Source organism: Thalassospira xianhensis MCCC 1A02616 (assembly GCF_003326475.1).
Classification (GTDB): domain Bacteria; phylum Pseudomonadota; class Alphaproteobacteria; order Rhodospirillales; family Thalassospiraceae; genus Thalassospira; species Thalassospira xianhensis.
The window spans coordinates 55,973-170,314 of record NZ_JPWA01000006.1 but is presented as its reverse complement, the minus strand read 5'-3'; the positions used below and the strand labels follow the sequence as shown (position 1 = coordinate 170,314).

The following is a 114,342-nucleotide window of genomic DNA, read 5'->3' as shown; positions in this document are numbered from 1 at the left end:
AGTGTTGCGAGCGCCTCGCGCAGGCTGGCGCGGCTGATGCCAAGGGTTGTGGCCAGTTCGCGCTGGGCCGGTAAAGAGTCGCCGGGTCCTAAGTCGTTGCTTTTAATCAGGTTGCGAATGGCGCGCGCGGCGCGTTCCGGGGTGGTTTCAATGCGTGACATGCGGTTTCCATAACTGGTCTGACCAGTGGTGCCAAAATTTATCCAACACAAAAATCCAATATATTTAAGGGTTATAGCTTTAATCAGCTTGTAATTTTTCGCAAGTGCGAAATTTATCCATGGACAATAGCATAAATTTTATGCAGTTATTTTATGCAGATTAAAAATAAGTCTAATAATCCACTTTCATACGGGTAGAGGCAAATGAACAAATTTCTGAAATCAACCATCGCCGCGATTGCCATGATTGCGGCCCCGCTGGCCGGTGCATCGGCAGGCGCGCTTGATACCATCAAGGAAGCCGGCGTTTTGAAAGTCGCCGTGCCGCAGGACTTTCCGCCGTTTGGCACCGTGGGTGCGGACATGCAGCCCAAGGGTTATGACATCGATATGGCGGCGCTCATTGCAGATGACCTTGGCGTGAAGCTTGAACTGGTACCGGTCGCATCAAGCAACCGCATCCCGTATCTGACCACCGGCAAGGTCGATCTGGTGATTTCCAGTCTTGGCAAAAACCCGGACCGTGAAAAGGTGATTGATTTCACCGATCCTTATGCACCGTTCTATAACGGCGTTTTCGGCCCGGCTGATATTGCGGTTAAAGGTGCCGAAGACCTTGCAGGGCATTCGGTTGGCGTGACGCGTGGCGCGATTGAAGATCTGGAGCTGACCAAGATTGCCCCGGCGGATCTGGAAATCAAACGTTATGAGGATAATAACGGGACGATTTCGGCCTTTCTTTCGGGCCAGGTTGACCTGATTGCGACAGGTAACGTTACGGCGGCGGCGATCATCGAACGCAACCCGCCGCGCAAGCCGGAACCGAAATTCCTGATTAAGAACTCGCCTTGCTATGTGGGGCTGAACAAGGAAGAGGAAGCATTCAAAGCCAAGGTCAACGAGATCATTGCGGCATCGATTGCCGATGGCCGTCTGAACGCGATTGCCGAAAAGTGGCTTGGAATTCCGTTGCCGGAAAAGCTCTGATCCTGACTTGATTGCCTGACGGCTTCACCACTGACCGGATTGCTTGGTTTCAATGGCTTATAAATTCGATTTCGGTGCAATCGTTCCCCATTGGGAATTGCTGCTTGATGGGGTTGTTCTGACAACCGAACTGACCGTCATTGGGGCCGTGGTCGGCGTCAGTCTGGGAACTTTGGGGGCGTGGGCGCGCGCATCGCGTGCCCCCGTCATCAGCCAGATCGTCGGCATATATGTGGAACTGATCCGCAATACGCCGTTTCTGGTGCAGCTGTTCTTTATCTTTTTCGGGCTTCCGGCGCTTGGCGTGAAGCTAAGTGAATTTCAGGCCGCCGTTCTGGCGATGATTGTCAATCTTGGGGCCTATTCGACCGAAATCATCCGGGCGGGTATCCTTGCGATCCCCAAGGGGCAGATTGAGGCCGCCCAAAGTCTTGCGATGAACCGGGTGCAGATTTTCCGCTATGTCATTATCCGACCCGCGCTCAAGAAAATCTGGCCGGCTCTTTCAAGTCAGATCGTGATCGTCATGCTGGGTTCGTCGGTCTGTTCGCAGATCGCGGCCGAGGAGCTGACCTTTGCGGCGAACTATATCCAGGCCGTCAATTTCCGTGCTTTTGAGGTCTATTTCGTGGCGACGGCGCTTTATCTGGCGATGTCGGTTCTGCTGCGCTGGGTTTTGAAGATATTCGGTAACTTCCTGTTTGAACGGCGCAGTCATGTCTGAATTTACCCTCTGGGATATTGTTTATAACCTGCTGCTGGCCGCGCGCTGGACGGTGTTGCTGTCGCTTACGGCGTTTGTGCTGGGCGGGATTGTCGGGCTTTTGCTTTTGATGGTTCGAACTGCGGGTAATCCGTGGGTGATGCGATTGGTGCGCGGTTATGTCGAACTGTTTCAGGGCACGCCGCTTTTGATGCAGCTATTCATTGTTTTCTTTGGTCTGCCATTGATCGGGATTGATGTGTCGCCCTGGATCGCGGCGATGCTGGGGTTAACGCTGTTTACCAGTGCGTTTCTGACCGAAATCTGGCGCGGTTGCGTTGAATCCATCGGGCTTGGCCAATGGGAAGCATCGGCAAGCCTTGGCATGAATTTCCGTCAGCAGATGCGTTATATCATTCTGCCGCAGGCGCTTCGCATTGCGGTGCCGCCGACGGTCGGCTTTTCGGTGCAGGTGGTCAAGGGGACAGCCGTTGCTTCGATCATCGGTTTTGTTGAGCTGACCAAGGCCGGAACCATGATCACCAACGCGACCTATGCGCCCTTTACGGTCTATGGCTGTGTGGCCGTCATGTATTTCCTGATCTGTTTCCCGCTTTCGCTTTATGCCCGCCATCTGGAAGGAAAACTTCGTCATGTCGCTCGTTGAACTGCACGCTATCCACAAAAGCTTTGGCGAGCTTGAAGTCCTTAAAGGCATTGATCTTAAGATCGAGGAAGGGCAGGTGATTGCCCTGATCGGGAAAAGCGGATCTGGCAAAAGCACGCTTTTGCGCACCATCAACGGCCTTGAAACCATCAATGACGGGACGATCATGGTGGCGGGCAAGAAGGTTGGTGACCGCGATACGGATGTGCTTACGCTTCGGCTTAACGTTGGCATGGTGTTTCAGCAGTTCAATCTGTTCCCGCATTACACCGCGCTTGAAAACGTCATGCTGTCGCCGCAGGTCGTGAAAAAACAGTCAAAGGCCGAAGCCAAAGAAGTGGCCGAGGAAATGCTGGCAAAGGTCGGGCTTGCCGACAAGATGATGCATTATCCCGATCAGCTTTCGGGCGGGCAGCAGCAGCGCGTGGCGATTGCACGTGCCCTTGCCATGAAGCCGCGTGTGTTGCTGTGTGACGAGGTGACATCGGCCCTTGATCCCGAACTGGTGAACGAGGTTCTGGCTGTGGTCCGCCAGCTTGCCGAGGAAGGCATGACATTGGTGATGGTGACCCATGAAATGCGGTTTGCGCGCGAGGTGTGCGATAAGCTGGTGTTCATGGATCAGGGCCGTATTCATGAAAGCGGTGCACCAGAAGAGGTTTTTGCCAATCCGAAAACCTCGGAACTTGCCAGCTTTGTTGGCGGGCTTGCCTAAACGCGCCGTGCCCGGATTGTGACAATTTCACAGCTTTGCAATTAGGGATGTTTCCTATCGGCAGTTGATCATCTAAAACGTGCTTTGGGCTTTTGATGAGGGCGAGGGCACGAAATTGCGCGATCAGACCGGTACGGCACAGGATGACGGACATCCTGAAAGCGGAAATCTTCGGCCGGTATCTGGCGTAACCGCCTTTCTCGATCGCTATCCGTTTCTGGTGCTGGGCCTGCTTTTGATGGGGGCGTTTACGTCGTCCTCGGCAGCGCCACTTGGCGGGCTTTATGTCATCGAAGGCATGGGGGAGCCGCCATGGAAGGTCAGCATGGTGGCGATCGTTCAGGTTGTCGTAACCCTTCTGACCAACCGGGCATTTGGCCGTGCGATTGACCGTGCGGTGCCGATCAAGGCGCTTCTGATCACCAGTATTGTCTTTTTTGCCAGCGGTATGGCGATCCTTGCGACGTTTCAGATTTACTGGGTTTATCTTTGCTTTGCTTCGATCCTGCTTGGTGTCGGATCCGGTGCGCTGTCGGTGATGTATTCGTTTGGGCGACTGTTTGCCGAGCAGACCGGGCGCGACGTTGTCAAATTTAACGGGTTTCTGAGGATGCAGACATCGCTTGGCTGGATGGTTGGTCCGGCGGCGTCATTATCGCTGTTTGGCGCGTTCGGCTTTACGGTGACCTATTACAGCATCGCGACCCTTGGGGCGGTATGGTTTGTCGTGTGTTTGTTTATCGTCCCGGCGGCTTTCAAAACCCATCATCCCGGATCGCTTGTTACGGGCAAGAAAATCCCGTTCAATTTCGGATTGTTGCTGGCCTGTGTGCCGGTGTTTTTCATCGGGGCGGGGAATGTTGTTTTCGTAACCGCAATGCCGCTTTATTTCACGACGGAACTGGGGCTGATCGCATCGGCGGCTGGCTTTGCCCTGACGGTGAAATGTTTTGTCGAGGTGGTGGTGATTTATTACTGCGCGCATCTGATCAGAAAGATCGGCGAGCGCGGCGGTATGATACTGGCCGCCGTGCTTGCCGCGATCTTCTTCGGGCTGATCTATAACGCGACCAGCCTTGCCGATGTGCTGGTGCTTGGGGCCCTTGACGGGATTTATTACGGCATCTTTGCTGGGATCAGCATGACATTTGTTCAAAACTTCGCCCCTGATCGCCCCGGTGTCGCAACCAGTTATTATGTCAGCACCCTGTTCATCGGTGGCCTTGTCGCCAATCTTGCCACCGGCTTTATCGCGACGTGGTATTCCTTTCAGGCAACCGTTCTGGTAGCGGGTGGTTTTGCGCTGGTTGGGGGAATTGTTTTGATGGTGATGAAGGATGCCAAGGCGGCACATGAAACGCCAACAATCGCGTGACGGCTTGACTTTGTCGTTTGCCTGACGATTATCGCGCCATGTCTGAAAATACATCAAATAAAGCGGCGATGCGGCCGCGCATCCTTGTCGATGCGGATGCCTGCCCGGTGAAGGCGGAATGCGAACGCGTGGCCGAGCGCCATCGTCTGGAAATGATCATGGTATCCAATGGCGGGATCCGTCCGTCGCGCAATCCATTGATACGGATCGTGATTGTCCCGCCGGAACCCGATGCGGCCGATGACTGGATTGCCGAAAACGCCGTCAAGAACGACGTGATCGTAACCAACGATATTCCGCTGGCATCGCGGGGGCTTGAAATCGGTGCGCGTGTCTTGCGCCCGAATGGTCAGGAATTTACCGAGGCGAATATCGGCAATGCGCTGGCGGGGCGTGAAATTGCGGCCCATATGCGCGAAGTTACCGGCGAGCAGGGCCGCAATGCGGGCTTTACCCAAAAGGACCGGTCGAAATTTGCCAATATGCTGGAAGTAACGATACAGGCCGCCCTGCGCGGTTAAGCGCAAGGCGGCCTGCCACAGGTCCCGGCCGATCATCTGAGGGAGAGCGACCGGGCTTCCCCCCTGCGGAACCTGGTGTTCCTAGAACGGATAGTGGCGTTTGCCGCTTTGGATGGTGATCCAGCGCATTTCGGTGAATTCATCAATCGATGCCTGCGATCCGAACCGGCCATAGCCGCTGGCTTTTACACCGCCAAACGGCATCTGGGCTTCGTCCTGTACGGTCGGGCTGTTGATGTGACAGATGCCGCTTTCGATCCGTTTGGCAACTTCCATCGCGCGCGGGATGTTGGTGGAAAAGACGGCCGATGACAGACCATATTCACTGTCATTAGCGATGCGGACCGCTTCGTCTTCGTTACCGGCACGGATGACGACACAGACCGGGCCAAAGCTTTCCTCGGCATAAATCCGCATGGCGGGGGTGACGTGATCCAGAAGCGTCGCATCCATCAGAACGCCATCACGCGCCTTGCCGGAACCGGCGACCAGTTTGGCACCCTTGGAGACGGCATCCTCAACCAGTTCTTCGATCCGGTTGACGGCCTCGACATTCACGACACCGCCGAGAATATGTTCGGCCTTTGCCGGGTCGCCGGCGGTCAGCGTTTTGGCCTTGGCGGCCAGTTTGGCAACGAAATCATCGGCAACCGCATTGTCAACGATCAGGCGTTCGGTCGACATGCAAATCTGGCCCTGATTCATATAGGCCCCGAATGCGGCACCATTGACGGCTTCGTCAATGTCGGCATCGTCAAGCACGAGGAACGGTGCCTTGCCACCCAGTTCAAGCAGAACCGGTTTAAGATGTTCTGCGCCCAGCTTGGCGATGATGCGACCAACCCGGGTTGAGCCGGTAAAGTTGATGCGGCGCACCGCCGGATGGGCGATCAGGGTTTCTACGATTTCCGGGGCGTCTTCGGGGGCGTTGGTCACGACATTGACGACACCGGCGGGGGCGCCTGCCTCGACCAGACATTCACCGATGAGGCGATGCAGGGCCGGACACAATTCGGATGCCTTCAGCACCACGGTGTTACCGCAGGCAAGCGGCATGGCAATCGCGCGCGTGCCAAGGATGACCGGTGCATTCCAGGGCGCAATACCCAGAACTACACCAACCGGCTGACGAATGCCCATAGCCATCAGGCCCGGCGTGTCGGACGGGATCAGGTCGCCCTGAATCTGCGTCGTCATAGCACCGGCTTCGCGTAGCATATTGGCCGCCAGATGGGCGTTGAAGCCACCCCACATGCGGGTGCTGCCTGTTTCTTCAAGTACGAGACGACCAAAATCGTCGCCTTTGGATTCCATGATATCCGCGGCCTTTAGCAGGATTTTACGACGCGCGCCCGGACCCATTTTTGACCATTCCGGGAATGCGGCAGCGGCGGCATCTGCGGCCTTGCGCGCATCAGCGGGGCTTGCGGCAGCGGCGATGGTTGCGACCTCGCCAGTGACCGGATTTTTGCGTTCGAAGGTGCGGTTGTTCGAAGCATTGACGCCTTCATTGTCGACCAAAAGTTTGGCTTCATTCATGGTGATTCTCCTGATTTCTCAAGTTTCCGCGCTGTGTGGGTGGCGTTATGCGGTGGCAAGGCCCAGAAAGGCCTTTTGCACAGCTAGGTCCGATTGCAGGGCTAAGGCAGTATCCTGCCCGGTAATGGCCCCGTTCTCGATCAAATATCCCCGATCGGATATGGCAAGGGACTGGTGGGCGTTCTGTTCGACCAGAAGCACACCGACCCCGGTGTTTCGAATGGCTGCAAGCGCCTTGAACAAATCGCCCGTCATGATCGGGGAAAGTCCAAGGGATGGTTCATCAAGCAGCAGAATATCCGGATTGGACATCAGGGCTCGCCCTAAGGCGACCATCTGCTGTTCGCCGCCCGACATTGTGCGTGCATCCTGATCAAGGCGTTCCGACAGTTTCGGGAACAGGGTCATGACCCGTTCCAGATTGTCTTTTTCGCTTGTCCGGGCCCGTTTGGCAAAGGCACCGAGTTCCAGATTTTCACGCACCGTCAGATCGCCGAAAATTCCACGCCCCTCGGGCACAAGGGCGAGGCCCGCCTCGACAATCCTGTGCGCGGCAAGATCGGTCAGATCCTTGCCCGAAAGGGCGATGGCGGTGTTTTCATGTTTGGCAACCAGCCCGGCACAGGCTTTCAGCAGACTGCTTTTACCTGCGCCATTGGCGCCCAGCATTACAACAATCTCGCCACGATCAACCCGCAATGATACATCGCGAAGTGCGGTATGTTTGCCATAGGAAACAGACAGTTTATGGACTTCAAGCATGGCTGTCTCCCAGGTAGGCGCGAATGACTTCGGGGTCGGAAAGCACCGTTTCGGGCGGACCATCGGCGATTTTTGTTCCGGCATTCATGACTACGCAGCGGTCGCACAGGCTTCGGATGGCATCCATCACATGTTCGACCATGATGATGGTCAGTCCTTCGGATTTAAGCTTCCGGACAAGGGAGATGCCTTCCTGAAGTTCGGACGGGTTCAGCCCGGCGAGCCATTCATCAAGCAGCAGCAATTTGGGTTGCAGCGCCAGGGCTCGGCCAAGTTCAAGCCGTTTCTGATCAATATAGGTCAGATCACCGGCGGAGGTATGAGCGTGATCGGCAAGGCCTATTCTGTCCAGCAGAGTGATGGCCGCCGATTTCGCCGCATCCCCCCAAAGCGGGCCGGGGCGGAAGGCAAGTCCGGCTTCGATATTTTCGATACAATCAAGGTCGTGCAGGATACGCACAAGCTGGAAGGTACGCGCGATCCCTGCATGGCTGATCGCATGGACCGGAAGGCTTGTGATATCGCGTCCGGCCAGAACAACCTTGCCCTCGTTGGGCGATAAGGCGCCTGAAATCAGGTTCATCACCGTCGTTTTGCCCGATCCATTCGGGCCGAGCAGGCCGACGATTTCGCCTTCATGGACATCGAACCGCATTTGATTGACGGCAATCAGGCCGCCGAATGCTTTATGCAGGCCGGAAATCGAAAGAAGAGTTTTGGCACTCATGCTGTTTTCTCCTCTGTTTTCGAATGGCCATTGGATGGTGATGCCTTTTGGGGCGTCCGGTATTTTTCATAAAGTCCGATCACCCCGCCCGGCAGAAGATAGACAATCACCATGAAGGTAACGCCCAGCATGATGCTGAAATGGTTGGGGAAGTTCGCGGTCAGGACTTCAAACAGCAGGGTCAGAGGGATAACCCCCAGAAGCGGACCCAGCAACCGGCGCGGACCGCCAAGCAGCGCCATGATAACCACCTGAAAAGACAGCATCGGGTTAAAGGCAATCACCGGATCGATATAGGTCCAGCGTGGCGCCATGATGGCACCGGTCAATGTCATGAACACAGCGGACAGGACAAACAGGGCAACCTTCACGCGGGTGACATTGATGCCGCAATGCCGGGCAACCGTTTCATCCTCGCCTATGATGCGCAGCGCAAAGCCAAGCCGTGACCGGCCAAGAATGAAACCGGTCAGAAGCAATACGGCAAACAGGGTTAGGAGCTGCCAATAGATGTCATTCTGTGTGATATCGAGAAAAATATATCGGCCCATTTCACGTGTGACATTTACCTCGTACCAACTGACAACCTGGCGGACCAGTTCGGTCAGACCAAAGGTAAAGATCACAAAATAGACACCCGCCAGCCGCAAGGTCGAAAACCCGACCAGAAGGGCAAGCATGGTTCCGGCAAGGGCCGCACAGACCAGAACGACCGGGAAGGGCAGGACTTCGCCAAGGACGGCGACGGTGTATGCGCCGATACCAAAGAAAACGACGGTTGCAAGCGAGATATAGCGTGTCGGGCCGGAAAACATAGACCATGCGGTTGCCAGAACGGCAAAGCTGACGATACTGATGGCAAGCGACATGTAATAGCTGTCAACGAGTGACGGCAAGAATGCCAGCGCGGCAAAGATAACTGCCCCAAGAAATACCGGTTTGATGAAATCGGGTTTCAGAATGCAATTGATCATGACACGGTCCTCCCGAACAGGCCGGAAGGCTTGATAAGCAATACCAGCAGGAAGATCACATAGGTGACTGCAATCGTTAGACCCGGATCGATATAGGTTGCCACCAGTGCCTCGGCGATGCCAAGGATCAGACCGGCAACAAGCGCGCCGAGCATATTGCCGACCCCGCCCATGATCACGACGATCAGGGCCTTCATGGTAAAGGCCACACCCATTGAGGTCGAAAAGGTCAGGAACATGCTGACCAGAACGCCGCCGACGGCTGCCATCGCGCCGCCAAGAGCAAAGGCGAAGCAGGCGGCGAAATTGACATCGATGGCGACAAGTCGGGCGGATTGCGGGTCGACGGCAACGGCACGAAGGGCGGTACCCATTCGGGTGCGGGTCAGGACCAGATAGAAGCCCAGCCCGAATACCAGCGCAAAGCCCAGCGCAACCAGACGGTTTGCCGCAATCGCCGCACCAAACACATCGACCGCGCCATTCATGAAGTCATAGCTGTAATAATTGCCGCCAAACCAGACCAGCAAAATGCCCTGCACGATGAACAGAAGGCCGAAGGTCGCAAGGATGCTGTCGACTTCGAGCATGCCGCGGTTTTTGGCGCGCGCGACAAGCGGGCTTAGCAAAATGCGATAGATCGCCCAGTTCAGCGCAAAGGAGGCCGGAATAAAGATGAGAAGGCCGATCACCGGATTGATCCCGGCGGATGTCATCAGAACAAAGGCCGCGAAGGAGGCCACGATCACAAGTTCGCCATAGGCGAGGTTCATGATCCGTGAAACCCCGTATTGCAGGGTCAGGCCCATGGCGACAAGGGCATACATGCCGCCAAGGGTGATCCCTGAAAAGACTGCGTAACTTAACATGCAATTCTTCCCATTGGCGGGGTGCGCTTATTGCGCACCCTTCCAGTCCGGTTTCGGGAAGACAAGGTCATGCGCGCCTTCCATATCGGTCGGGGCGATACCGACAAACTTGCCATCCTGCCACTGACCGACCTGCCAGAAATTCTGGTCGCCCGGTTTATAAGTGCCAAGGATGGTATCGAAACCGCCCTTTGCCAGTTCGGCATTGACGGCTTCGCGGTCGGTCGAGCCCGCACGTTCAATCGCCTGCTGCAAGGATTGCAGGGATGCCCAGTTGACAATCGATGCCCAGCGATCCGGTTCGCGTCCGGCAAAGGCCACATGGCGTTCGATGTAACTGGCAATTTTCGGATCGGTTTCACTGGCGCCGCCCAGACTGACAACTCCCTCGGCATCGGCGCCAAAGCGGTCCTTGTAAAGCGGGAAGGCGGTGCCGACACCGGCATAGAAAATCTTGGGATTGAATTGCAGGACACGCGCCTGTTCGGTCAGGCCAAGGGTGCCGGGTGGGTAGCTGAAGGCGACAAAGGTATCCGCTCCCAGCGATTTTATTTCATTGACGATGGTTGCCAGATCCTGTGAGCCCAGCGGATAGGTTTTGTCGTAAACCAGTTCAAACCCGCGTTCTTCAAGGGCATCCCGGCCGGCATTGGAAAGTTCGATGCCGAAACCGTCGGCAACCGCGATCATCGCGACCTTGTCGTTGATCTTGCCGTCGGATTTAAGCTGTTCAAGGAACTTTACCATTTCGACAGCGTACTGTTCCCCGGTTCCTAACAGCCAGTATGAATTGGTCCAGCGTTTTGCCAGTTGCGGGGCCTTGTCCGTCACAGCGGTCCCGGCCAGATGGGCATAGCCAGCGCGATCAAGGATCGGTGCGACCGCAAGGTTAAGGCCCGTCCCCCACGGTGACAGGATAAAATCAACCTTGTCCTGATTGATCAGGCGTTCAACCGCGCGAACGGCTTCTTCTGAACTTGACCGGTCGTCATATTCGACGACTTCGATCGGGATCATTTTATCACCGACTTTAAGCCCGCCTGCATCGTTGATCTCTTTGGCCCACATTTCGTAGTTTGGAATGGTGCTGGTGTTTGCGCCCGGCGCACCCGGCCCAGTTTTCGAAATGGCATAACCGATACGATATGTTTCCTGGGCCTGTGCACCGAAAAGGGCGGCCGTGCTCATAAGGGCGGTTGTGGCCGCGGCAAGAGTCGCAAGGCGCAGGCGTGATGAAATCTGCATGCTTTTCTTCCTCCTGATTAATCGAGGCGGTTTTCCCGCTTTGGCGTTATTTCAGGAAGATAGGCATAAAAGATTTGTCATCTACTTTGATGTTCAAAGTAAATCTTTTGCGTATCCTCCCGCCCGTTTCTTCGCGTGTGCGAAATAACGGAAACGCATTATTCGATATATCTTGTTATTTTTGACGGTTCCTTGACCGCGATACTAGTAGGCGCTGGAATGTCTCTAATGTAAAGATGATGAAATTGACATTTTAAGATGAAAAATTGTACTATTTTACATATAACCATTTGGAATATTTCAGGGTCAAAATTGCATGGTTTCATCGGTGATGGCAGAAGACCATCGTCAAACGCCAATCGGCGGACAGTCGTTCGGCGACCCGGTACCAGTGACAACACAGGCGGTGATGGACCGGTTCGATCATGTGTTATCCGTGCAGGACTGGGTGATGAATGATCCCGGTCGACGGGATCGGTGCTATGCGGTTTTGATGTTGTCGGGGCGAGCGCGCATCCGGCTGCGTCAGGGCATGATTGATTGCCGTGCACCGGCCCTTGTGTGGCTGCCGCTTGGTGAAACACAGGCGATTTCGGTGTTGGCCGGGGCAGATGGCTATTTGCTGTCGGTAGCGGACGATCTGGTGGCGCGCCATTGCGGGGATAGTTTATCTGGCACATCCGTATTGCCGGGCGGAGGGCTGCCGTTGCGGTTTGCCGCCGATACGGTTCATAATGTCACCCCGGCGGAGGGCAGCAATAACCTGACGTTACTTGCGCGCAGCTTTGATGCGATCCGGGCGGAGCTTATGCAAAATGGGCTTGGTGCTGGGATAGTGGTTGGTGCGCATTTGCAGATCATTCTGACGATGGTTCTGCGTCTGGCCGAGGGAGTAATCGAACAGCGTGACAAACATCGCCCCGGCTCGATCACCTTCCAGCGGTTTTTGCAGGTGCTTGAACTGCATTTTCGCGAACATTGGAACATTGCCGATTATGCCACGGCCCTTGGCGTCAGTGAAAGACGGCTGGGGTCGGCGGTGATGCGGGCGACGGGCAAGCCGCCCCTGACACTTGTGCATGAGCGGGTTATTCGTGAAGCCTGCATGCGGCTGGAACAAAGTCCGCTGGCGGTCGCACAGATTGCTTATGGGCTTGGTTTTCGCGATCCGGCCTATTTCAGCCGGTTTTTCAAACGTTACATGGGCGAGGCACCCGGGGCCTACCGACGCCTGCGCCGGGCCGAGGAACGGGCGCGCGATAATACCTTTGCTGCGTGGCCATAAAGGCGAGGAGAGCCAAATGTCGCAGAATTGTCGTAAAGCCTCACAGATTTTTGATGCTGCTTTGCGATAGACTTGCCTTTTTTTGATCTTATTTGTCGGATCACATCGTAACATTAGTGAAATATGACATCTGACAGGATTGATTGGTGAGAAAAGGCAGGAATTTCATTCTGGGCCTGCTGGCAATGCTTGTGCTGCCATTTGGCATCAGCCTTGCGCAGGATCCCCCCGCCGAAAAGGCGGAAAAGCGCCAGACATGGCGTAATGCACCGCGACATTCATCGGGTGTTGCCCCTGATCCGGCAGCGAATGCCGATATTGCGATTGTACAGGTCATGGCGGCCCATACCTATGGCTGGCGCGGTTATTTCGCGGTTCATCCGTGGATCATCTATAAGCGGGCCGGTGAAACCAGCTATACGCGTTATGACGTGGTTGGCTGGGGCAGTGGCAACGTCGTGCGCAAGAACTATGCCTTGCCCGATGGCTTGTGGTTCGGGTCTGAGCCGCAAATTCTTGCCGATCATCGCGGTGAGGGTGTCGATGATCTGATCGATCAGGTCGAAGCCGCGATTGATAGCTATCCCTACCCGGATCAGTATCGCAGCTATCCGGGGCCAAACAGCAATACATTTGTCGCCCATATTGGACGCAACGTACCCGACCTTGATCTTGATATGCCGGCCAATGCAATCGGCAAGGATTTCCGTGCCATCACCGATCCGGTCGGGTTATCGCCTAGTGGGCAGGGCGTGCAGGCAAATCTGTTGGGACTGTTTGGTTTTTCCATCGGTCTTGAAGAAGGGATCGAGTTGAACCTGCTCGGCCTTAATCTTGGCATCGATTTCAATCGTCCGGCTCTGCGCCTGCCGTCTGTCGGGCGGCTGGGTATGGATAATGTCGCCCCCGTCGGCGATGTGGAACCGGTCGAAGCCGCCGAGGAAATCGGCGACCAGGCTGTCGTGGCACAGCCAAGCAGCTAGTCATAACAGCGTTCTGGCTGATTTATCTATTTGCAGATGACAATCAATCGCGTATTGGCTTGTGGTGTCTTTCACCATAGGCCGGGCGCATTCATGTCGGTTCTTTCCCGCATCCCGTTGCAATCAATTCCGAAAACAGTCTGGATACTCGGCTTTGTCAGCCTGTTGATGGATGTCTCATCGGAAATGGTTCAGACCCTGCTGCCGCTTTATCTGGTCAGTGGTCTGGGGGTATCGGCGCTTGCGATTGGCATGATAGAGGCGATTGCGGTGGCAACGGCAACCGTGACCAAGCTGTTTGCCGGTGTTCTGTCCGACATGCTTGCAAGTCGCAAATGGCTTGCGGTCGTGGGTTATGGTCTTGGTGCCTTGTCGCGCCCGATCTTTCCGCTGGCGGACGGGGTGGGGCATATTGTTACCGCCAAATTCATTGATCGTATCGGAAAGGGTATCCGAAGCGCACCGCGTGACGCGTTGATTGCCGATGCTGCGCCGCCCGATGCGCGAGGCGCCAGTTTCGGTTTGCGAAAATCGCTTGATACCATGGGTGGCTTTATCGGGCCGCTGATTGCGGTTGGTGTGATGCTGTTTTCCGGGGCCGATTTCACGCTGGTTTTCTGGCTGGCGGTTCTTCCGGCCGCGGCCGCGATCGGATTGCTGATTTTCGGTATTCGCGAACCGCAGAAACCCTATGTGGCAAAATCACGCCCGGCGATCCTGCGTCAGGCCGCGAAGCTAAACCGGGCCTGCTGGATGGTGATGATTGTGGCGGCCATCCTGATGCTGGCACGATTTAGCGAGGCATTTCTGCTTTTGCGTGCCGAGCAGTCCGGAATTGCCGTTAGCCTTGTGCCGCTGGTGATGGTGTTGATGCATGCGATCTATGGTTTGTGTGCCTATCCGATGGGTGTTTTATCCGACCGGATCGGACGAGGCGGGCTTTTGGCGGGCAGTATCGGTGTTCTTGCCACGGCCGATCTTGCAATTGCATTTTTGCCTGGAAAGGGCGGATATCTTCTGGGGATTATTCTTTGGGGGATGCATATGGGCATGTCGCAAGGATTGCTTGCGACCCTGATTGCCGATCATGCCCCGGCCGAATTGCGCGGTTCTGCGTTTGGCATGTTTAATCTGATCTGTGGTGGAGCGCTTCTGATCGGTAATGTTCTGGCGGGGGTACTTTGGGAATTTACCGGATCGGATATGACGTTTCTTGCCGGGGCGGGGTTCTGTGTGCTGGCGGGGGTGGCGATCCAGATGCTGCCGTTGGGCGGCGTGATTACCGGGCGAAAGCGGGATTAATCCTGTCATTTCGCAATGGCGGGTTTTCGGCGAGTTTCAAAAACCCCTCGTTTTACGGGTTCAGGAAATAAATCGCTCCGTTCAGCATAGTGGCGAAGCCAACCCAAAGTGCATAGGGAACCAGAAGCATTCCGGCCAATTGATCAATCCGCCAGAACATCGCGCAATTGATGATGATCAGGATCAGCAACGGCACAATATCAATCAGCCCCAGAAGCGGCGATTGCGCCCCGAAAAACAGAAATGACCATAGAAGGTTCAGGGTCAGTTGGACTGCATATACCGCAAACGCCCCCTTTGCCCCGTCAATCCCGCGCTTTAGCCAGACGCGCCAGCCGCTAAATGCGATCAGGAAATAAATCAGGCTCCATGCCGGGCCGAACAGCCAGTTGGGCGGATTGAAGAACGGTTTTTGCAATGCCGGGTACCAGTCATTGACACTGGTCGCCGTTACCGCGCCGCCTGCCGCCGAGATGATCAGACACAACACCATGAACGCAATCAGCGCAAAAACGCGCGTGCGGTGATTGGGCCGGAAGGCGGTTTCGGTGCTGTTGATCATCTTATGCCCCTGATTGCCAATTGACTTCCAATAGATTGGTGAAAAACGATTTTTCGCAAGGGGCGCAGTTTTGGATCAGCCAAAGGGATCATATGTCCCGAAGCTCCAGATATGGCCTTCGGGGTCACGTGCGGAATAAACCTTGCCGCCGTAGTCCTGTTCTTCAAGTGGCATGACGATTTCGGTGCTGGCGGCAACGGCACGGGCATAATGAAGATCGGCGTCGGGGACAATAATATAGATGCTTTGGGTTACCCCGCCAATATCGCTGGGGCGGCGGGTCAGTTTGCCATAGGCACTGTCGCGGACCTGACCCAGCATGATCAGGCCGTTGCCAAAAACCAGTTCGGCATGTTCGACAATGCCGTCCTCGTTTTGATAGATCGCGTGTTTTTCAAAGCCAAAGGCGCGGCACAGAAATTCGATAGCGGCTCGGGCATCATCATAATGCAGGGCAGGAATCACAACCCCGTGGATGTTGGACTCTTTTACGGAATGCGGATCGGTCATGGCAATGGCTCCGTTTCAATCGGTGCGTTCAATCCTGTCCGTTTGTGATTATGCCATATAACCCGCGACAAATTAAGTTGCGGAAGTGACTAAAATCACAGCCGAAACATGTGTAAATATAATATCCAATATTATAGTCTGATTATTCCGGAGCCTGCTTTGATTCAACTCATGGTCGAGGCGATGGTTAGGGGTTCCTTGAAAAGAATAAAACGTTGCCAACATGTCGGGGGATGACCCGGCACTGGTATATGGGGATGGAAATGTTCAATCTGAATTCAATGAAGATCGGCACACGAATGCTGATCATCGTCGCAGGGGCAATTCTTGCAGCCCTGCTGGTTGGGGCGTTCGGTCTGACCGAATTGCGCAGCAACATGCTTGAGGATCGCAAGGCCAAGACACAGAACCTTGTTGAATCAACAATCAGTCTGATAGGGCATTTCCATGCGATGGAACAGTCCGGTGAACTGACCACCGAACAGGCCCAGAATGCGGCCAAGGCGGCGGTGGCGGCTCTTCGATATGATGAAACCAACTATTTCTTTGTCTTTGATTATACGCCGGTTGTTCTTATTCATGACATCAAGAAGGATCTTGTCGGCAAGGATATGAGCAATTCCGTCGACGGATCGGGCAAACACCATTACCGCGAATTCGCCCGTGTTGCCAAAGAAGACGGCCAGGGCTTTGTCGATTACACCTATCAGGTGCCGAATTCTGACCAGCTCCGTCCGAAGCTTTCTTTCGTCAAGGCGTTCAAGCCTTGGGGTTGGGTTGTTGCCACCGGGATTTACATTGATGATGTGAACGCGGTCTTCATGCAGAGCATGCTGGTCATGGGGCTGGTTGCACTGGCGGTTCTGTGTGCGGTTGTTGGCGTGTCGCTGATGATCAGCCGCGGTATTACCCGTCCGCTTTATGCCATTTCGGAAAACATGCTGCGTCTGTCGCAGGGTGATCATAAGATCGAAGTCAAATACACCGATCAGAAAAGCGAGATCGGCGACCTGGCACGTGCGATGGATATCTTCAAATCGAAGACCATCGAAATGGAAGAAATGCGCGAGGCGCAAATCGCGCAGGAAAAACGTGCCGAAGCTGAAAAGCGCGAGGCAATGCGCCAGCTTGCTGACAGTTTCCAAGCGACGGTAGGCCGCGTTGTCGGGCAGGTGACAGAAGCATCGGGCCATATGCAGACATCGGCAAATGCGATGACGGATACCTCCAAACAGGTCGGACAGCGGTCGACCCTTGTTTCCGCAGCCTCGCACGAAATGTCGAGCAACGTGGAAACGGTTGCATCCGCAGCCGAGGAATTGAGCGCCTCAATCGCGGAAATCAGCAATCAGGTGGCGCAATCGTCAAGCATTGCCAATGGGGCGGTTCGGACATCCGAAGACACCCATCAGAAGATCGAACTTCTGGCCGAGGCGGCAAACCAGATTGGCGAAGTGGTTTCGCTGATTACCGATATTGCCGAACAGACCAACCTTCTGGCACTTAACGCAACCATCGAGGCGGCGCGAGCCGGTGATGCGGGCAAAGGCTTTGCCGTGGTGGCCAACGAGGTCAAAAACCTTGCCAACCAGACCGCCCGCGCGACTGAGGATATCAGATCCCAGGTCGGTGATATTCAGGTCGCGACATCCAACGCGGTAACGGCCATTGCCGAGATTGCCGAAACGATCCGCCGTCTTGACGGGGCGACAACCACGATTGCGGCTGCCGTTGAAGAACAGGGTGCCGCAACCCAGGAAATCGCACGCAATGTCGAACAGGCCGCACATGGCACGCGTGATGTTTCGGAAAACATCACGGGCGTCTCGTCGGCCGCCGATGATGCCGAAAAACTTTCGAACGAGGTGCTTGGCCTTGCCGAAGGGCTTGGACGTCAGGCGGCGGTTCTGAACGATGCCGTCGAAGCCTTCCTGGCCGAGGTTCGCAGCGCCTAAGTTGCGGGTTCGCTATCGACAATGATGCCGCCAGCCTTGTTAAAAGGCTGGCGGCTTTTTTATGATGCGGCTTTGCGGCCCCAAACCGGGAACGGATCGGTCAGGGATTTATAGCGGGCGGGGTCGAATTTTCCGGCATTAATCGCCTCGTCCTCGTCTATCAGGCAGTCTGCAAGACGGGCGCGCAGGGCGGCTTCGTGCATCTGACCGGCAAGACCGATAAAGACGATTTCCTGCCGACGGTCGCCAAAGGTCGGATCCCAGTTTGATAAAACTTTATCGCGCCAGTCATTGTTGTCGGGCCAGCGATCACGCGGTACGGCGCACCACCATGTGCCAAGGGCCTCGTGCTTTACCGCAGCCCCGGCCTGACTGATTTCGCCAACCCAGTTCGGGCGGGTGGCGATCCAGAAATGCCCCTTGGCGCGCACGATGCCCGGCCATTCGGAATGGATGAAATCGTAAAACCGTTTGGGGTGAAACGGCAAGGGGGTGCGGAAGGTAAAGCTTTTGATGCCGTATTCTTCGGTTTCGGGCACATGGTCGGCAAAGCCATATAGTTCCTTGGCCCAAAGCGGGTGATCCTGTGCACGTTCGAAATCAAACAGGCCGGTATTCAGGATTTCATGCGGATCAACCCGGCCATGATCGGTTTCGATGATTTTGGCATCGGCATTCAGCGCGCGAATGATGCCAAGCACGATTGTGCGTTCGTCTGTACCAATCAGATCAAGCTTGTTGAGCACAATCACATCGGCAAATTCGATCTGATCGACCAGAAGATCGACGATGCTGCGGTCATCTTCCTCGCCAAGGCTTTCGCCGCGGTCATTAAGGAAATCGGTGCTGCTGTAATCGGCGATCATGCGGGCGGCATCAACAACCGTAACCATCGTGTCCAGTTGCGCGATATCGCCTAGCGACTGGCCGTTTTCATCGCGGAAATCGAATGTTGCGGCGACTGGTAGCGGTTCGGATATGCCGGTTGATTCGATCAGCAGATAGTCAAACCGGCCTTCTTCGGCCAGACGGCGAACCTCAATCAAAAGATCGTCACGTAGCGTGCAGCAGATGCAGCCATTGGTCATTTCGACCAGCCTTTCATCCATGGCCGAAAGTGCTGCCCCGCCATCACGGATCAGGTCGGCGTCGATATTGACATCGCTCATATCATTGACGATTACGACGACTTTCAGTCCGGCACGATTGTTCAGCACATGATTAAGCAGGGTGGTTTTGCCCGCACCAAGAAACCCGGACAGAACCGTAACGGGAAGGCGTTGCATGGCGGTTCCTTTTAAATGTTATGTTATAACATAACATTTATCGGGTTTTGAGATATGAGGCAATAATGAAAATGCTCAGGTCGGATCAATGCTGGATCAACGCTGTGACGATGTCATCGCCATGCCGACGCATGAGGGGTGGGCATGGCGACAAGGACAAGGATCATGGCTGGCTGGTAACCGTGCGGATATCGGCAAGCAGGTTGTTGAAATAGGGGTTCCATGTCAGGCGGGCGTGATATTTGCCCGGCGTTATCTGGCCCCATGCCCCGAACCACAATGTTTCTGAGTCCTCTGGCACGGGAATGCCTTCCTGGCCGTTTTCAAACATGATGTGACTGCCACGCCTGCCATAATAGGGGTTCTCAGGCGTAAACAGCACGTTCATGTGGGAAAAGGTGCTTATGCGGTCATCAAGCAGATTACTGGAAAGCGCGGTCACACGGGTGTCGTCAAGGTTTGGCGGTGTTTCGCCGTACCAGACAAAACGCGACCGGGGATTGGTGAAGCGACTTTGGAAGGCATCGAGTGTGGCGACGGGATCAAGGACGCTGTCATGCTGGCTCATGGTGATCAGCACCGGGCGGTTAAAATCCGCGCGGGTCAGATCGTCCTGAACCTTGCTGACGGTCTGGTAATAAAGGCTAGCCCCGTGAGAAGGCAGGGATTGGTAATTGGGAATATTGTCTTCCGTGTCGATATCAACCCAATCCCACAGATATGAAATTGCCGGGGCGAGAAACAGATACCCGTTTGACGGATAAAAGCCAGGCGAAAACAGTAAAAGACCGTTCACATCTGGATCATGCGCGGCATAGCTGGTTACCAGATTTCCACCGGTTGAAAACCCGCCCAGCCAGACTTCGCCAACCTCGTTTTTCAGCAATGTTGTTTGGTGGGCAATGATCTTTTCCCAATCGTCGAGATACGGCAGCATTAGGTCAGCGGATTTCGTTCCGTGGCCGGGCAATAGGATTGACCGGACAAGCCATCCGTCCTTTGCCATGGCTGTTGCGATATCGCTGAAATACCACGGGCTGGAACCAAGCCCATGTACAAACAGAATGCCGCGTTTGGGTGCGGTTTCCGGGCGCATTTCAAAGGGCGCATTCATATCGATTTCAAGATCGCGGTCGTCGCTGATGAAGGCGCGGTGTTCGGAAATCCACGCGCGATTTTCACGCACATAGTCCGCAAAACTGTCCTGCTCAAAGGGCGGAAGATCTGCGGAAGGCTCGAAGCGCGGGGAATCCGGGGGGACTGCGCATGACGCAATCAGTACAAGACAGGAAACCAGCAGACAAAGGCGGGGAAGCATGAACCCTCCATCAATGTTTGTTCGGGCCATCGGACAGAGAGTCACAAACGCACCCTCCGGCCTGATCAGGCGGATAGTGCGTTGGCTGACGTGAACGCTTACGTTTTCAATGATTTGTGGATCAGTTTAAAGGTGTTTTTGACCGTAAGTCAATTACGTCGAATTCGCGATCATCCTTGGCATCCCCCGCCATTTAACTGATGGGAGATGCCGATTGCTGATGTTTGGGGATCAGTTATTTTTGGCGGTTTTTGCGGTCTGGCCAAACAGGACTTTCTTGTCCTCTTCGCTCAGTCCGTCTTCCTTGCGAAGACCTTCGCCAGCTTTATAGGCCGCGATGGTTGCAGGGCGCGATTTGATGTTTTCGAACCAGCGTTTCAGGTTGGGGAAGTCGTTCAAATCCTGCTGCTGTTTTTCATGGCTGACGATCCACGGATAACAGGCCATATCGGCAATCGAATAATCGTCACCAGCGATAAAAGTACGACCCTCAAGGCGCTTGTTCAGCACACCATAAAGGCGATTGGTTTCGTTGACATAACGCGTGATGGCATAGGGGATTTTTTCCGGCGCATAACCGCTGAAATGATGGTTTTGACCGGCCATCGGGCCAAGTCCGCCCATCTGCCAGAACAGCCATTCCATCACGGTTTTCTTGCCCCGCACATCAGTCGGCAGGAACTTGCCGGTTTTTTCTGCCAGATATTGCAGGATCGCACCGGATTCAAAAACCGTGATGGGATCACCGCCATCTGCCGGGTTCTGATCAATGATCGCAGGCATGCGGTTATTGGGCGAAAAGGCCAGGAATTCCGGTTTGAACTGATCACCAGCCCCGATATTGACCGGATGGATTTTATATTCAAGTCCGGCCTCTTCAAGGAAAAGCGTGATTTTGTGGCCGTTCGGCGTTGGCCAGTAATAAAGATCAATCATGGGGCGAAGCCTCCTTTGACTTTCGTGATGTGTGGCTCATCTCAAACTATGACCTTGCCAACACGTTTCTGATACGTCAATTTAAACTGATCATTCCATAATTCAAGGGCAGGCGAAAAATACGGTTTCGCCCCCCTTATCAGGAGAGCCCGATGATCCGCTTTTATTTCCATCCGACCCCGAACCCGGCCAAGATTTCGCTTTTCCTTGAAGAAGCTGGTCTGCCTTATGAAATCGTGCCGATCGACACCAAAAAGGGCGAACAGCACAGTTCCGAGTTTCGTGCGATCAACCCGAATGGCAAGGTCCCGGCGATTGTCGATACCGACGGGGCGGGCGGCAAGGAAACCCGGGTTTTTGATTCAAACGCCATCCTGATTTATCTGGCGGAAAAGACCGGAAAGTTTCTTGGTGCGGCGGAAGATCGTGGAGAATTGCTGTCCTGGTTGATGTTTATTGCATCGGGCCTTGGCCCGTTTTCTGGGCAGGCGGTGCATTTCCAGCATGTAGCACCGGCGGGCAACGATTACGGCGTGAACCGCTATCGCAAGGAAATCGAACGCCATTACAAGGTGATGGATGATCACCTTGCCCAGCGCGAATTTGTTGTCGGTGACAGTTACACCATTGCCGATATGTCGCTTTGGGGCTGGATCGAGCGGGCGGCATTCGTCATGAAAAGTGACGCGCCGCTTGACCCCTATCCGAACCTGAAAAAATGGTATCAGGGCATCTGCGCCCGCCTGGCGGTGGAGCGGGCACGCAAGGTTGGCAGTGAGCATGCCTTCAAATCGGAAATGGATGACATTGCCAAACGTGCGCTGTTCCCGTCGAATTACAGCTGATAATCCGATTTTAACAAAAACACCCCCAGTAGATGACTGCCGGGGGTGTTTCGTTTCACATCGGGAAAGATCAATCAGTCGGTGTTTTTCTGTCCGAACTGCTTGTTGAAATGCAGGACGAGCAACGTTACCGCCGCCCCCGAAAGCAGATACGCTCCAACGCCAATCGGGCCATAGGCCACGCAGAGCAGAAGGGCGATCAACGGGGCGAAACCGGCACCAAGCAACCATGCAAGGTCGGATGTCAGGGCCGAACCGGTATAGCGGTATTCGCGTTTGAAGTTCGATGCCAGTGTACCGGCCGCCTGACCAAAGCACAGACCCAGAACTGCAAAGCCACCCAGAACGATCATACCTTCATTGATGATGTTATAGGCGTAGAGAAGCGGCGTCAGAAGGGCACCGGCCGCGATGATGGCCGCCGAATAACCCAGCAGGCGACGACGGCCGATCTGATCGGCGATGAAGCCCGATGCGATGATGCCAAGGGCACAAAGCACCGCACCAACACCCTGGGTCAACAGGAACTGTCCCGGGTTGGCTGGGGTATAAAGTACGACCCAGCTAAGAGCGAAGACGGTGACCAGATGGAACAGCGCGTAGCTTACCAGCGGAACGAGCGCGCCAAGAAGCACTGTCCGACCGTTATGGCGGATGGTGTCGCGGACACGGACGGCCTGCAGTTCGTTCTTTTCAAGCAGACTTCCGAATTCTGATGTCGCCACCAGACGCAAACGGGCAAACAGCGCCACCACGTTGATCGCAAACGCAACAAAGAAGGCATAGCGCCAGCCGAATGCGAGGAAGTCCTCGGGCGACAGGGTCAGGATCAGGTAGGCAAACAGCGAGGATGCCAGAATGAAGCCAAGCGGTGCGCCAAGCTGTGGCATCATCGCGTACCAGCCCTTGCGATTGTCGGGCGCATTGAGCGCCAGCAGGGACGCAAGACCATCCCACGCGCCACCAAGTGCAAGCCCCTGCGCAAAGCGGAGTACACAGAGCAGATAGATCGCAAACATGCCCGCACTGTCAAAGCTTGGCAAAAAGGCCATCGCAGCGGTTGAACCGCCAAGCAGGAACATTGCAACGGTCAGCTTCGTGCCGCGGCCATACCGGCGGTCCACCGTCATGAAGACGAGGGAGCCGATCGGGCGGGCGATGAAAGCGAGCGAGAATATAAAGAAGGAATGGATGGTGCCGACTATTGCGCTTTCGCCGGGGAACAGAAGTTGGGGGAACACCAGCACCGATGCGATGCAATAAACGAAGAAATCGAAAAATTCCGACGACCGGCCGATAATCACGCCAAGCGCGATCTGACCGGGATCGTTGACTGTGCCAGCCGAGTGTTGGCGTGCGTCGCGTTCCAGACCCGAGGAGGTGGAGGTCGCTAAGGAATGAGTGGATTGGGTCACGCCTGTCTCCCTAAATATCTGACTTCATTGCTTCTCATTGGACCCTTCTTGATTGGATCGAGTCTAATTATAGACATGTGAATTGCAAACGTCAGTGTCAATTATTGTGTTGCGTTGCACAACGCATGGTTTACAACTTTTTGATAATTGTCATAAACACCAGCCTATGTTTGGCGGCCTGCTTGACATTGTTGCGGCGCAGCTATAGCAAGTGAGCGAAATTTTCTGCTGGTGAATTTGTGAAAAAAGTTCGCCGAATTTGTGTCTCTTCCGTGGAAGTTTGGAATTTGAATTCCTATATGCCGCTACGGTTGGGGTACGACGCGTGCCGGTCCGGTGGGCTGGTTATGCGGCTCGCAAGCATATGGTTGTTTGTGAGAACATCTTCCAGAGACTGACAAAGTACAAGCGCATGCTTTCAAAACTTGCACGCGGCGTCGCAATTGCTTCTGTGTTCACGTTACTGACCGGATGTAATCTGGTCGTGATGGACCCGTCTGGTGATATTGCGTCACAGCAAGCCGACCTTATCGTTGTTTCCACGATCCTGATGCTGATCATCATCCTTCCGGTGATGGCGCTGACTGTGTTCTTTGCCTGGAAATACCGTCAATCCAACAAGGATGCAGAGTACGATCCTGAATGGCACCATTCCACCAAGCTGGAAATTGTCATCTGGTCTGCCCCGCTTGCGATCATTATCGCGCTGGGTGCGATCACCTGGGTCAGTACACACACTCTGGATCCTTACCGCCCGCTGGATCGTATCGATGCGGAACGTCCGCTTGAAAAAGATCACAAGCCGATGGTGGTGGAAGTCGTTTCCCTTGATTGGAAATGGCTGTTCATCTATCCCGAACAGGGTATTGCGACCATCAACGAGCTGGCCGCACCGATTGATACCCCGATCCAGTTCAAGATCACTTCTTCCGGCATTATGAACTCCTTCTACATTCCGGCACTGGCGGGGATGATCTATTCGATGGCCGGTATGGAAACCAAGCTCCATGCCGTGATCAACGAAGAAGGTGTCTATGACGGGTTCTCGGCGAACTATAGCGGCGAGGGCTTCTCGCACATGCGCTTCAAGTTCCACGGGCTGAGCGACGCAGGCTTTGATGACTGGGTTGCGAAGGTGAGAGAGGATAGCCGCGGTCTTGGCCGTTCGGAATATCTCGAACTTGAAAAGCCGAGCATCGCCGAACCGGTTCATTATTTCGGCAATGTCGATCCGGAACTTTATCAGGCAATCCTGAATATGTGCGTCGATCAATCGAAGATGTGCATGAACGAGATGATGGATATCGACAGAAAGGGCGGCGGCGGTATTGCGGGGATCTATAACGTTATGTCGCTGACATACGATACCCCGCGTGAACGCGGCAGCCAGCCTTTGCCGTCAACCAAATCTTATGTGGCAACGCTTTGCACCACACCGTCAGGTGGTCTGAGCCAGGAAATTTCTTCGATCCCGTTGTTTGACAACGGTGTTGAAGATGACCGGTTCAGCCCCGTTCCTGCCGGTGTGTCGACAGGGTTCTGAAGCAGTGCCGGTTGATGTAAGTCGACCGGCCCTTCGCGGTTCGCGCACCGGCCTAGCCGGTGCGTTGCCGCATCGAAAAGAAGAGTAATCCGATGTTTTCAAATCCGGACCTTTTGCATTTTATATTTGGCCGGCTTTCACTCGACTCCTTCCCGATGTTCCACGAGCCGATTCTGGCCGTGACATTCGCGGGGGTTGTTCTGGGTGGTATCGTCGTTCTCGGCGCGCTGACCTATTTCAAGCTTTGGGGATATCTCTGGCGCGAGTGGATCACATCTATCGATCATAAAAAGATCGGTATCATGTATATCATTCTGGCCCTTGTCATGCTGCTGCGCGGCTTTGCCGACGCGATCATGATGCGTGCCCAGCAGGCGATCGCCTTTGGCGATGTTGCTGGTTACCTGCCGCCAGATCACTACGACCAGATATTTACCGCCCACGGCGTGATCATGATCTTCTTCGTGGCGATGCCGCTGGTGACGGGGCTTATGAACTTCGTCGTGCCGCTTCAGATTGGCGCGCGTGACGTCGCCTTCCCGTTCCTGAACAATTTCAGTTTCTGGATGACGACTGCCGGTGCGATCACGGTCATGATCTCGCTGTTTGTCGGCGAGTTCGCCAAAACCGGCTGGCTGGCCTATCCGCCGCTTTCAGACATTGTTTACAGTCCGGGCGTCGGGGTCGATTACTATATCTGGGCCTTGCAGATTGCGGGTGTCGGTACATTGTTGTCGGGCGTGAACCTGATTGTGACCATCGTCAAGATGCGCGCACCGGGCATGTCGATGATGAAGATGCCGGTCTTCACCTGGACCTCGCTTTGCACCAACATCCTGATTGTTGCCGCCTTCCCGGTTCTGACCGCGGTTCTGGTTCTGCTGTCGCTTGACCGTTATCTCGACATGAACTTCTTCACCAATGATCTTGGCGGTAACGCCATGATGTATGTGAACCTGATCTGGATCTGGGGTCACCCGGAAGTTTACATCCTGATCCTGCCGGCGTTTGGCGTGTTTTCCGAAGTGGTTTCGACCTTCTGCCGCAAACGGCTGTTCGGTTACAGCTCGATGGTTTATGCGACGATCGTTATTACCATCCTGTCCTATCTGGTCTGGCTGCACCACTTCTTCACCATGGGGTCGGGTGCCAGTGTGAACGCCTTCTTTGGCATCACGACGATGATCATCTCGATCCCGACCGGCGCCAAGATCTTCAACTGGCTGTTCACCATGTATAAGGGCCGCATCAGCTTTGACGTTCCGATGCTGTGGACGATGGGCTTTATGCTGACCTTCGTGATCGGTGGCATGACCGGTGTGATGCTGGCAGTGCCGCCGGCCGACTTCGTGCTGCATAACAGCCTGTTCCTGATTGCGCATTTCCACAATGTCATCATCGGTGGCGTGGTGTTCGGGATGTTTGCCGGTATCGTTTACTGGTTCCCGAAAGCATTCGGTTACAAGCTTGATCCGTTCTGGGGCAAAATGTCCTTCTGGTTCTGGCTGGTCGGGTTCTATTTCGCCTTCATGCCGCTTTATGTTCTGGGCCTGATGGGTGTTACCCGCCGCATGAACCATTTCGATGACGGCTCTTTGCAAATCTGGTTCATCATTGCCGCGTTTGGTGCGGTTCTGATTGCCATTGGTATCGCATCGTTCCTGATGTCGCTGGTCGTATCCTTCATCAAGCGCGAAGAACTGCGGGATGAAACAGGCGATCCGTGGGATGGTCGTACGCTGGAATGGTCGACCTCGTCGCCCCCCCCGGCATACAACTTTGCCTTTACCCCGGTCGTTCACGATCTTGACGCTTGGGCTGATATGAAAAAGCGCGGCTATGTCCGTCCGACTTCCGGTTTCCTCGACATTCACATGCCGAAAAACACCGGTGCCGGTGCGATCCTAGCCGGTATGTCGCTTGTCCTTGGTTTCGCGCTGATCTGGCATATCTGGTGGCTTGCCGCCGTCAGCTTCATTGCCCTGATCGGTACCGCGATTGCACACACCTTCAACTACAACCGTGATTACCACATCCCGGCCAGCGAAGTTGTTGCAACCGAAGACGAACGTACCGCCCTTCTGGCAAAGCAGCAGGCGTAAGGGAATGACAATGGCGAATACAACTGCCTCTCAGACCGAAGCGCCGGTCTTTTACCTGAAGGAAGAGCATCACCCGCAGAACGGGACGATGCTTGGCTTCTGGCTCTATCTGATGAGCGACTGCCTCATCTTTGCGATCCTGTTTGCAACCCATGGCGTGCTTGGCCGCAATTATGCGGCCGGGCCTTCACCGGCGGATCTTTTCGATCTGGAACTGGTTGCGATCAACACCTCGATGCTGCTGTTTTCCTCTATCACCTATGGCTTTGCCATGCTGGCGATGGAAAAGGGCAGCATCAAGGGAACCCAGATGTGGCTGGCGATTACCGGCCTGTTCGGTATCGCCTTCGTCGGGCTGGAACTTTATGAGTTCCATCACCTGTGGCATATCGGTGCCACCCCGATGCGCAGTGGCTTCCTGTCGTCGTTCTATACGCTGGTTGCGACCCACGGCCTGCACGTGACGTTCGGGATCATCTGGCTGGTCACCCTGATGGTTCAGGTTGGCAAGCGCGGACTGGTTCCGGAAAACAAGCGTCGCCTGATGTGCCTTTCGCTGTTCTGGCACTTCCTTGACGTGATCTGGATCGGCGTCTTTTCCGTTGTTTACCTGCTGGGAGTTCTGGGATGAGCACGCATTCTCATGCACATGATGACCATCACGGTCACGATCATGGCGACGGTGCCAGCCACGGCACTTTCAACAGCTATCTGATCGGTTTCATCCTGTCGGTAATCCTGACCGCCATCCCGTTCTGGCTGGTGATGGACGGGGTTCTGGACAGCAAGGTGGCAACCGCGGCCTGGATCATGGGCCTTGGTGTCGTGCAGATCGTCGTCCATATGGTCTACTTCCTGCACATGAATACCAAGTCCGAAGGCGGCTGGAACATGCTGGCGCTGATCTTTACCCTTGTGATCGTGGCGATTGCCATCGCCGGTTCGCTGTGGGTGATGTATCACCTGAACACCAACATGATGCCGCAGATGGATCATGAAATGATCCGAAGCTTCGGCTAGGCTTGGCTTATGTCATAGGGGGCGCGATACTTTTACCGGTATCGCGCCCTTTTTCGTTCCGATGATGTTTTGAAGGTCCAACGCAATGGCTGATACCCAATTGTCCACCGGTACACGACCGTCGACCAGAACCCGTATCGTGGTTTGCATTCTGGCCGCGATCCTGTTTTCAGGTTTTTCGGCACTTGGCATCTGGCAGGTTGAACGCCGGGCGTGGAAGCTGGATCTGATTGAACGGGTTGATGCCCGCGTACATGGCGATCCGTTAACCGCACCGGACCGGGCCGACTGGGAAAATGTCACCCGTGAACGCGACGAATACCGCAAGGTCACCCTGCTGGGCCATTACCGCAATGATCTTGAAAGCCACGTTTATGCCGCCACCGATTATGGTGCGGGATATTGGGTGATGACCCCGTTTGAGCGGGTCGATGGCACGATCATCATGATCAATCGCGGTTTTGTTCCGACAGACCGCCGCGAACCCGATAGCCGGGCCGAGGGCACGGTTTCGGGCGATACGCGGGTTACCGGCCTTTTGCGGATGGATGAGCCGGGTGGTACTTTTATCCGGGACAACGTGCCCGACGAAGATCGCTGGTATTCACGCGATGTGCGCGCCATGGCGGCCAAACGCGGCCTCAACCCGGATGATGTTGCACCATATTTCATTGATGCCGATGGCAGTAACAATCCCGGCAAGCTGCCGGTTGGTGGCCTGACGCGGATCAGTTTCCCCAACAATCATCTGATGTATGCCATCACGTGGTTTGGCATGGCGGCGCTGACGCTGGTGGCGGCCTGGATCGTGTTGCGACCACGTCTGCGCAAGGAAGACGATAGCGATACGGATTAAGGGGGCAATCGGTACTGAGGCTATGCCAGCTAGGGCCGCCGAGGTTGAACATCCCGAAATGAAAAACAGGCCGGTTTCATTTCCCTGAAACCGGCCTGTTTTGTTTTGTCATGTGGCTTTGAGGTGATCAGGGATTGGTATGATCAACAATTTCGCCGCGTGCCGGATAGTTTTTGGCAATTACGAAATCAAGCGCGCCAAGGATTTCGGCAAAGGATGGGCGGGCGAACGGCATGGTCTGCACCGTGCCAAAATAAAGCGTGCCATCGGGCCGGACAAGGAACAGACCCGGCTCGGAAAACAGGGCCGGTTCTTCGAACCCGGACGAGGTCACACCGTTACTTGACGAAATATACAGGCCCCATTCGCGCGCTTTCTCAAGACTAAGCCCATAACCGAGATCGATATTTTCAAGCGCCCATTTCTGCTTGGCCTCGGTCGCACGGTCTTCGGCGTCCGAGGACAGAACAATCACATTGACACCGCGCTTGGCGAAATCGGCCAGCTTGTTATCAAGGTCCTTAAGGTATTTACCGCAGATCGGGCAATGCAAACCGCGATAGAATACAACCATGGTGAAGTTTTCCGGCGTCTGATCGGCAAGCGACCATGTGCCGCCGCCAACAATTGGGACCGATAGGGACGGGACTTTCTGGCGGGGCATCAGGGGTGTAATCGCGGACATTTCGTTCCTCGTGACTGTTATCTGGCTGAATGAGGATAAATATGGAATGATCATTCTGGAATAACAATCAACAAATCGTCCTATCACCGAACTGTGATGAAGGCTGGTCTGCGATCAAAGTTTGCGGGCAACCACAAACCGGGCATGGTCAGACGCTGGATAAAGGCCGGTTTCGATGATTTCGAAACCCTCGCAGGCAATCATGGCGTCAAGCTCGCCATAGCGTAGGGAATTGACAAATGGCGCAAAGCCAAGCTTGCGCATGACGGCAATCAGAATGGCAAGAAAACGACCCGCTTCGCCAATACAGCCGGTTTTTGAAATGAAGAACCCGCTGGGTTTAAGCAAGCGATGAATGGCGCGGATTTCAGCGGGAATATCCCGGACAAGATGCAGGACATTAAACGCCAGAACCGCATCAAATACCTGGCCGGCAAGATTGCCATCGGACAGGCGGGTGGCCTGAAAGCGGACATTCGAATGGTTTCCATCGGCGAGCTTGTCCTGGGCAATGGTGATCATGGCGGGGGACAGGTCGGTTGCTGTGATATGTCCGACCGAGGGGGCAAGCAACAGGGCCGTTGAACCGGTACCGCACCCGATTTCAAGAACATCTTGATCCGGTGTCAGGTACTGACGGGTACGGTCCAGCGTTTCGGCATAAGCCGTCTGGTTCCTGACGGGCTTTCGGGCATATTTCGCAGCGGCCTTGTCCCAGAATTTTGTATCTTGGTCCATGCCATTTCCCGTACATGGTTGCGTGACCTGCGATGGATATACACGCAAAACGGGTGAATGTGAATTCACCCGTTGGAAGCTGGCCGACATTGTTCCGAGATCGGGGCGATCAATCGAGGGTGGACAGGATGGTATCGACGTAATCGGCCAGAGTATCCTCGTCCGCCCCGCGGCGCGCCATAAGATGTACCCCCTGAATGGAGCCCGCCAGAAACCGGGATAACGAACGGATGTTTTTGTCCCGGGCAATTGTGTCATGTTCCATGCCGCGACGAAGCGCACGGGCAAACATATCTTCGACCCGGCTGAATGCTGCCTGTGCAATCGCGGCAGTTTCGGGATCATGCGGGGCCAGTTCCATGCCGGAATTGACCATCAGGCATCCCTTGTGGCGGCCTTCGCCGCATCCGACGCGACTGGCATCGCGAAACGTCGCGATGATCGCTTCGCGGCCATCGGCCATTTCGCGCAGTTTGGCAAACCGGTTCGTGCTGATCTTCTGGCTGTAATGATCAAGAACGCGCAGGAACAGGGCCTTTTTGTCGCCAAAGCTTGAATACATGGAAGCACGGTTAAGCCCGGTTTCCTCGACAAGGTCCTGTACGGAGGTTGCCTCGAAGCCCTTGCTCCAGAAGATATTCATGGCGTTATCAAGAACGCTTTCTTCGTCAAATGCGCGGGGGCGGGCCATCAATGATCCTTTCTTGTTCCAGGAACTGGAATGAATGTTCTGAAACTTAAACAAAAATAGGCGTGAGAGCGCGCAATATCAACCGACAAAGTCAGAAACAACCGGTATTGCGCGCATCCCTGATGTCCGAGTCCGCAAATGGCGATTACGATTCCTTGCGCGTTGCGAGCAGGTCACGGATTTCGCGCAGGAGGGCGACATCCTCGGGCGTTGCGGGCGGTGGCGTTTCACCGGCCTTTTCGTCTTCTTTTTTCTTGGCCTTGTTGATCGCCTTGACGACGAGGAACAACACCCAGGCAATGATCGCGAAGTTAAGCGCAATCGTGATAAAGGCACCATAGCCTATCACTGCACCCTGTGCCTTGGCGTCGGCATAATTGGTTGCGGTTACCGCATCCGACAGGGCGATGAAATAGTTCGAAAAATCAAGGCCGCCAAAAACATAACCGATCACCGGCATGATGACATCCCCAACAAGGGATGTGACAATCCGCCCGAATGCCGCCCCGATGATCACACCGATCGCCAGATCGACAACATTGCCGCGCAGGGCAAACTTCTTGAATTCTTCAAACATGTTTACCTGTCCTCTTTCATTCTTGGTTTTATCGGACAGGTGGTTTGACGCCCTGCCGACAAAAAATTTTAGAATTGAAATGCGAAAACAGGAATTGTTTTGTTTGGTTGGAGAAAGTTACCCGGTCAACCTGTCACCCGGATGCGGTTCAACGTGACAAAGCTGTAATCCGGCCCATCGGGATTGTTGACGGTGGCACGCGCGGTTTCCTGCCATTTCTCCGCAGGTAGGGGATCAAGAAACGCATCGCCATCAATGTCGGCGTGGACTTCGGTCAGCTCGTATCGCGTGGTGTAGGGCATGGCGAGTTTGTAGATCTGTGCACCGCCCGCAATGATGACCTCGTTAACATTGTCCATGGCCGCAATCTGATCGGCAAGTGCAATGGCGCTTTCGATATCATGACAGACCCGGACATTTTCATGATCAAACGTCCATTCGCTATCGCGTGTCACGACGATGGTCGTGCGTTTGGGAAGCGGTTTGCCAATCGCTTCGAACGTCACACGCCCCATGATCATCGGCTTGCCAAGGGTAAGCGCCTTGAACCGTTTAAGGTCTTCAGGCAGGTGCCAGGGCATCCAGCCATCCTTGCCAATCGCACCGTTTTGGGCGGCGGCAACCACGGCAACCCGTTCGATCCGGTCGTTATTGTTCGCTGGCATCAGACGGCTACCTTGCCCGCGATATGCGGATGCGGGTCATAGCCGGTCAGTTCGAAATCGTCATATTTGAAATCAAAGATCGATTTGACCGCCGGATTGATTTTCATGGTCGGCAATGGGCGCGGTTCACGCGACAGCTGCAATTCGACCTGTTCAAGATGGTTGGTGTAAAGATGGGCATCGCCCAGCGTGTGGACGAAATCACCAACGCCAAGATCGCAGACCTGTGCGATCATCATGGTCAGCAGGGCATAAGACGCGATATTGAACGGCACACCCAAAAAGATATCGGCACTGCGCTGATAAAGCTGGCAGGACAGTTTGCCATCCGCGACATAGAACTGGAAAAGGCAGTGGCAGGGCGGCAGCGCCATGTTCGGCACATCGGCCACATTCCATGCCGAAACGATCAGGCGACGGCTGTCGGGATTGTTTTTGATCTGGTCGATCAGTTGGGTGATCTGGTCGATTGTTTCGCCGTTTGCCCCGCGCCATGACCGCCACTGACCACCGTAAACCGGGCCAAGTTCGCCGTTTTCATCGGCCCATTCGTTCCAGATGCGCACACCATTGTCCTGAAGATATTTGACATTGGTATCGCCCGCCAGAAACCACAGCAATTCATGGATGATCGATTTCAGATGCAGCTTTTTGGTGGTGACCATCGGAAAGCCCTTTGACAGGTCAAACCGCATCTGGTGACCAAAGACCGAGACCGTGCCGGTGCCGGTGCGATCTTCCTTATGGGCGCCGGTATCGCGCACCAAACGCATCAGATCGAGATATTGCTGCATGCCGCATCCTGTTGTTCGGAATCGTGTTTGGGGCAGCATAGTTGGCAATGGATGGGGCGGCAAGTCACCCGGTGACGGTATCAGGGCTTGGGGGCTGTATGGCAGGGCGTCGCTCGTTCGCTTTGTCGGCTTAAAGCTCGACCCGGTGAAAGTTTTTGCCAATTCCCTTGCGAAAGCAGGCCCATTTGACCTATATAGGGGCTGTCGGGGCAACCCGACTATGGCGTTACACGACTTGGCAGAATAGACATTACGGACCCGGGGGCGGTACCCGGCGGCTCCACCAACTTTCATCTATCTGACTTCGTCCGACTCAGGCGAAGATGTTGGGGCCGAAATAGGATCGACGTGTGTAGTAAAAGCCTCTGTTGGCGCTCGGCATGGTACCACCGTTATCGGGCTAATGTTTGTAAACGCAAACGACAACAATGCTCCGGTTGCTGTTGCCGCCTAAGCGGTACTAGCACCAAAGCGAAATTCCGATTGCCGGGAGCGGTAGTCTGGTGGGGGGATGGGGCACCTAGCAACAGAACGCCCCGCTCTTGTATTTCTCCCCGTCTCCGTTATGAATAGAAGCAATTCAATTGCGTCATCTGCAAATGACGCGATCAGGTGCCATATATAAATGACGGGTGCATCCTGAAATCGTCAGGAAACCCGCCAGACACAGGATTATCGATGCAGGAACCGGAAGAATTCCGTTACGACCTTATGGTCGATCAGGCGCTGCGCGGCGTGGTAAAGCAGATTCTTTCGCGCGTGGCCGAAGAAGGCCTTTTCGGCGAGCATCACTATTACATCACGTTCCAGACCAATCATCCCGGCGTTGCTTTGCCTGAAGGACAGCGCAAGGCGCATCCGGACAATATCACCGTTGTATTGCAGCATCGGTTCTGGGACCTGAAAGCGGAAGACGATCATTTCTCGGTCGGCATGAGCTTTGATGGCATGCCAACCACGGTGGTTGTTCCGTTTGATGCCATGCTGGCCTTTGTCGATCCGTCTGCCAATTTCATGCTGACCTTCAGTGTCGAAGAAGAAATGGGCGACGATGATTTCGATTACGACGAAGATGACGATCTTGACGCCGATCTGGTTGACGGCGATGAAGATGCAACCCCGCAGCTGGTGACCGAACCGGCCAAGCGTGGCAAAAAAAAGCCCGCCGAACAGGGTGAAAGCGGTGAAGTCATCGCCCTTGATGCGTTTCGTAAAAAATGAGTTTTAAAGGGGCGGGCATTTGGCTCGCCCTTTTTTCTTTCCCGCATGTCCGGTCCGGATTCCCGCCGATTGCCGGAAGTCTGTTCATCTAATGTATCGTGGAAATTTGCCGCGTTTGGCGTTATGAACGGCACAAATTAAAACAAACCCACCTTGTTTTTGAGAGAGACGAGAACTTATCCCATGAGTGATTTTGTCTATAAACCCATGTTCGAGCAGGGTAAGGACACCACCCCTTACCGCAAAATCGGTGACGAAGGCGTTTCAACCGTTGAGGTCAATGGCGAGACGTTTTTGAAAGTCGAACCCGAAGCGATTGAAAAACTGACCCTTCAGGCGTTTTTTGATTGCTCGCATTTGCTGCGCCCGGGCCATCTCGAACAGTTGCGCAAAATCCTTGATGATCCGGAAGCAACGCCGAACGACAAATTCGTTGCGATGGATCTTTTGAAGAACGCCAATATCGCGTCGGGCGGCGTGTTGCCAATGTGCCAGGATACCGGTACGGCGATTGTCATGGGCAAGCGCGGTGGCAAGGTCATCACCAACGGTGCGGACGAAGAAGCGCTGTCAAAGGGAATCTGGCGTGCCTATCAGGAACATAACCTGCGTTATTCGCAGGTGTCGCCGGTTAATATGTTCGAAGAAAAGAACACCGGTTCGAACCTTCCGGCCCAGATCGATCTGTATGCGACGCCGGGCAATGAATACAAATTCATGTTCATGGCAAAGGGCGGCGGTTCGGCCAACAAGACCTTCCTGTATCAGCAGACCAAGGCGCTTCTGAACCCCGAAAGCCTGCGCAAGTTTCTGGACGAGAAAATCAGAACGCTGGGTACCTCTGCCTGCCCGCCCTATCACCTTGCCATCGTGATTGGTGGAACATCGGCCGAGGCGGCCCTTAAGACCGTTAAAATGGCATCGGCACGTTATTACGATAACCTGCCGACCGAAGGCGGTGTGCATGGTCAGGCCTATCGTGATCTTGAATGGGAACAGAAGGTCCTTGAGATGACGCGCGAAATGGGCATTGGCGCACAGTTCGGCGGCAAGTATTTCTGCCATGATGTGCGTGTGGTCCGCCTGCCGCGCCACGGGGCAAGCTGCCCGGTGGCTATCGGCGTTTCTTGCTCAGCCGACCGTCAGGTTCTGGGCAAGATCACCAAGGACGGCATTTTCATCGAGGACCTTGAACACAACCCGGCAAAATATCTTCCGGAAGTGTCGGACGAACATCTTGATGACAATGTGGTCAAGGTTGACCTGAACCGTCCGATGGACGAAATCCGCAAACAGCTTTCGGGGTATTCGGTCAAGACGCGTCTGGCACTGACCGGCACCGTGATTGTCGCGCGCGATATTGCGCATGCCAAAATCAAGGAACGCCTTGATGCTGGTGAAGGCATGCCCGATTACATGAAAAACCATCCGGTCTATTATGCGGGCCCGGCCAAAACGCCCGAAGGCATGCCGTCCGGTTCGTTCGGTCCGACCACGGCGGGACGTATGGATGCCTATGTCGAACAGTTCCAGGCTGCCGGCGGTTCGTTTGTCATGCTGGCAAAGGGCAACCGTTCGAAACAGGTGAAAGACGCCTGCAAAAACCACGGCGGGTTCTATCTTGGTTCCATCGGTGGTCCGGCAGCGCGCCTTGCGCAGGATTGCATCAAGAAAGTCGAAGTCCTTGAATACCCGGAACTGGGCATGGAAGCCGTCTGGAAGATCGAGGTCGAAGATTTCCCGGCCTTCATCGTGATCGATGACAAGGGCAATGACTTCTTTGCCGAATTTGGCATCTGATTTCGGTATTACTGATTTGAAACAGGGCAGTGCGGGTAATCCGTGCTGCCCTGTTTTTGTTTGCGGCGGGTTATGCATAGCTGACCCACGGTCAAAATTCTTGCCTTGATTGGGGCTGCGTGGTCTGATTTTCGCAAAATCAACCCTTTAGCGGGAATGCTGATATGTCTCGAACTTCTGCTGTTGCAATGAACAGTGCAACAGAAAGCCGTCTGGTCGGTGTGACATCGGCCCTGGCGACGGTGACGATCTGGGCGGCGTGGCTTATTGTCACGCGCTATGCCATGACATCCGATTTTACCGCGGTCGATATCGGGCTTTTGCGCTTTGTCGTGCCGTTTGTGCTGCTGGCTCCGATCTGGCTTAAACGCGGGATCTGGCCCAAGGGGCTCTCGATTGCCAATGGCCTGATCATGCTGGTGGGATCAGGCGCGTTTTATACGCTTCTGGTGGCCAGTGCCCTGCAATATGTTCCGGCTAGCCATGTGGGCATTTTGCTGCCCGGTGTGATGGCGGTCTGGGCGGTTTTGATCGCGGTTGTAATGTTTGGCGAACGGCCGGGCTGGGTCAGGTTAACGGGTTATGCCACGGTAATTACCGGTATCGTCCTGTTGGCGGTGCTTAAACCCGGCCATTCGGCGGGCAGTACGATCCTTTACGGGTATGGACTTGTGTCGGCCGGGGCATTTATGTGGGCGTGCTATACCCATGCCATGCGCCAAAGCGGCCTTGGCGCGCTGGAAGCGGCGGCATTTGTCGGGTTTTGGTCGTTTGTGATCATGGCGGTGGTGGCCCTGTTTACTGGCACACACATCCTCGATGCGCCGATGGATGACGTGCTGTTGCTGCTGGTCACACAGGGCCTGCTGGCGGGATGCGTTGCGGTGGTGACCTATGGGCTTGCGGTGCGTCATATCGGATCGACGGGGGCATCGGCCTTTGGCGCGATGACCCCGGCATTGACCGCATTGGGTGGTGTGTTCCTGCTTGGCGAGGAAGGCAATCTTGCGCTGGCGATTGCGGTTGCACTGGTGATTTTCGGCGTGATGGTCGCATCGGGTGTTTTCCGCAAGGTCTGGCGTTAGTCACCTGCTACCAAACACATGTTTTAAGGCACCGGTGGCGGGATCATTCAGCCCGCTGCCGGTGCTTTTTTCTTTGGGATGCGCAGTTCTGCCTATGCATACAGAAAATTCTTTTCGCAGGTGCAAAATGACGTTAGCATCATATCCGTGATTGCAAAGGCGCAGTCACGAACAATCGGCAGGCAACGAGGCTTGCAAGACAATCGCGCGACCAGATGGCGTTATGCCGGGTCGATTTCAGATGTCCCATGCCTCGGAGAAGTTCAATGTTTGCCGGTTTTATGCGTTCCGTTTCCCCCGATGAAGACAGCCGTTCAAAACAGGGCTGCGAGGCCGGGCTTGGCGATATTTTACGCCTGTTGCGCACGGTTGGCACTATTGCTGATGAAGCACGGCAAAGGGAGGCGGCGATTGCTGGTATCCTTGACGCGGTTTGCGATTATTGCCGCTGGCCAGTCGGGCATGCCTATCTGCTTCGCGAAGACGATACATTGTCCTCGGCCAAAATCTGGTCGATCGGGCGGGGTGTTTCGCCAACTGATCTGACTGATTTTCGTGCGCAGTCAGAGGCCACGGTTTTCACCATCGGGCAGGGCCTGATCGGGTCGGTTGCAAAGACGGGGGAACCTGTCTGCATCGAAAACGTTGTGACTAAGGACGGCTTCCTGCGCGTCAGCGGGGCTGCCCGGAACGGGTTGCAGGGCTGTTTCGCGCTGCCGGTCAAAATGGCCGGTAAAGTGGTGGCCGTCATCGAATTTTTCAGTCGTGATATCGCCCGTCTTGATGACGAGATGCTTGAACTGCTTGGCTTTGTTGGCGGGCAGGTCGCACGCGTGCTCGAACGTGATGCGGTACTGGCCGTGCGCGAAAAACTGGCATCGGATTTTGAAAGTCAGGTGCAGGGTACGGTCGGGATGCTGGGTGCCGCGGTCAGCCAGATGCGCAGTGCGCTTGATGTGCTGGGCGAAAGCAACCGTCGGACGGATGCATGTGGCAAGGGGATTGATCAGGCGGCCCATACCGCCCTTTCCCGGATTGAAAATGTCGCCGGGCAGATGGATGCGCTTCAGGCGGCGTTGACCACGATTGGCGATGATGCGGGGACGAATGTGGAAACCACCCGTGCATTGGGGGCGCAGGCACGTGACATGCGCGATGAATTTGCCAAATTGCAGGTGCGTGCAGACGATGCGGGCAAGATGCTGGCGACGATTTCGGCCATCGCCAGCCAGATCAAATTGCTGGGGCTGAATGCTTCGATCGAGGCGGCACGTGTTGGCGAAGCCGGGAAGGGCTTTGCCATCGTTGCCAAGGAGGTCAAGGCGCTGGCGGGGCAATCCGAAGCGGCAACCGCCGAAATCGCCCAATGGATGGATGGTGTCACCGGGGCGATTTCTAAGGCCGGTGGGGATATCGACCGGATTTCCGATGCGATGGGCGACTTGCAGGCGCGTGCCGAAATCACCGCGGATCAAACCAGTGGGCAGGTTGAAATTTGCCGCACCGTTGCAGGGGATGCGCTTGATGCGTTGAAACAGGCGCGTGTGGTTGGTGCCAGTGTCTCCGATATTGCAGAGGCAATTTCCCATAACGGGCAGGTCGCAGGCGAACTCTCCGATGCGGCGCGGAACCTTGAAACGCAAGGATCGGAACTCAGCCACCGGGTGGAGGGCTTTGTCGGTCAGATCCTTGCGATGTGAGGGTTAGACTATCCTGTCGGGGAATTTCGATGTGCGCTTTGCCACCATGCGTGCCAATGGCGGACCAAACAGCAGCACCATGAAAAAGCGCGTTGCCTGTAGCACCAGAATGAAGGACAGGTCGACATTGGTGCTGGCCGCGATGATGGCGACCGAGTCAAGCCCGCCGGGGCTGGTGGCGAGATAAGCGGTCAGTGGATCAACATCCATGAAAATCACCAGCAAAACCGATATCCCGGCACAAAAACCGATCAGAACGAAAATCGAAATCAGGATTTTCGGCAGAGCGTACGCCGCGTGGCGTAAAACCGCAGGCGTGAACTTCAACCCGATCATCCAGCCGATCACGGCATAGGTCAGACCAAGAAACCATTCTGGCAGGACGATATCGACCATACCGGTGATGCTTAACACCATGACGACGATCATCGGCACCAGAAGCGGCCCCGATGGCAAACGTGACTTTGCCCCGACAATGCACAGGATGACGGCGATTGCCACTGTGATACCAAAATCGCCAATATCAAACGGGCTAAACCATTGATGCGGATGGGCCGCCGCCAATGCCGGATCGACCCAGAAATTGGCAACACTTGATGCCACGGCAACCACAATCACCACCCGGACATATTGCATGAAGGCCACAAGCCTGGCGTCGGCGCCAAAGGCCTCGGCCATGATGACCATGGCGGATGCGGCACCCGGTGATGATCCCCAGATGCCTGCCGTCCCCGGCAGGACCTGTTTGATGCAAAGAACCCAGCCCAGAAAGCTGCTGGCGATCAGGGTCAGTGCGGTAACACCCAGAACCAGCGGCCAGTCATGCATGAAAGATGTGATGATCCCGGCGGTCATCGATCCGCCGACCATGCAGCCAAGTACCGATTGTGCGCCAAGATAGATCGGTTTTGGCATGGCGATGGTGGCACCATTTGTACCCATGACAATACCGATAATCATCGGGCCGAGCAAAAGGGCCGCCGGGATATCCGCGTCATGCAGGATCACGGACAGCACAAGCGAAACACCAATCAGCAATCCCCATTGCAGAAGATATGGCATTTTGCCGAGCTTTTCCCGATCAGGGGGCGAGTTGGGTTTGGGGGGCTTGGGTGCGTGGGGCGCATGGGGCGAGGTATCTGGCACGGGAAAGCCTTTGTTTGGGGCGACAAGGTTATTGGGTGCTAAAGGTCAGTTCGGTTGATTGGCGGATGCGAGCGATGCGCGGCAGGATTTCGGTGATTGAAAACTGGTGCATTTCAACCGATTTGGTGGCGGTGGTATCCTCGGCAATCAAGATGTTATAGCCATGTTCCCACGCCGACCGGGCGGTGGATTCCACGCCGAAATTGGTGACAACACCGCCAAGGGCGATGGTGTCAATCCCGCGACGGCGAAGCTGCAGATCAAGATCGGTGCCGTAAAACGCGCCCCATTGATGTTTGGTAATGACAATATCGCCGGGTTGTATCAAGTCATCCACAAGGGTGCCCCAATCTTCGGGCGGGCATTTCGCCGGGACGGATGGCAGATCGACCATCTGGTGCGGGGCATCGGCCATGTCAGAAGACCAGTAAACGCGGACCAGAACGATGGGGGCGTTGGCCGAACGGAATTTGGCGATCAGATTGCGGGCATTTTCAAGCACCACATCACCGCTTCGCGGATGCAGGGGCTGGGCCAGAATGCCATTCTGCAGGTCGATCATGACAAGGGCGGTACGCGCCGGATCCAGCAGGATTTGGTCTTTGGGCATGGGGCACCTGATTGGGGCAAGGTATAGGATCGGGGCGGATGGCGACGCCGTTTGAGCCTGGCGCACTGCTTTGGGGAAGGATCATGATAAACCGAAACATCCTGATATGGCGAGTTTTTCGGATGAATAGCGGGGAAACAGCGGGCAGGCAGGGGATTGGGACTTGGCCCGATCAATCGCGATGGCTTATGTTTTTGATCGCCACAGGAACAGGGAAACCCGATTGTCATGACCATCGATTTTATCTTTGACGGGCCTGATGATGCCAAGCAGACCATTTTGCTGGCGCATGGGGCGGGAGCCGCAATGGATAGCCCGTTCATGAATGAAATGGCGGCCGGTCTGGCGGCATGTGGTTATCGCGTTGCGCGGTTTGAATTCCCCTATATGGCGAAACGCCGGGTGGACGGGCGAGAGCGCGGACCGGATCGGGCCCCGGTTCTGATCGAAACTTATCAGCAGGTTGTGGCACAGCTTGGTACGCCCGAAAAACTTGTGATTGGTGGCAAATCAATGGGCAGGCGGATCGCCAGTATGGTCGCAGATGACCTTGGTGTGCGTGGTGTCGTCTGCCTTGGTTATCCGTTTCATCCACCGGGGAAGCCTGAAAACCTGCGGACTGCGCATTTACAGAAAATGAAAACACCTACCCTGATCTGTCACGGAACGCGTGACCCGTTTGGCAGCCCGGACGAGGTGGCGGGTTATGGTCTTTCGGATGCGGTATCCCTGCACTGGGTTCCCGACGGTGATCATGATTTTGATGCGCGCAAGAAATCCGGCCACACACAGGCAGCCAATATTGCCGCAGCGGCAAGCGCGATGGATGACTTTGTCAAAGGAACAGGATGACGTGGTTTATGACGTCATCCCTTAAAAATCTGGGGTTATTGTGCCAGTAACCCCCCATAGGGATCATCGACAATAATCCGCCATACATTGCCGTTCATTCGTTTCAGGACAGAAACCGAAAGGCCCTTCTCATTGATTTGAATTCCATCCGGTGCCGTTCCCTGCATCGTCCATGGTGCTATGTGAAGGGCGGTATCATCGGTGACGAACACCTTGTGCCCGCCGTAATCAAAGGCCGGATTGATAGCAAAAAACTGAAGGAACTGTTCGCGGATTTCCCCGGCTCCGCTTGTGGCGGTACCGGGGGTAAAGGCAATAACCGCATCATGGTCGTAATGCGACAGAACGCCTTCGATATCGCGGTTCTCGAATGCCCGTGTCATTGACAGAACGGTATCAAGAACCTGCTTTTCGTCCGTGTTGATGACATGCTCGGGGTCGGCGGATTGCGCCGGGCTATTGAAACCCGGCAGCAAAAAGAACATCAGGGTTGGCAGGAATACCTTTTTCTTCATGACGCGCCTGCATCGGGTGGAAGGTGGCAAACGGCCTCGATATTGATGCCATCCGGATCAAGGATGAAAGCAGCATAGTAATGTTCACCGTAATGCCCCCGGATGCCGGGTGCTCCGTTATCGATTCCGCCTGCGGCCAATGCAGCAGCATAAAAGGCATCGACCGTGGGGCGGTCTTTTGCCTTGAAGGCGACATGGGACATATGCTGGTCGGCTTTCATATGACCGCCGAGCCAGAATGCCGGTCCGGCTTCATTGCCAAATCCGACAAAGGGCGTTGTGCCGGTGGCATCTACACCTTCTTCGTATTGGATCGATACACCTAGAGGGGCAAGGGCAGCGACATAGAAGGCCTTTGATTTTTCAAAATCCGACACGGGGAGCGAAACGTGATCAAGGATCATGTGTTTGGTTCCAGAATTTGGTTATGGTGAGCACGAATACTGGTGACGCGAAGGGGATCAGGCCGGGATGTTTTCGACCGGCATCAGGAAATCCTTGGCATATTCATCACTCATTTCGGCGTCCTGACTGGCGATATCGATCCTTACCCCATTGGGGTCAAGCAGGGTGAAATGACGCTGGCCCCATGGTTCGTCGCGCAGTTCGAGCGCAAATTCGAAACCCTTGGCGAGGAGTTCATCGGCGGCAGTTTTGGCGTCCTCGACGCTGATGCCAAAGATGCTGCCATCCCCCAGCGTCCTGCCATGGAACAGGGGTGGTTGTGTTGGATGGTCAGGCTTCATTAATCCAACCTGGACCTCCATGCAGTCAGGCCAGACGAGTTGGATATACCAATCCCCGGCAAAGACCGCGACGAAGCCGAGTTCTTCGTAAAAAGTCCGGCTTTCTGCCAGCTTTTCGGTGACGATAATCGGAAAGGCGCTAGTAACTCTCATTGATTTACTCCTGACGAATGTTGAAACCCTGTTCCCGATAATTGTCATGTTTGCACATGCCTCCTGACAGGAGCCTGTCAGGAGCGTTATGATAAATTCTCGGTCATGCTGAGAAAGGAGCGAACATGAGAAGGGCCGACCGACTTTTCCGTCTTGTGCAGATTTTACGCCGTCGCAAACTGTGCCGGGCGCGCGAACTTGCCGAGGAACTGGAAGTTTCCGAACGCACGATTTACCGCGATATCCGCGATCTTGCCGCGTCCGGTGTTCCGGTCGAGGGCGAGGCAGGGGTGGGGTATATCCTGCGCGATGGTTATGACCTGCCGCCACTGATGTTTGACGCTGACGAGATCGAGGCACTGGTGGTGGCCGCCCGCATGGTTCAAAGCTGGACCGATCCGCAAATGGCGCGTGCCGCGGGTGATGCACTGACAAAGATCGAGGCGGTCTTGCCGGAAAAAATGCGTGGCCTAATTGGCGGGGTGCCGATTGCGATTGCCGAAATCGCACAGGCCCCGATTGCGATTTCGATGCCTGATTTGCGGCGTGCCATCCGTGAACGGCACCTGATCAACATTGATTATACCGATGCCAAGGGGGATGACACCAACCGGCGGGTCTGGCCGTTGGGGATGCTGTTTTTTGGCACCATCTGGCTGTTGGCAAGCTGGTGCGAACTTCGCCAGGCCTTCCGCGTTTTCCGTGCAGACCGGATCAAGAACATGCAGATCACCGCAGATCATTTCCGACCAACACCGGGGCGGACATTGCGTGACTACCTGATTTCCGAAGGCGTCGAGGGGGAAATCCTCAATGGCATCGGCCGATAACGAATTTGTCCAGATGGTAAGCGAATTGTTATCCCCACAGGGAAACATCCGCCCGAACCGGATGTTTGGTGCATTCGGGCTTTATTGCGATGGGGTATTTTTTGCGATCATTGATGACGATGTGCTGTATCTGAAAGGCGATGAACAAACTGCCGGGGCCTACGATGCGCAAGGTATGGCACCCTTTTGTGTGCCATCAGGTCGCCCGATGACACTGTCTTATTTCGAGGTTCCGGGTGACTGGCTGGACGAGCCTGATCAATTGATGGAATTTGCCCATATGGCACTTGGTGCTGCGCATCGTGCGGCAGCGGAAAAGGTGGCCAAAGCCAAGCGCAAAAAATCGAAAACCGGCAGTAATGGGTAAAAGTTTTCAGGGAGATCAGGGACAAAATCATCCGATTGTTTGAGGTCGCATTGAAAGGGCTGCATTTGCCGCGGATTTTCGTATAAGATTTTCCTGTAGTAAGAAAACCTTTGGGAAAGCGCATCGGTGTGGCGTTAAAGGATTTGTGCCGGAGCATTGTCGGGACGTTCCGCGTTCGGGAAGATCAACCCGAACTGGTTCGCGCGCAGGTCAAGGCCCTCTCCCGTCAAATCCCGTTACTTTACATCCTGCTTTTTGCCAACGCGGTCGCGCTGGCTTTCACGCATTACGGAACTGCACCCGACTGGATGACGGTTTATATTCCAGCGGTTCTGGGGATTGTCTGTTTGATCCGCGGGCTTGCATGGATGCGCTTGCGTGATACGGCAAATGATTTTGCCAGTTCGGTCATACATCTGCGGCGTATCCGTGTTCTGGCCGCAGTTATCAGCATTGTTTTCACCGCCTGGGCGATCAAGATGTTTGGCTATGGCGATCCTTATCAGCAGGGGCATGTCGCCTATTTTATCTCGATCACCGTGGTCGGTTGTATTTTCTGCCTGTTGCATTTTCCGCCCGCCGCTCTTTTGGTGGTCATCATTGTTCTGGGCTCTTTCATCCTGCATTTCGGAACGACCGGGAACGAGGTCTATGTCGCGATTGCAGCCAATATGGCGATGGTATCCTTGATGATTGTCCAGATCATCCGAAGCTACTACGCGGCGTTTTCCGGACTGGTGGAATCGCAAATCGATCTGGAAAAGCAGCACACCAAAACCATCGAGCTTTCCAACCAGAACCGTGAACTGGCCTTTCGTGATGCCTTGACCGGTCTTTCCAACCGCCGCGCATTCTTTTCCCATCTTGACGAAGCGGTAGCACGCGCAAAGAACGGCGGGCGTTTTGCGGTTGCGATGATTGATCTGGACGGATTCAAGCCGGTCAATGATGTGCATGGCCATCCGGCTGGCGATGATGTGCTGGTCAAAGCCAGCGCCCGCTTACGCGACATTCTGGGACCGGATGTCTTGTTGGCGCGACTGGGTGGGGATGAATTCGGTGTGATCCTTGACGATATTACGGATGCCGCGGAACTGATCCGTATCGGGCGGGAACTTTGCGGAACGCTTAATGATCCGTTCGAGGTTGGCGGGGGAACGGTGCAGCTTTCCGCATCGCTTGGTTTTGCGACCTACCCGGCGGTGGCGCGTAAACCCAACGCCCTGTTCGAGCGTGCCGATTTCGCGCTTTATTACGCCAAGAAAAACATGCCCGGCCATCCGGTGCTTTTTGCGGCCCATCATGAAACCCTTATCCGCCATGACAGCCAGATCGAACAGGCCCTGCGCAAGGCCGATCTGGAAAGTGAATTATCAATTCATTACCAGCCGGTTTTTGATTTGCGCAGCGGCAGTTTGCATTCGATCGAGGTGCTCGCAAGGTGGGATAATGGAGAAATGGGTCGGGTTTCACCGGAAATGTTTTTCCCCGTGGCCGAGAAGACCGGGCTGGTCGGGACATTATCGACGATCCTGTTCCAGAAAGCCCTGAAATCCATGAGCGGCTGGCCTCGGGACGTGCCGCTTTCTTTCAATCTTTCGGCTCGCGATATTGTTTTGCCGGATATGGCACACTGGCTTATCGACCAGATAAAGTTCTTTGGGATTGATGCCGGTCGTTTGACCTTCGAGGTGACCGAAACGGCACTGCTGCGCGATTTCGTTTCGGCCCGTGCCAGCATTCGCTATTTGCGCCGGCACGGTGCAAAGGTTGCATTGGATGATTTCGGGATCGGGTATTCCAGCCTACGCTATGTTCATGAACTGGAATTTGACTGCCTGAAGATTGATCGCAGCTTTATCGAGCCAATTGTGACCAGTGAACGCAGCCAGCGGATTGTTAAAACCGTGATTGATATGTGCGAAAATCTTGGCGCAGATTGTGTGATCGAAGGCGTGGAAACCCCCGAACAGCGTGATGAAGTTCTGCGTCTTGGCGGGCATCTTGCGCAGGGGTTTTTCTTTGCCCGCCCATCGGCGGAACTGGATTGGGATGCCTTGCTAAATATGGCAAGCCGCAATCTCGCCGTAACGTCGACTGTCATCCGCTAAGCAGACAGGCACGGCATGCACCATTTCAGTCGATAGGTAGGTTCAAGCAGAAATAGGGCAAAACCGGCCGCGTCTTTGCCCTATTGATGTCAGTTTCCCGGTTAATCTTCCCGCAACCCAATCAAGGTATTCTTCTGGTCATCCGAAGTGGCATGTGGCGGTCTTTTGCCCGCGTCGCGAACCGGAATATGTCGGATACCGAGTTTGTCGCCGATCTAAGCAATTGAAACGACTCGTTGTTTTTATTGGCTATTGCAAGGATTCTGGCGAGTCGTTACGATTCGTCATCTCAGACGGGAACGGGGCTTCGGACAGATGTCAGGCCAGACGCATATTTCAGCCGGATTGGCAGCGGCGATAAGTGACGGCATCGATCTCGCGCCTGAAATTCGCACCCGTCTTCGCAATCTGATTGATACCCTGCCTGATCAACCCGCCAGATTGCGGGTAATGGGGCATGTTCTGCTGGATATGGGGCTTGGCAGTCTTGCACTTGATGCGTTTGGACGGGCCCTCTTGCTGGATGACCTTGATCCGGCAACCCATCTGGGACTGACCCGGACCTATTTGCAGAACGGGGCGCGTGAAACTGCGCTCGAACATCTTGAAATCGCAATCAGCCTGCGGCCGGATGCCCGTGAATTGCGTGTTGTCGCCGCCGATCTTGTCGGATGCCGCGACAAGATGCGCGCCTTCAATCAACTGGGGGCGGTATTGTCAGCTGATCCGGACCATGCCGGTGCCCGAAAGGGACTGGCTGCGTTAATCCGCTCGGTAATCACCAACCGTATCCAGGAAGACAAATCTGCGACCTGGAAGGTGTCCGTTGATACTGCGCGCGTCTGGGATTTGCAGGATTATATGCCTGCACAGGAACTTTCCCCGCCACAGCCGTGGTTCCTGAATTAACGATTTTCCGTGTTTTGTCCTCAGACCGAACTGTTTTGCCGGTTGGGTTGCAATGACACCACGGTAAAGTCGTCATGCAGTTTGACCGGTGCGCGGTCCATGAACTGATCGGCAAGGTGGGATGCCAGATCCGGCATGCCGCCGGTTTCCGAGATAATATCCTGCACCAGATGCAGCAGGCGTTCACCTTCAAGCAGCGCACCGTCATCAAGCACGGTTTCAATCAGGGCATCGCTGTATAGCAGCAGGAAGTTATCAATACCAAAGGCGGTTTCACGCGTTTCATATCTGGCATCGCGAATAACGCCAAGCGGAACGCCAGAGCCATCAAGAAACGTGGTCGAGCCGGTTTTGACATTGCCAAGAACCGGTGACGTACAAGCCGCACTGGCATAGCGGAATGTTTCGGCAGTACGGTTTATAATGCCATAAAGCATGGTCGCATATTGCCCAACCGGCAGCAGCCCCTTGAGGTGGCGGTTGAGGGATTCCAGATACGCGCCCGGATCATCGTCATGCCTGTCATCTGACCAGATCAGGGAATGAAGGCGAAACGTATTCAGCGCTGCACCAAGGCCGTGACCAGCGAAGTCAACGATGTAAACACCAAGTCTGTCGTCATCAATCGGGGCCAGTCCCCACATATCACCGCCAAGTTCGGATGACATCTGGAAGCTGGCGCTGATGGTCATGCCATAATCAAGACCGATACCACGATACTGTTCCGCCTTGGGAATCAGCATTTCCTGCATGTCGCGGGCCATTTCCAGTTCGGACTGGGTTCGTTCCTGATAGGCCTGCAGCTGTTTGACAAGCAGGCGATTTTCAAGATGGATGCGCGTGCGTGCGATCATTTCCGCCTTGTTGAGCGGTTTAAGAATAAGGTCGGTTGCACCATCTTCGAAAATCCGGGTCCGGCCTTCGTTTTCTTCAAGCGCGGTCTGTGCGATGATCGGGATTTCGGCAAATAGCGGATTGGCACGTAATGCCTTGCATACTTCGTAGCCATCCATTTTGGGCATGATGATATCAAGGATGATCAGGTCGGGATTGTGTCTGTGTGCCTGTTCCAGCGCGTCTTCGCCGTCCTTTGCGAAAACCAGATTTGTAAACCCGTCCGAGCGCAAATAGGACGCGATGATTTCACGCGATATCATGGTGTCATCGGCGATCAGGATCGTCGCATCACGCGGGTTCCGAAGATCACCTTGACCGGCGGCCTGTTCGGCGGCCTCCAGACCTGCGACAAAATTGGTATTGAGCGGCAGGGCTGCCGATGCATCGGGGGCAAAAGTCAGCCGGATTGTCCGCCCGCCACGATCAAAGGTGACATCGTGGCAAAGGCTTCGGATCAATGGCAGACCACGGCCAAAGGTGGATTCCGCACCGGGTAATTTTGGAACCGGGGTCTCATCGGGCGGGACAAAGCCGCTGCCCTGATCATGTATCGAAATTTCGACATTGCCATTGCGCCGCTTTTTCGCCGTCAGCATGATCGCGCGGCCACCATGGATCGGGGATGCCAAGCGGCGCGCCGTTTCCTCGCCCAGTTCGTTGAAGCGGTCCATCGACAGATGGCCGGTCGTATTCATTTCCAGATTGCCGTGGATCATCGAATTTGCAAACGCTTCCTGCACGGCCATTTCGACCGTCGGCGCGATGGTATCGTGAATGATGCCGCGATGGCGAAGGGCTGTCACGAATTTGCGTGCCATCGGCAGTTGATAGGCACTTTGCGTCGACATACAGACCAAAAGATCCCAGTTCGCACCCCGCTTGGCGGTTCGTAACGGCCCCAGATCACCCAGATCAAACCCGTCATAGCATTCGACAAAATAATTGCAGTTCAGGCGCACCAGCGCGCCAAGCCATTCTCGACCGGTTTCGGACGGTATCAGGCATAACTGATACCGGTTGCGGTGTTCAAAATCTTCGGGGCTTCGGCCAAAGAAAAGTTCCGCATGCGCGCCTGCGCCATCACCAAAAATGTGCCGCCCGCAAAGAACCTGCGCCGCACGGGTTTGGTCAAGCGGTTCGGCAACAGCAACAAGGGGGCGTGGATGGGCCTCGCCGGTTGCAGGCATGTATCAGTCTTCCAGCTTGAACAGGGTGTCGAAGCGGGCAACTTCGAGCATGCGTTTGACCTGTCCCTGCGCGCCTTTGAGAACGACCGTCGCACGCGACTTTTCACCTTCGTCACGGGCAAGCAGCAACATGCCAAGCCCGGCTGAGTCGATGAACTCGACGCCCGAAAGGTCAAGGATTTGTGTTTCGGCTTCCTGACTGCGGATTTCTTCGATCAGTTTGCGAAAACTGGAATGGTCCCCAAATGTAAATCGGCCATTCAGTTCGACCTTGATCGTGTTGCCGGATTTTTCGGTGGTGTAATTCAAGCCGTGATACTCCCGGATGCGAGCAATGTTACTGAAACTATGCCTTTTTTAACCAAAAGCTGATTTGTATGGGATAACGAATCAGCTGACTACAGGTTAGCAGTTGTGCATGTAATGTCACTATCGGTATGGTTGCCGATAGATGGTTAGATCGGGATGCGAACCACAAAATGCCAGATCAGGCACGCATTGTTGTTGTTGAAGACACCTTGTCGCTCGCGCGGGTGTATCAGGACTATTTGCGTGCGGATGGTCGCAAGGTCGAGCATGTCGTCAACGGTCGCGATGCAATCAAAAGGCTGCGCAGTGATCCACCAGACGTTCTGGTCCTTGACCTGATTCTGCCCGATATGGATGGTCGGGAAGTTCTGCGTGCTGCCCATCAGGCCGCACCGGAATGCAAGGTGGTTGTGATCACAGCACACGGTTCGGTCAATATCGCAGTCGAGGCGATGCGCGACGGGGCGTGGGACTTTCTTCTGAAGCCTTTCACTGCCGACAAACTTCGTGTCACGGTCAGTGATGCGCTTGAAGGCCGGACAGCGACCAATGATGCCGGAAAAAAAACGGACGGCGAAAATATCACCGACGAGATGTATTTTGACATCATTGGCGGATCGGACACGATGCATGATATTTATCGCATCATTGAAAACGCTGCCCCCAGCCGGGCAACGGTTTTCATTACCGGAGAGTCAGGCACCGGCAAGGAACTTGCCGCCGAAGCAATTCATCGTCGGTCCGAGCGCGTCAACGAACCGTTCATTCCGCTGAACTGCGGCGCGATCCCCAAGGATTTGATGGAAAGCGAGATTTTCGGTCATGTCAAAGGCGCGTTTACCGGTGCCGTGATTGATCGCGAAGGGGCTGCCCATAGGGCCGCTGGCGGAACGCTGTTTCTTGATGAAATTTGCGAAATGGATCTTGATCTGCAGACCAAGCTTCTGCGCTTCATCCAGACCGGGACATTCCAGAAAGTCGGTGGCAGTTCGATTGAAAGCGTTGATGTAAGGTTTGTGTGTGCAACAAACCGCGATCCGCTTGAAGAAGTACGTGCCGGACGTTTCCGCGAAGATTTGTATTATCGTCTTCATGTGATTCCGCTTCACATGCCGCCATTACGTGATCGCGATGATGATATCCTGCAGATCGCCAATTTCTATCTGCAACGCTTCACCCGTGAAGAAGGGCGTGATTTTCAACGGTTCAGCCCGGACGTGGCCGCCCTGTTTGCGCGTTATGCTTGGCCGGGTAACATCCGTCAGCTTCAGAACATCATCCGCAACATTGTGGTGCTGAATAATGGCACCGAAGTCACCATGTCGATGGTGCCCCGCCCGGTTAACAGCGGCACTGACGAAGAACGTTTTGGGTCGGGATCCATCGAAGCACCGCCGCCCCATCCGGTTGTGTCAAACGGATTGGAGGACGCCGGTCGATTTTGGGAAGGTGATCCGGACGCGTTGGCCTTCTTGGCCGGTGCGCGCAACCTGCGCGATGATACAGAAGCGCATCATATGGATACGGCTCCGGCCATGATTGGCGCGGATGGCCGGTTCGCGATGGCATCGATGCCCGCCGGGTTGCCGATGGATAGCCGTTATGCCGGAATCAAACCGCTTTGGCTGGTGGAAAAGCAGGCGATAGAAGAAGCGATTGCGCGATGCGGCGGATCAATCCCGCGTGCAGCGGATGCGCTTGGCGTCAGCCCGTCGACCATTTATCGCAAAAAGCAGGCCTGGGAAGAAAACGAGGCGAAATAGGCCGTCTAGTTTCTGAAAACTGCGAGAGCCCGTTCCAATCGTTGCCAATCCTTTTCCGGACCGGGCAGGCCAAAACGGATGCGGCCCGCATCATCATCAAATAATCGTACCAGAATACCCTGTGTTCCCAGATGGTTGGCAAGACCTGTGGCGTTTTTGCCGTGATAAAGCCGGAATAGTGACGTTCCACCAACCAAAGCCAGATCTGAATGTGCGTCAATCAGGGCATCAAGGCGTTTTGCATCGTCACACAGCTGATTGCGCATACCGGATTGCCATGCCCGGTCGCCAAATGCTGTGCATGCGATGGCAAGTGCGGGGCCCGCGATTGCCCATGGGCCTATCCGGTCAGTCAAATCCGCTGCCAGACCGGGACGCATGACGGCACATCCCAGTCGCAGACCTGCAAGACCGAAAAACTTGCCAAACGAACGCAAAACAATCAGGTGGTCGAGTTCATGGCACTTTGGACAGATGCTGTGTTCCGGACTGCAATCCATAAAGGCCTCGTCAATCAGAAGCCATTTGCCGTTTTCTGTCGCCATTCGGGCGAGTTCGGTCAGCGTGACTTGGTCAATCAGGCCGCCGTCGGGATTGTTCGGATTAACCAGAATGACAATGTCATCTCTGCCGCCCGGTGATCCCAGAATATCTGCAATTGCGGTCTTGCGGTTTTCCGGTGTTGTCATGACGGTTTCCGTCTTGAGCCCGGCGCGTCTCCAGCCCAAGGCATGTTCGTCATATGTCGGGCCAATGATATGGGCTGTTGCGCGTTTGCCCTGATCTGCAAACCAGAAGGGAATGGTCTGGATCAACGCCTGTGTTCCGGGGGCGCAAACAATATGGTTGATATCTGAAATGCCGTAATAGTCGGCGGCGGCCTGCTTTAATGCAATCAATTCGCTTGCCAGTGGCAGGCGTTGCCAGTGGATGGGATCAAAAGACGATATTGGCCACGAGGTGGCATTGATACCTGTTGACAGATCAAGCCATTCCTGCGGTGCAATACCATATTTCTCGGCTGCCTTGTCGATGGCGCCACCATGTGATGGGGATTGCAGGGTCATTTATGTGCCTTTGGCCGGAAATGGCGATGCAGAACAATAAAATAGAATGCTATCTGCGTAACGCGTGACAGGTTCGCGCGCAAGTCGGACTTGCGCGGGGGCAGGCGACTTCGTATCGTCCGCGAAAACCTGCTTTGGATTTCCGCCATGATAACCGCATTTCAAGCCTGCCAACGCGCAGGCTGGCTTTCGATCAATCCGCAATTGACAATTTCCGGCGATGATACCCGGATCGGGGACGTGCCACCAATCGGGGCCGATCAAGGCGGGTTTGACGGTGCGGTCCATTCGGAGCGGTTCTGGGAAGATGGGTATTTTCTGATCAGGGACCTCTTGCCCGTTGATAGCCTTACGGATTTGCGGGCCGGGATCGAAAACCTGGTGGCGAATGGCTTGCCACCTGCGATGATCTATCTTTATGACGAGGCGTGGCAGGTGTTCAGGCGACTTCGTCCGTTGCTGAACCATTTCCTGGGGGATCGGGTTAAGCTGCTTCCGCATTTTTGGGCCTGGCATGTCAATCCCGGGGAGGACGGGCGTGGATGGCCCCCACATCGCGATTATCAGGGGGAGAGTGCAATCGGCGATGACATGCTGATCAGTCTGTCGCTTTGGGTGCCATTGGGCATTGCAAACCCTGATAACGGCTGTATGTACGTATTGCCGCGTTCATTCGAAAAGTGTTATCATCAGCCGGTTGCTAAACCGGAAGATGTGGCTTTGCAAGACGTTCGGGCATTGCCAGCCGGGCCGGGGACTGTAATGGGGTGGCGACAGGATTTGTATCATTGGGGGGGACGGGCAAGTGCTTTTGCCAGCGAACCAAGGATTAGTCTGTCGCTTGAGTTCCAGAATGCTGCTTTCGATCCGATGGCGGATCGTTTGCTTGATCTGGAGCAGCCACCGGTCTTTCGTGAACGGCTTGAACTGATTGTGCAGCAATTTGCAAAATACCGGCATATGCAATTTATGGATGACAATACCCTGCGATGGGTCGACGACATTATTGTCGAACTTTCGGGTCGGGCGTGACTTGGCAGGGATATTGTTCCAATTGCCGTGATGGCACACTAACAACGGTCAAAAGACCAGAACCGGGGTCGATGCCAATATGCCCAAGATGCTGAGCCTTATCGGTATCGCGTTTCTTGCGTTTTGTATCATCAGCCCTGGTTTTCTGTTTTTCACGTCTCTTGACGATGATCTGGTTTCAGCAATTACCATTTCTGTTCTGGTGGTTGTCGAGTTTATTGCACTGTTGTCGATATGCATTGGCTGGATTGTTTTTGACATCACCAAGCGCAAACAGATTTTGTATGTCGCAGCCTCGATGGGACTGCTTCTTTTCAGCGATATTCTGGGTATTCCCAATCTTGTGTATGGTCGCGCCCTTCTGGGGCAGGAGCAGGCACTTGGATCCTTTACCGGTCTTTTGATCCTTGTTTTACGGCTTGGCTCGTTCTCGCTGGTGCTTATGAGTTGGTATATCGCGAACCGCCAGGAAAACAGGCCGGGTAATGATCAGGTATGGGGACTGGTACCGGGAATGATCGTGGCAGGCTGTGCCGTTCTGGCATTTCTGGTTTGGCTCTTGCCCGATGTTTCAAGTGATGTCGGCGGTGCCCTGCAAAATATCAGTACCCTGATCCTGTTTCCGACCATGGTAATGATTTTTGCCTGTGCCGCAGGGTATCTGGTCCGGTGCCATTACCGATTTACCCTTTCCGAAGCCTTGTTTTGTTTCGCGCTTCTGATCGGATGTTTTAATCATCTGGCGTTTTTTGCCTTCGGGCCGGAAAATGCCGATATTGTTGCGCGCTTTATCATTCCGTCCCGCCTGATCAGTTACAGTTGCGCGCTGGCTTTCATGTTGCTGGAACTGCGCAGCCATTATCGCCAGTCGTTTCAGGCAAGCTCTGCCAAAAGCGAATTCCTTGCCACGATGAGTCACGAAATCAGAACTCCGTTAAATGGTGTTCTGGGCATGGCGCAACTGTTACAGCAAAGCCAACTTGACGATGCGCAAAAGGAACGGGTCAGCGCGATCCTTTCGTCGGGGCGGGCGCTAATGGCGCTTTTGAACGATATCCTTGATATGAGCAAGATCGAGGCTGGTCGCGTCGAACTGGAAAAACGACCGTTTCACCCATCCGATATCACCTATGACCTGTTTCGTGCGATTGCCGATATGGCGCGCGAAAAGAACCTTTCCCTGCATTGCGATGATGTGGCCTTGGCAACGCGAATGTTTATCGGTGACGAGGTCCGGTTTCGTCAGATCCTTTGGAACCTGTTGTCAAACGCGGTCAAATTCACCCGTAAGGGATCCGTGAGACTGGAAGTCACGCACGAGGAAATTGTACCCGAACGTGTTCGACATCTGATTTCGGACGAGGAAGTATACCATTTCGCGGTTATCGATACCGGCATCGGTATCCCGCGGGACCGACAGGAACAGATATTTTCCCCTTTCAGTCAGGCCGATAATTCCACGATGCGTCAATATGGCGGAACGGGGCTTGGGCTTTCGATCGCGCGCAGTCTGACGGAGCTGATGGGTGGTTTTATGACCGTCAATAGTGCCGAGGGACAGGGCACGCGATTTGACCTTTGGCTGCCGTTCGAAGCCCGGGAATCGGAACTGCATGCGCAAGGTGGCAGCCAGATTGCCGAGGGTAATGGTGACAGTGTGCTTTCTGGCCGTCGCATTCTTGTTGCCGAGGATAACGAGATCAATGCCAATGTGATCCGCGGCTTGTTGCAGCGTCACGGACTGGTCGTCGATATTGTTCCAAATGGTCGGGAGGCGGTGCATGCCTTCCAGAACAATTCCTATGACGCGATCCTGATGGATGCCCATATGCCGGTTCTAGACGGAGAGGGTGCGACCCGTCATATTCGTGAACTGGAACGTGTCACCAGGGGGGGGCGCATTCCAATCATTTGTGTCACTGCCGAAGCATTCAGCGACCGGCATCGCGATTTTCTGGCTGCGGGAATGGATGAAGTCATGACCAAACCCGTTGAAGAACGCAGGCTTTATGGTGTGCTTTTGCGCTTCCTCAGAAGCCGCGGTGTTTCCCGTCCCGCTGTTTTGGATACGCGCGTTCCTGATCTCGCCGAGGCCGTAAATCCTATACCTGATTTAACCTTGGAACAGCCGGCGCCAAAGCCGGTTGTCGAAAACATTTCAGCCAAAGAGACCAAGATGAACCTGATAGACAAGATGCGCTTTGATGAAATGAGCAGTGCATTGGGTGCGGATCAGATGGCAAGCCTGATTGATCTGCTACCGGCATCCTATCAGGAAGAACGCGAAAAGATGATGGCTGCGATCACAGATGGTGATCGCGAAAGGCTTCGCCGTGCTGCACATACAATCAAGGGAATGGCGGCAAATCTGGCTGCTGAAAAGCTGTCTGCGAATGCACGCAGGCTCGAACTTTATGACGGCGACTTTGATACGGCAATTCACGACCAGATTGCCGAACTTGACCGTCTTGCCGAGGACACCGCCAATGCCATGCGTAAAGCCTTGCAAGACTGATTCTCGCAAATGAAAAAGACCGCGCTTTATCTGCGCGGCCTTTCTTCCCGGTCGGTCACTGTGGTGATTTAGCGTATGATCAGATCCAGTTGATGGCGTGAGATCGCCTCATTCCCGGTTTCCGTAACAATGACAGAATGTCCCGGACACATGGCGATGCCGCTATCGCTATCCATCAGGATCATGTGCAGGAAATACACCATGCCCGGTTCGGCAATCACCGGATTGCCGTGATAGAACATTGGCCAGTCCATCCAGTTCGGCGCGAAGGTCGTGCCCATTGAATAACCGCATGCATTCAGGCGGTGGGCCTTCATGCCGCCTGCATCGCAAACCCGGGCATAGGCATCAAACACATTGCCGATCGGATCACCCGGTTTAAGCGCCTCGCGGCAGGCGGCCATGGCATCGGTTGCGACCTTGTGCATTTCAACATGGCGTGATGTTGCTTTGCCTACCGGAATGGTGCGCATCATCGCGGCATGGTAATGCCGATAGGCACCTGCCCATTCCAGAGTGATCTGGTCGGTATCCGCCAGATGCTTGCGGCCCGTAAAATAACGGCACAGCAGGGCATCGCGCCCGGCGCCAATGATGAATTCATTGCCGGGATAATCCCCGCCGCCTTTGAAGATTGCACCCTGCATGGCGGCAAGAATATCGCCTTCGAAGGCACCGGCATGGACGGTTTCAAGGGCGGCATCCCACGCATCATCGGCAAGGCTGGCGGCGGTGCGGATATAATCCAGTTCGACCGGGCTTTTTACAACGCGCAGTTCTGATACCAGACGGGATGCATCGGTGAGCGTGCAGAAACCGTCAAGGGCGGCCTCAAGTTTTTTGCCGTTGGCAGCCGTCAGGCCATAGGCATCGTATTCCACCCCAAGCTTTTTGCCGCCACAGCCAAATTCGGCCAGCATATCACGCAGTTGCAGGGCTGGGTTAATATCCGGACCATCAACCCAGATACGAATGTCATCAATGTCGGATGTATGCTGTGCCTGACGCAAATCGGGCGCGCGGGTAATCAGGGCCACACGCCCGTCAGCCCCCAGATACAGACACTGGAAAAAGACATAGCCGAACGTGTCATATCCCGTCAGATAGAACATGCTTTCCTGACGAAACATCAGCAGGCCGTCCAAGCTGGCAGCTTCGAGGCTGGTAACCGTTTTTGCCCGGCGGGCAGCCAGTTCTGCGCGTTCAAAATGCAATGCCATTGGCATATTCCCTGATCGTGATTGTTGATTTGCCGATGACGCTAACAAACTCCGTGAACGGGAAATAGTAAAAATTACGATCCGATGATGTTTTATTGATAAATTATATTTATTGCCTCAAGCCCGGTAGAAAATTCCCGTTTCAGATCATGATTTTACCGGGGAAATCAGTAAATTTTATTCGAAAACATAGACATTCTGTCATTGCGCCCCACATCAAATGTAATGGCAGTGTCATAAAGGGCTTTGTAATAGCCCAATGCCAGTTCCGCTTAAGACCATCCCCTCAGGAGGCAAAAGTGGCTAGCTATCAGAAACTTTCTAGAACCACACCAGGAACGTCACCGCGAGACCGACAGTTCGAACCGGCCTATGAAAAATGGCGTCGCGATGATCTTTATTACCTTGCCAAACAGCATGGAATAGAGAACCGCGCAGACATGTCGACCGATGAACTGGCCCGGGCGTTGCGCGACATAAGATAGGCCTGTGCATGTTTGCCAAGATCAATCAGCATCACGCTTTTGCGGTGATGTGATGTTTTGTTGTGTCCGATGGCATCTCAACATCGCTTTGCAAGGTAACAGTAAGGTTAAATTTGCCCTTCAAGCTTGCCCGTTGCCAGACGTGCGGCATACCTTCCTTGTGGCGAACCGAGCCATATGGAGGGTCCCGTGAAGCCAGTGCAACTTGTTTATCACCGTGGTGACAGTCTCAACGCGCCCGAAAATACCTTTGCCAGCGCCGAAAGCGCGATTATTGCCGGGGCGGATTATATCGAGTTCGATGTGCATCAGTCCGCGGATAATGTTCTTTATGTCATGCATGACGAAACTGTGGACCGAACAACTGACGGTACCGGTGTGATCGCAGAAATGACAAGTGCGGAAATTGACCGTCTGGATGCCGGTTCGTGGTTCAGTCCGGCTTTCGCCGGTGAACCGGTTCCACGACTGGACGACTTTCTGCGTCGCCTGAAGGGGCGTGTTAAAATCTATTGCGAGATCAAGCAGGCGGATGCGGGCCGGGTTGTGGATATGCTGGATGATTTTGCGTTCGGCAATGACGTTTTTGTCAGTTCCTTTTCCGCCGACATCCGCACCGACTTGCGCCGGATTGCCCCGGATTTGAAACGCAATGTCCAGCTTCATGTGGCCGGCTCGCTGGAGCACGCCATCCACCATGAACAGGCGCATATCTTCGAGTTTCTGGAAGAAAATGTAACCCGGGAAGCGATCGAGGAGGCCAAGCGGCGCGGTCTTGAGACCATGATCTTCATCGATACGCCGAATGCCGAACTTTTTGCCAATCTTGTTGAATGGCAGATCGACTATGTCAATCTTGACTATGCGGCACTTTTCCGGGCGGTTCAGCAGGAAGTCCTGTTGCGTTTTGATGGGGCGGGGCTGGCATCCTGATCCTTACGTATGGGCTTAGTTGATTTGACCTTGTCGGCAATATTGGTTATTGCGGCGGCACTGAATATAAACGGGCGGTCGTCGTGCTAACACGGCGCCAAAGTCCTGTGACCAGTGTCGGGGGAATGATCTTTGAGGCTTGGATGTTGGCTCGCCGTATTGTGCCTGCTTTTTGTTGCTGCGCGCGCCGAGGCAAGCGGGGCAAACGATTTGGCCGAGCCGCATATTGCCTTTATCAATCCCGGCTATGGGGATCGCGGTTTCTGGAAAGATGTCCGCGATACCATGCAGGCGGCAGCCGACCAGTTCGGCTTTCAACTGACCGTTTTCGATAGCGACCGTGACTGGGCGATGATGGCCGAAAGTGCCAATCGCGTTTTTGCGATGAATCCGCCCCCCGACTATATTATCGCGGTCAACGAACATCAGCAGGGGACGCGTATCGTGCTTGAGGCGCAGGAACGCGGTATACCGGTTCTGATGTTGCTGAACGACCTGACAGAAGAGCAGAAGAAGCGATATGGTCGGCCAGGGGCGGAATTAACGACATGGATCGCCACCCTTGTCCCCGATAACGAACGTGCCGGATTTGAAATTGCCCAATCGCTGATTACGGCGGCACGCGATGCCAATAGGGGCCGGATGCCTGAAAATATCTGTCTGTTGTCACTGACCGGTGACAGCGTTACACCGGCCTCCCTGCTGCGCATTGACGGGCTTGATACCGCACTTGAACGATATCCGGTTTTGCGTGAACAGCGTCGTCTTGTCGCCAACTGGTCTTTCGAGGAGGCTTATCGTCGTACGGCCGACTGGCTTGCGACCGACGGTTGTCTTGACGCGGTTTGGGCCGCAAACGATAACATTGCCCTTGGTGCGATCAAGGCGATAGAAGAAGCTGGAAAAATCCCCGGGCAGGATGTTTTCGTTGGTGGTTTGAACTGGTCGACCGAAGGGCTTGAGAGCGTTGCTGCGGGCAAAATGACCATGACACATGGCGGGCATTTTCTGGCCGGTGCATGGATCATGGTATTGCTAAAAGACTATCTCGAAGGTGTTGAAAGATTAAGGGACAACCCCGAAGTTTTCTTCAGAATGCAGGCCGTAACGCCAGAAAACCTGCAAGTCTACCAACGTGTACTTGGGGAACGCGACTGGGACAAAATTGATTTTTCCCGGTTCAGTCTTGTCAACAACCCGGAACAAAGAGACTATCAGTTCGGGATCAAGGGGCTAAGCCCGGTATCGAAACGGGATTGAAACCAGTGGCCTTGCACTGGATAAAATGGCTGGAACAGAAAGGCTCAGGCGTGTCCAAGACAGGAAATGAGAAAGCGCAGGACCTGTCTGCACTGAAGCTTGGCAGTTCGGTGGCTGCAAGGCAGCTTAAATATTCCCTGTTTGCCGCGATATTGCTTGGCCTTATCATTACCGCCTTCCAGATTGTCAGCGATTATCGCTGGATTGGCGATGTTTATCGACAGGCCAATGAACGTGTTCTTGAAAGCAGTGTACCTGTTGCTAACGAGGCGGTGACAAAGAGGGACACCGATCTTGCCGAGGCAATCGTGCGCGGCATGATGGTGCAGCGTTCCGTTTCAAAAGTCACAATCACAAATGAGGACGGTTCGGTTCTGTATCAGCGCAAACGGGCAACGGGGGAAATTCCGGTTTCGAGGTGGGCCGAACAGTTGTTTGGCGGTTTGCAGACACGTGAAATCCTGTTGCCGGGGGATACGGGACCATCCTCCGGCTCGGTCGGGATGATGGTCGTCGAACTTAATCCGCAGGTTTTTGTGACTGTATTCATGTCCCGTTCTGCGTGGTCATTTCTGGCGAACATGGTGTTCGCCGTAGCCATGGCTGTGGTGTTTGCCGCACTCAGTTACTTTGTTTTTTCCCGGCCGTTGATAAAGCTCGCGCATTACATCGTCAAATCGGACCCGACGGATGTTAAGCACCCGTTTGAAATGCCCCCCATGCACCGGCATGACGATGAAGTGCAGTTGCTGGGATCGGTTACGGTTGGCCTTTTTGGTATGATCCGTGGCCAAATCGGCCAATTGCAACGTGCGCGTGACGATTTGCTTGATGCGAATGTAAACCTTGAAGCACGGGTGGAAAGCCGGACGCGTGAACTTAATGATGCTATGGGCAAACTTGAAGTATTGGCCTCGACGGACCCGCTGACAGGTCTTGCCAACCGGCGTGTTTTCATGACGCGTCTGGAAGAAAACCTGTCGATCTGGAAACGTCGCGACACGCCGATGAGCATCCTTTTGCTGGATATCGACAAGTTCAAACTTTTGAACGACACATACGGGCATCAGGCAGGCGACGCGGTTCTGGCATCCCTGTCGAAACTTTTGCAACGCAGCCTGCGCGATATTGACCTTCCCGCCCGCCTCGGTGGCGAAGAGTTTGCCATTCTGCTTCCGGGGGAAGAGAAGGAAGGGGCTATGATCCTTGCCGAACGCCTTCGTGCTTCACTCGAGCAGGACGCGGTTGCCTTTGGCGGCAAGCATTTGAATTATACGTCAAGTTTCGGTGTGATATCATTGCCGACGCAGGCAGCGATTGCAAAGATGGATGCTGAGATTGCCCGCGATGTGGCATTGCTGAAGTCACGCGAAAACTCGGATTTGGCAGATATTCTCTATTCGCTGGCCGATGAGGCGCTTTATCGTTCCAAGGAAACCGGCCGGAACCGGTGTACGTTTGCCGATTTGTCCCATTTATCAGTGCAGGTAAAAAGCTGAGGACAGACTGGCGTTACTGCCGACCGTCGTCATTACCCTGTCTGGAAATGCGTATATCGCGGTGAATTGAAACGCTCATCAGCAAGCCAAAGCTGACGAGAATGGTCATCATCACCGTGCCACCATATGACACGAGCGGCAGGGGCACACCCACCACCGGGATAAGACCCATTACCATCGCGATATTGATGAAGACATACAGGAAGAATGTCGATGTAATCCCGATGGCAACCAGACGACCGAACTGGTTGCGACAACGCAGGGCGATCACATAGCCATACATGATCACCATGGTGTAAAGCAGCAACAATGCCAGCCCGCCAACCAGACCGAATTCTTCACCCAGCATGGTAAAGATAAAGTCCGTCTGTTTTTCGGGAAGGAAGTTCAAGTGGCTTTGCGACCCAAGCATGTATCCCTTGCCAAACAAGCCACCAGACCCCAGAGCGATTTTTGACTGTGTGATATGATAGCCAGCACCAAGCGGATCATTTTCGGGATTAAGGAAAGTCAGAACACGGTTTTTTTGATAGTCGCGTAAAAACTGCCAGCCAATTGGAATGATTGCCAGAGCCGCACCAAGTATCAGGGCGAATTTCCAGACCCTTACACCAGCCAGCCAGAAGATCACACCGCCGCCCGCGATCAGCAAAAGAGCCGTGCCCAGATCAGGTTGGCGTAACACCAGTGCTGCAGGAGCCAGAACCATCAACAAAGGCGGAACCAGAAGCGGGATACGCCCGGTTTCCTCTACGGTCAGACCATGGAAATAGCGCGCAAGGGCTAGCACCAGAGAGATTTTCATCAGTTCGGAAGGCTGCAACTGGAAGAAGCCAAGATTGATCCAGCGTTGCGCCCCCATGCCGATATCGCCCTTGATTTCGACACCGATTAGCAGGATCAGCGCAACGAAATAGGAGAAATAGGCGAGTTTTAGCCAGACACGAATATCTGTAACCGCAATGACGATCATCAAGGCTGCACCAACGGCAAATCGCATCATCTGGCGTTCTGCCCATGGTTCGAACGATCCGTTGGCGGCAGAATACAACATGGCAAATCCGATCCCGGCAAGGGCCGCGATCAGCATCACCAGCGTCCAGTTCAGCATCAGAAGGCGACGGCCAATTGGCACGTAATCCGGATCTTCGCCGATACGGTATCTGCGCGATGCCATGTTTCTAGCCTTCTTCTTCGTCGCGGTCGCGCAGTGCCGGATGCAGCAATTCTGCGGTCGATGCAATATTGGCCGCCGAAATACCAGGGCGGGCGGATTTCAGTTCCTGCGCCTTTAGCAGGATGTCACGTGCAATCGGAGCGGCAATGCCGGAACCCGATCCGCCGTGATCGACGACAACCGCGCACGCATAGCGTGGATTATCCACCGGTGCGAAGGCGACAAACAACGCATGGTCGCGGTATTTCCACGGCAGTTCATCGTTATCAAGAACCCCGGTCGTCTGTCGTTCGCGCATTGTGATGCGGCGCACCTGGCTGGTGCCGGTTTTGCCAGCCATTTCCATGCCCTTGATGTCGATGCGTGACCGATGCGCGGTTCCGCGCAATTCATTGGTTACACCATTCATGCCGTCACGGATGCGCGCCAGATTGGCGCGGTTGACCTGCAGTTCCGGAAATTCTTCATTCTGGCGGCTGGTGATGCCTTCCGGCGTGACGTGGTCGCGGGTCAGGTGCGGTTTCACGGCCTTCCCGGATGCAATGCGCGCAACCATGGTCGCCAGTTGCAGTGGCGTTGCCAGAACATAACCCTGACCGATTGATGAAATCAGTGTTTCCCCGCCCTGCCAGCGTTTGCCAAGCTGGATTTCCTTCCAGTCCTTGGTTGGGATCAGGCCGGAACGTTCGTTGGGAAGGTCAATACCGGTCAATTCGCCAAGGCCAAGCTTGTTGGCCATGGCAGCAATGCGGTCGATCCCGATTTTTTGCGAAATTTCGTAATAATAGACATCGCAGGAATGTTTCATCGAGTCATGCATGTCGACCCAGCCATGCCCGCCACGTTTCCAGCAATGGAACCGCGCATTGCCAAGATCAAGATGACCGGGGCAGAAGAAACGCTGATTGGCGGTAACGACACCTGCTTCAAGTCCGGCAAGGGCAACGCACATCTTGAATGTCGAGCCCGGCGCATAGGTGCCGGTGATTGCCTTGTTGGACAGCGGTGAATATTCGTTATTGACCAGACTGTTCCAAAGCTTGTGCGAGATGCCATTGGTAAAAGCATTCGGGTCGTATGTCGGGTGTGATGCCATCGCAAGCACTTCGCCATTGTGGATGTCCATCACGACGGCAGAAGCGCTTTCCTTGCGCGACAGGCGCTGATTGGCATAACGCTGCAATTCAAGGTCAAGGGTCATGACAACGGTGCTGCCGCTGTCGCCTTCCTCGCGGTCAAGTTCGCGGATCACGCGTCCCAATGCGTTGACTTCTACCTGGCTGGTGCCGGCACTGCCGCGAAGGGCAAGATCATAAATCTTTTCAATACCGTTTTTACCGATCCGGAAACCCGGCAGTTCAAGCAACGGATCACCGGTCAGTTCTTTTTCCGAAACGGCGGCAACATAGCCCAGTGTATGGGCCAGATGTGGTCCTTCGGGGTAATCACGGGAACGACCGGCATCAATGATAAGGCCGGGCAGGTCAGGCGCATTGACCCCAACGCGGGCGACTTCTTCCCATGTCAGATTGTCGCGGACCGTTACCGGCACAAAAGATCGCCTGCGGGCAACATCGCGTTCAACACGTTCAATCGTATCGGGCCCTAGTTCAATGATCTGGTCAAGGATTTCCAGGGTCCGGCGCACATCCTGCGCCTGTTCGCGAACGATCATGATGTGATAGTTCTGCCGGTTGACCGCGACAGGCGCGCCAAATCGGTCGGTAATCAAACCACGCGGTGGCGGCAGCAGGCGGTGCGATATCCGGTTTTCGTCCGCAAGCACCCTGTAGCGGTCGCTTTCCATCACCTGCAGATAATACATGCGTGCAGCAAGACCGGTCAGCAATACACCCTGTCCCGCGCCGAGCATAAGGGCACGGCGGGTAAACATGCGAAATCTGTCTGAGTCACGGTGCCACATAGGCGTCGTCAAACCTGTTGGTCGGATTGCTCCGCCGGAATTCGGGAAACTTGTATGCCCGTTTTATCCTGTGCGGTGCTTGTTGAAAACTGTCTTTCCAGCATAGCCGCCAGCTATTGCCAAATTATCAATATTGACCGGTTTCCGCAGTTCTAAATATGGCGCAGGAGCGTATTTTGCGCACGCGCCAGAACCCACGCAACCAGCGGGAAAAGTGCCGCCGTCAATACATAGCTAATCAATGTTGCCTTGATCGGCAACAACGCCCCGATCAGCGCAGAACTCAACAGCCATTGCACGAGTAGTGCCGGGATCGCCACCAATGCAAAGCCCCACCACATCACGCTGAATGGCTTGTTATGGAAAAAGCGTCCCTGACTGGCAGATCCTGTCTGTACCAGCAACAGGACCAGCGAACTGACACCAAGCGGCAGCCCCGTCAGCAAATCCTGCAAGAGCCCCAGAAAGAATGCCGTTAATGCCGTCAGCAGATCCGGTCGGTTTACTGACCAGTAAAAGACCGCCATTAATGGCAGGGCAGGTGACGCGGTGCTCAGCAATGGTACGCTTACCGGCAATAAATTGAGCAACAGCAGAATGAAAACGCTGAATGCCGGAAACAGGCCTCGCGCAATGATATCCAGCCTGTGCCAGACACCGGGCTTCACGGAAGTTGGTCCGAAGGCTGTGCAGGGTTTGCCGTCGGCATGTCTGTTGCCGTATCATTCCCGTCATTGGGCACAATACCAACGCCGTTGGGGATAACGCCGTCACTTTGCATCTCGTTACGACGAATTGCCTGATCACTCAGGATCCCTTGCAGGCCATAGTCGGCAACACGCAGATATTCAAGTTGGTGGCGGCGGAACAATGGTGCGACACGTACGGCATTTTCCGAAACCGACGACACGACCCCAACCGGAATACCCGGCGGGAATGCGCCGCCATGGCCGGATGTCAGAATGCGATCCCCCGGTGCAACGGCGGCATCGGCCGTCAGGAAGGTCAGTAGCGGACGGTCTGTGTTGTCACCTGACAGGAATGCGCGATCGCGCGAATTTTCAACAATCACCGGCACGCGCGAATTGATATCCGTGATTAGCAGAACACGCGACGCCTGATACCCGGCTTCGGCGACACGACCGACAAGTCCCTCGTCGGACATCACAGCCTGTCCCTTGGATACGCCGTCGCGCGAACCGGCAGATACCATAAGGCTATGTGCATAGGCACCGCCCATATCGGCAATCACGCGTGTGGTTACAAGACGCAAGGGAGGCGGGCTGGTGTAGCCGGCAAGGTCGCGCAGACGCGCATTTTCATGCGACAGATTGCGGGCAACCTGCTGCCATGCCAGCAATTCGCGATTTTCGCGACGCAGGCGCTCATTCTGTTCGTAAAGATTAAACAGGTTGGTGGCTTGTTCGGTCAGCTCGTTAATGCTGGCTGCCGGGCGGGATACAACATTCATGATCGGCGAAACCAGGTCTGCCGAAGCTGCCCGTATCCGTTCGATCAGAACCGTATCGGCCTTACCCAGAAGCATCAGGCCGAATGCAGAAACGATCAGAAGAATGAAGGCGAAGCGGTGAAGCGCCGTACGTAACGGCGAAAAAATACGCTGCTGCGGACCGCCATGCTGAGCCACTATATTCCCCGCATTAGATCAGAAAGTTGTCCCGAAATCCCCGTGGGATATTCAACCTTAACGAAATCACCGAGTCGCGTCCAGTCAGGACATGACCCGGTGAGATGTTTTTTGCCATTTCGCTTTAGTAGGCGGTGTGCAGCACGTTGCGCAGCATCTTCTTTTCTTCGAGTGCACGACCGGTACCCAGCGCAACGCAGGACAGCGGATCGTCGGCAATCGAAACCGGAAGGCCGGTAGCATGACGCAGGACATAGTCCAGATTGCCAAGCATCGCGCCACCACCGGTCAGAACGATACCCTTGTCGACGATGTCGGCTGCCAGTTCCGGCGGGGTCTGTTCAAGGGCGACTTTAACCGCCTCGATAATGGCGGAAACCGGTTCTGCAAGGCTTTCTGCGATCTGGCGTTCGGAAATGATCAGTTCCTTCGGAACGCCATTCATCAGATCACGGCCACGGATTTCAACTGTCGCACCATCACCATCGTCTGGCGCACAGGCCGAGCCGATTTCTTTTTTGATGCGTTCTGCGGTGCTTTCACCGACCAGCAGGTTATGGGTGCGACGGATATAGGCGATGATCGCCTCATCCATCTTGTCGCCACCAACACGTACCGAACGGGCATAAACGATACCGCCAAGCGACAGAACCGCGACCTCGGTGGTGCCACCACCGATATCGACAACCATCGAGCCGGTCGGCTCGGTCACCGGAAGACCGGCACCAATGGCGGCGGCCATCGGTTCGTCAATCAGCCAGACCTTGCGGGCGCCGGCACTTTCAGCACTTTCCTGAATGGCGCGCCGTTCAACGGCGGTCGAGCCAGACGGAACGCAAATGATGACTTCCGGGCTTGCGAAGTTGCGACGGCCATGCACTTTACGGATAAAGTGTTTGATCATCTCTTCGGCGATGTGGAATTCGGCAATCACGCCATCGCGCAGCGGGCGAATGGCCTGAATGTAACCGGGCGTACGCCCGAGCATCTGCTTAGCTTCTTCCCCAACGGCAAGTACCTGTTTCTTGCCCTTTTCGTCGGTGATGGCTACCACGGATGGTTCGTTAAGGACGATGCCACGCCCTTTGACGTAAACCAGTGTGTTGGCGGTGCCCAAATCCACCGCCATGTCGGAGGATAAAACCCCAAGAAGCTTGGAAAACATTCCTGCCCTATGCCCCGGTTAATAGTAAAATCTTGAATACGAATGTACCGGCTTTGATAGCGTAACGCGCCAGTCGATGCACGAATAATCTGCTCAGGGAATTGAGGAATAATTAAGACGCGTCAGAAGTCTTGAAATAAGATGCAAAAAGATGATCCGCCATATGGAGTTGGCGTTTTCATTCAAGGTTTATCACCCTTGAGAATTATTCCAGTTTTACGCAAGAAATCCAGAATCAGGGCTGTTGTGTCCTGTCCTGTTTCTACTTTCAGAAATTTGCGAGTCGCTTGTTTTTCAGGCGTTTCGTCGCTTTGAAGCATTTTAAACATTACTGGTTCGCGGTCCGGACGCAGATCGCGATCCATGCGCCATTGGCACCATGCCGGTGGATTAAGCCGATCCCCCTTCACCGTCACCAGAAGGGCCGGAACGAAATTATCCATTTCCGACATGCATTGGGCACGCAGTCCCACCATCGCAACGAACCGTTGATCAAAACGTTTGGCATGACCGTGCCGATAGATCGCAAATTGGGCGGCCGCTGCCCCATATCCATAACCGAAAATCGCAATCCGGTCCGGATCGATGCCATCTTGAGCCACCAGATAGTCAAGCGCGCTGAGCGCATCAAATGCCCAATAGGTTACGCCATGTTTCGGATTATCAAGCGTGCCGGCCGTACAATAGCTTTGTGACGGGTGGGCTTGTCCGGGTGATATGCGAAGTACCGCAACCCCGGCATCATGCAGGATTGAGATCCAGTCTTCGGGAAAGCGATCATCACAATCAGGAACGACAATCACCGCGGCGGTTTTACCGTTTGTATCTGCAGGCGGGTAATAGAGACCCGGAATATCGAATTGCAGACTGGTATCGACCGCGGGAATGTTTTTGCCAGCATCTATCAGCCGCTGACGCAATCCGCTTCGTGGATAGGGCTGAGCCGGAATATCGACTTTCTCTGCGGTATCAATCGACGCCGCATGGGCAGGTGTCACCAGCGTCGCCAAGTTGACGGCGCAAAGGATAAACAGATACAGGGGCACATATCGGCGATGACGCGGAAGAACAGGGTTTTGGGTCATCATCTGTCCTCTTCGGATTGACGCCGCATTGTATCACGGAATGACTGTATTGGACTGTTCAAACAAAAAGGGGTGGCAAATTGCCACCCCTTGATCTTAAGGCCGGATTACAGCAATCAGGATGCCATGGCGTCCGGTGCGGTTTTCTGGCTTTTTTCGATCAGTTTGTTAACCGCTGTAACATAGGCCATACAGGACGCAACCACCGTGTCGGTGTCTGAGGCGTTGCCAACCACGGTGCGGTCTTCACCATCAAGCTTGACGGTAACGGTACCTTGTGCATCCGTTCCCTCGGTCACTGCATGAACCTGATAGAGTTTCAGTTTCCAGTCATGCGGGTAAATCGCCTTGATTGCGTTAAATGTCGCATCAATCGGCCCGTCGCCGACGGTTTTCGCGGTGCGGGTTTCGCCGTTTACGTCCAATTCCAGCTCAGCGGTTTGCGGACCTTTGGAGCCGCAGGTGACCGCCAGCGACACGAACTTGATATGCTCGTTATCGCGCATGCCGTCATCAACCAGTGCGACGATATCGTCGTCATAGACTTCTTTCTTTTTGTCGGCCAGCTCCTTGAAGCGGGCAAATGCGTCTTCAATCGCGTTGTCGCCCAGATCGGCAAAGCCCAGTTCCTTGAGCTTTTCCTTGAAGGCATGCCGACCGGAATGCTTGCCCATGACCAGGCTTGATTTGTTCAGGCCGATGCTTTCCGGTTTCATGATTTCATAGGTTTCGGAATTCTTCAGGAAGCCGTCCTGATGGATGCCGCTTTCATGGGCAAAGGCGTTGGCCCCGACAATGGCCTTGTTCGGTTGGACGACAAAACCCGACACGGCCGACACCAGACGCGACGCATTCATGATCTTGGTTGAATCAATTCCGGTTTCATACGGGAAGGCATCGTTGCGCGTTTTCAGCGCCATAACAATTTCTTCGAGTGCCGCATTGCCTGCACGTTCGCCCAGACCGTTGATCGTGCATTCGATCTGGCGAGCACCGGCATGGACAGCCGCCAGCGAGTTTGCAACCGCCATGCCCAGATCGTTATGGCAGTGAACCGACAGGATGGCCTTGTCGATATTCGGTACACGGTTAAACAGCATGGTCATCAGGTCGGCATATTCGGTTGGCGTGGTATAGCCGACGGTGTCCGGGATGTTGATGGTGGTGGCACCTGCATCAATCGCGGCTTCGACGCAACGGCACAGGAAGTCGTGCTCGGTACGCGACCCGTCTTCCGCTGACCATTCAACATCGTCAGTGAATTTGCGCGCCAGCGTCACACTCTCAATCACCTTCTCCAGAACGCGTTCCGGCTCCATCTGCAATTTGAATTTCATATGCAGGGGGCTTGTGGAAATGAAGGTGTGAATACGTTTATTTTCTGCCGGCTCCAGTGCCTCGGCGGCACGTTCGATGTCACCTTTGGCAGCACGTGCCAGGGAACAGATTGTCGGGCCTTTGATTTGTTTGGCGATTTCATTGACGGACCGGAAATCGCCATTCGATGCAATTGCAAAGCCTGCCTCGATGATGTCGACTTTCATTTCTGCCAATGCGTGTGCCACACGCAGCTTTTCATCCAGCGTCATCGACGCACCTGGGGACTGTTCGCCGTCGCGCAGGGTGGTGTCGAAAATGATGACGCGGTTGTCGTTAGCACTAGCCATTACAGTAATTCCTGATCAAGCGGGTCTTTGCCCGAAATTTGAAACTTCAATTTGGAAAGAGTGCGGGCCTTGTGGCGCGACTTGTTCCCCTGAGCTGCGGTAAATGGATCGACTTTTTGGGTGATCCGAACCGTCTTCGTACGCTCAGGGGCGGGTAAGTCGTAGCGACCCGAGCGCTGCGAGACCAAGGAGACCGAGAATTAGGTTTACAGCAGACAGCACAAAACCGCCCGGAGCATCAGCTTCGAAGCGATCGGCAATTGCAGGAATGTTGCAAATGTCTGCGGTCATCGGTCTTCATCAAATGGTATCGAAGTGCCAGGCTGTGCTGGCGACGCACCCAATTTCGTAGGACCGCCCGTCTAGGTCAAGTAATTTTTGTATCTTTGATGTGCTTTTAAGGGTGGAAATTAGCGTGATGGGATTTCCACAGACCCGTCCGGGGCCTTGCCTCATGGGATAAAGGGACATTGATCAGTTCCGCAAATTGCAGGTCTCCCATGCCAAAGATTGCGCTTGAAGTGTTCAAATTCTTGGTTATCTGTTGTGTGATTGATGCGAAATGCCCCAGACAATTTCCGATAACGTTTCGTATCAAGTGCCGCCACCAACTTACGGATATACACGATGGTAAGCCTGTCTTTGATCGGGGCCTTTATCCCGACGGCCTTTTTTGTCTCGATTACGCCAGGGATGTGCATGACCCTTGCGCTGACCATGGGGATGACGATTGGCGTGCGCCGTACCGTCTGGATGATGATGGGCGAACTTGTGGGCGTTGGCATTGTCGTGGTGGCCTCGGCCCTCGGTGTTGCGACAATAATGCTGGAATATCCGGCCGTCTTTTCGGTATTCAAGTATGTCGGCGGGGCCTATCTGGCATGGCTTGGTATTCAGATGTGGCGTTCGCGTGGACGCATGGCATTTAGCGCTGAAGTCGATGCCTCGCGCCCTGCGACCCCTTTCACGCTTGCCTCTCAGGGGTTTGTGACGGCAATTGCCAATCCGAAGGGCTGGGCGTTTATGGTGGCTTTATTGCCGCCCTTTATCAGCCTTGAACATGCTATAGCGCCGCAGCTTTCAGTGCTGGTGGCAATCATTCTGGTGACAGAACTGATCTGCATGACGCTTTACGCAACTGGCGGACGGTCATTGCGTCACTTCCTCGAAAAAAGCGGCAATGTTCGTGTCCTTAACCGGATCGCCGGGACGCTGATGATCGGCGTCGGGATCTGGCTGGCTTCGAGCTAAGGGGCTATTTGTTTGTAAAACCTCTTTAAAGTCGGATTATCCTGCCCTATATCGTTGTATAGAATTATTTGCAGGAAGAGCCATCATGCGCGAGTTGCGCTGTATCATTTTCGAGGAAAGCGAACTCATCAAGGCGCTGGTCGGATATCGTCGCCGCACCGGAAAACCTTTGCCGCCCGGTCAGATCGGAAAGCTTGAAATTCAAAAATCGCCTGAAATTGCAGCGCGGCTCAACATCATTGCCGATCATGGTGATCCGATTATCGTCCCGGCAGCGGGGGCCGAACTGGCGGCAGCACTGATTGCCTATTGCATTGATGTCCGCGTGCCCGTGCCGGCATCCTCGAAAAAGTCGATAACAATGATTGATGGCCATGTGGCGCTTAAAATCATGAAGCAATAGGGGCGGGAATACCCAAAACAAAAAGCGCAGCAGATGCTGCGCTTTTGCATTTTACGATGCCCACAAGCGAGGACAGCAACGGCTGTTACCACTGCATCATCTTGCCTTTGAGAGCCCCCATGCGTTCATCTTCATTCTTGAAGCTTTGGCCTGCGGCAATTCCGTCCTGCACCTTGGTCATCATCAGCCATTCCTTGACCTTCATGAAGCGTGGCGCAAGGAACTGGTAGGTGTCGCGCACCAGACGTACAGCTGCTGCCCCACGTTCCAGTTCCATGGTTTCCCAGCGTTCAAAAAGCGGCTCCCACGCGCGGAGACGGCGATAAAGATCGTCGCGCTTGGTGCGGATATATTGCCGTTGCGTTGTGAAGTTACGCAGGACCGACATGATTTCGCCGGTATTGGCGTCAATCTCGTCAAAGCTGCCTTCGAACTTTTTCATCGCGTCGTCAATCAGGCGGATAACCTGTGTAACAGTCTCCAGAACACCTTTTTCGTGGGCGTAGATACGACGCAATTCCTGCAGTTTCCGGTCGATCTTTTTGACGTTGCGATATTTGTCGCGCAGCGTTTCGACATAGGAAAGTTCCTCGGCCACCTGATGAACCAGATTGACGACTTCTTCGCGATTTTCACGGCCGATATTGAGCTTGTCGGCGACTTCATCAAAAGCCTGGTTGATCTTTTTCTTGGTCGCAGGGTCTTCGGCGATCTGCATCAGTTGTTCGGGATCCGTAATCAGTTCCTCGTTCCCGGACATCCAGGTGACAAGCTGCATGGTCAAGCGGTTATACGCGATCGCACGGTGGTCTTCGTCCACGTCCCATGATGCTTCGCCTGTTAGGACCTCCAGCGGTAAATCATCGCCGGGGCGCAGTACATTAACGAAATCCAGTGATTTGTCGACAAGGCCGATCAACTCGCCGTCATTTGAGTCTGGGTCAATCCCGAATTCCTTGCACACCGCTTTAAGGGGCAGGGATACAACCGATCCTTCGGCCATCTTCAGGACAAAAAGAGCCTCGTCCGAAAGGTCGGACTTTTGGAAATGGCATTCCTCGAACGATTTAAAGACCTTGTGTTCAAGATCCAGTTTCCGTTCGCGCGTCGGTTTGTTCATTTATTTGCTCCGCCCGGATTGGCGCTGCGCGTGTGATTTTTCGTCTGAGTTCTAAGATAACGCACAGACATTCAGTTTATCGCAGCAGGTCCGGGACTGGTAGTGTCCATATTCTCATACCGGCAAGGTCGTTTGGGAATGGTGCTTTGTTTCCGGTTTCAACCTGACTGATATGTCACTGTATCATAATGCAGGTATTTCTGCCTTCCTGTTTGGCTTGATAAAGGGCGCCATCGGCACGGTCAACAAACTCCAGTATATTCTCGCCAAGCTTATAAGACGTCAAGCCGATTGAAACGGTTAACTTCCCGAAATCCTTACCGGTTTTCTTATTGATAATTCTTTGACCTGAAACATTGTCACGCAACTTGTTGGCAAGTTTGGCGGCATTCTCGGCTGTTGTGTCCGGCAAAATGACAGAAAATTCTTCGCCACCGTACCGCGCAACGGTATCGGCACCCTTTGTCGAATTGACCAGAACGCGCGCCACAGCCTTTAAGACGCCATCGCCTGCGCGATGCCCGTGACTGTCATTGAAATTTTTGAAGTGATCGATATCGATCATCAAAAGGCTTAGCGGTGCACCGGTTTCCATCGTCGTGGTCACCGCATCGCGAAGCGACGCATCAAAATTCTTGCGGTTGGCAATGCCGGTTAATGTATCGGTCAGGGCATCCCGTCGTACCAGTTCCAGTTCACTTCTAACCCTGCGAACTTCGTTGTGATACTCGTCAAGACATCCGTTGAATTCACTATAACGACCATGTGCATCCCGCGTGGCACTTGAAAGCCCGCGCGTTACGTCGCGGGCAACTTCAAGCGTAACATCATCCGCGCTTAGCTGGTCGGAAGCATTGTCCAGATGCTCGCAGAAACCTTCTGTTTCGCGAATAACGTTATGAACGGCTTCCTCGACGCGCTCAACCGCGGCCTGCAATCCTTCAACCCCCAGATTCAGGCGCTGCTGCATGGCATGTGCGCCAAGAAACTTGTGGTAAATCCGGAAAACGGTTTCTTCGTCCAATTCCTGAGTGTTGCGTATCAAGACCTTGATCAGTTGGCTTAGCTCTGGAATCTCGTCGGTCAAATAGCTGTAAAATACGTGATAAACCTGCGGCGTAGGCTGCAGATTCAACTCGGCTATCAGCGTCATGACATTGTGCGCAATGTCGCGTGGATTGGCGATCTTTGTCGTAGCAGTCAATTTATGTTTTCCGATCCGGTCTTCGGCTTAACCTTTTTTGCTAACTGCTTGTGTCCCAACAGATCCGGTATTTTCCGGCTTGCTCTTTTTTTATATGTTGTGGCTGTGTGCTGCGTTTTACACATTTATTTCTATCTTCAACCGAATTGCATCGGCTTGTCACGAGAAACCGCGTTCCAAATCATGACAAAATCGAACATGCGTAACGGGATTCATGCGTGATGCCGAAAACCCCAACGGCTACAGGCATTTGTTTCAGTCGGTTGAATATCTCAATTTCATGTATCTGCTTTTTGCGAGCGGGAAAGTGGCGTCAGATATTGGCAAATGCGACCAACGAAACGCTATTTCGAGTGTCACGTGATTCGGAATGTAGCGGGCGAGTGAAATCGAAAATCTGGCTACGATTTCTCGACCTTGCACTTTGGCCCGATCTCTTGAATAGGAATACTCAAAGCGCCATATCGAGGCAACCACGAACGCATTGGGGCGCTTTGGTTGAAAATGATCTGTCCGCTACTCTCCCGTATCCTCGCTTTTGCCTTTTTCACTGCGGGATTTGTGCCGACGGTAAGTCTTGCCGACCATGACAAGTCTCGACTTGAGATCGGCATCACAATCCAGTTGGCCGAGGAGTGGAAGGCGTCTCTGACCACAACGCAGCGCTCCTTCTTTCAGGCGATGATAGAGCAACCCGAATTTCATCTAAATGACGGAATCCCATACAATCGTCTGATCGAGATGTTCGACAGTAAAGAGCTTGATTGTGTGGTTTTGCGTGTCCCGGCCTCCTTTGGAGGGGGCGATCACTGCGAGCGAGCATGTCGCGTTTGATCTGATCCTTTATATCCGGCGCGGAGATGATCCTGAAGCTCGTGACAGTCTTCTGATCGGGCATCTTGCCAATTTGCCACCGGTATCGGTTCCCTATGACAGCAGGATCGAATTTTATGGGATGCGCAGTCTGGAGCAAGGGGAAAAACTGCTGCTTGAAGGGCGCATCGATGGGCTCATCGCCCATGATGGGCGTTACAAAGATGAACAGGGTTTGATAGCGGCTCCGATCCCTCCGATTGTTCATGTTAGACTTGGTTTCGTTTGCCATGACACGGATTATGCCAGTTTTCTGCTTGGCCAGTTTGATCAGCGTGTCCGGACAATCCGTTCTGCGGGCGACCGTGAAGGGGCGATCTCAGAACCCTTTGAAAGTTATCCTCCGGTACTTTGATCGTCTTATCGGGCGTTGGCCGGTGACGGAGAATCGGCACAGCGATTGCTTTTTTACGTGTAAGTAAGCGTTTAAAAACAACCTGAATGTGCATTGAATTGTGAAAATGTTCACAGTTAATTTTAGTGCAACGGATGAGGGGCTAGGCGCTTCGTGGCCAGTTACCGTTGGCTTGATCAAGTTGAACGAGCTCGCCCCTTTGAGAGATTTGCTGTGATTAGTGACCGCTACTGATCCCCTGTCTCGCGCATATGCGGTGAATATTGTGCGATCTATCTGAAACCAAGAGGAATCCTTGCTTTGTGGGGTTTTCCCCTGTCGGGGATCAGTCTGCCTTCGCGCGGCTTGCTGTCACAGGTGTGAACACAATTAAAAATTCGTTTGAAATCAATGGACCTCCCGGCGCGATCTGGTTGTGCCAAGAGTTGACCGCTGATCAGCAAGCAATATTCGCGAAATACCGGCTAACCATCAGCGTTGAATAAAGAACTTCAAACATGAATTCGTTGCGTGAAGGCCGAAATTCGCGTAATTGTTGAAACGATGCAGTGTATCTTCGGGCTGCGTGGTTGCCTTCTGGTTGAGGGCTGTCAGGTTGCACTGAAGGTATAATGCAGGGACGCAACCTAAGCATTTTCCGGGTTTGGGAAATGCGATTACCAAAACTAAGGACGACTACGGATATGGCTACCGGAACGGTTAAGTGGTTCAATGCGACCAAGGGTTATGGCTTCATCACCCCGGACGAAGGCGGCAAGGATGCATTCGTGCACATCACCGCTGTTCAGCGTGCTGGTCTGCAGGGACTTGATGAGGGTCAGAAGGTTCAATTCGAGCTGATTGAAGGTCGTAACGGCCGCATGTCGGCAGAAGAACTCTCCATCATGTAATTTGATTTTGGATTGCAGCTTTTGCTGACAACCGTTAACGCGCCGGTCTCCGGCGCGTTATTCGTTTCAGGACCATTTTGCGTTAAACTTGTCTATTGCGCCCGTTTCAAACATCGCCATCAGGTTACGCCCCATGCGCCCGATCCGCTTGCCCGATCCTCCCAGCCATTCAGACGATGCCAAAATATCTGAATGGCGCAAGATTGTGCGCAAGGAATTGCTGGCATGGCGGGGCGGGATTGATCCCGCCATCCATAAACAATGGTCCTTGTCCGTTTGCGAAGGAATGGCGGTCATTCTGAATGAGCGGCCAAAAGCGACGGTCGGCTTTTATTGGCCGATCCAGAATGAGATCGATCTGCGCCCGGTGATTGGTGATCATATCGAACGGGGTGGAAAGGCTGCCCTGCCGGTCGTCCCGGGCAAGGCGCAGCCGATGTTTTTTCATGACTGGACGCAGAAAACAGGAATGGCGCCGGGGTTTGCCCGTATCCCCGAACCAGTTGGGACCAAGATGGTACCGGTCCATGTCATGGTTGCGCCTCTTGTCGGGTTTGACGGTCGCGGTTACCGGCTGGGATATGGTGGCGGATTTTTTGATCGGACACTTGCCGCGATGACGGTTCGCCCGCTTGTCATCGGCGTCGGGTTTGAAGCCACGTGTCTTGCCGATATTTTTCCGCATGAATACGACATCCCGGTTGACATCATCCTGACCGAGGCGGGCATGCGCCCGGTAACCGAAAAGGCAACTGGCGATGTCAACAGGGCGGAAGGATCGTCGCCGCCCTGTTTCCTGTCTTCCTGACCGGACTATTCGGCGGCCTGTATTTTGTGCCGGCCGTTACGTACCGGAACAATATTCTCTCGCGTTGCCAGAAAGTTCGGGCGTGGCTTCGTACCGCCAAATGGCGCAACCAGCCGGTTTGACATCGCATTATAAACGAAAAACAGGTTCGATCGCGGGTAGGGGGTAATGTTGTTGCCCGACCCGTGCAGTGTATTGCAATCAAAGATCAGAACCGACCCGGCCGGGCCGACCGGCGCGACAATCCCGTTCTCGTCGACCATCTGCGACAGGTTATCCTGATCAGGGGTGCCGATTTCCTGTATTTTCAACGAGCTTTTATAGTTCTGGTCGGGCGTTTCCCCGACGCAGGAAATGAACTGCTTATGCGATCCCGGGATCAGCATCAGTGGGCCATTATGGGCCGAGTTATCAGTCAATGTGATTGACATCGAAAAGGCACGCATGCGCGGCATGCCGTCTTCGGTGTGCCAGGTTTCAAAATCCGAATGCCAGAAGAATTCCTTGCCCTTGAAAGCCGGTTTGAAATTGACCCGCGATTGATGAATGTAAACATCGTCATCCAGAAAATGTTCGGCGATCGCGACCAGCCGGTCATCGGATATCAGGTGTGCGAATACGTCACTTTTATCATGGACGCGAAAAACGCTGCGAACTTCGTTGCTGCCCGGTTCTGAAACAACCTCATCATCGGTCGGATCCGAATTTTCAACCCGATCAGCTTCCCGGCGAAGCTCGGCGACTTCTTTTTCGCTGAAAACATTTTTGAGAAACAGAAAGCCGTTCTTTTCGTAAAATTTCTCATCCTCGGCCGAGATCATCGGGCAATGGCCATGATCGGACCAGATTACCGGATCAACACGATCGATGATTGTCGGACGTGAACAGTGACGGGATCGGTACATATCGGTAAGCATCTCATGCTCCTTTGTTGCCAAATGTGCATTCGTTGCCTGTGATTTGTCACAGATCGTATGACCACCAACGTAAAACACGGCGGCTGGTTCCCCTTAATGGCAAAATATCTTCTTGGCCGGTCGAAGACTGCCGATATCGGAAAATGACTGTTTTGCCAGACGCGACAATCAGCGTACTGCGTTACGTGAAAAATCAAAAATCTTTGGATTGGCGAAGGAGAAAGATGGCTGGGGAACCTGGACTCGAACCAGGACTAGCGGAGTCAGAGTCCGCGGGTCTACCATTAACCTATTCCCCAGCAGGGCTATGTAAGGGGTGATTTTTGTTCGGTACAAAATTATTGGACCGAAGTTCACCAAAGCCTGCAAAGCAGGTGAAGGCTGGCTGGGGAACCTGGATTCGAACCAGGACTGACGGAGTCAGAGTCCGTAGGTCTACCGTTAACCTATTCCCCAACAGAGCCTTGAACGCCGTGTGGCGTGGGGCGCTATTTATAAAACCGGTGGCACTTTGGCAAGACCTTTTTTCCCCGCCATGTGGTCAGATGCACATGCCTATGTGTTAAATGCATACGGGATTTGCCTTGTGCAACATTGTCGGTAAACTCATATGGATGATTCGCAAGACCGTCATATAAATGTCGTCTTGATGTGATCATTGAATTGGCATGTAACAGACAAGGCAGGTTTACAAAGGTGAAACAGGTATCTCCCCATAGCGACACGCACAGGGCTATCCGCCCTGACGGCGGTGCTGCCATGGTCGGAAGTGCCGTAATGGATGCGCCGTCTGCGGCGGCATCTTCAGGTCTGTCTGGTGACAGTCTGGTTGCCGAACGCCCTGTAACTGCCGCGACCAGCCATCCGCCACTTTATGCCGCCATTGATCTGGGCAGTTCGAACTGCCGTTTGCTGGTTGCCCGCCCGTGCAATGACGGGTTCAAGGTGATCGATGCATTTTCACGTGTTGTGCGCCTTGGCGAAGGTGTGCGTGAAAAGGGTTATCTGTGCCAGGCGGCCATGGATCGCGCGATTGACGCGTTAAAGGTCTGTTCGAAAAAACTGCGCAAGCATCCCGGTGCAAAACTGCATGCAGTGGCGACAGAAGCCTGTCGGACGGCCAAAAATCGCGATGAATTCGTCCGGAAGGTTTTTGACGAAACTGGTATTGAACTTAAAATCATCAATCCGGACGAAGAAAGCCGTTTGGCACTTCAGGCCTGTTCGGCTTTGCTTGATGAACGTCCCTATGCCGTGGTGTTTGATATCGGCGGCGGCAGCACCGAAATTTGCTGGATCAAGGTTGATAACATGGGCCAGACCCAGTGCATCGAAACGCTTTCGATGCCGTGTGGGGTTCTGTGCCTGACCGAACGTTATGCCGGGATCGAGCAGCGTCGTGAACGGTTTGAAGCGATGCGCACCGAAATCCGTGACCGCCTGCGCGATTTTGCCAGCCGCAATTGCTGTTCGGATATTCTTGATGACGGCAAGGTGCAGATGGTTGGTACATCGGGCACCGTGACCACATTCTGCGGTATTGCGCTTGGCCTTGAACGGTACGAACGTCACAAGGTCGATGGATCGGATTTGCGGTTCGATGATGCGGAACGCGTCACCGAATTGCTGCTGCGCATGGAAGCCGACAAACGTAAAGGCCATCCCTGCATCGGGAACCAGCGGGCCGAATTGATGGATGCGGGAGCGGCGATCTTTGCCGCGATTCGCGATATCTGGCCGCTGGCGACGCTAAAAGTTGCCGATCGTGGCCTGCGTGAGGGAATATTGGTCGATTTGATGCGCGCAGACGGTCATGCTATTGACCCATGCGATGCGCGACGTCATACAGTGTCCCATATTTCGGCCAATCCATGATCGGCGTCATGCCATCGGATCGTACTGGCCTTTAACACGTTTCAGTTCAGGTAAAGAACATGACCGACAATAGCAGCGGAAAAGGCGGGACGCGCCGCCGCAAGGGTTCAGCCATTGCCGCGATCGATACCGGCGCTCGGCGCGGGCTGCGGACGCGCGTCAAAAGTGCCAAGGGACGCAAGATTTCTTCGACCCGCTGGCTCGACCGGCAACTTAACGATCCCTATGTGCAGGAAGCCAAGCGCCTTGGCTATCGGTCGCGCGCGGCCTTCAAGCTGATTGAAATCAACAACCAGTTCGACTTGCTGCGTCCGGGCATGCGTATTGTCGATCTTGGGGCAGCGCCGGGCGGCTGGACACAGGTTGCGGTTGACATGGTCGGTTCAAAACAGGGACGTGGTCAGGTCGTCGGGCTTGATATTCTGGAATGGGAAGGTCTTTCCGGCGCAACCTGTTTGCAGGCGGACTTCCTTGATCCGGCGGCGCCTGACATGATCAAGCAGGCTCTTGACGGGCCGGTTGATGCCGTGATTTCCGATATGTCGCCCGAAACCACCGGCCATCGCCAGACCGACCATATCCGTATTATCGATCTGGTCGAGCATGCCCTGCTGTTTGCCGAGGAGGTCCTTGCACCGGGGGGGATTTTCATCGCCAAGGTGTTCAAGGGCGGTACGGAAAACGACCTTTTGAACCGGGTTAAAAAGAACTTCCGCGTTTCCAAGCATGCCAAGCCGCCGGCGTCGCGCCCGGAAAGCCCGGAAGCTTATCTGATCGCCACCGGATTCCGCGGGCAGAACAATGCCGCAGATGACATTGCCAATGCAGAGTTGCGCGAAGACGACGGCTGGTCGCCGGTCGGCTAAGTTCATGAAAAGGCAAAATGCAAAGCGCGCCACAAGATCGGCGCGCTTTTTTATTTGCAAAAATTCATATCCGTACCGTCGGGGTTGTGTCGGCTGCGAAATATTCATGAACCCGATTGCGCTAAGTCAAGAAGTACCCTGCTGGCATAATCTATACATTGGTCTAGAAAATAGTCTCCGTACCGGATGAAACTGACGCAAAACTGCGCGCCCCGGGCGGGGTTTCGCTATGTCAGGATCGGTTGTGGGACCATTGATCCGCAAACGGGGTGCAATTCATGAAACAGGATCAGCTTTTTCTGACCGGTGTTGAACGTCATTTTGGCGATAATGAAATTATCGTCAGCAAGACCGACACCAAGGGACGTATTACTTACGCAAATGATGTCTTTCTGCGGGTCGCAGGATATCGTGAAAAGGATATTCTGGGCCAGCCGCACAGCATTATCCGCCATCCCGACATGCCGCGCTGCGTGTTCGCCTTACTGTGGGACACGATTTCCAAGGGGCGCGAGATTTTCGCCTATGTGATCAATCGCTCGGCAAACGGGGATCATTACTGGGTGCTGGCCAATGTCACGCCGACCTTCGGACCAAGCGGCAACATCATTGGCTATCATTCAAACCGTCGGGTGCCGCGCCGCGACGCGGTCGAACAGGTTATTCCGCTTTATGCCGATCTTCGTGCCGAAGAAGAACGCGAACGCAATCGCAAGGACGGTATGGCGCGCAGTACACAGAAACTTGGCAACCTCCTGGGGCAGGCAGGCATCGACTATGATCAGTTTGTTTTCACTCTCTAATCTGCGACGGATTTTGATTTCTGGACTGGTACTGGCCTTTGGGTTGATCGGCGCCCTTCTGTCGGCACCAAACCATGCACCGCTTGTTTCCGCGATTGCGATTATCGGTCTTCTGGTTCTGGCTTTGATTGGCTCGATTGCCATTACCCGCCACAAGCGGATCATTGATGAACTGCACGATATCGTTCATGACGCTGCTGATGGAAAAATGGGTGTCCGGGTCAATAATCGTCAAACGCACGGTTATCTTGCCCCCTTGCAAAATGCGGTGAACCAGTTGCTTGATCTGACCGAGGCGTTCGCCAAGGAAGCCGCTGGCGCTATGGGCCATGCGTCGCGCGGATCCTATTATCGTAAGATCCTGCCAAGGGGACTGCGGGGTGATCTGATCGGCTATGCCGGGACGGTCAATGCGGCCCTTGATGCCATGCATGAAAAGACCAGGAGCTTCAGCTACAGTGCTGGGCGCATCGGTGATGATATTCAGTCGGTGGTTGGTTCGGTTTCCAACAGTGCAAAACAGCTAAGCGACAGTTCTGATTTCCTGTCCCGGCAGGTTCGCCGCATTGCCGAACAGGCCAACGATATGCGCGTTGCTGCTGACGACAGCACTGACGCCCTGAACGGCATCGCGGTTGCCACCGAACAATTCAGTGCATCCATCCGTCAGATCGGTGCACAGATCAATGGTTCGGCCGAACTGGCCGAGGCAGCGGTCAGCCGGGCCCGTGTTGCCGATAATCACATCACGCGTCTTGATGACATGGCGCTTCGTGTGACCAAGGTGGTTGAACTGATCACTGATGTCGCTGATCAGACCAATCTTCTGGCGCTGAACGCCACCATCGAGGCCGCCCGTGCGGGTGAAGCAGGCAAGGGGTTTGCCGTGGTCGCGACCGAAGTCAAAAACCTGGCGTCCCAGACATCGCGTGCAGCTGAACAGGTGATCGGCGAAATCGGTGAAATGCAGGCAATGACCCGCGAGGCGGTTTCATCTGTGCGCGAGATCAATGAAAAGATCAGCGAGATTGATAGTGGTGCCCGTCTGGTTGCCGAGGCCGCCCGCGAACAGACCGAAGTTGTCGGTGCGATCAGTGACCGGATCGATCAGGCGGTTCGACGGATGCAGACCATTGCGGCGATCCTCGCCGACGTCGCCAGCGGCACGACCGAGTCCGGTTCTGTCGTCCTGCAACTTCATAGCGAGGCGACAAATCTTCTGGGGCAGGCCGATTCACTTGATGGTGATGTACGCCGGTTTATCGACAAGGTGTTGAAGGTTCCGGATGCTGCGCCCGCGTAAAACAGGGGCAGGGCGGCTTTCGCTATTGCGGCAAAAGCTTGCTATACCTTGCAAAACAGCAGCATGATCCGGGCATGAAAAAGGGGCTGCGCCAGATAGCAGCCCCATCTACCAGTTTCTAACGGAACTGTCCGGATAATGCAGCAATAAAATAACAGGGCTGCTATGGCCGCAGAAAACTTGGCATAAAGGCCATAACGTGTATAAGTTCCGCGCCAACTCAGATTAACGAGGTGGCCCCGTATGACCCGCATTGCAGAAGCCCTGACGTTTGACGACGTTTTGATCAAACCCGCCGCCAGCGAAGTGCTGCCGGCACAGGTGCAGACCAACACCCGCATTACCAAAAATATCGACCTGCGCATTCCGCTTCTGTCGTCCGCAATGGACACGGTGACCGAAAGCCCGATGGCGATTGTTATGGCGCAGCATGGTGGTATGGGGGTCATTCACAAGAACCTCGATATCGCACAGCAGGCCGAAGAAGTTCGCCGCGTAAAGAAATTTGAATCAGGTATGGTCGTCAACCCGATCACCATTCACCCGGATCAGACGCTGGCCGATGCGCTGGACCTGATGGACATCAACCACATTTCCGGTATTCCGGTTGTCGAACGCGCCAGCAACAAGCTGGTCGGCATTCTGACCAACCGTGATGTGCGTTTTGCCTCCAACCGTTCGCAGCCGGTTTCCGAACTGATGACCCACGAAAATCTGGTCACGGTGACGGAAAACGTCGACACCGAAGAAGCCAAGAAACTTCTGCATCAGCACCGCATTGAAAAGCTTCTTGTGGTTGACGAAGCCTATCGCTGCACCGGCCTGATTACGGTCAAGGATATCGAAAAAGCCAAACTGCACCCGAATGCTTGCAAGGACGAAAGCGGTCGCCTGCGTGTTGCGGCGGCAACCGGTGTTGGCGAAAGCGGCTTTGAACGTGCGATGGCACTGGTCGAAGCCGGTGTTGACGTACTGGTCATCGATACCGCGCACGGCCATTCGGCCGGTGTGATCAAGGCTGTCGAATATATCAAATCAAAAGTCGGCAATACCCAGATCATCGCCGGTAACGTTGCCACCCCCGAAGCCGTCAAGGCACTGGCCGAAGCCGGTGCGGACGCGGTCAAGGTCGGCATCGGCCCGGGTTCGATCTGCACCACCCGTATTGTCGCCGGTGTCGGTGTTCCGCAATTGACCGCCATCCTTGAATGCGCGGAAATCGGTCACAAGCTTGACGTTCCGATCATCGCCGATGGCGGTATCAAGTTTTCGGGCGACATTGCCAAGGCAATGGCTGCGGGTGCCAGCACCTGCATGGTTGGCTCGCTTCTGGCCGGTACCGACGAAGCCCCGGGTGAGGTCATCCTTTATCAGGGCCGTTCGTACAAATCCTATCGCGGGATGGGCTCGGTCGGTGCCATGGCACGCGGGTCGGCAGACCGTTACTTCCAGCAGGACGTTCAGGACAATCTGAAACTTGTCCCCGAAGGCATCGAAGGTCGTGTTCCCTACAAGGGCCCGGCAGGTCAGATTATTCATCAGATGGTTGGCGGTCTTAAGGCATCGATGGGCTATACCGGTTCGGCAACGCTTGCCGATTTCCGTGAACGTGCCCAGTTCGTTCGCATCACCAATGCGGGCCTGCGCGAAAGCCATGCCCATGACGTGACCATCACCCGCGAGGCCCCGAATTACCGTCCCGGTAACTAATCGGGGCACGCTGATCAATTGGCTGGGCTGCCTTGCGCTTGTCGCTGTTGGCGAATGGCCCAACCCATGATATCAGCGGGCACAAATTTCAGGTGGCGGCAGGCAATCCTGCCGTCATCGCCTTTTTTATCGTATGGTGTTTACTTGAGTTCCCATATCGGGACAGGAACATCACACTCAGACAGGTTGGACATTCGTTTTGAAACCCGGTGCACGTATCGCGGCTGTCATTGAACTTTATGATGGCTGGACCCAGACCAGAGACGACGCAGACCGCGTCATTTCCGGCTATTTTGGCAATCGCCGTTATATCGGTGGTGGCGATCGTCGCGAAATCAGCGAACGTTTCTATAACCTGATCCGCCATCAGGCGCGTCTGGGCTGGTGGCTTGCCGAATGCGGATATGAGTTTCAGGACGGTCGTGCGCGCATGATCGCCGAACTGGTCTTGCAGGACAAACGCAAGGCCGAAGACATTTCAAGCATGTTCAATGGTGAGGAGTTCTGCCCGAACCCGCTGCATCCAGCTGAAAATCATCTGATCAACAAGCTGACCGGCAAGACGCTTGATCATGACGGCCAGCCAGGTGCGGTCAAAACCGAATTGCCGAAATGGCTTTATGCCGAACTGCTGAAACTCCATCACGAAAACCTTCCGGCTGAAATGGCGGCCTATAATCAGCCCGCCAAACTTGATCTGCGCGTTAACCGCCTTCAGGGCACGGTTGAAGACGCAATCAAATCGCTTGAAGCCGATGGCATCCACAATATCGAAAGAACGCCTTATGCGCCCAACGGCCTACGTCTGCCGCTTGGTGTGAATATGCTGGTTACGGCGGCCTACAAGGACGGCCTGATTGAAATTCAGGACGAGGCATCGCAGATTTGCGTGCGTCTGGTCGATGCCAAGCCGGGCATGCATATCCTTGATATGTGTGCGGGCGGTGGCGGCAAGACGCTTGGCATGGCATCCGACATGCGCGGCAAGGGTCGTATCCTTGCCTGCGATACCCATGGCGGGCGTCTGGATAATTCGCGCAAACGTGCCAAACGTGCCGGTGCAGGTGATTGCATTCAGCAGCGCATCATTTCCGATGAACGCGATAGCTGGCTTCGCAACAAATCCGGTTTCTTTGATCGTGTTCTGCTTGATGTTCCCTGTTCGGGGCTTGGCACCCTGCGCCGTAACCCGGCGCTGCGCTGGCGTATCGGGCAGCGCGATATTCGCACCCTGATGGCAAATCAAAGCAAGATTTTGAAGGCCGGTGCGGCAAAGGTCACCAAGGGTGGGCGCCTGATTTACGCGACCTGTTCGATCATGCCCGAAGAAAATGAACGTCTGATCGAAACCTTCATGCGTGATCGCAAGGATTTCAAACCGGTTCCGATCAGTGAAATCTGGCCCGATGCCCCGAAATCCGTTCCGGTACCGGGTGGCAAGGACAAGCCGTGGCTTCGCCTGTCGCCTAATGTTCATGGCACGGACGGTTTCTTTGTTGCGGTGTTCGAACGTACAGCCAAAGGCAAGGTGAAATAATGACAATGGCGGCCACGGTCATCGCAAACACCCCGATGTCCGATGCCGCCCTTGGTCTGCTTGCAAACTGTAAAATTGCGACAAGAAAAATGGCCCTGTCCCGAATGGGGACAGGGCCAGTTCTTTTCACAAGTGCATTTTACCGTGAACGCTATGTGAAGATTGGATCTTCCACAGATTACCCGGCCGGTTTTTTATTCCGTTTTGGGGGCAGCTTCGCCACCGGTGGTGCCGCCGTCATCCTGCGGCATCAATTCCAGCGGGCCGCTATCGTCGCCAGCATTGCCATCAAGGCCCTTCATGCCCGGAACTTCCTGATTGTCGTCCGGCAGGACGGTGTTCGGCGCTTCGCCGGTTTCGGCCGCCGGGGCATCAGGTGCCGGGGTCATGGTATCGCTGTTCTCGGTACCGGTTTCAGTGCCAAACAGCGACGCGGGGTTATTGGTCTCGGACTGGGTCATCGCGATGGCCGTTGCCGCACCGGCGACCAGAAGAAGGCCAGCGACGGCAAGCGCGATTTTACTGCCTTTGTTCTGTGTCATTTGTCTGTGTCCCTTTGCATGGTCAAACTTGATTTGCTCATGATTTCTAATTCTGTCGGACGCGGTTATCTCCGTGCTCCGTTGGAAATCAAGTTACAGACGCATTGCGCAGGAAAAAGGGACCAATTGTGCTCTTTTCGGGGGCGTTCCGGCAGGAAAAGGCCGCAATTGTCCCCAAATGCCGGAATTCGGCATCAGAATTTCATGAATGCATCCCAAGGTAACCGTTTGCGCCGGGTTGCCGAGACGGATGGTTTGGCGTATGTACGGCGCAACCCCATACTCGACGGAGATACGGCCCGATGACAGATCGCGTGCTGATTATTGATTTTGGATCGCAGGTCACCCAGCTGATTGCACGCCGCGTGCGCGAAAGCGGTGTATATAGCGAAATCCACCCCTTCAACAATGTCTCGGATGCTTTCCTTGACGAATACGCGCCCAAGGCAGTGATCCTGTCAGGTGGCCCGGCATCGGTCCATTGGGATAAGGCACCCTCGGCCCCGGCAAAGGTCTTTGAACTTGGCGTGCCGGTGCTTGGCATCTGCTATGGTCAGCAAACCATGGTCAACCAGCTTGGCGGCAAGGTCGCAACGTCCGATCACCGTGAATTCGGTCGTGCCTTTGTCGATGTCATCGAAGACTGCGCGCTGTTCACCGGCATCTGGGCCGAAGGTGCCCGCGAACAGGTCTGGATGAGCCACGGCGACCGTGTCGATGCGCTTCCTGACGGGTTCCGCGTTGTTGGCAAATCTGAAGGCGCACCGTTTGCCGCCATCGCCAATGACGACAAGAAATTCTACGCCGTGCAGTTCCATCCCGAAGTGGTCCACACCCCGCATGGCGCGCAGCTGCTTAAGAACTTCACCCACGGTGTTGCCGGTTGCTCTGGCGACTGGACGATGAATGCCTATAAAGACGACGCCATTGCCAAAATCCGCAAACAGGTCGGTGACGGCAAGGTCATTTGTGGTCTTTCGGGTGGCGTTGACAGCTCCGTCACCGCAGTTCTGATCCACGAAGCGATTGGCGATCAACTGACTTGCGTGTTTGTCGATCATGGTTTCATGCGCTCGGGCGAAGCCGACCAGGTCGTCACCCTGTTCCGTGACCATTACAACATTCCGCTGGTCCATGTTGATGCGTCCGAAACCTTCATTGGTGCGATCGAAGGCGAAATCGATCCGGAAACCAAACGCAAAACCATTGGCCGCCTGTTCATCGAAGTGTTCGAAGAAGAAGCCAAGAAAATTGGTGGCGCCGATTTCCTTGCACAGGGGACCCTTTACCCGGACGTCATCGAAAGCGTGTCTTTCACCGGCGGCCCGTCGGTCACCATCAAGTCGCATCACAATGTCGGTGGCCTTCCGGAACGCATGAACATGCAACTGGTCGAACCGCTGCGTGAACTGTTCAAGGACGAAGTCCGTGACCTTGGCCGTGAACTGGGCCTGCCCGACAGCTTTGTCGGCCGTCATCCGTTCCCAGGGCCGGGCCTTGCCATCCGCATCCCCGGCCAGCCGATTACGCGTGAAAAGCTCGATATCCTGCGCAAGGCCGATGCGATCTATCTCGAAGAAATCCGCAATGCCGGTCTCTATGACGCCATCTGGCAGGCCTTTGCAGTACTGCTGCCGGTCCGGACCGTTGGCGTGATGGGCGATGGTCGTACCTATGACTATGCCTGTGCGTTGCGTGCTGTCACCTCGACCGACGGCATGACCGCCGATTTCTTCGCCTTCCCTCCGGAACTGCTTGGCCGTATCGCCAACCGGATCATCAACGAGGTCAACGGTATCAACCGCGTCACCTATGACTATACCTCGAAACCACCGGGAACGATTGAGTGGGAATAAGTTTTCCGATTATCGGAGACAACAAACGGCGCGTCCATTGGGCGCGCCGTTTTGTTTTGTGATAGAGTTCACGTCAAAATTGCATTAATTATATCTAATAAAATTCTGGGATTGGGAGGCCCTATGTTTTCCGAGATTATCGCTCAGGCAGCAGAGCTCAAAAATGCGGCAGATCAGATGATAACTGCATTGCAGGATGCTACTGCAAATGATGGATCACAGTTGATTTCGGGCGATATTGTTTTTGGTGAACAAACTCTGGGTGACGTTTATTCGAACATTACATCGGTTGTTGAGCTATCGTCGTCCCTTCCAGCAAAAGCATCGGGTCCTCCTTTTCCGAGAAGAAGTATCGGTGCAGTGGTAACCAATTTGCAAAGTGCAGTAACAGAATGCACTAATATCGTCTCAGATGTGAGTTGGGTGAAGCAGCAAGGTTTTACTTCGGTAGACGAAAACGTAGCAATTATGCGCACGGCAAATGGGCAGAACCGTGATCTGCGTGGACGGTTTCAAAATATCGTTAAGTATCTTGAGGCAACGACTGAACATTTGTTGTTGTTGAAGCTTGCTTTCGGCGGCCAGTCAGAAAATCCATTCTCAGGGTTGAGGCATAGCATTAAAAAAATGCTCGCGGAATTGGATGAAGCAAAACGTGAAGTGAGCAGTATAAAGCGAGTTGCTAAAGGAGAGGCTACGAAAGCTTCAACGTCAAGCATCGGAGCGGCAAGTGCCTTGGCTGAAGTTCAAAAAGCCCATGCGGAACTCTCTGGAATTTTGACTGACTGGCAATCAAAGTCTGACGAAGTTGAAAACCTGTTGCAGAGAGTGCGGACTAATGAGCAGCAAGCTACTGAGCTAGGGGGAAGAATTTCGGCATTTGATCCTGATTTTGAAGGGTTCAAACTTAACTTAAGGGAAGTTCAAGATACGCTCGTTGCAGAAAAAGAAGCAGTTGAGAAGTTCCTTGAGGATAATCGATCCGAGCTCGAGTCATTGGTGAAAAATGCCATGGAAGTTCGGAAGGAGCATGAAGAAATTGATGAACAGAGCAGAAAATTGCTCGGGCTCGCTACCTCTGCGGGATTAGCAAATAGCTACGCTGCTGCTCGAAAAAACCTGGACGGACCAATTTCAGTTGTACGGTGGGAGTTCTACGGATCAATAATATTTCTTTTTGTTTCCGTACTTTGTGTTTTCAACGCGTTACCATTCGTAAACGGCTATATCCAGTTTCCAAGCTTCGTAACGGGAGATACTACGGATTTCGGTGTCGCTGCGTTGCAATTTCTTGGTGCAATCTCGGTCCGAATTTTTGTGTTATTACCTTCGTTGTTCTTGTTGGGGTTTGCGAGTAGTCGGCATCGCCAACTATTCACCTTACAAGAGAGTTATAGACACAAAGAAACACTGGCGGCATCTGTGGCTTCCTTTAAAGAGCAGGCAGGCGAAAACTACGAGAGTGCGATTGCAGCAGCGGCATTCGAGGCGCTAATCCCAGATGCAACGGAAATTGATCCTAAGCGTCAAAATGTTGATCAAGGTGGATCAGGACCGCTATCTCGGTGGCTTCGTCGAAATATTCGAGATGCTGTTCGAGATATGCGAGTGATGCGGAATGGTGAAGATTGAAGATACTCAGTTTTTGGTAGGCCCATCCGACCCGCAATCGCCTGTGGAGTTACACGCATTTGACAGCACCTGCTGAACACTGCGCTGCCAGTTAAAGGTCAGGCAGGAGGACAGCGACAGGGTCGCAAATAGTGCGGCGATAAGGGCAAGGTGGCGCATGGTGGCCCCCGTTTCCTTCGGATGGTTCAAGCCGGTATCAGGCGACGACATTGTACCAAAACCCGGTCGCAATGTCGTCGGTACAGGGGTTGCGCGGCGAAGCCCGCAATCAGATCTTTTTGACGAATTCGGATTTAAGCTTCATCGGGCCAAATCCGTCGATCTTGCAATCGATATTGTGGTCGCCTTCGACAAGGCGGATATTCTTGACCTTGGTGCCGACCTTAAGTGGCTGTGACGCACCCTTGACCTTCAGATCCTTGATGATCGAAACCGTATCGCCATCAGCAAGGATATTGCCATTGGCATCCTTGTATTCGGTTTCGTCTCCGCCTGCTGCGGTTTGCTGCGACCATTCATGGGCGCATTCCGGGCAAATCAGCAATTCGCCATCTTCGTAGGTATAGGGCGACTGGCATTTGGGGCAGGGGGGCAACGTGCTCACGGCAAATCCTTGGGTAAAAGCGTTAAGTCATGACCTTACCCGTTCCGGTCTGGCCGCCTATCTCGTAACGCCCGAATTCCTGATTGTCGAGAGATTGCGCCAATATTAGGTCCCAAATAATTGCAAGGCAAAGATCAGCATCGCAAACAGGCTGACAAAATAGGCAATGGAGCGCACACCATTGATGCCCGGAAGGCGGGTAATCCCGGCAAAGTAGAACCCGGCATGGGCAAAGCGGGCGATGGTAAAGACAACCGCGCAAGCCACGGTGACAGTGTTTGAAATACCGATGGCGTACGCGACCAGAATGATGATCGCAAACGGCACCAGATTTTCAAGATGGTTCTGATGGGCACGAAGGCCGCGGGCGGCCAGTCCCTGCCGTTCGGGCAGGTTATCACGATTGCCCATCAGGCGTTTGCCGCCGACCTGCCTGCCATAGGACCAGTTGTAAACCCAGGGAAATGCAAGGCAGAAAAGAGCATTAAGGACGAGAAGGGCAAGTTCAATTGGCAAGGAAATACCTTTGAGTGAGGGTGTTTCCCTGCCATACGCAGGAACAAGGGAAAGCGATCACACTTTTGCGCAATGGGGTTTGCACATTCATCCAAAGGTGATCGCACTTAAAGTGTTTATTCCTCGGCAGCCTTGCGAAGGGCCGGGAGCCCGACACCGGCCGTTTCAAATCCGCCATCGGCGGCGATTACCTGGCCCGTAACGTAGCTTGCCTTGTCGGAGCATAGAAACGCAATCACTTCGGCGATTTCGCGTTCGCTGCCATACCGGCCAAGCGGCATGGCATCAAGATAGGCCGATATGATTTCCGGCGAATGCACGGCCATGGCAAGCTTGGTCTTGACCGGGCCGGGGCAGACGCAATTGGCCCGAACACCAAAATCACCTAGTTCAATCGCTTGCTGTTTGGTCAGATGAATGACAGCCGCCTTCGATGTGCCATAGGCCACCCGGAGGGTCGATGCCCGAAGCCCGGAAATCGAGCCGATATTGACAATCGCGCCCTTGGTCTGCTTGAGCGCAGGGATCGCTGCCTGCGAAACAAGAAAGACCCCGTCAAGGTTGGTTTCCATGATCCGACGCCACGCGCTGAAATCGGTTTCATGGATCGGCAGGAAATCGGCAACCCCGGCATTGTTGACAACCGCATCAATCCGTCCGAACTCGGTCAGGACCTCGTCTATCATCAGATCGACCTGTTCAGGGATTGATACGTCATATTCAAATGCCTTGGCATTTGCGATATCGCGACATGCGCTGCGAAGTTCCGCGCTGTCGCGATCAATCATCGCAACCTGCCATCCCAGTTCAATAAAAAGATGTGTGGTGGCAAGTCCGATGCCGCGTGCGGCACCTGTTACGAGGGCAACCTTGTTTTCCATTCACGTCTTCCCTGATAACAGCCGTTAAACAGGCTGCCTTGTTTCTTATGAAGGACGGCCCCGTGTTGACGGGCCCGTCATGATCACAAGAGCTTACAGGTCGTCGGCAACGAATTCCAGAAGATCACCGGGTTGGCAATCAAGTTCCCGGCAAATCGCGGCGAGTGTTTCAAACCTGACCCCGCGTACCTTGCCTGATTTCAGAAGCGACAGGTTCTGTTCGCTCACCCCGACCCGCGCAGCAAGGTCCTTGGATTTCATCTTTCGCAGGGCAAGCATCACGTCAAGACGGATAATGATCGCCATCAGACGAAGCTCCTGTTCTCGTCCTCGATCCGGGTGGCTTCTCCCAATACCCACGCAATCACCAGAAGCAATCCACCGAGAAACAGGGTGCTGGCCTCGGCATCGCTGAGCCCGATTGACAGCATCCGTTCGCCTTCGGGGCGGGTTATGGTCGCCAGCACGGATGTCAGTGCGCCTGAAAGCGGCTTGATCAGCGTTTGCGCCATAAGGGCCACGGAAAATGCTTTGAGATGGGCAATCGGGGCAGGCTGGAAAATATGGTTTTCGGCAAAGGACAGGAACATCTTGCGCAACCGCCAAAGCCCATAGGCCATAACAAGTGTCGGCAGCATCATCGATGCCATCACGGCATATTTCTGCCAGCCGGAAAGGGCGCGCAATTCTTCGAGGCTTATGGTCATCTGACTGGCGCTGGTATCAACCCAGCCATCCACATGCCATATCAGCGGCACGAGGCAGATTTCAAAGACAACACCGATAAGGCATACCCAGCCAAGAATGCGGCTGACGGTGCGGACATTTTTTAAGGTATCGGACATGGCGGGGCTCCATCCGGAAGCATTCGGGTGACATTAAAATGACGAATCGTATTTATTAATTAAAATAAAAAATGAATTTTTTAACGATAAGAGTCAATTCTGTTTTTTGCCCATAACCGGGTTTGTGCCGTTGCACGGAGGATGCCGAGCCAAAATGCAGACAAAAAAATGCAGCCGGGGCGGTTGAGAAACCCGACTGCAAAAGGAAAGGCGGGGACGGGAGGAAAACCCGCCTCAGGAAGAGAGGGAGACGAAAAAGTCTGGCTGCTTCCAGCGCGGCGTCGTTAATGCCGTTCGGAAGAGATCATCGCGTCCCAAGCTTCCTGCAAACGTTGCTTTGCTTCACGGAAACGCTGCAGGGATTCTTGCGGGATATCGTCGCTATGATCCTTTATCTCGCTCCAGGCGGCATCCATGTCATCCCACGCCTGAACAACCTCACTCGGAAGTTTTTCAAGGCCGCTATCGGATTCTCTGCAATGTGCAGTAAGGCCGAATTCCCAATCCTTGAATTCCTGATGGAGCTTGGCGTGCTCCGGAATGGGGCGGGCTGTCATGGGAGCCTCCTTTTGCTTTTCCAGACAGTTTCAATCTGGCGTGTAATCGTGTCATCGATTTGCAATGAAAAGGCGATTTTGGGGCATTTTAACCACAAGGCATAAAATCCCGGGCTTACTTGCCCGTCATGTCGTTCCACGCCTTTTCAAGCTTTGCGGTTGCCTTGTGGAACTGCTCTGCAGTGGTATTGCTTGCCGCATCACCTTCGGCTTTAAGCTTTTCCCATGCCTCATTCATCTCGTTATAGGGGCCGGTAATCTCTTTGGGCAGATTTCCGACCTGCATGTCGTTTTTCGCACAGTAACCGGCCACATTCCGTTCCCAACTGTCACGGGACTGGCGCAGATTGAAAATGTCGAGTGCTGTTTGCTCTTGCATCGGTGCGTCTCCTTGCTCCGGTTGGCACTTTCGATGGTGTGTCATACCTGTAACGTTCCCTGTCGGGTGGAGTTCCATGCGCGCAAACATCAAGTCCCCTTGCCAAGTGAAGCTGGGCATGGAAAATAGGGGGATGTCACAAAGCAAAACGAAATCCCGCAAGGTCGAAATTGCCTCGGCGCGTCCCGTGATCGCCGGGGCTGAAAACGGCAACGATTGTCAGGAATGTGATACCGCGGCACGTCTTGGCCTTTCCACCGAACAGGGCGAAGCCGTAACGCGTGACGCATCACGTGCGACCGGTCATAACCTGTCGTTACCCGATATCGAGGCGGCGGCAAAAATCTTTGCGCTTCTGGGGGATGCCGGGCGGTTGCAGCTTGTTCTGCGCTGCATGGAAAAACCGCAAACCGTCGGCGAACTTGCCGAGGCATCGGGCATGTCCCAATCCCTGACCAGCCATCATCTGCGTCAGTTGCGCGATCAGCGCATTCTGGCATCGGAACGAAACGGGCGTCATATCTTCTATCAGATTGACGACGAACATATTTCCCGTGTTGTTCGCGATGTCTTTGCCCACGTCACGCACGATTAGGCATTCTGCCCCCGGGGTTCGGGGGCGGATCGACAATCGGGCGAATATGTTCGACGAATGATCACCCGGCCTGCGTGGTTTTCACATTGCACTTGCGCCAAATTACCGTCATAAACGAATGGCTTGGTTTTTCCCGCTCTGCTCGGGGTTGGGAAACGAAGAGGGAATTTGGAAAGCCGTCTGTTTGACGGCCAAAGCCAAAGCCGCCCCCGCGACTGTATGCGACGAGTGCCCGCCATCATACCACTTGCGAAAGCAGGGAAGGTCGGCGACGCATGAAGACCCGCAAGCCAGGAGACCTGCCAGGCATGGACCCGAACCGACTGTCGGGTGTGACAGCAAAGGAGATTTCTATGACCACGCAGACCGCGGCATTTGCCGCTTCGAAAAAATCCGTTCTTCTGCCGATCCTTGCTTGCGCCGTTTTCGGCCTTGCCGTTGTCTTTGTCACCGGCCACGTTCAGGCGGATCTGCTTCATGACGCGGCACACGACGTGCGCCACGCGACCGGCTTCCCCTGCCACTAAGTCATGTTCACACGCATAGTAACCAGCGCGTTGTTCGCTGGTGCTGCAGCGGGGCTTATTGCGGCCCTGCTACAGTTGTATTTTGTGCAGCCCGTTTTGCTGCATGCGGAGCTGTATGAAACCGGTGCCCTTGTGCATTTCGGCGGAGACGCGGTTAGTGCGCATCAGGATGTCGGCGGCATTGATCCGCTGCGTGACGGGCTAAGCGTCCTGTTCACGATGCTGGTCTATACCGGGTATGCACTTATACTGGTGGCGGCCATGGCCTTTGCCGAAAACCGTGGTCATGTGGTGACGGCGCGCAATGGCATCATTTGGGGTATTGCCGGTTTTGCCATAGTACATTTTGCACCGGGCTTCACCTTGGCGCCCGAGGTTCCCGGTGTTGCTGCGGCCGATGTCTATGACAGGCAAATCTGGTGGTTCGCGACTGTGGCAACCGCGGCACTTGCGGTTTGGCTGATTGCCTTTGGTCGCAACTGGCTCGCGTGGGCGGCGGCGGTTGTTTTGCTTCTGGCGCCGCATGTTATCGGTGCACCGGAACCCGATCAGTTCACCGGTCCCGTGCCAACCGAACTCGGCGCGCTGTTTGCCGCGCGTGCCTTTGGTATCGGGGCGGTCGCCTGGATATTGACCGGCTTGTTTGCCGGGCATTTCTGGCGGCGTGAAGCCGACCGGGAAGCGTAAACGCAATCACATTGATCAGGCGCGGTATATTCCGCGCCTGTTTTCTTTCATTGATTTGTCTGGATAAACGAAATGTCACGTTCACTTGCCCTTTTCGGGATCGGGCTTGTTTTTGGCGGCGGGATTGGTTTTCTGGTGGCGGCGGGAAATGGCATCACCCTTGATGGCCACGACCATTCTGATCCGCAGGCGCACGGCGGAAGTACGCATGGTGACGCACATGGCGCGATGAATATGACTGGTGCCCACGCCAGCCATGATGCCATCATTTCGCTGTCCGATGCGGTTGATGCGCCAAGCCTTGATGTTGCCATTGCGCCCGATCCGGTCAGTGGCTGGAACCTGCATCTTTTGGTGCAGAATTTCCGTTTTGTCCCCGAACATGCCAGCAGTCCCCATATCCCGGGCGAGGGGCATGCCCATGTCTATGTTAACGGCACCAAGATCGCCCGCTTGTATGGCCCGTGGCTTCATATCGCAGATCTTCCGGTGGGAGATAACGAAGTCACGGTAACGCTGACGGCCAATGATCACAGCCAGCTTGCCGTCGGTGATAAGCCGCTGCGTCAGACAATGACTGTTTCGGTTGCCCCCTAATCAAAGGGTGGGAATACGGGCCTTAAGACAAAATCGAAGACGTCCGCAGCCGCGTGCATCTTCGATCCATCCATCCGGGGCGCTCAGATACGCCCGGCAGGTGGCAATGATATCGTCAATGTCGTGACGCGCCGATAATCCGGCAAAAAGATAACTTGCCCGTCCGGCTCCCTGAAGCGCAACCGATGTCGGCTCGCTGCATGATCCCATACAGTCAATCTGTGTGATTTCAAACGCTTCGGGCAATTCCGCCTGATCAAGTGCTGTGCCTAACTGCCGCGCAAAACCATCCACATCGATAAAATCCGCCTTTGAGGCTGGTTCAGTATCGGGTGCTGGCTGGCAGGTTTTACAAATGACAATACGGGGCATCGGGCGGTCGGCCTTGGTTCTTAAATCAGGTGGTTACTATGGCCGCAGTGCTGGCGTAATTCATCAACTTTTTCGGGGCGTCGGGCATTGTGTGTGATAACATTCAAATCATGGTTTGAATGTTCTTGACTCCACGACATATGAATTGTTATTTGAATATAGCGCATGAATATAAATTTGAATGTTGGCGAGGTCCAGTATGTCCGTCATCGCAAAATGGGATCAATTCCCGGCCATTGGAAATTGTGAAAGCTGTAAGTCATCGCTGATTGCGGCTCTGAACGATGCCGTACCGGGGCAAAGCTTTGTTGCTGCTGCCGATGGATTGCACGCGCAATCCGAACTGAGTGGCAAGGAACAGGGCAAGGTTGACGATGTGCTGGCCCACCATCGTGACGGCGTTTCGCATCGTCATTGGGCCGTATCGGGCATGGATTGCGGGTCCTGCGTGGCGAAAATCGAAACCGCGCTTTCCAAACGTGATGGCGTGCAATGTGTCGATGTGTCGATGATGCGCGAAACGGTGACGCTGGGTCTTAGCGACGACAGTGCTGAAACGCGTTCCGATATCAGCAGCATGCTGACCAAACTGGGTTATCCGGCAAAGGAAAAGACAATTCCGGGGGCGGCGAAATCATCCGCAGCCGCTTGCTGCGCTGGCGGCTCCTGTGGTTCTGGCAGCCAGACTGCGACGGATAATGCCGCGTCGGAAGATACGGATGCCGATGACAAATCCCTGCTGCGCAAACTGGCCCCCTGGCCGGAAGCCGGGGACGAAATTGCATGGGCGGCGGTCTGGCTTATGCTGGGCGGGCTGGTTGGCTGGCTGGTTCCGGTCACCGATGCTTATGCCATGTCCATTGCCTCGATCATCGCGGCATTGCCGGTGATGAGAACGGCGTTCCGTCTGGCGGCAAGTGGCGCATTCTTTTCCATCGAACTGTTGATGAGTGTCGCGGTTCTTGGCGCTGTTGCAATCGGCGAAAGTCTTGAAGCCGGTATGGTCGTATTGCTGTTTGCGATTGGCGAAAGCCTTGAAGGTGTTGCCGCGGGGCGGGCACGTAGCGGTGTCAAATCGCTGATGAAACTGGCCCCGGAAACAGCACGGCGGGTTTCGACGTCTGGTAGCGGCTTTGATACGGTTGCGCCATCTGATTTGGCACTTGATGACGTGCTTGAAGTCCGCCCAGGCGAACGTATTCCGGCCGACGGTGTCCTGACCGATGGGGCCGCCGAAATTGACAATAGCCACCTGACCGGTGAATCCGTGCCCGTCCCGTCCGAACCGGGGGACGAGGTTTTTGCCGGTGCCATTATCACCGATCGGCCCGTACGTCTGCGCGTGATCCGTGCGGCCGGGCAAACCATGCTTGATCGCGTGATCGAGCTGGTAGAACAAAGCGAAAAGCACAAGGCACCGGTCGAGCGCTTCGTTGCCAAATTCGCTCGTATCTATACGCCAATCATCATGGCGCTTGCGGCCCTTACGGTCGTTGTTCCACCGGTTCTGTTCGGGCAAGGCTGGGAAGAATGGATCTATCGCGGGCTGGCCCTGCTTCTGATCGGCTGCCCATGTGCCTTGGTGATCTCCACACCGGCGGCGGTGACATCGGCCCTTGCCCGTGCATCCAGGATCGGCCTGCTGGTTAAAGGCGGTGCCGCGCTTGAGGCTATCGGGGCCGTACGCACCATGGCGTTTGATAAAACCGGCACGCTGACCGAAGGCAAGCCGAAGCTGACGGCAATGATGTCGGTGGGTGATATGGACGAGGACCGGCTGCTTGCCATTGCCGCCGCCCTTGAAACCGTAACCTCCCACCCGCTGGCAAAGGCGGTGGTCAATGCGGCGACGGACAAGAAACTTGATCTGCCGGAAATCACCAATGCGCGCACCATTGCCGGTGCCGGGGTCGAAGCCCGGATTGATGGTGCGCTTTATCGTGTGGGAGCGGCCAAGCGCCTTGATATCGAACCGGCTGCCGAAGTTGCCGATTGGCTTGCCGCACAGGAGGATGCCGGTAGCACGGCCGTTGTCGTCCTGCGTGATAACGATGTTATCGGTGCACTCGCTTTGCGGGATACCGCGCGTGCGGATGCTCAGGATGCGCTTGCCAAACTGAACGCCTTGGGCATCAGCCCGGTGATGCTGACGGGTGATGCCGAACGCGTTGCCAAACGCATGGCGGGTGAACTTGGTATGGACTACCGGGCGCAGCTTCTGCCCGAAGACAAGCTGAACATACTGGCTGATTTGCGCAATGATCCGGCACGGAAGGGGCCTATTGCCATGGTTGGTGATGGCATCAACGACGCCCCGGCGCTGAAATCGGCCGATGTCGGCATCGCAATTGGCGGGGGCACCGACATCGCCCTTGAGGCCGCCGATGCGGTGGCGGTTAAGGACCGGCTGTCGGATGTCGTCAATCTGGTAACGCTGTCCCGCACCACGCGCCGCGTGATCCGCGAAAATATCGCGCTGGCGCTGGGGCTCAAGGCTGTCTTTCTGGTCACCAGCATCACCGGTCTGACGGGACTTTGGCTGGCGGTGATGGCCGATACCGGTGCAACCGTTCTGGTGACGCTTAACAGTCTTCGCCTGCTGATCGCGTTGCGCAACCGCTGATCCCTGCGCCGGGCGAACTACTTCAGAAAATCATGGAAAGTCGGTCGCTATTGCATCTCGTGGTAGCGGCCGATTTATTTTTTGCTACCTCGCGCGTTGCGACTCCCGATCTTCTCCGTGTTCTTGTTCGCCGTTTCGCGCAGAAATACTCGGATAACGGCCTGCTCTGACAGGATGCACAGGTCATCACTTCCATAAAAGTCCGCACATCAGATCGGCCGGGTGCCGAGGTCACTACATTGCGAAAGCCAAGGAAAACTGCGGGTTTCGCAAAAGCGAATTGACATGGCTAGATTCTGGTCTCAAATTAAATCCGTAACAACGATATTAATTCCGGTATAACGGAATTGACCGGGACTCATCAAAAACGGTTGGCTCTTTTCATCAGCGGAGACAAACATGACCTTCTTAAAAACAATCGCAGTCGCGGCGCTTATGACCGCAACTGCCGGATCGGCCATTGCACAGGAAGCCAGCAAGCTTCAGCAGGTTCTTGATCGCGGTCACCTGATCTTGGGGACCGGCTCAACCAACCCGCCATGGCACTTCATTGACTCGGATAACAAGCTCAAGGGCTTTGACGTTGACATGGGTCGCCTTGTCGCCAAGGCCCTGTTTGGCGATCCCGATAAAATCGAATATGTCCAGCAGTCCGGCGATGCCCGCATCCCGAACCTTGTGACCGACAAGGTCGATCTGACCTGCCAGTTCATGACGGTGACCGCCGAACGCGCCCAGCAGATCGAATTCACGATCCCCTATTACCGTGAAGGCGTTGGTCTGTTGCAGATGGAAGGTGGCGACTACGCCGATTACGAGGCGCTCAAAGCTGCCGGATCGGACGTTACCGTTGCCGTCCTTCAGAACGTCTACGCCGAAGAAATGGTTCACGCTGCCCTGCCAGAGGCAGAAGTCGATCAGTATGACAGTGTGGATCTGATGTATCAGGCGCTAAATTCCGGGCGTGCGGATGCTGCCGCAACTGATCAGTCGGCATTGCGCTGGTTCATGGTCAAAAACCCGGGCCGTTACCATGACGCCGGATATGGCTGGAACCCGCAAAGCTATTCCTGTGGCGTGAAGCCGGGCGATCAGCGTTGGCTGAACTTCGTGAATACGGTTCTGCACGAAGGCATGACCGGTGTTGAATTCCCGTTCTACGCCGACAGCTTCAAAACCTGGTTCGGCACGGAACTGTCGGTGCCGCAGATCGGCTTCCCCGTCGAATACAAATAACCTAGCAGCATCCGGGAAGAACCGCTTTGAACTACGATTTCAATTTCAGCGTCATCTGGCGCAATTGGGAGCTGCTGGCGCAGGGCCTTGGCCTTGGCTTGTTCCTTGCCCTTGTTTCGATTGCAATCGGTTGCGGGATCGGACTTCTGGCGGCTTTCGGGATGCTGTCCCGTCACCGGGTTTTACGCTGGATCGCAGTGGCTTATGTCTCTGCGATCCGCAATACCCCGATCCTTGTCCTGATCCTGTTCTGTTATTTCGCATTGCCCCAGCTCGGCATTGCACTCGACAAGATACCGTCCTTCATTTTTACCCTGTCGATCTATGCCGGTGCCTATCTGGCGGAAGTTTTCCGTTCGGGCCTTGTCGCCTTGCCCAAGGGCTTGCGCGAAGCCGGGCTTGCCATCGGACTGACGGAACTGAAAATCAAAATCCACATCATCATTCCGGTGATGTTGCGCAATGTGTTGCCGTCGCTTTCGAACAATTTCATTTCGCTGTTCAAGGACACGTCGCTCGCAGCCGCCATCGCGGTTCCCGAACTGACGTTTTATGCGCGCAAGATCAATGTCGAAAGCTTCCGTGTGATTGAAACATGGATGGTTGCGTCACTGATTTACGTGGTGGCCTGCTATGTCATCGCGTGGTTCCTGCGCCAGCTTGAACAACGTCTTGCGGTTCCGCGCTGAAAGGCTTTCACATGAATTTTTCTCTTTTCCTGACCGAATTGTGGAATGCCCGGATGAACCTGCTGGCCGGGCTTGGTGATACGGTTCTGATTTCCGTCGCATCCGTGCTGCTTGGAACGTTCCTGGGCGTTTTCGTCGGTCTGGCGATGACATATGGCAATAAGCCGACCCGGTTTGGGGTGCGCCTTTATATCGACTTCCTGCGCGGTACGCCGGTTTTCGTTCTGATACTTGCCTGTTTTTATATTCTTTCGGTTGTCGGGCTGGATCTTAGTGCGTTTCAGGCTGGTGTGCTTGCGCTGACGATGTTCTGTTCATCCCATGTCGGGGAAATTGTCCGTGGTGCGTTAAAGGCGATCCCGGCCGGTCAAACCGAAGCCGCCAAGTCAATCGGGCTGACTTTCGGGCAAACCTTTGCCTATGTCCTGCTGCCCCAGGCCCTGCGCCAGATACTGCCGACCTGGGTCAATACCGCGACCGAAATCGTCAAGGCATCGACACTGCTGTCGATCATTGGTGTGGTTGAATTGCTGCTGGCAACCCAGCAGGTCATTTCGCGGACCTATCTCAGCCTCGAATTCTATCTCTTCGTTGGTTTCGTCTATTTCATTCTGAACTTCCTGATCGAACAGGCCGGCCGTGCTGTCGAACGCCGCATCTCGATCCCATAATGAGGCAGCCATGTCCCCCATTCTGACAATTACCGATCTTCACAAAAGTTTTGGTGATCTCGAAGTCCTCAAGGGCATCGATATGACCATGCAAAAGGGTGATGTCGTCTCGCTGATCGGATCATCGGGTTCGGGCAAGACAACCCTGTTGCGCTGTGTGAACCTGCTTGAAGATTTCGAACGCGGTTCCATCGAACTGGACGGCGAAGCCATCGGCTACAGACACGACGGTGGTGAACGCCGCCGTCTTTCCGAACGTCATATTGCGCGTCAACGCGCCATGACCGGCATGGCGTTTCAGCAGTTCAACCTGTTCCCGCATATGACCGCCATTCGCAATGTCATGCTGGGTTTGACCAAGACCAAGAAAATGGCAAAGGACGAAGCCTATGCCATTGCCGAAAAATGGCTTGAACGGGTTGGCATGATTGAACGACGTGATCATTTCCCCGGTCAGTTGTCTGGCGGACAGCAGCAGCGTGTCGCGATTGCGCGCGCGATTGCGATGAACCCGCGCATCATGCTGTTTGACGAAGTGACATCCGCCCTTGATCCGGAACTGGTCAAGGAAGTTCTGGCCGTTGTCCGCGATCTTGCCGATGACGGAATGACCATGCTGCTTGTCACCCATGAAATGCGCTTTGCCCGCGATGTTTCAAGCAAGGTCGTGTTCATGCATCACGGCCGTATCCACGAAGAAGGTCCCCCCGAACAGATTTTCGGCGCGCCGGAAACAGACCGGTTGCGGGGCTTTCTTGCTAATTCTGAAATGTGATTGAAGACCAGGAGATATTGAATGACCATCAAAAGACACGGTGTCGGTGAAGCAAAAGGAAACGGTCAGAAGGCGCTGCCTTTTGCAAAGGCTACGGAAGCCGATGGATGGCTTTACGTGTCCGGACAAACGCCGATGCGTGATGGCGAAGTTGTTGGAAATGGGATTGTCGAACAGTCCCGCATTGCTATCGAAAACATGCTGAAAATCGTCGAGGATGCCGGATATAGCGCAAGCGATATCATGCGCATTGGCGTCTGGCTTGATGATGCCCGCGATTTCTGGAGCTTCAACGGCGTCTTTCAGGAATATTTCGGCGATCATCCGCCTGCGCGCGCTTGCGTTCAGTCTTCAATGGTGGTGGATTGCAAGGTCGAGGTCGACTGCATTGCCTTTCGCAAGGCATAAGGACCTCTATCCAAAGAACTGATCGTCAGCGAAGAGGGGACTCATGAAAGAAGGGCAAATACGGAAACGGGCGCGCGGTATTGATCGGGCGTTTGATATTCTTGATCATTTGCGCTCTGTCAAAGTCTCGCAACGGCCTGCCGAGATCGCCCAGGCGCTCGGCGCGCCGACCTCTACGATCTATGATCTGATCAGCGTTCTGCTGGAACATGGTATGCTCGAGGTCACCGATGCCAACGGATCGGTGTTCCTTGGGCGTCGTGTTTATTTCCTTGGGCTAGCCTATCGCGAATATTTCGATCTGACCCGCGAAGCCGGTGTCGTGCTGGATGAAATCACCGCCACCACCAAGGAAACATCGCAGTTCTGCATGCTGGACGGCAACAAATACACCGTTGCCCTGCAACGCGAAGGTAGCCGTCCGTTCCGCATCAGCGCCAATGTCGGGGAACGCACTCCGATCCCGTGGACGGCGTCGGGGCGGCTGTTGCTTGGTCATCTAGGCGATGACGAAATCCGCGATCTGATTCCGGCAGACGATTTTGTCCTGCCCGATGGCAGCCACACCGATTTTGACGCCTATATCGCCGAAATCCGGCAGGCGGCAAAAGACGGGTTCTTTTCCTTCGACAGTATCGTCGACACTTTCACCCATTGCTTTGCGGCTCCGATCCGTGATCAGAACGGCGTGTGTGTTGCAACGGTATGTATTGTCGCGCCAAAGGATGATGCCCGCAAAAACTATGCGCAATATCGCGATGCGCTGAAGTCCGCCGGTGACAAACTATCCCACAATGTCTGATCGCTTATCCGTCCGCACATAATATCCGTGCATGAAACGGTGCTGCTTTTTTTTCGGGGCTGAAAAGAGAAAGCGGCGGTTATCGTTTCCCGCATCGATAACCACCGCTGTTCCACCTTGAGAGGCCTGCGGGGAGAGAGACCCGCAGGTGAGAGACAAGCCTTTTGGGGACAAGTGCGAATGGGTTGCATTCGCGGGCTGTGTCGAGACCCGTTATAGGTCAGGAAAAATCACTGCGCAAGTGAAAATCGTTCGCATTTGCATAAAATTTTTGGTTGAGAGTTTGCTGGCGTTTCTATCCCGACTAAAATGGTTGGTTAATATCGCGGTTTCCTGCGGATTTTAGGCTGTCAAAATCAAAAAGGCCGCAGGATATATGCGGCCTTTTTGATCGGATTAAGCGACGATATTTAGACGGAAATGCGCCGCAGATGATTGTCCCAATGAAGCGATTTAAGCGAATCGTCGGGCAATTCGACGCGTTTCCGGCGAATCGCATCCATACGCCACCCATTGCCAAGCCCGCTGGTGCCAACGAACTGGCCTGCAACATCTGTCGCGGCGAGGCCGCAGCCATCCGGGGCGGCGATATGGGTCAGGAAGCCCGATGTTTTGACATCCCAGAACGTGATCAATCCGCCGCGTGGGCAGGAAATGCCAAATACCTGTCCCGATGCGTCAAAACGCACCGATCCGCAATATTGCCGCATACGCAATTGGACATTATCCGGGGCTTCGATCGGACGGATTTCGCTACCCGGCTGCCATAGCCCAACCAGCGGCACCTGATCGGTCAGTTCCCCCTGATACTGGAAGCCCGCCGCAATTGTCCCATTGGGGGCGACATCAAGATGGCGGATGGATAATTGATGCCAGTCGGCTTTAAGTGCCGCCTGATGGATCAGTTTGCCGGTATGCCGATCAATGATCGACAGGTTCGGTTCCATACTGTCGATATTAAGGGCGGTGCGACCATCAAAGTCCGGGTGGGTGTGCAAGCCACCATTGGCAATCACAAGGCTTTGGCCGTCGGGCATCAGGTGCAATTCGTGCGGTCCGGTGCCAAAGCTGTCAAATTCGGCAATGCGGCGATATCCGTCATCGGCATCCCAGACGGAAACAATCCCGCGGGCATGATCAAAATCATTCTCGGTGATATACAGGAACCGGCCGTCATCGGAATAAACCGCGTGTCCGTAAAACCGCCGGTTTTCCGGGCAATGCAGCTTGGCGCGGACCTCCCCGGTGTGCCGATCAAGGATCAGGCCATAAAGACCCGGCCTGCGTTCAACCGCCGCCACATCGACATGGTTTGGGCGCAGGCCAAGGTCGTGACCTCGCCCGGGCAGGGCCTGTTCAAACAGGATTTTGCCATTGGCGTTGAACGCGCTGACATAAAAGTCATCATGATCCCCGGCACTCGCGGAAATATAATGCGCCCGGTCTTCAATAGATGCAGGTGCTGCAGCACGCGCAATGCTGATCGGCAATAGGGTAAAGGCCCCGCCAACACCCATGAGTTTCAAAAACTCGCGTCGTTGATGTTCCATTTTCCGGCCTCCTTTCGCCTAGTCACCGTCAAGTGCATTAAACCCGCCGCCCAATTGCGTCGTGCCGCCAACATCTCCCTCGACCAGCGTATTGACGAAGCTGACCTGCTCGGCAAAGTCGGCGAGTTTCTGATAACCATCGGGCTGATCAAGTAATTCGACAATTGAGGCTGGCAATTGATCAAGTCCGTCCGTCATGGTCTGCCAGTTCAGCCGGAAGGACCGGTCCAGAAGGCTGCTGTCGATCAGGGCGGAAAGACCTTTGCCTTCTTCGCCGGTATCGCCCCACTTGCCGTCATAAATCGCAAACAGCCCGGTCAGGTTATGGGCAATGTTGCGCAGGGATCGTTTTGAAGTCGGGCTTTCAGCACGGCTGGCTTTGGCGTCCTTTGGTCCGTCGCCAAGCGGGCGACCGAGTTTTTGGCTCGCAATGATCAGAAGTCCTTCATGAAGGGCACGATAAAGGTCGGTCGCGGCAAATTTTGCATCCGGGTAATCCATGCTGTCCGGGCCGGCTTCCATCATGCCTTGGGCAAATGTTGGCCACTCGTCAACCAGTTCACCGGTCATGCGTTCCAGATTGGCGCCAATGGCCCCGCCATAACCACACAGGAACACGCCATCCTCGTCATCGTCCAGAAGCTTGGGTGACAGCTTGTCGTCAAACAGGACCTGTTCAAGCGCCGGGAAACCCTGCAACGCGGCACTGGTTTCGGCGATTTTTTCCCGGTCAGTATAGATCGCTGGTTTATCAAACATCAGTTTGCGGAACTGCCTTGTCGCCGTTCCATGTTTGTCGGGCCAGTATTCGATATGCTGATCACGGCCGTTGGCAATCAATGGTCCCATGCGCCACGGCTGTACTTCCTGCCAGATATCCATGGCGGCATTGAAATCCTCGCGCACCTCGTCAAGGCCGTCCTGATCGGGCTCGGCACAGAAATCATCGATTTCGTCGGACAGGTTCGCGGTCGCGTCATGCAACGCATCAAGCTTGGGCGGCATGACCACCCCCAGAAGATGTTCAAGCACCGGGCGGTAATTTTCATCTGGGATATCGGCACGTGCACCGGGCGGTGCCAAGCCCACTGTCAGCAAGGCAGTTGCCCCCAAAAGGGCGACTTTGCGAGTGCGACACAGGAAAGGCATGATATCCCCCGAACATTAAGGCGTATAAAACAAGGCTTACAAAGACTTCAGAAACGCGAGCAACTTGCTGCGATCCGATGATGGCAAGAATGTGACGGCGTCGCGCGCGGGTTTTGCCTCGCCCCCGTGCCACAGAACGGCTTCCAGAATGCTGCGCGCACGCCCGTCATGCAAGTAACCGGCGCGCGGATCCACTTCCTGTGCGCGGCCCAATCCCCAAAGGGGTGGCGTGCGCCATTCCGTTCCGCTGGCCCCGGCTTCGGGTCGGTGATCGGCAAGACCGTCACCCATATCATGCAAAAGCAAATCGGTATAAGGCCAGATCACTTGCCCGGATTGTTCCGGCATATCGGAACGTTCCGGCAATTGATAGCTTGGCGTGTGGCAGGCACTGCAACCGATTGAATTGAAAATCTCACGCCCCGCGATCACGTCCGGATCGGATGCATTTCGTCGTATCGGCGGCGCTATGTTACGGGTGTAATAAAGCACAAGGTCGGTGATCTGATTGTGCGCTTCCAGATTGTCAAATTCCGGATCATTACCATCCGGTGCACCACGACATAGCGTCTGGGCTTCGGTGCAGTCGCCATGTCCGTTTGGATATAACGGGGTTGAAAGCCCGATATCAAACTGAAATGCGTTCTGGTTCTGCTGATCAAGGCTTGGCATTCCGGCCTTCCAGCCAAACCGCCCGATGGCAAGTTCGCTCTTTGCAATATCCCAGACACGATTGACCCGGCCCGATATGCCGTCGCCGTTGTCATCTTCGGGATCAGCGCTCGCAAGCAACACTTTATCGGGAATGGCTTCCAGAAGCCCAAGCCCGATCATCGGTGGCGCAATGCGGGGCGATATCATCACATTGTCATGCAACGGCCCATAGGCCAGATCATCCATGCCATAGGTCGGATGGCGCAATTCGACCATGCTGCCATCGGCAAGCTCGATGGTCTGGGTATCATAACGGACCGTCACCTTGCCTTCGGCCGGGATGCTGGGGATCGAAAAATCCTGAAACTGGCCGCCATAGACCGGATCGGGCAGGGTGGATGCGTGACCCGATGCCAGCAATTCCCGATCCGTATCATTTTGCGGTGGGATCGATAGCCGCAACAACATCGACGTCGCCCCGGCGGATGGATCGTTTTCATCGACCGGATGGCCGCGGCCATTGCGGATATGGCACCCGTTGCACGCGCGCGAATTAAATAGTGGCCCCAAACCGTCTGCTGCCTTGGTGCGCGTGGGGGCGGTTACCCAAAGCCTTTGAAAAAGGGCCTCGCCAAGCTTGAAATCAAGCCGCTTTTCAAAGGTCATATTGGCCGAATGATGGGTGAATGCCATTCGCCCGGATTTCTTTTGCCATGTCGTCGCCCCACCCGGCAGGGCATCGGCGGGGGCGGTTTCATCGGCAAATGCCGGTGTCATTGCCCCGAAAACAAGGGCGGTCGCAATCATGAAACGGGAAAGGCGCATGGCGGGAAGCTGCATGGAATTCTTCTAATCGTAAAAGCGAAACGGCGGGAGAAAAATTCCCCCGCCGTCGGACTCATCTGGGGTATGCCCCCGAATGCGGATCGTATCTGATCAATTGATCGAGGTCGGATTGTCGAGGCTGTCCGAACCTTCGAACTCGATCCCGTCAACGCCAATCGCGGCAACGATCTGTTCGATCGATTTGGTCTGATCGACAAGCGCATCGACAAAGGTCTGAACAACGGCATTGCCGTCTTCATTGTCCATCGCGATCAGCTGGTCGAAATGCTCGCCCGCCTGTGCGCGGCTGACCATGGCTTTACCGGCCAGAACCGATGCCGCCAGTTTGGCGCGCAGTTCGGTATCAAGGCCTTCATCCTTGGCGGCAACCATGTCCGAAAGCGATGCGCCTTCGACGACCGATCCATCAACACGGGTATAACGGCCAAGGTAAACGTTCTGGATACCCAGCGCGTCATAGTAGTGCGAATTGTGGGTATTGTCCGAGAAGCAGTCGTGCTCTTCTTCCGGATCATGCAGCAACAGGCCGAGTTTGGTGCGCTCGCCTGCGAGTTCACCATAAGACAGCGACCCCATGCCGGTCACAATCGCGGTCAGACCCGGAACACCGTCGCCTTCCATAACGGTTGCGCGTGCTTCGCCACCATCGGTCCACTGTGCGGTCATCCATTCCAGATCGGAAACCAGAAGGTCGCTTGCGGCTTTAAGATAAGCGCCACGACGGTCGCAATTGTCGTTGGTGCAGGCATCGCCTGCGGCATAGTCGGTCCATGCACGTGCACCGGCACCGGCTTCGGTCCCGTTCAGGTCCTGACCCCACAGAAGGAATTCAATGGCGTGGTAACCGGTGGCAACGTTGCTTTCAACGTCGTCAATTTCATGCAGGCTTTCGATCAGTGCCGCATCGATCGTTGATGCATCGATGGTTTCACCGGAAATGCTCAGGCTCGGATTGGCAACGACATTGGCGGTATAGGCCGGGTTTTCTTCGTTTTCTTCGCCGTAAAGATCGGTTTCGACATAATCGATCAGACCTTCATCAAGCGGCCATGCGTTAACCTTGCCTTCCCAGTCATCAACAATCGCATTGCCGAAACGGAAAACTTCGGTCTGCTGATAGGGCACTCGTGCGGCCAGCCATGCGGATTTCGCATCATCGAAAGTCGCCTGCGACGGATTGGAAACCAGCGCATCAACAGCGGTCTGAAGCTGTTTTGCGGTGGTCAGCGAATCTTCGTAACCGGCATGTGCGATATCGGCATAGGTGGTCAGGACGTCTTTTGCGCCCGGCGCTGCATAGGCCTGTGCGCCAAGGGTGGTTGCCAGCGCAGCAATCCCGAGAATTTTAGCGAATTTCATAGGAGTTCCCATCTGTCCCTGAAGGTGAGCCAAGGGCATAGCCCGTTATGCTTCCGGATAATTGTTACTGCTTGTGATAATGATTTGCAAACCTCAAATATCTCAACAAGCAGATTTTCCACATTTTTTGCTGTGATAACCACAATTTGACCTGTATTTGCCACCGGTTCAGGGCATCATGATCCGTACAGAAGCAGAAAAGGGGACTGCCAATGAGCGACCAGACCAAACCGCATCAGACGCAAACGGAAAATTCGGAACCGGAAAAGACCGTCCGGCTTTGGGACTTTCCTGTCCGCCTGTTTCATTGGGCATTGGTGGTCGCGATTGCGACATCCTGGTGGTCCAATCAGGAAGTGATGATCGATATCCATGCGATTTCGGGATACAGCGTGCTGGCACTGGTCCTTTTTCGCATCATCTGGGGATTTGTAGGCAGTTCGAACGCGCGGTTTTCAGATTTCCTCGCCGGTCCGGGCAAGGTGATCGGTTATATGCGCAAACTGCCCAACGGTTCGGTTCGTGATCTAACCTATCCGGGGCATAATCCGGCGGGGGGCTGGATGGTTGTGGTGCTGATCGTGCTGGTGGCGATACAGGCGATAAGCGGCCTTTTCACTAGCGAGGATACCTTCCTGTTCTTTGACGGTCCGCTGGTTGCCTATGTCAGTTCCGATTTTGCCAGCACGATGAATTTCATTCACCACACAAACATTAATCTTATCTACGCAGCGGTGGCACTGCATGTTCTGGCGGCGATTTTCTATCTGATGGTCAAGCGCGAAAATCTTATCGGCGCAATGATCACGGGTGTCCGGAAAGTCCCTGAAAGCATTGCCAACAGTTTCACGCAAATCCGCTTTGCTTCCCCCATCCTCGGGATCGCGATTCTCGTTGTTTGTGGTCTGGCGGTGTGGGGAATGGTTATCATTGCCAGAGGCGGGTGAAATATTTTATCATATCATCATACTAAATCGGAAAACGTGTTGCGTTGCGGTAAGTTACTGAGTTGACCGTCATAATTCGGCGGACATTAAAACCGAAAAATGCGATATATACCGAAATTTATGTATCAGTATTTTTGATATAAAACAAATTACTTGATATATAAATTTCGTGTTCCTAGGCTGACCTCATCAAAGAACAAAAGACAGGTGAGGAAACAGTCATGCGGGCACGCGCAACCATTCACAGGGACTTTACAATCGCGACTGTCGACAGGCGGGTTTATGGCTCGTTTCTCGAACATATGGGCCGTGCGGTTTATACCGGTATTTATGAACCCGGCCACGAAACCGCCGACAAAAACGGATTCCGTCAGGATACGCTGGAACTGGTTCGCGGGCTTGATGTGCCGATTGTACGCTATCCGGGGGGCAATTTCGTTTCGGCCTATAACTGGGAAGATGGTATCGGTCCGCGCGATCAACGCCCGACACGTCTTGATCTGGCATGGCGGACCCGCGAAACAAACCAGATGGGGGTCAACGAATTCGCTGATTGGGCAAAGCTTGCCAATACAGAAATGATGCTGGCGATGAACCTTGGTTCACGCGGGTTGGAAGATGCACGCAACTTCCTTGAATATTGCAACCATCCCGGAGGAACTTATTGGTCGGACCTGCGCAAGTCCCATGGCTATGCCGATCCGCATGATGTGCGTATCTGGTGCCTTGGCAATGAAATGGATGGTCCTTGGCAGGTCGGTCACAAGACCGCACGGGACTATGGACATCTTGCCAACGAGGTTTCCAAGGCCTTCAAATATTTCGATCAGTCACTTGAAACCGTGGTTTGCGGGTCTTCGAACGACAAGATGAAAACCTATCCCGACTGGGAAGCCACGGTGCTTGAAGAAAGCTATGACAGTGTTGATTACATCTCGCTGCACAAATATTTCGGCAACGAGGAAAAGGACACGCTGAACTATTTCGGCCGTGCCGAAGAACTGGACCGCTATATCGTTACCATCGGCGGCGTGATTGATTACATCAAGGCCAAGAAGCGTTCCAAAAAGGATGTCAAAATCTGTTTTGATGAATGGAATGTCTGGTATCACGACCGTAAAACCGATGATCAGCGGATCAAGGAATGGGACTGGCCGGTCGCACCAGCCTTGCTTGAAGAAGTCTATAATTTCGAAGACGCACTTCTGATTGCCAGCCTGCTGAACGTATTCATCCGTCGTTCTGACCGCGTCAAGATCGCCTGCATGGCGCAGCTTGTGAACGTCATTGCCCCGATCCTGACGCGTGAAGGTGGGCCGGCATGGGCGCAGACGATTTATTATCCCCTGCAGTTCGCATCAAAGCACGGGCGGGGTACGGCGCTGAATGTCAGTGTGGATGTCCCGCGCTACGATTGTGATGTATCGCAGGACGTGCCTTATCTCGATGCGTCGGCTGTGCAGGCCGAAGATGGTAAGTCTGTTGCGATATTCCTGATCAATCGCCACCTCGACAGCGACCTTGGTCTTGATCTGTCCCTTGAAGGATTTGGCAAAACGAGGGTGATCGAGCATGTCGAGCTGTCCGGTCACAAGCTCGAAGACCGCAATTCGATTGACGCACCGGATACCGTAACTCCGAAAAAGGGCAGCGGTATCGGACTTGAGGATGGCAAGCTCGCCGGAACGCTCAAGCCGCTGTCCTATCACATGATCCGAATTTCTCTTGATGCATCGGCCTGATGGTTACGGGCTGGCCGGAAGTGCCGGTCAGCCCGTCGTCATATCGGGTTCAGACTTGGGAGGATTACGGAAATGTCCGGTGTTACGCTGAGCAATATCAAAAAGGCCTTCGGGCCGGTCGAAGTTATCCATGATGTGAATATCTCGATCGAACAGGGCGAGTTCGTCGTCTTTGTCGGTCCGTCGGGCTGTGGGAAATCCACGCTGCTTCGAATGATTGCCGGGTTGGAGGAGACGACAAGCGGCGTCATTGATATCGAAGGGCAGGATGTCACCCATCAGGAAGCTGCCAGGCGCGGCGTATCAATGGTGTTTCAATCCTATGCGCTTTATCCGCACCTAACGGTTTTCGACAATATGGCCTTCAGCCTGCAAATTGCCCGTCGTCCAAAGGATGAAATCCGGGCCAAGGTCGAAGAAGCAGCACGCATTCTGCAACTTGATCAGCATCTGGATCGCAAACCATCGCAGCTTTCCGGCGGACAGCGTCAGCGCGTTGCCATCGGACGTGCCATTGTGCGTCAGCCAAAGGTCTTTTTGTTTGACGAACCTTTATCCAACCTTGATGCCGAACTACGCGTTCAGATGCGCATGGAAATCTCCCGTCTACACAATCAGATCGGGGCGACAATGATTTATGTCACCCACGATCAGGTCGAAGCCATGACGCTTGCCGACAAGATCGTGGTCCTGAAATCGGGTGTCGTGCAGCAGATCGGATCGCCTCTTGATCTTTACGATAATCCCGATAACCAGTTCGTCGCCGGTTTCATTGGTTCGCCGAAAATGAACTTCTTAACCGGCACTGTCGCCAAATCAAATAGTGGCGCATCGGACACTGTGAATATCCGATTGGATGAACCCCCAAACAGTATCGTTTCGCTGACCCTTTCCGGACCAGTGCCAAAAGTCGGTACTGCCGTCACGCTGGGCATCCGTCCGGAAAATGTCGAAACCGGTGACGTGACAGACGCCGATGGGCACGCCGCGGAACTAACGCTTAAAACCGAATTTACCGAAGAACTCGGTGGGGTCAGCTACGTCCACAGCCTGACCGAGAGTGGCGCGCGCGTAACAATCGAACGCCGGTCGGATCGCAATCATATCGCACAGGATCACATATCGGCGCTCTTGCCGACACGTCACCTGTTTCTGTTCGATGCCGATGGTGCGCGCCTGCGGTAACGCCGCAGCCCACCGGACTACAGTCGCCCGAAACGGGATGCAATCATAACAAGAAACCTGTCAGGGCATTTCAGGCCGGGTCTCATCACCCGGCGAACGAGGAGGAAACGTCGTGAAACATTTCATCAAGGCCGGTCTTTCGGCCGCTATCCTGATAGGCGGTTCTGCCATCGCCAGCGCCCAGACCCAGATTACCTGGTGGGATTTCCTTGAAGGCGGCGATGGCGTGCGTATGAAGGCACTGATCAAGGAATTCAACGAAACCCATCCGGATATCAATATCAGTTCAACCACACTGGAATGGGGCGTTCCATTCTATACCAAGGTTCAAACCGCAACGGCGGTCGGTCAGCAACCCGATATCATGACCTATCACCTGTCGCGTTTCCCGCTGGCCGTGCCGCAGGGGCAGTTGCGCCCGATCAGTGATGATGAGCTGGCAGAGGCCGGGCTGTCGCCCGATGATTATTTCCCGTCAAGCTTCAACGCGGCCAAGGTTGGTGATCAGCTTTATGGCCTGCCGTTCGATATCCATTCCATTGTTCTTTATTACAACAAGGACGCGCTTGATAAGGCCGGCCTGCTTGGTGAAGACGGCAAACCAAAAGGGCTGGACGGGCTTGAAAACTTCAACGCAGCCCTTGCCAAACTTGAAGAATCCGGGGTCGAGGTTCCGCTGTCTCTGCATACGGATGAAGGCGGATCAATGTGGCGTGTATTCTATACGCTGCTTGCCCAGCAAGGCGCGCCATTTATCGAAGATGGCGAAATCCTCCCCGGCGATGCGGGGCTAAAGGCGCTGAATGCGATGACCAATTGGGTGGCATCGGGTTATTCGCCAGAGCTGATTTCCTACGAGGCATCCATCGCGCTGTTCACATCGGGTCGTGCCGCCATGCATATCAATGGTGTATGGGAAGTCCCGACAATGAAGGATCTGGCCAAGAACGGCGATCTTGGTTTCGAATGGGGTGCCATTCAGATCCCCGTTCTGATGGATCAAAAAGCGA

At 54.5% G+C, this 114,342-nt stretch carries 112 protein-coding genes, 2 tRNA genes, 1 other RNA gene and 1 riboswitch (2 of these 116 only partly in view); of the genes, 61 read left to right on the top strand and 54 right to left on the bottom strand.

Annotated features, from left to right (window positions below; genetic code table 11):
- Positions 1-161, bottom strand: partial view of a FadR/GntR family transcriptional regulator gene (locus TH5_RS07600; RefSeq protein ID WP_114121334.1) — the 5' end (the start) only. The gene continues 517 nt to the left of window position 1, outside the view; only the first 161 of its 678 coding nucleotides appear in the window; its start codon is at positions 159-161; the stop codon falls past the left edge of the window.
- A gap of 204 nt (positions 162-365) precedes the next feature.
- Between TH5_RS07600 and TH5_RS07595 the strand changes: the two genes are divergently transcribed.
- The 6 genes from TH5_RS07595 to TH5_RS07570 all read left to right on the top strand — a co-directional run bounded on the left by TH5_RS07595 (position 366) and on the right by TH5_RS07570 (position 5,129).
- Positions 366-1,148: a transporter substrate-binding domain-containing protein gene (locus tag TH5_RS07595; protein ID WP_114110974.1), complete on the top strand. Its 783-nt coding sequence runs from the start codon at positions 366-368 to the stop codon at positions 1,146-1,148.
- Positions 1,149-1,200: 52 nt separating this feature from the next.
- Complete coding sequence (locus TH5_RS07590; protein ID WP_114121333.1) at positions 1,201-1,872, top strand: amino acid ABC transporter permease; 672 nt, start codon at positions 1,201-1,203, stop codon at positions 1,870-1,872.
- Positions 1,865-2,518, top strand: a complete 654-nt coding sequence (locus tag TH5_RS07585) for an amino acid ABC transporter permease (RefSeq protein WP_062952667.1) — start codon at positions 1,865-1,867, stop codon at positions 2,516-2,518. The genes TH5_RS07590 and TH5_RS07585 overlap by 8 nt, the downstream gene beginning before the upstream one ends.
- On the top strand, positions 2,505-3,233 hold the full coding sequence (locus TH5_RS07580; RefSeq protein WP_114121332.1) for an amino acid ABC transporter ATP-binding protein: 729 nt from the start codon (positions 2,505-2,507) through the stop codon (positions 3,231-3,233). Before TH5_RS07585 ends, TH5_RS07580 begins: the two co-directional genes overlap by 14 nt.
- A 79-nt stretch (positions 3,234-3,312) precedes the next feature.
- Entirely contained in the window at positions 3,313-4,608 is a 1,296-nt protein-coding gene (locus TH5_RS07575; protein WP_244204848.1) for an MFS transporter, read from the top strand.
- Between the two features lie 38 nt (positions 4,609-4,646).
- Positions 4,647-5,129 (top strand): YaiI/YqxD family protein, encoded by a 483-nt coding sequence (locus TH5_RS07570; RefSeq protein WP_114121331.1) that lies wholly within the window; start codon positions 4,647-4,649, stop codon positions 5,127-5,129.
- A gap of 81 nt (positions 5,130-5,210) precedes the next feature.
- Here TH5_RS07570 and TH5_RS07565 read toward each other — a convergent pair whose 3' ends face one another.
- The 6 genes from TH5_RS07565 to TH5_RS07540 are packed head-to-tail and all read right to left on the bottom strand — an operon-like array spanning position 5,211 to position 11,245.
- Positions 5,211-6,668 carry an aldehyde dehydrogenase gene (locus TH5_RS07565; protein WP_114121330.1) on the bottom strand — a complete coding sequence of 486 codons (1,458 nt, stop codon included), beginning with the start codon at positions 6,666-6,668 and terminating at the stop codon, positions 5,211-5,213.
- Between the two features lie 45 nt (positions 6,669-6,713).
- The gene (locus TH5_RS07560; RefSeq protein ID WP_114121329.1) at positions 6,714-7,430 is read right to left on the bottom strand and encodes an ABC transporter ATP-binding protein; all 717 of its coding nucleotides are present in this window, start codon (positions 7,428-7,430) and stop codon (positions 6,714-6,716) included.
- Positions 7,423-8,157 carry an ABC transporter ATP-binding protein gene (locus TH5_RS07555; protein WP_114121328.1) on the bottom strand — a complete coding sequence of 245 codons (735 nt, stop codon included), beginning with the start codon at positions 8,155-8,157 and terminating at the stop codon, positions 7,423-7,425. Before TH5_RS07555 ends, TH5_RS07560 begins: the two co-directional genes overlap by 8 nt.
- The gene (locus TH5_RS07550) at positions 8,154-9,131 is read right to left on the bottom strand and encodes a branched-chain amino acid ABC transporter permease (RefSeq protein ID WP_114121327.1); all 978 of its coding nucleotides are present in this window, start codon (positions 9,129-9,131) and stop codon (positions 8,154-8,156) included. Before TH5_RS07550 ends, TH5_RS07555 begins: the two co-directional genes overlap by 4 nt.
- Positions 9,128-10,000 (bottom strand): branched-chain amino acid ABC transporter permease, encoded by an 873-nt coding sequence (locus TH5_RS07545; protein WP_114121326.1) that lies wholly within the window; start codon positions 9,998-10,000, stop codon positions 9,128-9,130. Before TH5_RS07545 ends, TH5_RS07550 begins: the two co-directional genes overlap by 4 nt.
- A gap of 27 nt (positions 10,001-10,027) precedes the next feature.
- Complete coding sequence (locus TH5_RS07540; protein WP_114121325.1) at positions 10,028-11,245, bottom strand: amino acid ABC transporter substrate-binding protein; 1,218 nt, start codon at positions 11,243-11,245, stop codon at positions 10,028-10,030.
- A 316-nt stretch (positions 11,246-11,561) separates the two neighbouring features.
- Here TH5_RS07540 and TH5_RS07535 point away from each other — a divergent pair, with 316 nt between their 5' ends.
- From TH5_RS07535 to TH5_RS07525, 3 genes are all read left to right on the top strand, one after another.
- Positions 11,562-12,530, top strand: coding sequence for a helix-turn-helix domain-containing protein (locus TH5_RS07535; RefSeq protein ID WP_114121324.1), 969 nt, complete (start codon positions 11,562-11,564; stop codon positions 12,528-12,530).
- Between the two features lie 146 nt (positions 12,531-12,676).
- Positions 12,677-13,513, top strand: coding sequence for a DUF3750 domain-containing protein (locus tag TH5_RS07530; protein ID WP_208638415.1), 837 nt, complete (start codon positions 12,677-12,679; stop codon positions 13,511-13,513).
- A 93-nt stretch (positions 13,514-13,606) separates the two neighbouring features.
- Positions 13,607-14,815, top strand: coding sequence for an MFS transporter (locus tag TH5_RS07525; RefSeq protein WP_114121322.1), 1,209 nt, complete (start codon positions 13,607-13,609; stop codon positions 14,813-14,815).
- Positions 14,816-14,867: 52 nt separating this feature from the next.
- Here the strand turns inward: TH5_RS07525 and TH5_RS07520 are convergent, their stop codons facing one another.
- On the bottom strand, positions 14,868-15,377 hold the full coding sequence (locus tag TH5_RS07520; protein WP_114121321.1) for a TspO/MBR family protein: 510 nt from the start codon (positions 15,375-15,377) through the stop codon (positions 14,868-14,870).
- A gap of 75 nt (positions 15,378-15,452) precedes the next feature.
- Positions 15,453-15,887: a VOC family protein gene (locus TH5_RS07515; protein ID WP_114121320.1), complete on the bottom strand. Its 435-nt coding sequence runs from the start codon at positions 15,885-15,887 to the stop codon at positions 15,453-15,455.
- 263 nt (positions 15,888-16,150) lie between these two features.
- Between TH5_RS07515 and TH5_RS07510 the strand changes: the two genes are divergently transcribed.
- Positions 16,151-17,842, top strand: a complete 1,692-nt coding sequence (locus tag TH5_RS07510) for a methyl-accepting chemotaxis protein (RefSeq protein ID WP_231858319.1) — start codon at positions 16,151-16,153, stop codon at positions 17,840-17,842.
- A gap of 59 nt (positions 17,843-17,901) precedes the next feature.
- Here the strand turns inward: TH5_RS07510 and zigA are convergent, their stop codons facing one another.
- The 3 genes from zigA to TH5_RS07495 all read right to left on the bottom strand — a co-directional run bounded on the left by zigA (position 17,902) and on the right by TH5_RS07495 (position 21,382).
- Complete coding sequence (gene zigA / locus TH5_RS07505; RefSeq protein WP_114121319.1) at positions 17,902-19,128, bottom strand: zinc metallochaperone GTPase ZigA; 1,227 nt, start codon at positions 19,126-19,128, stop codon at positions 17,902-17,904.
- Positions 19,129-19,291: 163 nt separating this feature from the next.
- A complete protein-coding gene (locus TH5_RS07500) occupies positions 19,292-20,446 on the bottom strand; it encodes an alpha/beta hydrolase (RefSeq protein ID WP_167443484.1) in 1,155 nt (384 codons plus the stop codon).
- Between the two features lie 231 nt (positions 20,447-20,677).
- Entirely contained in the window at positions 20,678-21,382 is a 705-nt protein-coding gene (locus tag TH5_RS07495) for a glutathione binding-like protein (protein ID WP_114121317.1), read from the bottom strand.
- Positions 21,383-21,534: 152 nt separating this feature from the next.
- Between TH5_RS07495 and TH5_RS07490 the strand changes: the two genes are divergently transcribed.
- The gene (locus TH5_RS07490) at positions 21,535-22,227 is read left to right on the top strand and encodes a glutathione S-transferase family protein (protein WP_114121316.1); all 693 of its coding nucleotides are present in this window, start codon (positions 21,535-21,537) and stop codon (positions 22,225-22,227) included.
- A gap of 74 nt (positions 22,228-22,301) precedes the next feature.
- Here the strand turns inward: TH5_RS07490 and TH5_RS07485 are convergent, their stop codons facing one another.
- A complete protein-coding gene (locus TH5_RS07485) occupies positions 22,302-23,642 on the bottom strand; it encodes an MFS transporter (RefSeq protein WP_114121315.1) in 1,341 nt (446 codons plus the stop codon).
- Between the two features lie 412 nt (positions 23,643-24,054).
- On the opposite strand from TH5_RS07485, the gene cyoA reads away from it, so the two are divergent.
- The 5 genes from cyoA (at position 24,055) to TH5_RS07460 (ending at position 29,163) form a co-directional block, all read left to right on the top strand.
- Complete coding sequence (gene cyoA / locus TH5_RS07480) at positions 24,055-25,185, top strand: ubiquinol oxidase subunit II (RefSeq protein ID WP_114110961.1); 1,131 nt, start codon at positions 24,055-24,057, stop codon at positions 25,183-25,185.
- 92 nt (positions 25,186-25,277) lie between these two features.
- On the top strand, positions 25,278-27,287 hold the full coding sequence (cyoB, locus tag TH5_RS07475) for a cytochrome o ubiquinol oxidase subunit I (protein WP_114121314.1): 2,010 nt from the start codon (positions 25,278-25,280) through the stop codon (positions 27,285-27,287).
- Between the two features lie 10 nt (positions 27,288-27,297).
- On the top strand, positions 27,298-27,918 hold the full coding sequence (gene cyoC, locus TH5_RS07470) for a cytochrome o ubiquinol oxidase subunit III (protein ID WP_062952652.1): 621 nt from the start codon (positions 27,298-27,300) through the stop codon (positions 27,916-27,918).
- The gene (locus tag TH5_RS07465) at positions 27,915-28,307 is read left to right on the top strand and encodes a cytochrome o ubiquinol oxidase subunit IV (RefSeq protein ID WP_062952651.1); all 393 of its coding nucleotides are present in this window, start codon (positions 27,915-27,917) and stop codon (positions 28,305-28,307) included. The genes cyoC and TH5_RS07465 overlap by 4 nt, the downstream gene beginning before the upstream one ends.
- 85 nt (positions 28,308-28,392) lie before the next feature.
- Entirely contained in the window at positions 28,393-29,163 is a 771-nt protein-coding gene (locus TH5_RS07460) for an SURF1 family protein (protein WP_097050814.1), read from the top strand.
- A gap of 127 nt (positions 29,164-29,290) precedes the next feature.
- Here TH5_RS07460 and TH5_RS07455 read toward each other — a convergent pair whose 3' ends face one another.
- The 6 genes from TH5_RS07455 to TH5_RS07430 form a co-directional block, all read right to left on the bottom strand.
- Entirely contained in the window at positions 29,291-29,848 is a 558-nt protein-coding gene (locus TH5_RS07455; RefSeq protein ID WP_114121313.1) for a peroxiredoxin-like family protein, read from the bottom strand.
- Positions 29,849-29,962: 114 nt separating this feature from the next.
- Positions 29,963-30,586, bottom strand: a complete 624-nt coding sequence (locus tag TH5_RS07450; protein ID WP_114121312.1) for a class I SAM-dependent methyltransferase — start codon at positions 30,584-30,586, stop codon at positions 29,963-29,965.
- A 109-nt stretch (positions 30,587-30,695) separates the two neighbouring features.
- Positions 30,696-31,277 (bottom strand): TetR/AcrR family transcriptional regulator, encoded by a 582-nt coding sequence (locus TH5_RS07445; RefSeq protein WP_062952647.1) that lies wholly within the window; start codon positions 31,275-31,277, stop codon positions 30,696-30,698.
- A 145-nt stretch (positions 31,278-31,422) separates the two neighbouring features.
- Positions 31,423-31,854 carry a large conductance mechanosensitive channel protein MscL gene (gene mscL, locus TH5_RS07440; protein WP_062952646.1) on the bottom strand — a complete coding sequence of 144 codons (432 nt, stop codon included), beginning with the start codon at positions 31,852-31,854 and terminating at the stop codon, positions 31,423-31,425.
- Positions 31,855-31,979: 125 nt separating this feature from the next.
- Entirely contained in the window at positions 31,980-32,519 is a 540-nt protein-coding gene (locus TH5_RS07435; RefSeq protein ID WP_114121311.1) for a dihydrofolate reductase, read from the bottom strand.
- Positions 32,519-33,313 (bottom strand): thymidylate synthase, encoded by a 795-nt coding sequence (locus TH5_RS07430; RefSeq protein ID WP_085641778.1) that lies wholly within the window; start codon positions 33,311-33,313, stop codon positions 32,519-32,521. The genes TH5_RS07435 and TH5_RS07430 overlap by 1 nt, the downstream gene beginning before the upstream one ends.
- Positions 33,314-33,476: 163 nt before the next feature.
- Between TH5_RS07430 and ssrA the strand changes: the two genes are divergently transcribed.
- From ssrA to TH5_RS07405, 5 genes are all read left to right on the top strand, one after another.
- Positions 33,477-33,854, top strand: a transfer-messenger RNA (tmRNA) gene (gene ssrA, locus TH5_RS07425).
- A 137-nt stretch (positions 33,855-33,991) separates the two neighbouring features.
- Positions 33,992-34,534, top strand: a complete 543-nt coding sequence (locus tag TH5_RS07420) for an SspB family protein (protein ID WP_114121310.1) — start codon at positions 33,992-33,994, stop codon at positions 34,532-34,534.
- Positions 34,535-34,717: 183 nt separating this feature from the next.
- A complete protein-coding gene (locus tag TH5_RS07415) occupies positions 34,718-36,334 on the top strand; it encodes a fumarate hydratase (RefSeq protein WP_007090752.1) in 1,617 nt (538 codons plus the stop codon).
- 164 nt (positions 36,335-36,498) lie between these two features.
- Positions 36,499-37,419 carry a DMT family transporter gene (locus tag TH5_RS07410; protein WP_114121309.1) on the top strand — a complete coding sequence of 307 codons (921 nt, stop codon included), beginning with the start codon at positions 36,499-36,501 and terminating at the stop codon, positions 37,417-37,419.
- A 266-nt stretch (positions 37,420-37,685) separates the two neighbouring features.
- Positions 37,686-39,119: a methyl-accepting chemotaxis protein gene (locus tag TH5_RS07405; RefSeq protein WP_167443483.1), complete on the top strand. Its 1,434-nt coding sequence runs from the start codon at positions 37,686-37,688 to the stop codon at positions 39,117-39,119.
- Positions 39,120-39,122: 3 nt separating this feature from the next.
- Here the strand turns inward: TH5_RS07405 and TH5_RS07400 are convergent, their stop codons facing one another.
- Together TH5_RS07400 and TH5_RS07395 are read right to left on the bottom strand one after the other, a co-directional pair.
- A complete protein-coding gene (locus tag TH5_RS07400; RefSeq protein WP_114121307.1) occupies positions 39,123-40,181 on the bottom strand; it encodes an AbrB family transcriptional regulator in 1,059 nt (352 codons plus the stop codon).
- 112 nt (positions 40,182-40,293) lie between these two features.
- Positions 40,294-40,875 (bottom strand): hydrolase, encoded by a 582-nt coding sequence (locus tag TH5_RS07395; protein WP_114121306.1) that lies wholly within the window; start codon positions 40,873-40,875, stop codon positions 40,294-40,296.
- Between the two features lie 228 nt (positions 40,876-41,103).
- Here TH5_RS07395 and TH5_RS07390 point away from each other — a divergent pair, with 228 nt between their 5' ends.
- Entirely contained in the window at positions 41,104-41,727 is a 624-nt protein-coding gene (locus TH5_RS07390) for an alpha/beta family hydrolase (protein ID WP_114121305.1), read from the top strand.
- A 35-nt stretch (positions 41,728-41,762) separates the two neighbouring features.
- On the opposite strand, the gene TH5_RS07385 is transcribed toward TH5_RS07390, so the two are convergent.
- From TH5_RS07385 to TH5_RS07375, 3 genes are read right to left on the bottom strand one after another with little or no spacing between them, the layout of a single operon-like run.
- Entirely contained in the window at positions 41,763-42,242 is a 480-nt protein-coding gene (locus TH5_RS07385) for a YybH family protein (protein WP_114121304.1), read from the bottom strand.
- Positions 42,239-42,646, bottom strand: a complete 408-nt coding sequence (locus TH5_RS07380; RefSeq protein WP_208638414.1) for a VOC family protein — start codon at positions 42,644-42,646, stop codon at positions 42,239-42,241. Before TH5_RS07380 ends, TH5_RS07385 begins: the two co-directional genes overlap by 4 nt.
- 57 nt (positions 42,647-42,703) lie before the next feature.
- A complete protein-coding gene (locus TH5_RS07375; protein WP_114121303.1) occupies positions 42,704-43,141 on the bottom strand; it encodes a VOC family protein in 438 nt (145 codons plus the stop codon).
- A gap of 125 nt (positions 43,142-43,266) precedes the next feature.
- Between TH5_RS07375 and TH5_RS07370 the strand changes: the two genes are divergently transcribed.
- The 4 genes from TH5_RS07370 (at position 43,267) to TH5_RS07355 (ending at position 47,358) form a co-directional block, all read left to right on the top strand.
- Positions 43,267-43,971, top strand: a complete 705-nt coding sequence (locus TH5_RS07370; protein WP_007090760.1) for a helix-turn-helix transcriptional regulator — start codon at positions 43,267-43,269, stop codon at positions 43,969-43,971.
- Positions 43,955-44,338, top strand: a complete 384-nt coding sequence (locus TH5_RS07365) for a TfoX/Sxy family protein (RefSeq protein WP_114121302.1) — start codon at positions 43,955-43,957, stop codon at positions 44,336-44,338. Before TH5_RS07370 ends, TH5_RS07365 begins: the two co-directional genes overlap by 17 nt.
- A 110-nt stretch (positions 44,339-44,448) precedes the next feature.
- Positions 44,449-46,449: a putative bifunctional diguanylate cyclase/phosphodiesterase gene (locus TH5_RS07360; RefSeq protein ID WP_244204847.1), complete on the top strand. Its 2,001-nt coding sequence runs from the start codon at positions 44,449-44,451 to the stop codon at positions 46,447-46,449.
- Positions 46,450-46,764: 315 nt separating this feature from the next.
- On the top strand, positions 46,765-47,358 hold the full coding sequence (locus TH5_RS07355) for a tetratricopeptide repeat protein (RefSeq protein WP_114121301.1): 594 nt from the start codon (positions 46,765-46,767) through the stop codon (positions 47,356-47,358).
- A gap of 20 nt (positions 47,359-47,378) precedes the next feature.
- Here the strand turns inward: TH5_RS07355 and TH5_RS07350 are convergent, their stop codons facing one another.
- Positions 47,379-49,442 (bottom strand): SpoIIE family protein phosphatase, encoded by a 2,064-nt coding sequence (locus TH5_RS07350; protein ID WP_114121300.1) that lies wholly within the window; start codon positions 49,440-49,442, stop codon positions 47,379-47,381.
- A gap of 3 nt (positions 49,443-49,445) precedes the next feature.
- Positions 49,446-49,751: an STAS domain-containing protein gene (locus tag TH5_RS07345; RefSeq protein ID WP_114121299.1), complete on the bottom strand. Its 306-nt coding sequence runs from the start codon at positions 49,749-49,751 to the stop codon at positions 49,446-49,448.
- A gap of 170 nt (positions 49,752-49,921) precedes the next feature.
- On the opposite strand from TH5_RS07345, the gene TH5_RS07340 reads away from it, so the two are divergent.
- A complete protein-coding gene (locus TH5_RS07340) occupies positions 49,922-51,514 on the top strand; it encodes a sigma-54-dependent transcriptional regulator (protein ID WP_114121346.1) in 1,593 nt (530 codons plus the stop codon).
- A gap of 5 nt (positions 51,515-51,519) precedes the next feature.
- Here the strand turns inward: TH5_RS07340 and cobD are convergent, their stop codons facing one another.
- Positions 51,520-52,581, bottom strand: a complete 1,062-nt coding sequence (gene cobD, locus TH5_RS07335; protein WP_114121298.1) for a threonine-phosphate decarboxylase CobD — start codon at positions 52,579-52,581, stop codon at positions 51,520-51,522.
- 147 nt (positions 52,582-52,728) lie between these two features.
- Between cobD and TH5_RS07330 the strand changes: the two genes are divergently transcribed.
- Positions 52,729-53,613 carry a phytanoyl-CoA dioxygenase family protein gene (locus TH5_RS07330; RefSeq protein ID WP_114121345.1) on the top strand — a complete coding sequence of 295 codons (885 nt, stop codon included), beginning with the start codon at positions 52,729-52,731 and terminating at the stop codon, positions 53,611-53,613.
- Positions 53,614-53,692: 79 nt separating this feature from the next.
- Positions 53,693-56,128: an ATP-binding protein gene (locus TH5_RS07325; protein WP_114121297.1), complete on the top strand. Its 2,436-nt coding sequence runs from the start codon at positions 53,693-53,695 to the stop codon at positions 56,126-56,128.
- Positions 56,129-56,196: 68 nt separating this feature from the next.
- Here the strand turns inward: TH5_RS07325 and TH5_RS07320 are convergent, their stop codons facing one another.
- The gene (locus TH5_RS07320; RefSeq protein WP_114121296.1) at positions 56,197-57,348 is read right to left on the bottom strand and encodes a M24 family metallopeptidase; all 1,152 of its coding nucleotides are present in this window, start codon (positions 57,346-57,348) and stop codon (positions 56,197-56,199) included.
- Positions 57,349-57,647: 299 nt separating this feature from the next.
- On the opposite strand from TH5_RS07320, the gene TH5_RS07315 reads away from it, so the two are divergent.
- From TH5_RS07315 to TH5_RS07300, 4 genes are all read left to right on the top strand, one after another.
- Positions 57,648-57,833 (top strand): hypothetical protein, encoded by a 186-nt coding sequence (locus TH5_RS07315; protein WP_082824839.1) that lies wholly within the window; start codon positions 57,648-57,650, stop codon positions 57,831-57,833.
- A gap of 189 nt (positions 57,834-58,022) precedes the next feature.
- Positions 58,023-58,766: a glycerophosphodiester phosphodiesterase gene (locus TH5_RS07310; RefSeq protein ID WP_062952625.1), complete on the top strand. Its 744-nt coding sequence runs from the start codon at positions 58,023-58,025 to the stop codon at positions 58,764-58,766.
- A 132-nt stretch (positions 58,767-58,898) separates the two neighbouring features.
- Entirely contained in the window at positions 58,899-60,026 is a 1,128-nt protein-coding gene (locus TH5_RS07305; RefSeq protein ID WP_114121295.1) for an ABC transporter substrate-binding protein, read from the top strand.
- Between the two features lie 50 nt (positions 60,027-60,076).
- Positions 60,077-61,525, top strand: a complete 1,449-nt coding sequence (locus TH5_RS07300) for a GGDEF domain-containing protein (protein ID WP_114121344.1) — start codon at positions 60,077-60,079, stop codon at positions 61,523-61,525.
- Positions 61,526-61,538: 13 nt separating this feature from the next.
- Here the strand turns inward: TH5_RS07300 and rodA are convergent, their stop codons facing one another.
- From rodA to TH5_RS07265, 7 genes are all read right to left on the bottom strand, one after another.
- Positions 61,539-62,702, bottom strand: coding sequence for a rod shape-determining protein RodA (rodA, locus tag TH5_RS07295; RefSeq protein WP_062952623.1), 1,164 nt, complete (start codon positions 62,700-62,702; stop codon positions 61,539-61,541).
- A 4-nt stretch (positions 62,703-62,706) separates the two neighbouring features.
- Positions 62,707-64,626 carry a penicillin-binding protein 2 gene (gene mrdA, locus TH5_RS07290; RefSeq protein ID WP_062952622.1) on the bottom strand — a complete coding sequence of 640 codons (1,920 nt, stop codon included), beginning with the start codon at positions 64,624-64,626 and terminating at the stop codon, positions 62,707-62,709.
- Between the two features lie 152 nt (positions 64,627-64,778).
- Positions 64,779-65,294 carry a rod shape-determining protein MreD gene (mreD, locus tag TH5_RS07285; RefSeq protein ID WP_062952621.1) on the bottom strand — a complete coding sequence of 172 codons (516 nt, stop codon included), beginning with the start codon at positions 65,292-65,294 and terminating at the stop codon, positions 64,779-64,781.
- Positions 65,291-66,274 carry a rod shape-determining protein MreC gene (gene mreC / locus TH5_RS07280; protein ID WP_062952620.1) on the bottom strand — a complete coding sequence of 328 codons (984 nt, stop codon included), beginning with the start codon at positions 66,272-66,274 and terminating at the stop codon, positions 65,291-65,293. The genes mreD and mreC overlap by 4 nt, the downstream gene beginning before the upstream one ends.
- A gap of 124 nt (positions 66,275-66,398) precedes the next feature.
- Positions 66,399-67,439: a rod shape-determining protein gene (locus TH5_RS07275; RefSeq protein WP_007090779.1), complete on the bottom strand. Its 1,041-nt coding sequence runs from the start codon at positions 67,437-67,439 to the stop codon at positions 66,399-66,401.
- A 182-nt stretch (positions 67,440-67,621) separates the two neighbouring features.
- Positions 67,622-68,524: an alpha/beta hydrolase family protein gene (locus TH5_RS07270; RefSeq protein ID WP_114121343.1), complete on the bottom strand. Its 903-nt coding sequence runs from the start codon at positions 68,522-68,524 to the stop codon at positions 67,622-67,624.
- Positions 68,525-68,640: 116 nt separating this feature from the next.
- Positions 68,641-70,191 carry a 2-isopropylmalate synthase gene (locus tag TH5_RS07265; RefSeq protein WP_062959257.1) on the bottom strand — a complete coding sequence of 517 codons (1,551 nt, stop codon included), beginning with the start codon at positions 70,189-70,191 and terminating at the stop codon, positions 68,641-68,643.
- Between the two features lie 627 nt (positions 70,192-70,818).
- On the opposite strand from TH5_RS07265, the gene TH5_RS07255 reads away from it, so the two are divergent.
- Complete coding sequence (locus TH5_RS07255) at positions 70,819-71,442, top strand: LysE family translocator (protein ID WP_114121293.1); 624 nt, start codon at positions 70,819-70,821, stop codon at positions 71,440-71,442.
- 85 nt (positions 71,443-71,527) lie between these two features.
- The gene (locus TH5_RS07250; RefSeq protein ID WP_114121292.1) at positions 71,528-71,845 is read left to right on the top strand and encodes a hypothetical protein; all 318 of its coding nucleotides are present in this window, start codon (positions 71,528-71,530) and stop codon (positions 71,843-71,845) included.
- Between the two features lie 85 nt (positions 71,846-71,930).
- Here the strand turns inward: TH5_RS07250 and TH5_RS07245 are convergent, their stop codons facing one another.
- Together TH5_RS07245 and TH5_RS07240 are read right to left on the bottom strand one after the other, a co-directional pair.
- The gene (locus tag TH5_RS07245; protein WP_114121291.1) at positions 71,931-72,965 is read right to left on the bottom strand and encodes a hypothetical protein; all 1,035 of its coding nucleotides are present in this window, start codon (positions 72,963-72,965) and stop codon (positions 71,931-71,933) included.
- Positions 72,966-73,140: 175 nt separating this feature from the next.
- Entirely contained in the window at positions 73,141-74,169 is a 1,029-nt protein-coding gene (locus TH5_RS07240; protein WP_114121290.1) for a GGDEF domain-containing protein, read from the bottom strand.
- A 778-nt stretch (positions 74,170-74,947) separates the two neighbouring features.
- Here TH5_RS07240 and TH5_RS07230 point away from each other — a divergent pair.
- The 3 genes from TH5_RS07230 to TH5_RS07220 all read left to right on the top strand — a co-directional run bounded on the left by TH5_RS07230 (position 74,948) and on the right by TH5_RS07220 (position 77,095).
- Entirely contained in the window at positions 74,948-75,397 is a 450-nt protein-coding gene (locus TH5_RS07230; RefSeq protein ID WP_147250061.1) for a hypothetical protein, read from the top strand.
- A gap of 683 nt (positions 75,398-76,080) precedes the next feature.
- Entirely contained in the window at positions 76,081-76,287 is a 207-nt protein-coding gene (locus TH5_RS07225) for a cold-shock protein (RefSeq protein WP_007090786.1), read from the top strand.
- Positions 76,288-76,420: 133 nt separating this feature from the next.
- Positions 76,421-77,095, top strand: coding sequence for a 5-formyltetrahydrofolate cyclo-ligase (locus tag TH5_RS07220; RefSeq protein ID WP_114121287.1), 675 nt, complete (start codon positions 76,421-76,423; stop codon positions 77,093-77,095).
- A 5-nt stretch (positions 77,096-77,100) separates the two neighbouring features.
- On the opposite strand, the gene thpD is transcribed toward TH5_RS07220, so the two are convergent.
- The 3 genes from thpD to TH5_RS07205 form a co-directional block, all read right to left on the bottom strand.
- Entirely contained in the window at positions 77,101-78,012 is a 912-nt protein-coding gene (gene thpD, locus TH5_RS07215; RefSeq protein WP_147250060.1) for an ectoine hydroxylase, read from the bottom strand.
- 225 nt (positions 78,013-78,237) lie between these two features.
- Positions 78,238-78,311 (bottom strand) — tRNA-Gln (locus TH5_RS07210).
- An 83-nt stretch (positions 78,312-78,394) separates the two neighbouring features.
- Positions 78,395-78,468 (bottom strand) — tRNA-Gln (locus TH5_RS07205).
- A gap of 240 nt (positions 78,469-78,708) precedes the next feature.
- On the opposite strand from TH5_RS07205, the gene TH5_RS07200 reads away from it, so the two are divergent.
- From TH5_RS07200 to TH5_RS07175, 6 genes are all read left to right on the top strand, one after another.
- Complete coding sequence (locus TH5_RS07200; RefSeq protein ID WP_244204846.1) at positions 78,709-79,887, top strand: Ppx/GppA phosphatase family protein; 1,179 nt, start codon at positions 78,709-78,711, stop codon at positions 79,885-79,887.
- 59 nt (positions 79,888-79,946) lie between these two features.
- The gene (locus TH5_RS07195) at positions 79,947-80,753 is read left to right on the top strand and encodes an RlmE family RNA methyltransferase (RefSeq protein ID WP_007090790.1); all 807 of its coding nucleotides are present in this window, start codon (positions 79,947-79,949) and stop codon (positions 80,751-80,753) included.
- A 278-nt stretch (positions 80,754-81,031) separates the two neighbouring features.
- A complete protein-coding gene (locus tag TH5_RS07190) occupies positions 81,032-81,556 on the top strand; it encodes a PAS domain-containing protein (protein WP_114121284.1) in 525 nt (174 codons plus the stop codon).
- Positions 81,531-82,859, top strand: a complete 1,329-nt coding sequence (locus TH5_RS07185; protein ID WP_114121283.1) for a methyl-accepting chemotaxis protein — start codon at positions 81,531-81,533, stop codon at positions 82,857-82,859. Before TH5_RS07190 ends, TH5_RS07185 begins: the two co-directional genes overlap by 26 nt.
- A 243-nt stretch (positions 82,860-83,102) precedes the next feature.
- Positions 83,103-84,569 carry an IMP dehydrogenase gene (guaB, locus tag TH5_RS07180; protein ID WP_114121282.1) on the top strand — a complete coding sequence of 489 codons (1,467 nt, stop codon included), beginning with the start codon at positions 83,103-83,105 and terminating at the stop codon, positions 84,567-84,569.
- Positions 84,570-84,768: 199 nt separating this feature from the next.
- Positions 84,769-86,106, top strand: coding sequence for an RsmB/NOP family class I SAM-dependent RNA methyltransferase (locus TH5_RS07175; RefSeq protein ID WP_114121281.1), 1,338 nt, complete (start codon positions 84,769-84,771; stop codon positions 86,104-86,106).
- Between the two features lie 194 nt (positions 86,107-86,300).
- On the opposite strand, the gene TH5_RS07170 is transcribed toward TH5_RS07175, so the two are convergent.
- Entirely contained in the window at positions 86,301-86,648 is a 348-nt protein-coding gene (locus TH5_RS07170) for a hypothetical protein (protein WP_114121280.1), read from the bottom strand.
- A gap of 302 nt (positions 86,649-86,950) precedes the next feature.
- Between TH5_RS07170 and guaA the strand changes: the two genes are divergently transcribed.
- On the top strand, positions 86,951-88,504 hold the full coding sequence (guaA, locus tag TH5_RS07165; RefSeq protein WP_114094949.1) for a glutamine-hydrolyzing GMP synthase: 1,554 nt from the start codon (positions 86,951-86,953) through the stop codon (positions 88,502-88,504).
- A gap of 123 nt (positions 88,505-88,627) precedes the next feature.
- Positions 88,628-90,136, top strand: coding sequence for a hypothetical protein (locus TH5_RS07160; RefSeq protein ID WP_114121279.1), 1,509 nt, complete (start codon positions 88,628-88,630; stop codon positions 90,134-90,136).
- Between the two features lie 6 nt (positions 90,137-90,142).
- Here TH5_RS07160 and TH5_RS07155 read toward each other — a convergent pair whose 3' ends face one another.
- From TH5_RS07155 to TH5_RS07120, 8 genes are all read right to left on the bottom strand, one after another.
- Positions 90,143-90,346, bottom strand: a complete 204-nt coding sequence (locus TH5_RS07155; RefSeq protein ID WP_114121278.1) for a hypothetical protein — start codon at positions 90,344-90,346, stop codon at positions 90,143-90,145.
- A gap of 58 nt (positions 90,347-90,404) precedes the next feature.
- Positions 90,405-90,740, bottom strand: a complete 336-nt coding sequence (locus tag TH5_RS07150) for a zinc ribbon domain-containing protein YjdM (RefSeq protein WP_114121277.1) — start codon at positions 90,738-90,740, stop codon at positions 90,405-90,407.
- A 105-nt stretch (positions 90,741-90,845) separates the two neighbouring features.
- Complete coding sequence (locus TH5_RS07145) at positions 90,846-91,256, bottom strand: MAPEG family protein (protein WP_114121276.1); 411 nt, start codon at positions 91,254-91,256, stop codon at positions 90,846-90,848.
- Positions 91,257-91,372: 116 nt separating this feature from the next.
- Positions 91,373-92,137: an SDR family NAD(P)-dependent oxidoreductase gene (locus TH5_RS07140; protein ID WP_114121275.1), complete on the bottom strand. Its 765-nt coding sequence runs from the start codon at positions 92,135-92,137 to the stop codon at positions 91,373-91,375.
- Between the two features lie 93 nt (positions 92,138-92,230).
- Entirely contained in the window at positions 92,231-92,443 is a 213-nt protein-coding gene (locus TH5_RS07135; protein ID WP_114121274.1) for a helix-turn-helix domain-containing protein, read from the bottom strand.
- Positions 92,443-92,982, bottom strand: coding sequence for a DUF2975 domain-containing protein (locus TH5_RS07130; RefSeq protein ID WP_114121273.1), 540 nt, complete (start codon positions 92,980-92,982; stop codon positions 92,443-92,445). The genes TH5_RS07135 and TH5_RS07130 overlap by 1 nt, the downstream gene beginning before the upstream one ends.
- Before the next feature lie 284 nt (positions 92,983-93,266).
- Complete coding sequence (locus tag TH5_RS07125) at positions 93,267-93,539, bottom strand: hypothetical protein (protein ID WP_114121272.1); 273 nt, start codon at positions 93,537-93,539, stop codon at positions 93,267-93,269.
- A 115-nt stretch (positions 93,540-93,654) separates the two neighbouring features.
- Positions 93,655-93,918, bottom strand: coding sequence for a hypothetical protein (locus TH5_RS07120; protein ID WP_097050780.1), 264 nt, complete (start codon positions 93,916-93,918; stop codon positions 93,655-93,657).
- Positions 93,919-94,051: 133 nt separating this feature from the next.
- On the opposite strand from TH5_RS07120, the gene TH5_RS07115 reads away from it, so the two are divergent.
- From TH5_RS07115 to TH5_RS07100, 4 genes are all read left to right on the top strand, one after another.
- Positions 94,052-94,513, top strand: a complete 462-nt coding sequence (locus TH5_RS07115; RefSeq protein ID WP_062952596.1) for an ArsR/SmtB family transcription factor — start codon at positions 94,052-94,054, stop codon at positions 94,511-94,513.
- A 108-nt stretch (positions 94,514-94,621) separates the two neighbouring features.
- Positions 94,622-94,834: riboswitch (cobalamin riboswitch) on the top strand.
- 32 nt (positions 94,835-94,866) lie between these two features.
- Positions 94,867-95,040, top strand: coding sequence for a CbtB domain-containing protein (locus tag TH5_RS07110; RefSeq protein WP_071240359.1), 174 nt, complete (start codon positions 94,867-94,869; stop codon positions 95,038-95,040).
- 3 nt (positions 95,041-95,043) lie between these two features.
- Positions 95,044-95,727 carry a CbtA family protein gene (locus TH5_RS07105; RefSeq protein WP_114121270.1) on the top strand — a complete coding sequence of 228 codons (684 nt, stop codon included), beginning with the start codon at positions 95,044-95,046 and terminating at the stop codon, positions 95,725-95,727.
- Between the two features lie 72 nt (positions 95,728-95,799).
- Positions 95,800-96,324 carry a hypothetical protein gene (locus TH5_RS07100; protein ID WP_114121269.1) on the top strand — a complete coding sequence of 175 codons (525 nt, stop codon included), beginning with the start codon at positions 95,800-95,802 and terminating at the stop codon, positions 96,322-96,324.
- On the opposite strand, the gene TH5_RS07095 is transcribed toward TH5_RS07100, so the two are convergent.
- Positions 96,325-96,696, bottom strand: coding sequence for a DUF1636 family protein (locus tag TH5_RS07095; protein WP_114121268.1), 372 nt, complete (start codon positions 96,694-96,696; stop codon positions 96,325-96,327).
- A 199-nt stretch (positions 96,697-96,895) separates the two neighbouring features.
- Here TH5_RS07095 and TH5_RS07090 point away from each other — a divergent pair, with 199 nt between their 5' ends.
- The 7 genes from TH5_RS07090 (at position 96,896) to TH5_RS07060 (ending at position 103,900) form a co-directional block, all read left to right on the top strand.
- On the top strand, positions 96,896-99,319 hold the full coding sequence (locus tag TH5_RS07090; protein ID WP_114121267.1) for a heavy metal translocating P-type ATPase: 2,424 nt from the start codon (positions 96,896-96,898) through the stop codon (positions 99,317-99,319).
- A 399-nt stretch (positions 99,320-99,718) separates the two neighbouring features.
- A complete protein-coding gene (locus TH5_RS07085; protein WP_062952591.1) occupies positions 99,719-100,555 on the top strand; it encodes a transporter substrate-binding domain-containing protein in 837 nt (278 codons plus the stop codon).
- 26 nt (positions 100,556-100,581) lie between these two features.
- On the top strand, positions 100,582-101,244 hold the full coding sequence (locus TH5_RS07080) for an amino acid ABC transporter permease (protein WP_007090812.1): 663 nt from the start codon (positions 100,582-100,584) through the stop codon (positions 101,242-101,244).
- Positions 101,245-101,255: 11 nt separating this feature from the next.
- Complete coding sequence (locus tag TH5_RS07075) at positions 101,256-101,915, top strand: amino acid ABC transporter permease (protein ID WP_062952590.1); 660 nt, start codon at positions 101,256-101,258, stop codon at positions 101,913-101,915.
- 10 nt (positions 101,916-101,925) lie between these two features.
- Positions 101,926-102,690: an amino acid ABC transporter ATP-binding protein gene (locus TH5_RS07070; RefSeq protein WP_071240365.1), complete on the top strand. Its 765-nt coding sequence runs from the start codon at positions 101,926-101,928 to the stop codon at positions 102,688-102,690.
- Between the two features lie 21 nt (positions 102,691-102,711).
- A complete protein-coding gene (locus TH5_RS07065; protein WP_082824806.1) occupies positions 102,712-103,098 on the top strand; it encodes a RidA family protein in 387 nt (128 codons plus the stop codon).
- Between the two features lie 43 nt (positions 103,099-103,141).
- Positions 103,142-103,900 (top strand): IclR family transcriptional regulator, encoded by a 759-nt coding sequence (locus TH5_RS07060; protein WP_114121266.1) that lies wholly within the window; start codon positions 103,142-103,144, stop codon positions 103,898-103,900.
- Between the two features lie 410 nt (positions 103,901-104,310).
- On the opposite strand, the gene TH5_RS07055 is transcribed toward TH5_RS07060, so the two are convergent.
- From TH5_RS07055 to TH5_RS07040, 4 genes are all read right to left on the bottom strand, one after another.
- Positions 104,311-105,450: a DUF1513 domain-containing protein gene (locus tag TH5_RS07055; RefSeq protein WP_114121265.1), complete on the bottom strand. Its 1,140-nt coding sequence runs from the start codon at positions 105,448-105,450 to the stop codon at positions 104,311-104,313.
- Positions 105,451-105,468: 18 nt separating this feature from the next.
- Complete coding sequence (locus TH5_RS07050; protein WP_114121264.1) at positions 105,469-106,599, bottom strand: imelysin family protein; 1,131 nt, start codon at positions 106,597-106,599, stop codon at positions 105,469-105,471.
- 36 nt (positions 106,600-106,635) lie between these two features.
- The gene (locus TH5_RS07045; protein WP_114121263.1) at positions 106,636-108,093 is read right to left on the bottom strand and encodes a di-heme oxidoreductase family protein; all 1,458 of its coding nucleotides are present in this window, start codon (positions 108,091-108,093) and stop codon (positions 106,636-106,638) included.
- Positions 108,094-108,189: 96 nt separating this feature from the next.
- Positions 108,190-109,458: an imelysin family protein gene (locus tag TH5_RS07040; RefSeq protein WP_114121262.1), complete on the bottom strand. Its 1,269-nt coding sequence runs from the start codon at positions 109,456-109,458 to the stop codon at positions 108,190-108,192.
- Between the two features lie 212 nt (positions 109,459-109,670).
- Here TH5_RS07040 and TH5_RS07035 point away from each other — a divergent pair, with 212 nt between their 5' ends.
- From TH5_RS07035 to TH5_RS07020, 4 genes are all read left to right on the top strand, one after another.
- A complete protein-coding gene (locus tag TH5_RS07035; RefSeq protein ID WP_114121261.1) occupies positions 109,671-110,405 on the top strand; it encodes a cytochrome b/b6 domain-containing protein in 735 nt (244 codons plus the stop codon).
- Between the two features lie 221 nt (positions 110,406-110,626).
- Positions 110,627-112,147, top strand: coding sequence for an arabinosylfuranosidase ArfA (gene arfA / locus TH5_RS07030; RefSeq protein ID WP_114121260.1), 1,521 nt, complete (start codon positions 110,627-110,629; stop codon positions 112,145-112,147).
- 72 nt (positions 112,148-112,219) lie between these two features.
- Positions 112,220-113,332, top strand: a complete 1,113-nt coding sequence (locus tag TH5_RS07025; protein WP_114121259.1) for an ABC transporter ATP-binding protein — start codon at positions 112,220-112,222, stop codon at positions 113,330-113,332.
- 112 nt (positions 113,333-113,444) lie between these two features.
- Positions 113,445-114,342: the 5' portion of an ABC transporter substrate-binding protein gene (locus TH5_RS07020; RefSeq protein WP_114121258.1), read on the top strand. It continues 374 nt past the right edge of the window; only the first 898 of its 1,272 coding nucleotides appear in the window; its start codon is at positions 113,445-113,447; the stop codon falls past the right edge of the window.

What these genes read in the sequence shown, in the direction of transcription:
- TH5_RS07595 (WP_114110974.1), top strand. Translation starts at nt 366, where the DNA reads ATGAACAAATTTCTGAAATCAACCATCGCCGCGATTGCCATGATTGCG.
- TH5_RS07590 (WP_114121333.1), top strand. Translation starts at nt 1,201, where the DNA reads ATGGCTTATAAATTCGATTTCGGTGCAATCGTTCCCCATTGGGAATTG.
- TH5_RS07585 (WP_062952667.1), top strand. Translation starts at nt 1,865, where the DNA reads ATGTCTGAATTTACCCTCTGGGATATTGTTTATAACCTGCTGCTGGCC.
- TH5_RS07580 (WP_114121332.1), top strand. Translation starts at nt 2,505, where the DNA reads ATGTCGCTCGTTGAACTGCACGCTATCCACAAAAGCTTTGGCGAGCTT.
- TH5_RS07570 (WP_114121331.1), top strand. Translation starts at nt 4,647, where the DNA reads ATGTCTGAAAATACATCAAATAAAGCGGCGATGCGGCCGCGCATCCTT.
- TH5_RS07565 (WP_114121330.1), bottom strand. Translation starts at nt 6,668, where the DNA reads ATGAATGAAGCCAAACTTTTGGTCGACAATGAAGGCGTCAATGCTTCG.
- TH5_RS07560 (WP_114121329.1), bottom strand. Translation starts at nt 7,430, where the DNA reads ATGCTTGAAGTCCATAAACTGTCTGTTTCCTATGGCAAACATACCGCA.
- TH5_RS07555 (WP_114121328.1), bottom strand. Translation starts at nt 8,157, where the DNA reads ATGAGTGCCAAAACTCTTCTTTCGATTTCCGGCCTGCATAAAGCATTC.
- TH5_RS07550 (WP_114121327.1), bottom strand. Translation starts at nt 9,131, where the DNA reads ATGATCAATTGCATTCTGAAACCCGATTTCATCAAACCGGTATTTCTT.
- TH5_RS07545 (WP_114121326.1), bottom strand. Translation starts at nt 10,000, where the DNA reads ATGTTAAGTTACGCAGTCTTTTCAGGGATCACCCTTGGCGGCATGTAT.
- TH5_RS07540 (WP_114121325.1), bottom strand. Translation starts at nt 11,245, where the DNA reads ATGCAGATTTCATCACGCCTGCGCCTTGCGACTCTTGCCGCGGCCACA.
- TH5_RS07535 (WP_114121324.1), top strand. Translation starts at nt 11,562, where the DNA reads ATGGTTTCATCGGTGATGGCAGAAGACCATCGTCAAACGCCAATCGGC.
- TH5_RS07525 (WP_114121322.1), top strand. Translation starts at nt 13,607, where the DNA reads ATGTCGGTTCTTTCCCGCATCCCGTTGCAATCAATTCCGAAAACAGTC.
- TH5_RS07520 (WP_114121321.1), bottom strand. Translation starts at nt 15,377, where the DNA reads ATGATCAACAGCACCGAAACCGCCTTCCGGCCCAATCACCGCACGCGC.
- TH5_RS07515 (WP_114121320.1), bottom strand. Translation starts at nt 15,887, where the DNA reads ATGACCGATCCGCATTCCGTAAAAGAGTCCAACATCCACGGGGTTGTG.
- TH5_RS07510 (WP_231858319.1), top strand. Translation starts at nt 16,151, where the DNA reads ATGTTCAATCTGAATTCAATGAAGATCGGCACACGAATGCTGATCATC.
- zigA (WP_114121319.1), bottom strand. Translation starts at nt 19,128, where the DNA reads ATGCAACGCCTTCCCGTTACGGTTCTGTCCGGGTTTCTTGGTGCGGGC.
- TH5_RS07500 (WP_167443484.1), bottom strand. Translation starts at nt 20,446, where the DNA reads ATGCTTCCCCGCCTTTGTCTGCTGGTTTCCTGTCTTGTACTGATTGCG.
- TH5_RS07495 (WP_114121317.1), bottom strand. Translation starts at nt 21,382, where the DNA reads ATGATTGATCTTTATTACTGGCCAACGCCGAACGGCCACAAAATCACG.
- TH5_RS07490 (WP_114121316.1), top strand. Translation starts at nt 21,535, where the DNA reads ATGATCCGCTTTTATTTCCATCCGACCCCGAACCCGGCCAAGATTTCG.
- cyoA (WP_114110961.1), top strand. Translation starts at nt 24,055, where the DNA reads ATGCTTTCAAAACTTGCACGCGGCGTCGCAATTGCTTCTGTGTTCACG.
- cyoB (WP_114121314.1), top strand. Translation starts at nt 25,278, where the DNA reads ATGTTTTCAAATCCGGACCTTTTGCATTTTATATTTGGCCGGCTTTCA.
- cyoC (WP_062952652.1), top strand. Translation starts at nt 27,298, where the DNA reads ATGGCGAATACAACTGCCTCTCAGACCGAAGCGCCGGTCTTTTACCTG.
- TH5_RS07465 (WP_062952651.1), top strand. Translation starts at nt 27,915, where the DNA reads ATGAGCACGCATTCTCATGCACATGATGACCATCACGGTCACGATCAT.
- TH5_RS07460 (WP_097050814.1), top strand. Translation starts at nt 28,393, where the DNA reads ATGGCTGATACCCAATTGTCCACCGGTACACGACCGTCGACCAGAACC.
- TH5_RS07455 (WP_114121313.1), bottom strand. Translation starts at nt 29,848, where the DNA reads ATGTCCGCGATTACACCCCTGATGCCCCGCCAGAAAGTCCCGTCCCTA.
- TH5_RS07450 (WP_114121312.1), bottom strand. Translation starts at nt 30,586, where the DNA reads ATGGACCAAGATACAAAATTCTGGGACAAGGCCGCTGCGAAATATGCC.
- TH5_RS07445 (WP_062952647.1), bottom strand. Translation starts at nt 31,277, where the DNA reads ATGGCCCGCCCCCGCGCATTTGACGAAGAAAGCGTTCTTGATAACGCC.
- mscL (WP_062952646.1), bottom strand. Translation starts at nt 31,854, where the DNA reads ATGTTTGAAGAATTCAAGAAGTTTGCCCTGCGCGGCAATGTTGTCGAT.
- TH5_RS07435 (WP_114121311.1), bottom strand. Translation starts at nt 32,519, where the DNA reads ATGCCAGCGAACAATAACGACCGGATCGAACGGGTTGCCGTGGTTGCC.
- TH5_RS07430 (WP_085641778.1), bottom strand. Translation starts at nt 33,313, where the DNA reads ATGCAGCAATATCTCGATCTGATGCGTTTGGTGCGCGATACCGGCGCC.
- TH5_RS07420 (WP_114121310.1), top strand. Translation starts at nt 33,992, where the DNA reads ATGCAGGAACCGGAAGAATTCCGTTACGACCTTATGGTCGATCAGGCG.
- TH5_RS07415 (WP_007090752.1), top strand. Translation starts at nt 34,718, where the DNA reads ATGAGTGATTTTGTCTATAAACCCATGTTCGAGCAGGGTAAGGACACC.
- TH5_RS07410 (WP_114121309.1), top strand. Translation starts at nt 36,499, where the DNA reads ATGTCTCGAACTTCTGCTGTTGCAATGAACAGTGCAACAGAAAGCCGT.
- TH5_RS07405 (WP_167443483.1), top strand. Translation starts at nt 37,686, where the DNA reads ATGTTTGCCGGTTTTATGCGTTCCGTTTCCCCCGATGAAGACAGCCGT.
- TH5_RS07400 (WP_114121307.1), bottom strand. Translation starts at nt 40,181, where the DNA reads ATGCCATATCTTCTGCAATGGGGATTGCTGATTGGTGTTTCGCTTGTG.
- TH5_RS07395 (WP_114121306.1), bottom strand. Translation starts at nt 40,875, where the DNA reads ATGCCCAAAGACCAAATCCTGCTGGATCCGGCGCGTACCGCCCTTGTC.
- TH5_RS07390 (WP_114121305.1), top strand. Translation starts at nt 41,104, where the DNA reads ATGACCATCGATTTTATCTTTGACGGGCCTGATGATGCCAAGCAGACC.
- TH5_RS07385 (WP_114121304.1), bottom strand. Translation starts at nt 42,242, where the DNA reads ATGAAGAAAAAGGTATTCCTGCCAACCCTGATGTTCTTTTTGCTGCCG.
- TH5_RS07380 (WP_208638414.1), bottom strand. Translation starts at nt 42,646, where the DNA reads ATGATCCTTGATCACGTTTCGCTCCCCGTGTCGGATTTTGAAAAATCA.
- TH5_RS07375 (WP_114121303.1), bottom strand. Translation starts at nt 43,141, where the DNA reads ATGAGAGTTACTAGCGCCTTTCCGATTATCGTCACCGAAAAGCTGGCA.
- TH5_RS07370 (WP_007090760.1), top strand. Translation starts at nt 43,267, where the DNA reads ATGAGAAGGGCCGACCGACTTTTCCGTCTTGTGCAGATTTTACGCCGT.
- TH5_RS07365 (WP_114121302.1), top strand. Translation starts at nt 43,955, where the DNA reads ATGGCATCGGCCGATAACGAATTTGTCCAGATGGTAAGCGAATTGTTA.
- TH5_RS07355 (WP_114121301.1), top strand. Translation starts at nt 46,765, where the DNA reads ATGTCAGGCCAGACGCATATTTCAGCCGGATTGGCAGCGGCGATAAGT.
- TH5_RS07350 (WP_114121300.1), bottom strand. Translation starts at nt 49,442, where the DNA reads ATGCCTGCAACCGGCGAGGCCCATCCACGCCCCCTTGTTGCTGTTGCC.
- TH5_RS07340 (WP_114121346.1), top strand. Translation starts at nt 49,922, where the DNA reads ATGCCAGATCAGGCACGCATTGTTGTTGTTGAAGACACCTTGTCGCTC.
- cobD (WP_114121298.1), bottom strand. Translation starts at nt 52,581, where the DNA reads ATGACCCTGCAATCCCCATCACATGGTGGCGCCATCGACAAGGCAGCC.
- TH5_RS07330 (WP_114121345.1), top strand. Translation starts at nt 52,729, where the DNA reads ATGATAACCGCATTTCAAGCCTGCCAACGCGCAGGCTGGCTTTCGATC.
- TH5_RS07325 (WP_114121297.1), top strand. Translation starts at nt 53,693, where the DNA reads ATGCCCAAGATGCTGAGCCTTATCGGTATCGCGTTTCTTGCGTTTTGT.
- TH5_RS07320 (WP_114121296.1), bottom strand. Translation starts at nt 57,348, where the DNA reads ATGGCATTGCATTTTGAACGCGCAGAACTGGCTGCCCGCCGGGCAAAA.
- rodA (WP_062952623.1), bottom strand. Translation starts at nt 62,702, where the DNA reads ATGGCATCGCGCAGATACCGTATCGGCGAAGATCCGGATTACGTGCCA.
- mrdA (WP_062952622.1), bottom strand. Translation starts at nt 64,626, where the DNA reads ATGTGGCACCGTGACTCAGACAGATTTCGCATGTTTACCCGCCGTGCC.
- TH5_RS07275 (WP_007090779.1), bottom strand. Translation starts at nt 67,439, where the DNA reads ATGTTTTCCAAGCTTCTTGGGGTTTTATCCTCCGACATGGCGGTGGAT.
- TH5_RS07270 (WP_114121343.1), bottom strand. Translation starts at nt 68,524, where the DNA reads ATGACCCAAAACCCTGTTCTTCCGCGTCATCGCCGATATGTGCCCCTG.
- TH5_RS07265 (WP_062959257.1), bottom strand. Translation starts at nt 70,191, where the DNA reads ATGGCTAGTGCTAACGACAACCGCGTCATCATTTTCGACACCACCCTG.
- TH5_RS07255 (WP_114121293.1), top strand. Translation starts at nt 70,819, where the DNA reads ATGGTAAGCCTGTCTTTGATCGGGGCCTTTATCCCGACGGCCTTTTTT.
- TH5_RS07250 (WP_114121292.1), top strand. Translation starts at nt 71,528, where the DNA reads ATGCGCGAGTTGCGCTGTATCATTTTCGAGGAAAGCGAACTCATCAAG.
- TH5_RS07245 (WP_114121291.1), bottom strand. Translation starts at nt 72,965, where the DNA reads ATGAACAAACCGACGCGCGAACGGAAACTGGATCTTGAACACAAGGTC.
- TH5_RS07225 (WP_007090786.1), top strand. Translation starts at nt 76,081, where the DNA reads ATGGCTACCGGAACGGTTAAGTGGTTCAATGCGACCAAGGGTTATGGC.
- TH5_RS07220 (WP_114121287.1), top strand. Translation starts at nt 76,421, where the DNA reads ATGCGCCCGATCCGCTTGCCCGATCCTCCCAGCCATTCAGACGATGCC.
- thpD (WP_147250060.1), bottom strand. Translation starts at nt 78,012, where the DNA reads ATGCTTACCGATATGTACCGATCCCGTCACTGTTCACGTCCGACAATC.
- TH5_RS07195 (WP_007090790.1), top strand. Translation starts at nt 79,947, where the DNA reads ATGACCGACAATAGCAGCGGAAAAGGCGGGACGCGCCGCCGCAAGGGT.
- TH5_RS07190 (WP_114121284.1), top strand. Translation starts at nt 81,032, where the DNA reads ATGAAACAGGATCAGCTTTTTCTGACCGGTGTTGAACGTCATTTTGGC.
- TH5_RS07185 (WP_114121283.1), top strand. Translation starts at nt 81,531, where the DNA reads ATGATCAGTTTGTTTTCACTCTCTAATCTGCGACGGATTTTGATTTCT.
- guaB (WP_114121282.1), top strand. Translation starts at nt 83,103, where the DNA reads ATGACCCGCATTGCAGAAGCCCTGACGTTTGACGACGTTTTGATCAAA.
- TH5_RS07170 (WP_114121280.1), bottom strand. Translation starts at nt 86,648, where the DNA reads ATGACACAGAACAAAGGCAGTAAAATCGCGCTTGCCGTCGCTGGCCTT.
- guaA (WP_114094949.1), top strand. Translation starts at nt 86,951, where the DNA reads ATGACAGATCGCGTGCTGATTATTGATTTTGGATCGCAGGTCACCCAG.
- TH5_RS07160 (WP_114121279.1), top strand. Translation starts at nt 88,628, where the DNA reads ATGTTTTCCGAGATTATCGCTCAGGCAGCAGAGCTCAAAAATGCGGCA.
- TH5_RS07155 (WP_114121278.1), bottom strand. Translation starts at nt 90,346, where the DNA reads ATGTCGTCGCCTGATACCGGCTTGAACCATCCGAAGGAAACGGGGGCC.
- TH5_RS07140 (WP_114121275.1), bottom strand. Translation starts at nt 92,137, where the DNA reads ATGGAAAACAAGGTTGCCCTCGTAACAGGTGCCGCACGCGGCATCGGA.
- TH5_RS07135 (WP_114121274.1), bottom strand. Translation starts at nt 92,443, where the DNA reads ATGGCGATCATTATCCGTCTTGACGTGATGCTTGCCCTGCGAAAGATG.
- TH5_RS07130 (WP_114121273.1), bottom strand. Translation starts at nt 92,982, where the DNA reads ATGTCCGATACCTTAAAAAATGTCCGCACCGTCAGCCGCATTCTTGGC.
- TH5_RS07125 (WP_114121272.1), bottom strand. Translation starts at nt 93,539, where the DNA reads ATGACAGCCCGCCCCATTCCGGAGCACGCCAAGCTCCATCAGGAATTC.
- TH5_RS07120 (WP_097050780.1), bottom strand. Translation starts at nt 93,918, where the DNA reads ATGCAAGAGCAAACAGCACTCGACATTTTCAATCTGCGCCAGTCCCGT.
- TH5_RS07115 (WP_062952596.1), top strand. Translation starts at nt 94,052, where the DNA reads ATGTCACAAAGCAAAACGAAATCCCGCAAGGTCGAAATTGCCTCGGCG.
- TH5_RS07110 (WP_071240359.1), top strand. Translation starts at nt 94,867, where the DNA reads ATGACCACGCAGACCGCGGCATTTGCCGCTTCGAAAAAATCCGTTCTT.
- TH5_RS07105 (WP_114121270.1), top strand. Translation starts at nt 95,044, where the DNA reads ATGTTCACACGCATAGTAACCAGCGCGTTGTTCGCTGGTGCTGCAGCG.
- TH5_RS07100 (WP_114121269.1), top strand. Translation starts at nt 95,800, where the DNA reads ATGTCACGTTCACTTGCCCTTTTCGGGATCGGGCTTGTTTTTGGCGGC.
- TH5_RS07095 (WP_114121268.1), bottom strand. Translation starts at nt 96,696, where the DNA reads ATGCCCCGTATTGTCATTTGTAAAACCTGCCAGCCAGCACCCGATACT.
- TH5_RS07090 (WP_114121267.1), top strand. Translation starts at nt 96,896, where the DNA reads ATGTCCGTCATCGCAAAATGGGATCAATTCCCGGCCATTGGAAATTGT.
- TH5_RS07085 (WP_062952591.1), top strand. Translation starts at nt 99,719, where the DNA reads ATGACCTTCTTAAAAACAATCGCAGTCGCGGCGCTTATGACCGCAACT.
- TH5_RS07075 (WP_062952590.1), top strand. Translation starts at nt 101,256, where the DNA reads ATGAATTTTTCTCTTTTCCTGACCGAATTGTGGAATGCCCGGATGAAC.
- TH5_RS07070 (WP_071240365.1), top strand. Translation starts at nt 101,926, where the DNA reads ATGTCCCCCATTCTGACAATTACCGATCTTCACAAAAGTTTTGGTGAT.
- TH5_RS07065 (WP_082824806.1), top strand. Translation starts at nt 102,712, where the DNA reads ATGACCATCAAAAGACACGGTGTCGGTGAAGCAAAAGGAAACGGTCAG.
- TH5_RS07060 (WP_114121266.1), top strand. Translation starts at nt 103,142, where the DNA reads ATGAAAGAAGGGCAAATACGGAAACGGGCGCGCGGTATTGATCGGGCG.
- TH5_RS07055 (WP_114121265.1), bottom strand. Translation starts at nt 105,450, where the DNA reads ATGGAACATCAACGACGCGAGTTTTTGAAACTCATGGGTGTTGGCGGG.
- TH5_RS07050 (WP_114121264.1), bottom strand. Translation starts at nt 106,599, where the DNA reads ATGCCTTTCCTGTGTCGCACTCGCAAAGTCGCCCTTTTGGGGGCAACT.
- TH5_RS07045 (WP_114121263.1), bottom strand. Translation starts at nt 108,093, where the DNA reads ATGCAGCTTCCCGCCATGCGCCTTTCCCGTTTCATGATTGCGACCGCC.
- TH5_RS07040 (WP_114121262.1), bottom strand. Translation starts at nt 109,458, where the DNA reads ATGAAATTCGCTAAAATTCTCGGGATTGCTGCGCTGGCAACCACCCTT.
- TH5_RS07035 (WP_114121261.1), top strand. Translation starts at nt 109,671, where the DNA reads ATGAGCGACCAGACCAAACCGCATCAGACGCAAACGGAAAATTCGGAA.
- arfA (WP_114121260.1), top strand. Translation starts at nt 110,627, where the DNA reads ATGCGGGCACGCGCAACCATTCACAGGGACTTTACAATCGCGACTGTC.
- TH5_RS07025 (WP_114121259.1), top strand. Translation starts at nt 112,220, where the DNA reads ATGTCCGGTGTTACGCTGAGCAATATCAAAAAGGCCTTCGGGCCGGTC.